This is a genomic window from Pseudomonas sp. R3-41 (assembly GCF_054161485.1).
Genome location: NZ_CP096421.1, coordinates 3,791,565 through 3,906,907 on the forward strand (window position 1 = coordinate 3,791,565; position 115,343 = coordinate 3,906,907).

88 protein-coding genes and 3 tRNA genes (1 of these 91 only partly in view) are annotated in these 115,343 nt (G+C 61.4%); 46 read left to right on the forward strand and 45 right to left on the reverse strand.

Translation table 11 applies throughout. The features are described from left to right. Together M1D99_RS16670 and M1D99_RS16675 are read left to right on the forward strand one after the other, a co-directional pair. Positions 1–1,213, forward strand: the 3' end of a protein-coding gene (locus M1D99_RS16670) for an AAA domain-containing protein (RefSeq protein WP_434570477.1). 4,232 nt of this gene lie to the left of the window's left edge; 1,213 of the gene's 5,445 nt are visible here — the last part of the coding sequence; the start codon falls outside the window, past its left edge; its stop codon occupies positions 1,211–1,213. 55 nt (positions 1,214–1,268) lie between these two features. Next, complete coding sequence (locus M1D99_RS16675) at positions 1,269–2,048, forward strand: SDR family NAD(P)-dependent oxidoreductase (protein WP_434570479.1); 780 nt, start codon at positions 1,269–1,271, stop codon at positions 2,046–2,048. 289 nt (positions 2,049–2,337) lie between these two features. On the opposite strand, the gene M1D99_RS16680 is transcribed toward M1D99_RS16675, so the two are convergent. Then, on the reverse strand, positions 2,338–3,219 hold the full coding sequence (locus M1D99_RS16680) for a LysR family transcriptional regulator (RefSeq protein ID WP_434570481.1): 882 nt from the start codon (positions 3,217–3,219) through the stop codon (positions 2,338–2,340). Between the two features lie 116 nt (positions 3,220–3,335). Here M1D99_RS16680 and M1D99_RS16685 point away from each other — a divergent pair, with 116 nt between their 5' ends. From M1D99_RS16685 to M1D99_RS16695, 3 genes are all read left to right on the forward strand, one after another. Beyond that, positions 3,336–4,535, forward strand: a complete 1,200-nt coding sequence (locus tag M1D99_RS16685; RefSeq protein ID WP_458130457.1) for an MFS transporter — start codon at positions 3,336–3,338, stop codon at positions 4,533–4,535. Between the two features lie 143 nt (positions 4,536–4,678). Beyond that, complete coding sequence (locus M1D99_RS16690) at positions 4,679–5,152, forward strand: (2Fe-2S)-binding protein (RefSeq protein WP_186730926.1); 474 nt, start codon at positions 4,679–4,681, stop codon at positions 5,150–5,152. A gap of 12 nt (positions 5,153–5,164) precedes the next feature. Then, on the forward strand, positions 5,165–7,405 hold the full coding sequence (locus M1D99_RS16695; RefSeq protein ID WP_434570485.1) for a xanthine dehydrogenase family protein molybdopterin-binding subunit: 2,241 nt from the start codon (positions 5,165–5,167) through the stop codon (positions 7,403–7,405). Between the two features lie 42 nt (positions 7,406–7,447). Here the strand turns inward: M1D99_RS16695 and M1D99_RS16700 are convergent, their stop codons facing one another. The 4 genes from M1D99_RS16700 to M1D99_RS16715 all read right to left on the reverse strand — a co-directional run bounded on the left by M1D99_RS16700 (position 7,448) and on the right by M1D99_RS16715 (position 11,851). Next, a complete protein-coding gene (locus tag M1D99_RS16700) occupies positions 7,448–8,356 on the reverse strand; it encodes an AraC family transcriptional regulator (RefSeq protein ID WP_434570487.1) in 909 nt (302 codons plus the stop codon). A gap of 242 nt (positions 8,357–8,598) precedes the next feature. Then, positions 8,599–9,345 carry a YkgJ family cysteine cluster protein gene (locus M1D99_RS16705; RefSeq protein ID WP_434570489.1) on the reverse strand — a complete coding sequence of 249 codons (747 nt, stop codon included), beginning with the start codon at positions 9,343–9,345 and terminating at the stop codon, positions 8,599–8,601. Between the two features lie 227 nt (positions 9,346–9,572). Next, positions 9,573–10,640 (reverse strand): alpha/beta fold hydrolase, encoded by a 1,068-nt coding sequence (locus M1D99_RS16710; protein WP_434570490.1) that lies wholly within the window; start codon positions 10,638–10,640, stop codon positions 9,573–9,575. Positions 10,641–10,888: 248 nt separating this feature from the next. Next, entirely contained in the window at positions 10,889–11,851 is a 963-nt protein-coding gene (locus M1D99_RS16715; RefSeq protein WP_434570492.1) for an AraC family transcriptional regulator ligand-binding domain-containing protein, read from the reverse strand. A 67-nt stretch (positions 11,852–11,918) separates the two neighbouring features. Here M1D99_RS16715 and M1D99_RS16720 point away from each other — a divergent pair, with 67 nt between their 5' ends. Together M1D99_RS16720 and M1D99_RS16725 are read left to right on the forward strand one after the other, a co-directional pair. Beyond that, positions 11,919–12,773 carry a sterol desaturase family protein gene (locus tag M1D99_RS16720; protein WP_434570494.1) on the forward strand — a complete coding sequence of 285 codons (855 nt, stop codon included), beginning with the start codon at positions 11,919–11,921 and terminating at the stop codon, positions 12,771–12,773. Continuing rightward, complete coding sequence (locus M1D99_RS16725) at positions 12,770–13,363, forward strand: NADPH-dependent FMN reductase (protein ID WP_411384701.1); 594 nt, start codon at positions 12,770–12,772, stop codon at positions 13,361–13,363. The genes M1D99_RS16720 and M1D99_RS16725 overlap by 4 nt, the downstream gene beginning before the upstream one ends. A 16-nt stretch (positions 13,364–13,379) precedes the next feature. Here the strand turns inward: M1D99_RS16725 and M1D99_RS16730 are convergent, their stop codons facing one another. Next, positions 13,380–14,891 (reverse strand): methyl-accepting chemotaxis protein, encoded by a 1,512-nt coding sequence (locus M1D99_RS16730; RefSeq protein ID WP_434570496.1) that lies wholly within the window; start codon positions 14,889–14,891, stop codon positions 13,380–13,382. A 180-nt stretch (positions 14,892–15,071) separates the two neighbouring features. Here M1D99_RS16730 and M1D99_RS16735 point away from each other — a divergent pair, with 180 nt between their 5' ends. Beyond that, entirely contained in the window at positions 15,072–16,220 is a 1,149-nt protein-coding gene (locus tag M1D99_RS16735) for a MalY/PatB family protein (RefSeq protein ID WP_458130458.1), read from the forward strand. 175 nt (positions 16,221–16,395) lie between these two features. Here the strand turns inward: M1D99_RS16735 and M1D99_RS16740 are convergent, their stop codons facing one another. Beyond that, positions 16,396–16,800: a VOC family protein gene (locus tag M1D99_RS16740; protein WP_434570500.1), complete on the reverse strand. Its 405-nt coding sequence runs from the start codon at positions 16,798–16,800 to the stop codon at positions 16,396–16,398. A 187-nt stretch (positions 16,801–16,987) separates the two neighbouring features. Between M1D99_RS16740 and M1D99_RS16745 the strand changes: the two genes are divergently transcribed. Continuing rightward, complete coding sequence (locus tag M1D99_RS16745; protein WP_250965075.1) at positions 16,988–17,845, forward strand: SDR family oxidoreductase; 858 nt, start codon at positions 16,988–16,990, stop codon at positions 17,843–17,845. Between the two features lie 192 nt (positions 17,846–18,037). Here M1D99_RS16745 and M1D99_RS16750 read toward each other — a convergent pair whose 3' ends face one another. From M1D99_RS16750 to M1D99_RS16760, 3 genes are read right to left on the reverse strand one after another with little or no spacing between them, the layout of a single operon-like run. Continuing rightward, positions 18,038–18,487, reverse strand: coding sequence for a DUF421 domain-containing protein (locus tag M1D99_RS16750; RefSeq protein WP_186705687.1), 450 nt, complete (start codon positions 18,485–18,487; stop codon positions 18,038–18,040). Positions 18,488–18,494: 7 nt separating this feature from the next. Beyond that, a complete protein-coding gene (locus M1D99_RS16755) occupies positions 18,495–19,013 on the reverse strand; it encodes a hypothetical protein (RefSeq protein WP_458130459.1) in 519 nt (172 codons plus the stop codon). Between the two features lie 9 nt (positions 19,014–19,022). Beyond that, positions 19,023–19,523, reverse strand: coding sequence for a CinA family protein (locus tag M1D99_RS16760; RefSeq protein ID WP_458130460.1), 501 nt, complete (start codon positions 19,521–19,523; stop codon positions 19,023–19,025). Positions 19,524–19,690: 167 nt separating this feature from the next. On the opposite strand from M1D99_RS16760, the gene M1D99_RS16765 reads away from it, so the two are divergent. Beyond that, complete coding sequence (locus tag M1D99_RS16765) at positions 19,691–20,302, forward strand: Yip1 family protein (RefSeq protein WP_434570509.1); 612 nt, start codon at positions 19,691–19,693, stop codon at positions 20,300–20,302. Positions 20,303–20,453: 151 nt separating this feature from the next. Further along, complete coding sequence (locus tag M1D99_RS16770) at positions 20,454–24,599, forward strand: CheR family methyltransferase (protein ID WP_458130461.1); 4,146 nt, start codon at positions 20,454–20,456, stop codon at positions 24,597–24,599. Positions 24,600–24,780: 181 nt separating this feature from the next. Here the strand turns inward: M1D99_RS16770 and M1D99_RS16775 are convergent, their stop codons facing one another. Next, positions 24,781–25,404: a TetR/AcrR family transcriptional regulator gene (locus M1D99_RS16775; RefSeq protein WP_458130462.1), complete on the reverse strand. Its 624-nt coding sequence runs from the start codon at positions 25,402–25,404 to the stop codon at positions 24,781–24,783. 82 nt (positions 25,405–25,486) lie between these two features. On the opposite strand from M1D99_RS16775, the gene M1D99_RS16780 reads away from it, so the two are divergent. Beyond that, entirely contained in the window at positions 25,487–26,116 is a 630-nt protein-coding gene (locus tag M1D99_RS16780) for an NAD(P)H-dependent oxidoreductase (protein WP_458130463.1), read from the forward strand. 16 nt (positions 26,117–26,132) lie between these two features. Here M1D99_RS16780 and M1D99_RS16785 read toward each other — a convergent pair whose 3' ends face one another. Continuing rightward, positions 26,133–27,695 carry a L,D-transpeptidase family protein gene (locus tag M1D99_RS16785; protein WP_458130464.1) on the reverse strand — a complete coding sequence of 521 codons (1,563 nt, stop codon included), beginning with the start codon at positions 27,693–27,695 and terminating at the stop codon, positions 26,133–26,135. Positions 27,696–27,857: 162 nt separating this feature from the next. On the opposite strand from M1D99_RS16785, the gene M1D99_RS16790 reads away from it, so the two are divergent. Continuing rightward, entirely contained in the window at positions 27,858–28,541 is a 684-nt protein-coding gene (locus tag M1D99_RS16790; RefSeq protein WP_434576515.1) for a murein L,D-transpeptidase catalytic domain family protein, read from the forward strand. Between the two features lie 225 nt (positions 28,542–28,766). Next, positions 28,767–29,720: a class I SAM-dependent methyltransferase gene (locus M1D99_RS16795; RefSeq protein WP_434570518.1), complete on the forward strand. Its 954-nt coding sequence runs from the start codon at positions 28,767–28,769 to the stop codon at positions 29,718–29,720. A 172-nt stretch (positions 29,721–29,892) separates the two neighbouring features. Here M1D99_RS16795 and M1D99_RS16800 read toward each other — a convergent pair whose 3' ends face one another. From M1D99_RS16800 to M1D99_RS16825, 6 genes are all read right to left on the reverse strand, one after another. After that, positions 29,893–34,992, reverse strand: a complete 5,100-nt coding sequence (locus M1D99_RS16800) for a dermonecrotic toxin domain-containing protein (RefSeq protein WP_458130465.1) — start codon at positions 34,990–34,992, stop codon at positions 29,893–29,895. Between the two features lie 109 nt (positions 34,993–35,101). Beyond that, positions 35,102–40,216: a dermonecrotic toxin domain-containing protein gene (locus M1D99_RS16805; protein WP_458130466.1), complete on the reverse strand. Its 5,115-nt coding sequence runs from the start codon at positions 40,214–40,216 to the stop codon at positions 35,102–35,104. A 245-nt stretch (positions 40,217–40,461) separates the two neighbouring features. Beyond that, positions 40,462–40,788 carry a four-helix bundle copper-binding protein gene (locus M1D99_RS16810; RefSeq protein WP_434570524.1) on the reverse strand — a complete coding sequence of 109 codons (327 nt, stop codon included), beginning with the start codon at positions 40,786–40,788 and terminating at the stop codon, positions 40,462–40,464. A 122-nt stretch (positions 40,789–40,910) separates the two neighbouring features. After that, positions 40,911–41,513 carry a LysE family translocator gene (locus tag M1D99_RS16815; protein ID WP_186705698.1) on the reverse strand — a complete coding sequence of 201 codons (603 nt, stop codon included), beginning with the start codon at positions 41,511–41,513 and terminating at the stop codon, positions 40,911–40,913. 54 nt (positions 41,514–41,567) lie between these two features. Continuing rightward, the gene (locus M1D99_RS16820) at positions 41,568–42,404 is read right to left on the reverse strand and encodes an AraC family transcriptional regulator (protein ID WP_434570526.1); all 837 of its coding nucleotides are present in this window, start codon (positions 42,402–42,404) and stop codon (positions 41,568–41,570) included. Positions 42,405–42,879: 475 nt separating this feature from the next. Beyond that, positions 42,880–43,305, reverse strand: a complete 426-nt coding sequence (locus M1D99_RS16825) for a GlcG/HbpS family heme-binding protein (RefSeq protein ID WP_434570528.1) — start codon at positions 43,303–43,305, stop codon at positions 42,880–42,882. Positions 43,306–43,584: 279 nt separating this feature from the next. On the opposite strand from M1D99_RS16825, the gene M1D99_RS16830 reads away from it, so the two are divergent. Further along, complete coding sequence (locus tag M1D99_RS16830; RefSeq protein WP_458130467.1) at positions 43,585–44,670, forward strand: Rieske 2Fe-2S domain-containing protein; 1,086 nt, start codon at positions 43,585–43,587, stop codon at positions 44,668–44,670. Next, positions 44,667–45,617, forward strand: a complete 951-nt coding sequence (locus M1D99_RS16835) for a PDR/VanB family oxidoreductase (RefSeq protein ID WP_434570532.1) — start codon at positions 44,667–44,669, stop codon at positions 45,615–45,617. The genes M1D99_RS16830 and M1D99_RS16835 overlap by 4 nt, the downstream gene beginning before the upstream one ends. Before the next feature lie 316 nt (positions 45,618–45,933). On the opposite strand, the gene M1D99_RS16840 is transcribed toward M1D99_RS16835, so the two are convergent. Together M1D99_RS16840 and M1D99_RS16845 are read right to left on the reverse strand one after the other, a co-directional pair. Then, a complete protein-coding gene (locus M1D99_RS16840; RefSeq protein ID WP_434570533.1) occupies positions 45,934–46,647 on the reverse strand; it encodes a GntR family transcriptional regulator in 714 nt (237 codons plus the stop codon). A 125-nt stretch (positions 46,648–46,772) separates the two neighbouring features. Next, entirely contained in the window at positions 46,773–47,804 is a 1,032-nt protein-coding gene (locus M1D99_RS16845; protein ID WP_434570535.1) for an Ldh family oxidoreductase, read from the reverse strand. A 220-nt stretch (positions 47,805–48,024) separates the two neighbouring features. Between M1D99_RS16845 and M1D99_RS16850 the strand changes: the two genes are divergently transcribed. Continuing rightward, positions 48,025–52,851 (forward strand): dermonecrotic toxin domain-containing protein, encoded by a 4,827-nt coding sequence (locus tag M1D99_RS16850; RefSeq protein ID WP_458130468.1) that lies wholly within the window; start codon positions 48,025–48,027, stop codon positions 52,849–52,851. A 162-nt stretch (positions 52,852–53,013) separates the two neighbouring features. Next, on the forward strand, positions 53,014–54,012 hold the full coding sequence (locus M1D99_RS16855; RefSeq protein WP_458130469.1) for a FecR family protein: 999 nt from the start codon (positions 53,014–53,016) through the stop codon (positions 54,010–54,012). A 177-nt stretch (positions 54,013–54,189) separates the two neighbouring features. Here the strand turns inward: M1D99_RS16855 and pvdQ are convergent, their stop codons facing one another. After that, on the reverse strand, positions 54,190–56,538 hold the full coding sequence (gene pvdQ, locus M1D99_RS16860) for a bifunctional acylase PvdQ (RefSeq protein WP_458130470.1): 2,349 nt from the start codon (positions 56,536–56,538) through the stop codon (positions 54,190–54,192). Between the two features lie 295 nt (positions 56,539–56,833). Between pvdQ and M1D99_RS16865 the strand changes: the two genes are divergently transcribed. Beyond that, complete coding sequence (locus M1D99_RS16865; RefSeq protein WP_434570543.1) at positions 56,834–57,214, forward strand: fe2+ zn2+ uptake regulation protein; 381 nt, start codon at positions 56,834–56,836, stop codon at positions 57,212–57,214. Between the two features lie 9 nt (positions 57,215–57,223). Here the strand turns inward: M1D99_RS16865 and M1D99_RS16870 are convergent, their stop codons facing one another. Then, positions 57,224–57,412, reverse strand: coding sequence for a hypothetical protein (locus M1D99_RS16870; RefSeq protein WP_434570545.1), 189 nt, complete (start codon positions 57,410–57,412; stop codon positions 57,224–57,226). 239 nt (positions 57,413–57,651) lie between these two features. On the opposite strand from M1D99_RS16870, the gene M1D99_RS16875 reads away from it, so the two are divergent. The 16 genes from M1D99_RS16875 to M1D99_RS16950 all read left to right on the forward strand — a co-directional run bounded on the left by M1D99_RS16875 (position 57,652) and on the right by M1D99_RS16950 (position 82,562). Beyond that, positions 57,652–59,646 (forward strand): methyl-accepting chemotaxis protein, encoded by a 1,995-nt coding sequence (locus M1D99_RS16875; protein ID WP_434570547.1) that lies wholly within the window; start codon positions 57,652–57,654, stop codon positions 59,644–59,646. Positions 59,647–59,995: 349 nt separating this feature from the next. Next, positions 59,996–60,442, forward strand: coding sequence for a DUF411 domain-containing protein (locus tag M1D99_RS16880; RefSeq protein WP_186705711.1), 447 nt, complete (start codon positions 59,996–59,998; stop codon positions 60,440–60,442). Next, positions 60,442–60,876: a YqaA family protein gene (locus M1D99_RS16885; protein WP_186705712.1), complete on the forward strand. Its 435-nt coding sequence runs from the start codon at positions 60,442–60,444 to the stop codon at positions 60,874–60,876. Before M1D99_RS16880 ends, M1D99_RS16885 begins: the two co-directional genes overlap by 1 nt. Positions 60,877–60,961: 85 nt before the next feature. Further along, positions 60,962–61,993, forward strand: coding sequence for an alpha/beta fold hydrolase (locus M1D99_RS16890; RefSeq protein ID WP_434570551.1), 1,032 nt, complete (start codon positions 60,962–60,964; stop codon positions 61,991–61,993). Between the two features lie 11 nt (positions 61,994–62,004). Further along, a complete protein-coding gene (locus M1D99_RS16895; protein WP_458130471.1) occupies positions 62,005–62,967 on the forward strand; it encodes a D-2-hydroxyacid dehydrogenase family protein in 963 nt (320 codons plus the stop codon). Between the two features lie 646 nt (positions 62,968–63,613). Further along, complete coding sequence (glgA, locus tag M1D99_RS16900; RefSeq protein ID WP_458130472.1) at positions 63,614–65,185, forward strand: glycogen synthase GlgA; 1,572 nt, start codon at positions 63,614–63,616, stop codon at positions 65,183–65,185. 7 nt (positions 65,186–65,192) lie between these two features. Then, on the forward strand, positions 65,193–66,995 hold the full coding sequence (gene treZ / locus M1D99_RS16905) for a malto-oligosyltrehalose trehalohydrolase (RefSeq protein WP_458130473.1): 1,803 nt from the start codon (positions 65,193–65,195) through the stop codon (positions 66,993–66,995). After that, on the forward strand, positions 66,992–69,070 hold the full coding sequence (gene malQ, locus M1D99_RS16910) for a 4-alpha-glucanotransferase (RefSeq protein ID WP_434570557.1): 2,079 nt from the start codon (positions 66,992–66,994) through the stop codon (positions 69,068–69,070). The genes treZ and malQ overlap by 4 nt, the downstream gene beginning before the upstream one ends. After that, a complete protein-coding gene (locus M1D99_RS16915; RefSeq protein ID WP_458130474.1) occupies positions 69,067–71,853 on the forward strand; it encodes a malto-oligosyltrehalose synthase in 2,787 nt (928 codons plus the stop codon). The genes malQ and M1D99_RS16915 overlap by 4 nt, the downstream gene beginning before the upstream one ends. A gap of 20 nt (positions 71,854–71,873) precedes the next feature. Then, complete coding sequence (locus M1D99_RS16920; protein WP_411384885.1) at positions 71,874–72,227, forward strand: DUF2934 domain-containing protein; 354 nt, start codon at positions 71,874–71,876, stop codon at positions 72,225–72,227. A gap of 258 nt (positions 72,228–72,485) precedes the next feature. Next, the gene (gene glgX, locus M1D99_RS16925) at positions 72,486–74,645 is read left to right on the forward strand and encodes a glycogen debranching protein GlgX (RefSeq protein WP_458130475.1); all 2,160 of its coding nucleotides are present in this window, start codon (positions 72,486–72,488) and stop codon (positions 74,643–74,645) included. Between the two features lie 248 nt (positions 74,646–74,893). Continuing rightward, positions 74,894–75,658: a PIG-L deacetylase family protein gene (locus tag M1D99_RS16930; RefSeq protein ID WP_186705721.1), complete on the forward strand. Its 765-nt coding sequence runs from the start codon at positions 74,894–74,896 to the stop codon at positions 75,656–75,658. Positions 75,659–76,089: 431 nt separating this feature from the next. Then, on the forward strand, positions 76,090–76,854 hold the full coding sequence (locus M1D99_RS16935; RefSeq protein WP_189656150.1) for an endonuclease/exonuclease/phosphatase family protein: 765 nt from the start codon (positions 76,090–76,092) through the stop codon (positions 76,852–76,854). A gap of 181 nt (positions 76,855–77,035) precedes the next feature. Further along, positions 77,036–79,495, forward strand: coding sequence for an autotransporter family protein (locus M1D99_RS16940; protein ID WP_434570563.1), 2,460 nt, complete (start codon positions 77,036–77,038; stop codon positions 79,493–79,495). Positions 79,496–79,791: 296 nt separating this feature from the next. Further along, positions 79,792–80,706, forward strand: a complete 915-nt coding sequence (locus M1D99_RS16945; RefSeq protein ID WP_434570565.1) for an autotransporter domain-containing protein — start codon at positions 79,792–79,794, stop codon at positions 80,704–80,706. 230 nt (positions 80,707–80,936) lie between these two features. Beyond that, positions 80,937–82,562, forward strand: coding sequence for an NADP-dependent glyceraldehyde-3-phosphate dehydrogenase (locus tag M1D99_RS16950; RefSeq protein ID WP_186705725.1), 1,626 nt, complete (start codon positions 80,937–80,939; stop codon positions 82,560–82,562). Between the two features lie 18 nt (positions 82,563–82,580). Here the strand turns inward: M1D99_RS16950 and M1D99_RS16955 are convergent, their stop codons facing one another. Further along, positions 82,581–83,474 carry a DMT family transporter gene (locus M1D99_RS16955; RefSeq protein WP_434570567.1) on the reverse strand — a complete coding sequence of 298 codons (894 nt, stop codon included), beginning with the start codon at positions 83,472–83,474 and terminating at the stop codon, positions 82,581–82,583. Between the two features lie 134 nt (positions 83,475–83,608). On the opposite strand from M1D99_RS16955, the gene M1D99_RS16960 reads away from it, so the two are divergent. Further along, positions 83,609–84,046 carry an Lrp/AsnC family transcriptional regulator gene (locus M1D99_RS16960; protein ID WP_003202176.1) on the forward strand — a complete coding sequence of 146 codons (438 nt, stop codon included), beginning with the start codon at positions 83,609–83,611 and terminating at the stop codon, positions 84,044–84,046. 41 nt (positions 84,047–84,087) lie between these two features. On the opposite strand, the gene M1D99_RS16965 is transcribed toward M1D99_RS16960, so the two are convergent. Together M1D99_RS16965 and M1D99_RS16970 are read right to left on the reverse strand one after the other, a co-directional pair. Then, a complete protein-coding gene (locus M1D99_RS16965; RefSeq protein ID WP_458130476.1) occupies positions 84,088–85,437 on the reverse strand; it encodes a hypothetical protein in 1,350 nt (449 codons plus the stop codon). Positions 85,438–86,271: 834 nt separating this feature from the next. Then, the gene (locus M1D99_RS16970) at positions 86,272–86,943 is read right to left on the reverse strand and encodes a Bax inhibitor-1/YccA family protein (protein ID WP_014338124.1); all 672 of its coding nucleotides are present in this window, start codon (positions 86,941–86,943) and stop codon (positions 86,272–86,274) included. A 124-nt stretch (positions 86,944–87,067) separates the two neighbouring features. On the opposite strand from M1D99_RS16970, the gene M1D99_RS16975 reads away from it, so the two are divergent. From M1D99_RS16975 to M1D99_RS16985, 3 genes are all read left to right on the forward strand, one after another. After that, a tRNA-Ser gene (locus M1D99_RS16975) sits at positions 87,068–87,155 on the forward strand. A gap of 124 nt (positions 87,156–87,279) precedes the next feature. Next, on the forward strand, positions 87,280–88,134 hold the full coding sequence (locus M1D99_RS16980) for a prohibitin family protein (RefSeq protein WP_434570572.1): 855 nt from the start codon (positions 87,280–87,282) through the stop codon (positions 88,132–88,134). Between the two features lie 264 nt (positions 88,135–88,398). Next, the gene (locus tag M1D99_RS16985; RefSeq protein WP_458130477.1) at positions 88,399–90,195 is read left to right on the forward strand and encodes a DAHL domain-containing protein; all 1,797 of its coding nucleotides are present in this window, start codon (positions 88,399–88,401) and stop codon (positions 90,193–90,195) included. A 150-nt stretch (positions 90,196–90,345) separates the two neighbouring features. Here M1D99_RS16985 and M1D99_RS16990 read toward each other — a convergent pair whose 3' ends face one another. After that, positions 90,346–90,537, reverse strand: coding sequence for a DUF2188 domain-containing protein (locus tag M1D99_RS16990; RefSeq protein WP_458130478.1), 192 nt, complete (start codon positions 90,535–90,537; stop codon positions 90,346–90,348). A gap of 85 nt (positions 90,538–90,622) precedes the next feature. Further along, the gene (locus tag M1D99_RS16995; protein ID WP_458130479.1) at positions 90,623–91,522 is read right to left on the reverse strand and encodes a polysaccharide deacetylase family protein; all 900 of its coding nucleotides are present in this window, start codon (positions 91,520–91,522) and stop codon (positions 90,623–90,625) included. Positions 91,523–91,760: 238 nt separating this feature from the next. Between M1D99_RS16995 and M1D99_RS17000 the strand changes: the two genes are divergently transcribed. The 3 genes from M1D99_RS17000 (at position 91,761) to M1D99_RS17010 (ending at position 92,945) form a co-directional block, all read left to right on the forward strand. Next, a complete protein-coding gene (locus tag M1D99_RS17000) occupies positions 91,761–92,015 on the forward strand; it encodes a DUF6555 family protein (protein ID WP_047226592.1) in 255 nt (84 codons plus the stop codon). Between the two features lie 152 nt (positions 92,016–92,167). Then, positions 92,168–92,398: a hypothetical protein gene (locus M1D99_RS17005; protein ID WP_057450824.1), complete on the forward strand. Its 231-nt coding sequence runs from the start codon at positions 92,168–92,170 to the stop codon at positions 92,396–92,398. Positions 92,399–92,519: 121 nt separating this feature from the next. Continuing rightward, a complete protein-coding gene (locus tag M1D99_RS17010; protein ID WP_186705732.1) occupies positions 92,520–92,945 on the forward strand; it encodes a hypothetical protein in 426 nt (141 codons plus the stop codon). Positions 92,946–92,974: 29 nt separating this feature from the next. On the opposite strand, the gene M1D99_RS17015 is transcribed toward M1D99_RS17010, so the two are convergent. Both M1D99_RS17015 and M1D99_RS17020 read right to left on the reverse strand, forming a co-directional pair. Then, positions 92,975–93,202, reverse strand: coding sequence for a PLD nuclease N-terminal domain-containing protein (locus M1D99_RS17015; RefSeq protein WP_186705733.1), 228 nt, complete (start codon positions 93,200–93,202; stop codon positions 92,975–92,977). 85 nt (positions 93,203–93,287) lie between these two features. Beyond that, positions 93,288–93,473, reverse strand: a complete 186-nt coding sequence (locus M1D99_RS17020; RefSeq protein WP_434570580.1) for a hypothetical protein — start codon at positions 93,471–93,473, stop codon at positions 93,288–93,290. A gap of 281 nt (positions 93,474–93,754) precedes the next feature. On the opposite strand from M1D99_RS17020, the gene M1D99_RS17025 reads away from it, so the two are divergent. Then, positions 93,755–94,117, forward strand: a complete 363-nt coding sequence (locus M1D99_RS17025; protein WP_250964678.1) for an NUDIX hydrolase — start codon at positions 93,755–93,757, stop codon at positions 94,115–94,117. A gap of 93 nt (positions 94,118–94,210) precedes the next feature. On the opposite strand, the gene M1D99_RS17030 is transcribed toward M1D99_RS17025, so the two are convergent. The 3 genes from M1D99_RS17030 to M1D99_RS17040 all read right to left on the reverse strand — a co-directional run bounded on the left by M1D99_RS17030 (position 94,211) and on the right by M1D99_RS17040 (position 95,253). Next, positions 94,211–94,678, reverse strand: a complete 468-nt coding sequence (locus tag M1D99_RS17030; protein ID WP_434576518.1) for a hypothetical protein — start codon at positions 94,676–94,678, stop codon at positions 94,211–94,213. Positions 94,679–94,906: 228 nt separating this feature from the next. Then, positions 94,907–94,993: transfer RNA gene (locus M1D99_RS17035), tRNA-Leu, on the reverse strand. A 186-nt stretch (positions 94,994–95,179) separates the two neighbouring features. Continuing rightward, positions 95,180–95,253 (reverse strand) — tRNA-Cys (locus tag M1D99_RS17040). A 362-nt stretch (positions 95,254–95,615) separates the two neighbouring features. Here M1D99_RS17040 and M1D99_RS17045 point away from each other — a divergent pair. From M1D99_RS17045 to M1D99_RS17055, 3 genes are all read left to right on the forward strand, one after another. Further along, positions 95,616–96,437: an SRPBCC family protein gene (locus M1D99_RS17045; protein WP_458130480.1), complete on the forward strand. Its 822-nt coding sequence runs from the start codon at positions 95,616–95,618 to the stop codon at positions 96,435–96,437. Then, positions 96,437–97,609: a zinc-dependent alcohol dehydrogenase gene (locus tag M1D99_RS17050; RefSeq protein WP_434570584.1), complete on the forward strand. Its 1,173-nt coding sequence runs from the start codon at positions 96,437–96,439 to the stop codon at positions 97,607–97,609. Before M1D99_RS17045 ends, M1D99_RS17050 begins: the two co-directional genes overlap by 1 nt. Positions 97,610–97,845: 236 nt before the next feature. Continuing rightward, positions 97,846–98,625 carry a TSUP family transporter gene (locus M1D99_RS17055; RefSeq protein ID WP_458130481.1) on the forward strand — a complete coding sequence of 260 codons (780 nt, stop codon included), beginning with the start codon at positions 97,846–97,848 and terminating at the stop codon, positions 98,623–98,625. Here the strand turns inward: M1D99_RS17055 and nudC are convergent. The 13 genes from nudC to M1D99_RS17120 form a co-directional block, all read right to left on the reverse strand. Then, the gene (gene nudC / locus M1D99_RS17060; protein ID WP_458130482.1) at positions 98,593–99,423 is read right to left on the reverse strand and encodes an NAD(+) diphosphatase; all 831 of its coding nucleotides are present in this window, start codon (positions 99,421–99,423) and stop codon (positions 98,593–98,595) included. The genes M1D99_RS17055 and nudC overlap by 33 nt on opposite strands. 6 nt (positions 99,424–99,429) lie before the next feature. Beyond that, positions 99,430–100,242 (reverse strand): crotonase/enoyl-CoA hydratase family protein, encoded by an 813-nt coding sequence (locus M1D99_RS17065; RefSeq protein WP_186705742.1) that lies wholly within the window; start codon positions 100,240–100,242, stop codon positions 99,430–99,432. A gap of 231 nt (positions 100,243–100,473) precedes the next feature. Then, complete coding sequence (locus M1D99_RS17070) at positions 100,474–101,955, reverse strand: efflux transporter outer membrane subunit (RefSeq protein ID WP_458130483.1); 1,482 nt, start codon at positions 101,953–101,955, stop codon at positions 100,474–100,476. Then, entirely contained in the window at positions 101,952–105,056 is a 3,105-nt protein-coding gene (locus M1D99_RS17075) for an efflux RND transporter permease subunit (protein ID WP_186705744.1), read from the reverse strand. Before M1D99_RS17075 ends, M1D99_RS17070 begins: the two co-directional genes overlap by 4 nt. Before the next feature lie 202 nt (positions 105,057–105,258). Next, positions 105,259–108,354 (reverse strand): MdtB/MuxB family multidrug efflux RND transporter permease subunit, encoded by a 3,096-nt coding sequence (locus M1D99_RS17080; protein WP_458130484.1) that lies wholly within the window; start codon positions 108,352–108,354, stop codon positions 105,259–105,261. Continuing rightward, the gene (locus M1D99_RS17085; RefSeq protein ID WP_458130485.1) at positions 108,351–109,667 is read right to left on the reverse strand and encodes an MdtA/MuxA family multidrug efflux RND transporter periplasmic adaptor subunit; all 1,317 of its coding nucleotides are present in this window, start codon (positions 109,665–109,667) and stop codon (positions 108,351–108,353) included. The genes M1D99_RS17080 and M1D99_RS17085 overlap by 4 nt, the downstream gene beginning before the upstream one ends. A gap of 191 nt (positions 109,668–109,858) precedes the next feature. Beyond that, positions 109,859–110,359, reverse strand: a complete 501-nt coding sequence (gene tpx, locus M1D99_RS17090) for a thiol peroxidase (RefSeq protein WP_018602018.1) — start codon at positions 110,357–110,359, stop codon at positions 109,859–109,861. A gap of 125 nt (positions 110,360–110,484) precedes the next feature. Beyond that, on the reverse strand, positions 110,485–111,156 hold the full coding sequence (locus M1D99_RS17095) for a DUF3313 domain-containing protein (protein WP_186705747.1): 672 nt from the start codon (positions 111,154–111,156) through the stop codon (positions 110,485–110,487). Between the two features lie 86 nt (positions 111,157–111,242). Further along, positions 111,243–111,740: a GNAT family N-acetyltransferase gene (locus M1D99_RS17100; RefSeq protein WP_434570597.1), complete on the reverse strand. Its 498-nt coding sequence runs from the start codon at positions 111,738–111,740 to the stop codon at positions 111,243–111,245. Positions 111,741–112,044: 304 nt separating this feature from the next. Further along, the gene (locus M1D99_RS17105) at positions 112,045–113,025 is read right to left on the reverse strand and encodes a LysR family transcriptional regulator (protein ID WP_186705749.1); all 981 of its coding nucleotides are present in this window, start codon (positions 113,023–113,025) and stop codon (positions 112,045–112,047) included. A gap of 217 nt (positions 113,026–113,242) precedes the next feature. Further along, positions 113,243–114,187 (reverse strand): peptidylprolyl isomerase, encoded by a 945-nt coding sequence (locus M1D99_RS17110; RefSeq protein WP_186729876.1) that lies wholly within the window; start codon positions 114,185–114,187, stop codon positions 113,243–113,245. Then, a complete protein-coding gene (locus M1D99_RS17115; RefSeq protein WP_434570600.1) occupies positions 114,184–114,663 on the reverse strand; it encodes a YbjN domain-containing protein in 480 nt (159 codons plus the stop codon). Before M1D99_RS17115 ends, M1D99_RS17110 begins: the two co-directional genes overlap by 4 nt. A 22-nt stretch (positions 114,664–114,685) precedes the next feature. Continuing rightward, positions 114,686–115,333: a DNA repair protein gene (locus tag M1D99_RS17120; RefSeq protein WP_458130486.1), complete on the reverse strand. Its 648-nt coding sequence runs from the start codon at positions 115,331–115,333 to the stop codon at positions 114,686–114,688. Positions 115,334–115,343 lie beyond the last annotated feature (10 nt).

Consider the following 115,343-nt stretch of genomic DNA (forward strand, 5'->3'; position numbering starts at 1 on the left):
CAGCTTCCTGAAGATGCGCGATGGCGTGTACCTCAGCCGCAGCAACGTGGCCGAGGCGCGTTACATCGCCAACCTGGTGCGTGAATTGCTGCGACGCGAGACAGGCCTGAGCCTGGGCATCGTGGCGTTTTCCGAAGCGCAGCAAGGGGAAATAGAACAGGCGCTGGAGAACCTTGCAGCCAGTGACCCGGCCTTCGCCACGCGCCTTGAGCGCGAATACGTGCGTGAAGACGCCGGGCAATTCAACGGCCTGTTCGTCAAGAACCTGGAAAACGTCCAGGGTGACGAACGTGACGTGATCATCCTGAGCATCTGCTATGCGCCAGGGCCGAACGGCAAAATGCTGATGAATTTCGGCCCGATCAATCAGCGCGGCGGGGAAAAACGCCTCAACGTGATTTTCAGCCGCGCGCGCAAACGCATGGCGATCATTTCCAGCATCGAGGCCGATGCCATCACCAACACCCACAATGACGGTGCCGCGGCCCTTCGTGCCTTCCTGCAATTTGCCCAGGCCAGCGCGAACGGTGACGCGCCGCGCTCCCAGGGCATCCTGGCCAACCTCAATCCGGGGGCCAAGCAGTCCTTTGCCGTCACCCTGCCCAAGGACAGCCTGCGCGCCGCCCTCGCCAGCGCCCTGCGCAAGCGCGGGCACGAGGTGCAGGAGTTTGTCGGGCGTTCGCAATTCCGTTGCGACCTGGCGATTAGCGATGCCAGCGGCGAACACTTCAGCCTCGGTATCCTGCTCGATAGCGACGCGTCGGCGACGGCGAACGTGCGCGAACGTTATGTGTTCCGGCCGACCGTGCTGCGCAGTTTCGGCTGGAAGATCATCGACGTACTCAGCCATGACTGGCTGCGGGATCGTGAAGAGGTGCTGAACCGGATCGAAGCCCTGCTTCGTGGTGAAGAGGCGCCCGTGTTGTTGGAGCCGGAGCCAGAGGAGGAAAGCGTCGACACCGAACCGCCATCGGAGCCTGTCGCTGAACCGGCAACCTCAATGCGTGAGTTCACCTTTGGGGAAGGCAACTCCAACAAGTTCTGGCGCATCGGCGTCACGGCGACGGATGTAGTGGTCAACTTCGGCCGCATGGGGACCAAGGGTCAAACCCTGATCAAATCTCTGGAGAGCCCCGAACGTGCACTGCGGGAAGCTGAAAAGCTGATCGCGGAAAAACTGCGCAAGGGTTATCAGGAGCAAACGGTGCCGTAAGTCTCGACGATAGGGTTCAGACACCAGGCAATCACTTACAACCTCTGGAGACACCATGCCAAACCCAACCGGACAGAACCCCGTGGCCCTTGTCAGCGGGGTTGGCAGTGAAATCGGAATCGGCATGGCAATCGCCCGCAGGTTGGGTGCCGCCGGTGCCAGACTGATCATCACCGCCAGCAGCGCACGCATCCTCGAACGCGTCGCAGAGTTGCGTGCCGAAGGGTTCGACGTCGAAGGGCGGGCTCTCGATCTTACCGATGAAAACCAGGTCCGTGAGTTTATGGTATGGGCGGAATCCGTCTGGGGGCAGGTCGATATTCTGGTGAACAACGCGGGCATGGCCATGCAAGGCAGTCCGGAGTTTTTTTCCGACTTGGCGACCATGGACCTGCACACCTGGAACCTGACACTGGCGCGAAACCTCACCACGGCCTTTCTGCTTACGCGGGCGGTCCTGCCCGGCATGCGTGCGCGTCGTTACGGGCGCATCGTCAACATCAGTTCCACGACCGGCACCCGCTGCAGCAACCCCGGTGAAGCGGCTTACAGCGCCGCGAAAGCCGCAATGGTTGGCATGAGCATGAGCCTGGCGCTGGAAGTCGCCCAGCAAGGGATCACTGTCAACAGCGTCGCGCCCGGCTGGATCACCACGGGGTCGACCGCCGCCGAGGAAGCCAAGGCAGCTGGCTACACGCCGATGGGCCGGGCCGGACGTCCCGAAGAGGTGGCGGCATTGGTGGCTTTCCTGGCGTCGGCAGAGGCCAGCTACCTCACTGGCGAAGTCATCGTGGTGGATGGTGGAAACTGCCTGGTCGAGAACAAGGCGCCTTGATTCCCCTGTGGGAGCGAGCTTGCTTGCGATGGCGGTGGTTCAGCTAAATGAGTGTTGGATTGGCTGCCCTCTTCGCGAGCAGGCTCGCTCCCACAAGGGGCTGGGATAGACCTGAATGTTGTGCCTGCTCGCGATGGCGGTGGTTCAGGAGGCATAAGGGCTTCGAGAACAGCACGGTCTTGTGGCGAGGGAGCTTGCTCCCGCTGGGGCGCGCAGCGGCCCCCAAAAAGTGATGAGCGCTGCGCACTCAAGCGGGAGCAAGCTCCCTCGCCACAAAAGCGCCCAAGCGTCATTTGAATAATTCACTGCTCATGAAATCGATGAACACCCGCAGTTTCGGCGCCAAATGTTTGCTGGAAGGCCAGAGCATGCGGAAGGTGTTCTGATACCGGTTGAAGTCATCCAGGACGGTGACCAGCTCACCGCTGGCGATGGCCTTGCGCACGGTGAAGTCCGGCACGCAAGCGATCCCCAACGCATCGTGCACGACATGCAGCAACGCTTCGGTGGTGTTGCAAACCAGGGTGGCCGGCAGGTTGAGATCCGGCTCCCCTTCGCCGTTTACCGGCCAGACTTGCATCCGGCCAGTGCTGGGGAATTTGTACAGCAGGCAGGCATGCCGCAGCAGATCCGCCGGCACCTGCGGTGTGCCGTGTTCGGCGAAGTACCGGGGCGACCCAACCACAACCAGCGTGAACGTACCCAACGGGCGCGACATCAGCCGAGAGTCGCTCGGTTCTCCGGTCCGAATGACCGCATCGAAACCTTCCTCGATGATGTCCACCAGCCTGTCGGAGAAATCCAGGTCCAGTTCGATACTGGGGTAGCGGCGCATGAAGGCGATCAGCGTCGGCATGACCAGATCCGCAACCAGTGGCAAACTCACGCGCAGTTTGCCCCGGGGCGCCTTGCGGGTTTCCGACAGCTCCAACTCGGCCGCTTCGACTTCGCACAGAATACGCCGGCAACGCTCGAGGAACAGCGTCCCTTCCGCCGTCAGCGTGATACTGCGCGTGCTGCGATGAAACAGGCGGACTCCCAGTCGCGCCTCGAGCCGGGCCACGCTTTTGCCCACCGCCGAAGAGGAAATGCCGAGCGCCCTGCCCGCTTCTGAAAAGCTGCGGGTTTCGGCCGCGCGCACAAAAAAATCAATCCCGCTCAGCGATTCCAAGTCAGCCCCCATTGCGGACATTTTTTCCGATGTGTTCTGCACTCTAGCATTCTTGTCTCGCAAAAGACGCGCACTTACCGTGGTCGACACTTATCAGCGCTCCAGGCAGGTGCCCCATGACGATTGCCAATACCCATATCGATGCCGAGGTCGTTCAAGACACCGCACCGCTTCCCATCGGTTCACTATTTGCCCTGGCGCTGGCGGCGTTCGTGACCATTCTCACCGAAGCCTTGCCCGCCGGCCTTCTCTCACAGATCAGCGAAGGGCTGGCGATCTTCGAATCCCTCGCCGGCCAGTTGGTCACCGTCTACGCGATAGGTTCCTTGTTGGCGGCCATTCCGCTGACGGCAGCGACCCAAGGCATGCGGCGCAGAGCGCTTTTGTTGCTCGCCATTGCCGGTTTCGCCGTGGCCAATACCGTCACGACGCTTTCCACGCATTATGGTTTGACGATAGTCGCGCGCTTGCTGGGTGGCGTATCGGCCGGGTTGCTTTGGGCCTTGTTGGCCGGCTATGCCGCCCGCATGGTGCCCGAACACCAGAAAGGCCGGGCGATAGCGATCGCCATGGTGGGCGCGCCCTTGGCGTTATCCCTGGGCGTACCCGCCGGTACGTTGCTCGGCAACCTGATCGGTTGGCGGATGAGCTTCGCCATCATGAGCCTGTTCGCCGTCGCCTTGATGGTCTGGGTCCGACTCAAGGTGCCTGACTTCCCAGGGCAAGCCACCCATAAGCGCCTTGCCTTGGGTCAGGTTTTCACTCTCCCGGGCGTTCGCTCGGTGTTGTTCGTGGTGCTGGCGTTTGTCCTGGCGCACAACATTCTCTTTACCTATATCGCGCCGTTTTTGACGGCGGCGGGCCTGGGCGAGCGGATAGATCTGGTCCTGCTGGTCTTCGGTGTCGCGTCGTTGCTGGGGATCTGGGTCGTCGGCGTGCTGATCGATCGCCACCTGCGGGCGTTGACGCTGGCCGGCACGGTGCTGTTCGCCCTTGCGGCATTGACACTTGGCGTGATGAGCGACACGCCTGCGGCGGTTTATATCGCGGTGGCGGCTTGGGGAATCGCTTTCGGAGGGGCTGGGACGCTGTTTCAGACAGCCATCGCCAAGACGGCTGGGGACGCGGCGGATCTCGCCCAGTCCATGCTGGTCACGGCCTGGAACCTGGCCATTGCCGGTGGCGGGATCGTCGGTGGTCTGCTGCTCGATCACCTGGGGGTCGTTGCGTTTGCGCCGGTCTTGGTCGTTCTCCTGCTGCTGACGTTGGCCGTGGTGTGGTCCGCAGAACGCCATGGCTTTGCGCAGAGCATCTAGCAACACGGATCTATTACGCTTGGGGACTGATATCCCGGTTTGGTTTGCAAGATCAGGCAAGAATCAGCCCGGATCGTGCAACCCACCCCAACCATTCCTTCCTATAGTTAACCAGAGCCAAACCATCTGGAGCTGGTCCCCCTATGAGCGCCCTAAACATAAACGGCCGTGAATACACGGTCGACGTAGACCCTGGCACCCCGATTCTCTGGACCCTGCGCGATACGCTGGGCATGACCGGCACCAAGTTCGGCTGCGGCGCGGCGTTGTGTGGTGCCTGCACCGTGCACCTGGACGGCCAGGCCATTCGTTCCTGCGTGACGCCCATCGCCGCCGCCGAAGGCAAGAAAATCACCACCATCGAAGCGGCCACCAACGGCAGCGACCCGGTCGGCAATGCGGTGCACGAGGCGTGGGTCAAGCACGACGTGGCGCAATGCGGCTACTGCCAGAGCGGCCAGATCATGAGCGCGACCGCATTCCTCAAGGCCCAGCCCAAGGGCAAGCAGCCCACGGTGGCCGAGATCGACTCGGCCATGGCCGGCAATATCTGTCGCTGTGGCACCTACGCCCGAATCCGCGCCGCGGTGGCTGATGCCGCCAAGACCCTTGCCTGATCGGAGCCGACCATGTTGAACGAGATATTCCCGAACGAGCTCCCCCGCGCCTTGCAACAGATGCTTGAGCGCGACGAGGCTGACGGCCCAGCAGCCCTGCCCCGGCGCAGTTTTCTCAAGATCGTCGGCATCGGCGGCCTGGCCTTGGGTGCGTTCCCGCACCTGGCCTTGGCGCAGGAGGCCAATGGCGCCGCCGCAGCGCCGCTCAAGCCGACCCAGCAACCCTCCGCATTCGTCCAGATCGCGCCCAATGGCGAAGTCACGGTGACCATCAACCGCTTGGAGTTCGGCCAGGGCGTACAAACCGCACTGCCGATGATTCTCGCCGAGGAACTGGATGCCGACTGGAGCCTGGTGCGCAGTCGCAACGGCAGCAACGACGCCGCCTACATGGACCCGGCCTTCGGCATTCACCTCACCGGTGGCTCCAACACGATCAAGAACAGCTACACCCAGTACCGTGAGCTCGGCGCCCGCGCGCGCGCCATGCTGCTGAGTGCGGCCGCCGCCCGCTGGAGTGTGGACGTGGCGAGCCTGCGTACACAGGCCGGCATGGTACTCGGGCCCGAGGGTCGCAAGGCGAGCTACGGCGAACTGGCAGAAGCGGCGATGACAATGCCGGTGCCCGAGCGGATCACCCTCAAGGACCCCAAGGATTTCCGCATCATCGGCCAGGCCACCACCCGCATCGATGCCAAGGCCAAGAGCAGCGGCCAGCAGGATTTCGGCATCGACATGCACCTGCCGGGGCAGCTCACAGCGGTCGTCGCTCGACCACCGGTGTTCGGCGCCAGGATTGCGTCCCTGGATGACAGCGCCGCGCGGGCCACGAAAGGCGTCAAAGCCGTGTTGCGCGTGCCGCTGGACGGCGGCGCCGAAGGTGTCGCCGTGGTCGCCGACGGTTACTGGCAGGCGAAGTTGGCCCGGGATGCACTGAAGGTGGAATGGAACACTTCTACCGTGGAAAAAGTCGACAGCGAAAAACAACTGGCTCAATACCGCGAGCTGGCCAGCCAGCCCGGCCCGTTGCACTTCGACGCCGATATGACGCCGCTGGCCAGCGCGCCGCATCAACTGGACGCCGAGTTCGTGTTTCCCTACCTCGCCCACGCCCCGATGGAGCCTCTGAACTGCACGGTGCAGCTCGCCCAGGACAGCGCTCAACTGTGGGTCGGCACGCAGTTCCCCGGCGGCGACGGTGCCGCGGCCGCCAAGGTACTGAACCTCAAGCCCGAGCAGATCCAGGTCAACGTACAGACCGCTGGCGGTGGTTTTGGCCGGCGCGGCGTGCCCACCAACGATTTCGTGGTAATGGCCTGCGAAGTCGCCAAGGCCGCCCGCACTGCGGGAGTCAACGCCCCTATCCGCACCCTTTGGAGCCGGGAAGACGACATCAAGGGCGGCTACTACCGCCCTATGCATCTGCACCGTGCGCGTATCGGTTTTGACGACAGCGGCAAGGTCCTCGCCTGGGACCACGCCTTGGTGGGCCAATCGATCATCACCGGCACCGTGTTTGGCGGGCGGGTAAAAAATGGCATCGACCCGACCGCCACCGAGGGCATGCGCAATCCCTATCCGCTGCCCATGCGCCTGACAGTTCATCATCCCAAGCTCAACGTGCCCGTATTGTGGTGGCGCAGCGTAGGCTCCACCCATACGGCGTTTGTGATGGAGACGTTGATCGACGAGATCGCCCGCACCACCAAACAGGATCCGGTGGCGTACCGGATGAAGTTGTTTGGCGACCAGAGCCCACGCCATCGCGAAGCGCTGCAGTTGGCCGTGGACAAGAGCGAGTACGGCAAGCGCCAGCTAGCGGCGGGCCGTGCCTGGGGCGTGGCGGTCCACGAGTCGTTCAGTTCGGTGGTGGCATATGTGGTCGAAGCCTCGGTGCAGGATGGCCGCCCCGTGCTGCACAACGTGACCGCCGGCGTGCACTGCAACCTGGTCGTCAACCCACGCAGCGTCGAGGCCCAGGTCCAGGGCGCGGCGCTGATGGGCTTGTCGATGTGCCTGCCCGGTGGCGCCGTCACCCTGAAGGACGGCGTGGTGCAGCAGAGCAATTTTGCCGACTTCAGCGTGCCGCGCATTACCGACATGCCGGAATTCGCCGTCCACATCGTGCCCAGCGCCGAGCCGCCCACGGGAATGGGCGAACCCGGCCTGCCAGCGTTGGCCCCCGCTTTTGCCAACGCCGTGGCGAGCCTGACGGGTAAACCGTTGCGTGAGTTGCCGTTCAAGTTAGTGTGATGGGGCGAGGCTGTCTGGTCGCAATGCCAGGCAGCCTCGCGATCACAAGCGAATCCGTTTGATATCCCGCTGCGGCGGCGCCCCAAAGAGACGGCTGTATTCACGGCTGAACTGCGAGGCACTTTCATAGCCAACCAAGCCCCCTGCACTACTCGCGTCGACGTTCTGGCTCAACATCAACTGCCGAGCGGCTTGTAGCCGCAGTTGCTTCTGGTATTGCAACGGGCTCATGCCGGTTACAGTGCGAAAATGCTGGCGAAATGTGGAAGGACTCATGTGGGCTTGTGCCGCCAGATCGTCCATGCGCAACGCCTGGCGAAAATTCAGTTTCAGCCAGGCGACGGTCTTGGCAATGTGCTGGCTGGGTGAACCGGCAGCAATCACATGCAGCAACTGCGGCGCGTGGGCACCACTCAACAGGCGAGCGACGATCTCTTCCTTGATCAGCGGCGCCACCGTCTCAAGCAGGGACGGCTCCTCCAATAGCGCTATCAAGCGTCGCAGGGCGTCCAGTACGCCAGCATCCAGCGCTTGTACGGTTATCGGTCGAAACGCGTCGTCGCGCATGCGTTGTGACAGCTGCATGCGCTCGGCCACCTGCATCACCATCGTGCTGTCGAATCTGAGCATCATGCCCAGGAATGGCTTGGCGACGCTGGCTTGGGAAACATGGGAAATGACCGGCAGATCCACGCAGGTCACCATGGACTGACCGGGCGCGTAGGTCAGTATCTCGTCCCCGATCATGGCTTGTTTGCGGCCTTGCAAGGTCACGCCGATGCCCAGGCCGTAGAGGCAATGCATCGGCGCGGTGATCGCTTTGCGCCGATGCAGGGTCAAACCGGCAATAGCCGTTATCTGGTCGCCATCGCTGGGCACATGCCGGCTGACTGAACCGACCAGGCGACTGATATCGCTGACGCTCTGGTCGCTTTTAAAATCGGTGTGCACACTTCACTCCTTGGAAACTCGGGCCCACGACTCGCGGCGATGGCGAACAATGTTCGGCATCGCCGCGAGTCGTGGGCCAATATGGACGCAGTATGCTGGGTCGGCGGTTCGGATCGTTTGCCTGATTGGCGCTATTTCTTGCACGATTCAACGAGCTGTGGCGGGCGTCACTCCCTCAGAGGCAGTTATAACAAGATATTTCAGAAGCTGGGAGTGCACAAAGTGATGGCTCCGTCGGTTGCCTAAAGAGTCTGGAAGATGTAGCCGGTGGACGGTTGATCGTCCAACGCGACACCTACTTGCGACAGTCGTTGGGCCAAGGCCGGCGTCTCGACCCGCACTTTCCAGTCCACGCGTGCCGGTGCCACGGGGGCGCGGTCGTAGCGCATGATCGCTTCAGCCAACTGCACTCGGTCTGGCAAGTACACCGCCAGCGCGTTGCCCTTCCAAGCGGCGACGCTCAGGCCCATGGCTTCACACAGCGCAATCTTGGCCTGGGCATCGTCCCGGTCCGCCTGGCGGGAACGTTCGATCTGATCGGCCAGTAGCGGATCGACGACGCGGTCGGTGAACAAGACCTCGCCCGCCTCCCAGACTTCGGGGGGACAGATCTTGTCGGCTGGACGCAAGGCAATGAGTGGATTGATTTCCATCGGGTAGATCCGACAAACCAGCGGCCGCTCTTCATAGATCCCACAACGACCATCGTCGCCGAGATTGCGGCACTGCGTCAGCGCATTGCCTGCCAGTACCGCAACAACTCGAATTCGGGCATCGCCACTGTTGACTTCCACCGCCCTTTGGGCGCTGTGGGCGAATTGTCGCGGTTCCGAGGGCCAGGTCGACTCATCGAATGCCTCCAGTACGACCGCCACCTCATGCCCGCGTTGTAGCCACTGCCTTGCCTCTCCCAGTGTCAGTGGAATCAGCCGACCCTTGCAGCAAACCCCGCAGCCGTTGCAGGCAAAGCGGATCGCGTTGTTTTCCATATCAAGCACTCGCACACATGTTTTTGAACGCCTACAGAAGGCCCCACCATTCGGATACATGCGTGGCAGGGCCTCAGGGCCGCGAGAGTATGTGGAGCGAAACGTCCATCCGCTTGCCGGATCCGCCGGCATGTTTGCCTGATCCAAGGTGATTTCCGGTATCAGCCTTTGGGAGGAAAACTCGTTGTTTCAGGCAACCTTTCACAATAGATATGAGGAACGCAGCATCATCGAAGATGATCGGCATCGATCACAGCCTGGGCGAACGCCTGCGGCGCCTCTTGCGGCAGGTTGTGACCGATGCCGCCATCGATCAGGCGATGCTCATATTTCCCGGAGAAGCGCTTGGCGTAGGCTTCGGCGGGCGGATGGGGAGCGCCATTGGCGTCGCCTTCCAGGGTGATGGTTGGCACGCTGATCGACGGGAACGTCGCCAGTTTCTTCTCCAGCCTGTCGTATTTGGCTTCGCCCTTGACCAGCCCCAGGCGCCAGCGATAGTTGAAGATTGAAACGGCGACATGGTCGGGGTTCTGCAAGGCGGCGGCGCTTCGATCAAACGTCGCGTCATCGAAATTCCACTTCGGCGACGCCAGCTTCCAGATCAGCTTGGCGAAGTCGTGGGTGTTCTTCTCATAACCGAGACGGCCACGCTCGGTCGCAAAGTAGAACTGGTACCACCACTGCAACTCAGCAGCCGGCGGCAGCGGCGCCTTGCCGGCCTCCTGGCTGCCGATCAGGTAGCCACTCACCGCCACCAGCGCCTTCACCCGCTCTGGCCAAAGGGCCGCGACGATGTCGGCGGTGCGTGCTCCCCAGTCGTAACCGCCGAGCACGGCCTGCTTGATGTTCAGCGCGTCCATGAAATCGATGAGATCGCTTGCCAACGCCGAAGGCTGGCCGTTGCGCAGGGTCTTGGCAGACAGGAAACGTGTATCGCCATAACCGCGGGCATACGGGATCAGCACGCGATAGCCCTTCTCTGCCAGCGCCGGCGCCACATCGGCGTAGCTGTGGATGTCATAGGGCCAACCGTGCAACAGGATCACCACCGGCCCGTCGGCGGGACCCACTTCGGCATAGGAAACGTCGAGCAGGCCGGCCTTGACGTGCTTGAGCGGGCCGAACGAGGTGTGGCTGCCGGGGGTGATCGCGCCGACAGTGCTCGCCGGCAGATCGGCCGCGCTGGCCGGGGAAGAGGTCAATGCCAAGGCGCCCATCTGCATCATTGCCAACGCCAGGAGCGTGGGTGCAAGCAGACGGCGATGCCGGGGTACGGGGGAATTGTTTATATCCATGTGAAGCTCCTTGCGAACGACGTGGGTAAGCCAGTGAGACGGCTTGGGCCGTCTCGATGGGTCCCATTTGACGTTGGCCAGGTATCGCGAATGTGTCAGCGACGGGCTGGAATGCAAGCGTCCGTATCGATCGTGAGCCAGGATACGCTGAGATACATTCGGAGCTCACAAAAATGGGCCGCTGCACAGCCCAGCGGGAGCAAGCTCCCTCGCCACGATGTGCACACGCCTGCAATGCGCGGAGTGGCTTATTTCACCGCACGCCACCGGTTTCGTGCATGCAGATAGGCGGTCGTATCGCTGTAGCCCAGTTGGGCGGCGATCTGCGCTATAGGTTCGCCTTGCATTTCCAGGAGTTGCTCCAGTTCGGCGCGCACCTGGTCGAGCAATTGCCTGAAGGTCGTGCCTTGTTCTTCAAGGCGCCGGCGCAGCGTCCTCGGCGTCTGGTGCAGCGCGTGCGCCAGATCCACCAGCGTCGGCGTCTCGCCTTTGGCCAGCGATTGTCGAACGCCCTCGGCGAGCCGGGCCGACCAACCGGTGAAGTGGCGATGCGTGGCCAACCGACGGTCGAGTTCCTGAGTCAGCAGCTCCAGCAGTCCGTGATGACGCGTTTGCATCGGCAGACGTGTGCTGGGGGCATCGAAGTAGAAACGGTTGACCGGGCAATCGAACTCGACACGGTCGCCGAACCAGTGGCTGTACTGGAGGTAGTACGAGGGTCGCGAATGGGCGAATTGGGCGAGAACCGGTTGTACGTCCCTCCCCGTTCCTTGTCGTAGTTGCGTAATGGCCATCACGCCGTAGTGCTCGACCACATACCGCGCCAGATCACCCGGCGCGTCGACATTCAGCTCGACCCCCAGGCCGTTCTCATCATTGACCAAACGCACCGTGTCGGTGTCAGCGGCCAGCGGTGCGTACCGCGCCCAGAGCTGCATGGCCGAGAGGACGTCAGGACTGTACAGGCAAAGGTAGGCCAGGACGTGCCAGTCCTGCGGCGTGAATAACCCGAACAAGTTCAAGCCGATCGCCGGATCGACCCGCGCAGCCTCGCGCCAGAGCTGATCCAGTTCGATTAGGTTGTAGTCCTTGTGCTTCCCGCCCGCATGACTGTCCAGGAACCGCTCCAGCACCTGGCCCAATTTGCCCCGGTGAAAGCGTTGGGGTGAGCGATTGACCGCTTCTCGCTCGATTCTGTCCGTTTCGCGCATTGGGAGGGCTGACTCGCTGGCTTCTAATGAAATGGCATTGCCCGCTGGGGCCTTAATCGAGAGTGCCATGAATACAACAATGCTCGCCAATAATCCTTCCGCTGTCGTGGCCGGGATATTTCTCGCCTTCATTTTGCTGGAACTTGCTTGCTCGGCCTTGCGCCAGTCATCCGCCGGCAGACGTGACGTACTGATTGAAATCATCGGCTCCGGGATCCTGGTTGCAATCACCTTCCCTGCCGTCATGTGGCTGAGCGGCAAGCTGCTCGGCCTGGCTGCCCCGCAGATGAAGGATGCGCTGGTGGCAATCCCTTGGGCCGCGGGTTTCGTGTTGTTCCTGCTGCTGGACGACATGACGCAATACTGGTGGCATCGCCTGACTCACCGGGTGCCCGCCCTCTACGCACTGCATCGTGCCCATCATTCCGCGCCCTACATGAGTGTCCGGATCGTTTACCGCAACAACAGCTTCTACTACCTGCTCATGCCCGGTATCTGGCTGTCCGGCATGCTGATCTACCTGGGCCTTGCGCCGGTCTACTACGTCTATCTAATCATCAAGATGACCGTCATTTTCGCCGCGCACAGCAGCGTGGCCTGGGATGACAAATTGTATGGCGTTCGCGTGTTGCGGCCCCTGGTCTGGATCCTGGAGCGGACGATTTCGACCCCGGCCACCCACTCGGCCCACCATGGCTTGACGGCCGAGGACGGTGTCACCCACTACAAAGGCAACTTCGGCAACTTGCTGTTTCTATGGGACGTCTTGTTTGGGACCGCAAAGATCACGCGCCGACGTCCGCCCGCCTACGGCATCGAGCATCTGTCGCCGATCAGTTGGCAAGAAGAATTGTTCTGGCCCGTCGTACGCGCTCGCCGTACCGCGCCCAAGACCCGCGTCCAACCGGAGGTGACGCCGTGAGCCGCCGTATCGTCGTGCTGTCGGGCTCCAATCGGGCGGGCAGCCAGTCGCTCAAAGTGGCAAATCATCTGCGACAGCGACTGACAGATCTAAACCTGTGGGAGGCCAGCGACTTGATTGACTTGGCCACCAGCCGACTGCCGCTTTGGCCGGAACAAGACCGCGACCAGCTGTGGCCCGCTCAACAAGCGATCCTTGCCAAAGCGACGGCGCTGATCGTGATCAGTCCGGAATGGAACGGCATGGCCTGCCCAGCGCTGAAGAACTTCTTCCTGTACGCGGGGATCAGCGAGCTCGGGCACAAACCCGCGCTGTTGGTGGGTGTCTCGGCGGGCCTGGGCGGCGCGTACCCGATCGCCGAGTTGCGTGCGTCGAGTTACAAGAATTGCCGGCTCCTTTATTTGCCTGAACACCTGATCATTCGAAACGTGGAATCGATGTTCAATGACCAGGCGCCGGCCAACGAAGACGACAAGCGCATTCGCGAACGTGCTGATTGGGCGTTGCGCCTGCTCAGCCAGTACGACGTTGCATGTCGCGAGATCAGGCGGGCCCTTGAACAGCCTCCGGCGTTTTCTACCGGTATGTAGGCGGTAAGTCCTGCGCTCAGGCCGCCCCGGGCTTCCCATGAAACGCCTGCCCCAACACCGCCAATCGCTCCGCCAACGGTGGCAAGCATTGGCTGCTGCGGGTCAGGACGCCGATGTTGTCAGCGTTGCGCTCAGCCACGGCCTGCACGCTTTGCAGACGCTGGCTGATGCCGATCGACGCCTGGGATTGCTCCTGGGTGGTGCTGGCAATCAGGTCGTTGAAATGGTTGATCACGGCAATGTCTTCGACCACGGCATGCAACAGTTGCGAAGCCATTTGGCTGGCGGACACGCAGCGTTCTACCCCGTCGCGGCTACCTTGCATCGCGGCGGCGGCCTGGCGGCTGCCTTGTTGCAGCTTGGCGATGATCTGCTGGATCTCGGTGGTGGACGTCGAGGTCTTTTTTGAAAGGGTGCGGACCTCGTCGGCCACGACCGCGAACCCGCGGCCCTGATCACCGGCACGGGCGGCTTCGATGGCCGCGTTGAGGGCCAGCAGGTTGGTCTGCTCGGCAATACCATTGATCACATCCAGTACCTGGCCGATTTGCTGGGCCTGCTCGGCCAGCACCTGCACGGTGTCGTTGGTCAGGTTGATGCGCCCTGCCAGCTCGACGATCTCTTCCCGGGTCTGGTCAACCGTGCTGCGTCCGCGGTTGACCTGCTCATTGGCCTGGCCGGCACGCAGCAAGGTCTGGTCGACGTGGCCGGCGATGTTCTCCATGGCTTGGACCAGGTGGCCGATCGCACCGCTCATCTGCGCCACTTCGTCGAGTTGGTGGCGGGCGCCGGTTTCCAGGGTCTGGCCAACCTGGGACAAGTCCTGGCCCAGGTCCGAGAGGTTGCGGGTGTCGCGCACCACACCGTCCACCAGTTGGGTGACCTGTTGGAGGAAATGATCGAAACGCTCGCTCGAAGAAACCTTGACGCCCTCACCGCGCTGCCTGTCGGTGTCATGGCTCAACTGAGCGGCCGCTGCCAATACCTTGTCGAGCACCTCCTGGTTTTCCGTGGCGTCGGCCAGGCTCTGGTTCGCCAGGTAAATCAGGATCACGCTTTCCACCACCACGTAGAACGCGTGGAGGAAGATCATCGACCAGCCGCCGTGAGTCTCCATGACGAACACCGGATAACCCTGGTGTTGAAGCCAGTGAAAACTGAGGTGATGAACCGCGATGGTGGCGGCGGCCACGACAATCGGCAGCCAGTCACGGTAGAACGTCAACACGGCCAGCAGCACGAAGATCCCGAAGTGGAACTCGGTCACGCCGTGGGTCTGGTTGATATGCAGCGCCGCCATGACCATCAACGCCACCGCAATGACGCAGCGCATGGCCCGCGTGCCCGCCAGGACGCGATAAAGCCCGGTGCTCGCCACGCAGGTGGTCGCCCCCACCAGCAACGCCCGGGTGAACGTCGAGTGCAGGAAGGCCAGGCCCAGGGAATACAGCAGCGCCAGCCAAAGCAGCCCCAGCATGATGCGGTCGGCTTTACGGTGGTGGTCGTTAAAGCGCACGGGCAATGTCATGGGGGTCGTCCTTTTCAAAGACTTGGAGGTCCGTTACCAAATGCCGTAAATGGCTTAGCGGCGTTTCGAGAGGGAACTTTAACTGATTATCATCAATTAGTGGCACTGCGCCACCAAGCTTTTCTCAGCGGCCTTTGCTTTATGATGTCCGCCATCTCATGACTGACTGATGGAACCCCCATGACTTTCGATTTCGACACCGTATTGGAGCGCCACGGCACCGGCAGTACCAAATGGAGCCGCTACCCGGCGGATGTGTTGCCGATGTGGGTGGCCGACATGGATTTCGCCGCCCCGCCGATGGTCATTGACGCACTGCACAAGCGCCTCGAACATCCGATGCTCGGCTACAGCGTCGCCCAGGACGATCTGCGTGCAGCCATCACGGCTGACCTGTGGAGCAAGTACGCCTGGCGCGTCGAGCCTCAGCAGATCGTGTTCCTGCCCGGCGTCGAGCCAGGTTTCAACATGGCGCTGCATGCCTTGGTGGAACCCCGGCAGAACGTCGTGGTGCAGGTGCCCAACTACCCGCCGCTGCGCCACGCCCCTGGTCACTGGCAGTTGAACAAAGTGGAATTGCCGTTCACCCCGGTCAACGGTGAGTTCCATACGCCGTTGGCCGCGTTGCGCGAAGCGTTGCAGGGCGGCGGCGCCTTGTTGCTGAGCAATCCCCACAACCCGCTGGGCAAAGTGTTCGAGCGTGAAGAACTCCAGGCCGTGGCCGACATTTGCCTGGCGCAGGACGCCTGGATCATCTCCGACGAGATCCATGCCGAACTGTGCTTCGACGGTCGCGTGCACATACCGACTGCGTCCCTCAGCCCCGAGATTGCCGAGCGCACCATCACCCTGATGTCCGCCAGCAAGGCCTACAACATCGCGGGGCTGAAAACCTCGTTCGCGATCATCCAGAACGCCAAGCTGCGCGAACGGGTCAACAGCGCCCGGGCAGGCATGGTCGACAGCGTCAATGCCCTGGGCCTGGAAGCGACCCGCGCGGCCTACAGCGAGGCCGGCCCGTGGCTGGAAGCCCTGAAAGCCTACCTGCAAGCCAACCGTGATTACCTGGTCGAGGCGGTGAACACTCGCCTGCCGGGCATCACCCTGACCGTGCCCCAGGGCACTTACCTGGCCTGGCTGGATTGTTCAGGCTTGGAGCTGGATGACCCGCAAGGATTCTTCTTGAAGGAAGCCAAGGTCGGGCTCAGTGCCGGGCTGGATTTTGGTGACGATGCCGGGCAGTTCGTGCGCCTGAACTTCGGCTGCCCGCGGGCGCTGCTGGAGGAAGGGATTGCGCGGATGGAGCGCAGCCTGAAAGCCAGGGGTTGATCCAACCGGCGACGCAGATCCCATGTGGCGAGGGAGCTTGCTCCCGCTGGGCTGCGAAGCGGCCCCCAACGACCACACAACTCGGTGTTGGTGAGAATTGAGGGGGCTGCTGCGCAGCCCAGCGGGAGCAAGCTCCCTCGCCACAGGGGCTTCTGCGCCGCGTTGTATCGGTGCTCTATTCCTGCATATCCGGCGCATAAACAAAACACAGCTTGTTCCCCTCCGGATCGCGGCAATATGCACCGAAATAGCCTTCGCAATATTGCGGTCGCGGGCCGGGTGGGCCTTCGTCGGTACCGCCCATGGCCATTGCCTGTTCCCAGGCAGCGCGGACGGTTTGCGGGGAGTCGGCGGCGAAGCTCACTTGCATGCCATTGCCCCAGGTCGCGGGCAAGCCGTTGAACGGCAGTTGGACAAACACCTGGGGCCAGTGCTTGCCCGGCTGGCGCCAGCCTTCCCCCGGCGGGCCCGAGTCGTTTTCGCTCGCCATGCGCTCCAGTCCCAGGCAGCCGAGGACTGCGTCATAAAAAGCGACCATTTTCGGCAGGTCGCGGGCGCCGATCTGGATGTGGCTGAACATGGCCCTGCTCCTCTTTCAAATCCGTACGTGGGTTGGAGAATACCGCAACCTCCAATGTTCGCCCGATGCCGCCTATTCACCGACGAAACAGCCCTCGTCACGCTCATCGACTGACCGGACAATCCGACCGAACTCCGCCCGAACCCCCAAAGTCCACCCTCCATCGCAACCCAACTGGAGAACGACAATGGCCGACTACCCTTTCCCGCCCTTCCCGAAACAAAGCCAGCCGGTGCCCGGCACCCAGCGCAAAATGGATCCGTACCCGGACTGCGGTGAACAGAGCTACACCGGCTCCGGACGCCTGGCGAACAAGATCGCCCTGATCACCGGCGCCGACAGCGGCATCGGTCGCGCCGTCGCCATAGCCTTCGCCCGTGAAGGCGCGGACGTGGCGATTGCCTACCTGGACGAGCACGAAGACGCCAAGGAAACCGCGCGCTGGGTCGAACAAGCCGGACGCCAGTGCCTGTTGCTGCCCGGTGACCTGGCGGACAAAGGCCTGTGCCGCAAGATCGTCGATGAAACTGTCGCCCGCTTCGGGCATATCGACATTCTGGTCAACAACGCCGCGTTCCAGATGACTCACGAAACCCTCGAGGAGATTCCCGACGAGGAATGGGTGCGCACCTTCGATATCAATATCACGGCGATGTTCAGGATCTGCCAGGCCGCCGTGCCGCACATGAAGCCCGGTGGTTCGATCATCAACACCACCTCGGTCAACTCCGACATGCCCAAGCCGACGCTGCTGGCCTATGCCACCACCAAGGGCGCCATCGCCAACTTCACCGGCGGCCTGGCGCAAATGCTCGGGCCCAAGGGCATCCGGGTGAACAGCGTGGCGCCGGGACCGATCTGGACGCCGCTGATCGTGGCGACCATGCCCGAGGAAGAAGTGCAGAATTTCGGCTCGCAGACACCCCTCGGGCGTCCTGGCCAACCGGTTGAGGTAGCGCCGATCTATGTGCTGCTGGCCTCCGACGAAGCCAGCTACATCACCGGGGCCCGTTATGGGATTACCGGGGGCAAGCCGATGCTTTAAGCAAAGCGCAATGTTTTACCTGTGTTTTACCTGTGGCGAGGGAGCTTGCTCCCGCTGGGCTGCGCAGCAGCCCCCCACAATTCTCACCAACACCGAGTTGTCTGGTCGTTGGGGGTCGCTTCGCGACCCAGCGGGAGCAAGCTCCCTCGCCACAACAGCCCCCGTGCCACAAAAAGTGTCTAGCGACAGTGCTCAGGACGGCTCCTTGGCGATCACCGAAATCTTCCCGTTACGCTCGATAATCGCAAACTTGATTTGCTCCAGGGTCTCGATGCCTTGGCTGGAGCGCGCGGCCTCCATGATGTCCGCCTCGATCAACCGCGCATGGCGCATCCGGCCACGAAGGATGCGCCCGTCCTCGACGATGATGGTCGGGCCGCCATCGATCAGCCGCGAAACCCACTGCGAGCGCAACTTGAGCAGTGAAAAGCCGACATCGATGGCAATCAGCGTCACGATCACCATCAGCGCGTTAGTCATCGAGAAGTCATCGCCCAACAGCGCCTGTTGAGTGGCCTCGCCGATGATCATCAACAACACGAAGTCGAACGTGGTGATCTCGGCCAGGGAACGCCGTCCGGCGATCTTGAACAACACCATCAATGCCGCATACAACGCGGCAGCTCGCAGTACCGAATCCATAGGTCACCTAAGGAAATATGAACTGTTTGAAACTTACCGTGGCGCCGCCAGGGGTGGCGATGCGGCTGTGATAGGTCCCGAACCCTTCGCCAAGCAATGACAGATACAGGCTGGCCTGCCCTTGCTTGTCCGCTTGGATCCAGAGCGTCATGCCCTGCCCCGCGCCCGCCGAACGCATCGGTGGCGGTTGCAGCGCTTGTACCTCGAAACCTTCCAGCCAATCGCCGCCCAACTCCACTTCCAGCACAGCGTTGGGTTGCCCCTTGAGCCGGATGGTCATGGCATTCGCGGAGCCGTTGCGGTGGAACGCCTGGTATTCAACGCCCAGGCTACCGTCGCTGCTGTACAACTCCCGGTCGCTCAACGGGCCCCGGGAAAACAGGCCCAGCAAGGTCAGGATCACCAGCAGCACCAATACGTACCAGCCCACTCGCTCAAAACGCCAGACCTTGTGCTGGAAGACCATGTCTTCGCGCACCGGGAATTGGCGGCTGCGGTGATCGTCCTGCTCGTCTTGATCGGTCATGATCGGCCCCTATCGGCGCTCACCCGCCACGGCGCGTTGATGAAAAGTGGGCAATTGCTGCAACACGTATTCGGCGGCCCACAATTGCACTTGGCTGCGGTTGCCGAAGAACCGCTCGCGGCGACTGAACAAGGCGCGCTGCCCGTTCACCTCGAACGCCCAGGCAAAACAGACGGTGCCGGCGGGAATACCGTCCTTATCCTCTGGCCCGAGCAGGCCGGTGGTCGCCACGGCTACGTTGGCATTGGCATCGCGCAAGGCACCAAGCGCCATCTCCTCGGCGACTTCGCGACTGGTGAGATTGAACGTCTCGATGGTGCGTGGACTCACGCCGAGCAAGCGCTGCTTGGCTTCAGGGGAATACACCACATAGCCACTTTCGATCAGTGAACCACTGCCGGGCACCTCGGCCAGCAGCGTGACAATCTGCCCGGCGGTGCAGGATTCGGCCGTGGTCAGGCGCAGGTCATGTTCGCGCAGATAATCAACCAGGGTTTGGGCAACAGTCATGGCAAACGGTCCTTCAGGGATGCTGTTGGGTTGACCCCTGCCGTTTTGATTCATTCCCTTTATCGCACCGTCAGCCAGATCCTGGAAATAAATGAAACCCCTGTCTGTAGCCGTACCTCAAACCTACATGGGCCTCATGCAGAGGCCGTCCTGATCAGGAGGTCGTCATGTCTGCACCTTTCGTCAAACTGTTCACGCAACCTGAATTTGCCTGGGCCGACATCCGCGAGCAGGAACAGGCGCATCCCCGCCACTACCTGGCGCACTTGCTGTTGCTCGCGCTGATCCCGGCGGTGTGCCTGTTCATCGGCACCACCTGGACCGGTTGGAGCCTGGCCGAAAACGAAACGGTACGACTCAGCAGTGCCAGCGCGTTCCAGCTGTGTGCGCTGCTGTACCTGACCATCGTGGTCGGCGTCACGCTGATGGGGGTGTTCATCCGCTGGATGTCCCGCACCTTCGAGGTGCGTCCGACGGTCAACCAATGCATCGGTTTCGCCGCCTACACAGCCACGCCCTACTTCCTGGCCGGGATTTTCGGGTTGTATCCGAGCCGCTGGCTGGCCGTGGCGGTGTTGTTGCTGGCGTCGGCCTACTCGACCTTCCTGCTGTTCGTCGGATTACCCAAGTTCATGGGCCTCAAGAAAGAACAGGGCCTGTTGTATTCGGCAAGTGTCTGGGGCGTCGGTTTGCTGGTCCTGGTGACGATCCTGGTGGAAATGATCCTGCTCTGGTTCAACTACCTGCAGCCGGAATATCTGCGTGTGCCGGTGGGCTGAGGGCGTTTTCGGGGCGCACAATGCCGGTGACGGTGGCTTTGCAGCGCCCGGTCTTCGCAATCTTCGTGCAACCGGACTATCCTGCGAGTTTTTGCCCCCTGAATTTGATGTGGCGGGACTGGATTGCCCCGCCCTTTAAGGCCAAGAATTTATGCCATCATCCAGCAAACGCTCTCCCAACGTGCCACAGCGACGAGAGCTGAGCCCCAGTGACCTGAACTTCCCGGTGGTGGGAATCGGCGCTTCGGCGGGCGGCTTGCAGGCCATCAAGCAGTTTTTCGAGCACATGCCCAAGGACAACGGCATGGCGTTCGTCATCGTTCTGCACCTGGCGCCGGACCATCAGAGCCTGGCCGGCAAGATCATCCAGGAAACGACCAAGATGCCGGTGCTGCAGGTCACCGAAACGGTGCGGATCCGCAAGAACCACGTCTACGTGATTTCCCCCGCCCAAAGCCTGCACATGAATGACGGCTATCTGCATGTCACCCCGGCCGAACCACGCCAGGGCGGGCACGTGGCCATCGACCTGTTTTTCCGCGACCTGGCGGATGTACACAAGGACCGGGCATTTTGCCTGGTGCTGTCGGGCACCGGCTCCGACGGCGCCGTGGGCCTGTCGAGGATCAAGGAGCAAGGTGGCGTGACCATCGCGCAATCTCCCACGGACGCCGAATTCGATGGCATGCCCCAGGCGGCCATTGATACCCAAATGGTCGATCTGGTGCTGCCAGTAGCGGAAATGCCGCAGAAATTGCTGGAGCTGTGGAGCAACGCCCAGGCAATCCGCCTGCCTACCGCCAATGATCCGGAAATCAACACCCAGCCGCCGACCTCCGAGCGCGAGGCCGCCGCGGCCGAGCAGTCACTGCATGACATCCTGGTGCAACTGCGCGCCGGTACCGGCCATGATTTCAAACACTACAAACGCGCCACCGTGCTGCGACGTATCGAACGGCGGATGCAGGTCACTGCCCAGGCGGATTTACCGTCCTACTACAGCTACCTGCAGAATCATCCGGATGAGACCAAGTCCTTGCTCGGCGACCTGCTGATCGGCGTGACCAACTTCTTTCGTGACCGTGAAGCATTCGAAGCCCTGGAACGGGACGTGCTGCCCAGCCTGCTCAAACCGGTCGAACCCGGCAGCGTGCCTCCAGAGGAAGTACGCGTGTGGTCGGCGGGCTGTTCCACCGGTGAAGAGGCCTACACGCTGGCGATGCTGGTCAGCGATCAACTGGTGCACGACGCCAGTCCCGCCAAGCTGCAAGTGTTTGCCACCGACATCGATGAACGTGCCATTACTGCGGGCCGTAACGGCGCGTACCCAGAGGCGATCATCACCGACGTGCCCCCGACCCGGCTGCGTCAATACTTCCTTAAGGATGGCCACAACTACCGCGTGCGCAAGGAGATCCGCGAGCGGGTGCTGTTCGCCAAGCACAACCTGCTGTCGGATCCGCCGTTCTCGCAGATCGACCTGATCGTCTGCCGCAACCTGTTGATCTACCTCGACCGCGAAGTCCAGCGCGAAATCCTGCAAATGTTCCACTTCGCCCTGCGACCGGGGGGCTATCTGTTCCTCGGCTCGTCGGAATCGGCCGATGCCTGCCATGAACTGTTTACGCCGGTAGACAAGCGCAACCGGATCTTCCGCAGCAAGTACGGCACCGCCAGCAGCCGCCGCACACCGACCATGCCTCGCGGCGGTTACGTGCGCGCGACGTCCTCCCCGGCTGCGCCCCTGGCCGCCCCGATACGCAAGGTGTCGTTTGCCGACATCCACTTGCGCGCCATCGAGCGCTCCGCGCCGCCGAGCATGATCGTCGACGCCAACGCCGACATCCTGCACATGTCCGAAAGCGCCGGACGCTTCCTGCGCCATGTCGGCGGCGAGATGTCGCGCAACCTGCTGACGCTGATCAATCCGCAGTTGCGCCTGGAGATCCGCACCACGCTGTTCCAGGTCAACCAAAGTGGCCAGGCGGTCAAGTCGCGTCAGGTCAACCTTGAGCGGGATGGCCGACGGTTCCTGGTGGATCTGCTGGCCCAGCCCTATCGCGACGACCAGTCCGACGGTGACTTTGTCTTGGTGGTGTTCGATGAGGTGGAAGTCGACGCGGCCGAACAGCTTGAATCCAGCACCAACCAGACCGAGAACCAGGTCCTCTCCAACCTTGAGCGGGAACTGCAACGCACCAAACTGCACCTGCAGGACACCATCGAACAGGCCGAAGTCTCCAGCGAGGAACTCAAGGCCTCCAATGAAGAGATGCAGGCGATCAACGAAGAGTTGCGCTCGGCCACTGAAGAGTTGGAGACCAGCAAGGAAGAGCTTCAGTCGATCAACGAAGAATTGCTGACGGTCAATTACGAGCTCAAGACCAAGGTCGAAGAAACCGACAAGATCAACGATTACCTCACCAACCTGATCGCCTCCACCGACATCGCCACGGTGTTCGTCGACCGCAGCGTGCGCATCAAGTGGTTCACGCCAAGGGCCACGGAAATCTTCAGCATGCTGCCGGTGGACACCGGCCGTTCGCTGCTGGACATCACCCATCGCCTGGACTACGCCGACATGGCTGCCGACGCCACCCAGGTCTTCGAATCCTTGAACATGATCGAACGGGAAGTCAGCAGCAACGACGGCCGCTGGTACATCGCCCGGCTGCTGCCGTACCGTTCCAGCGAGGACCACATCGACGGCACGGTGTTGACCTTTATCGACATCAGCAAGCGCCGGGCGGCCGAGGAAGAACTGCGCCTGGGAGAAGAACGCATGCGACTGGTGGCCGAAAGCACCCGGGACTACGCCATCATCCTGCTGGATGAACATGGCGTGATCACTCGCTGGAACACCGGGGCCGAATTGATCTTCGGCCATTCCAAGGCCGAAGCCGAGGGCGCCTATTACGACTTCATCTTCTCGCCCCAGGACCGCGCCGACGGCGTGCCGGAAAACGAATTGAGGCTGGCCCGGACCAACGGGCGCAGCGAGGACGAGCGCTGGCACCTGCGCAAGGACGGCAGCCGCTTCTTCTGCAGTGGCGAGGTCACCTTGCTACAAGGCGACCACCAGCAGGGCTACGTGAAAATCGCCCGCGACCTGACCGGGCACAAGCGCCTGCACGAGGAACAGACCCAACGGCTGATGGAAACCCAGAACACCAGCCACCTGAAGGACGAGTTCTTCGCGGTCATGTCCCACGAACTCAAGCATCCGCTGAACCTCATCCAGCTCAACGCCGAATTGCTACGACGCTTGCCGGTGACCAAGACCGTCAGCGCGGCGGCCAAGGCCGTCAACACGATCTGCGACGCGGTAACCAGCCAGGCGCGAATCATCGACGATTTGCTCGACGTGGCGCGGGTGCGCACCGGCAAGCTCAAGCTCAAGCGCCAGGCCGTGGACCTGGGCCGAGTGCTCCAGGACATCTACACGGTGGTGATCAATGACAATCACCCGAACAAGGTGACCCTGGAACTGCCCGAGGGGCCCAGCGAGCTGATCGTCAACGCCGACCCGACCCGGTTGGAGCAGGTCATTTGGAACCTGGTGAACAATGCCCTGAAGTTCACCCCCAACGGTGGCCGCGTGCAGTTGATCGCCAGCCAGGACGGCAGCATGGCGCGACTGGACGTCAAGGACTCCGGCGTGGGCATCGAGGCCGAGCATTTGAACGAAGTATTCGACCTGTTCGGCCAGGCCGAGACCCAGCACGCGACCCATCAACGCGAAGGGTTGGGCATCGGCCTGTCCCTGGTGCGGCAGTTGACCGAGGCCCATGGCGGCAGCGTGGAAGTCAAGTCCGATGGGTTGGGCAAGGGCTGCACGTTTACCATTCGCCTGCCCTTGAGCAAGGCGGAGGAGCCACAAGCCAAGCAAGCGCCCAGCAGTGAGCAATCCGGTCGTCTGAGCGGCCTGACCGTTTTACTGGTGGATGACTCTCCCGAAGTGCTGGATACCCTCAAACTGCTGTTGGAGATGGAAGACGCCCAGGTCCTCGCCTTCGCCCTGCCGCAAGAGGCCTTGCAAAGCGCCCGTGACGCCCGTTTCGATGTGGTGATTTCTGACTTGGGCATGCCGGTGATGAACGGGCATGAGCTGATGCAGGCATTGCGCAAGTTGCCCCATGTCAAACACATTCCGGCCATTGCGTTGACGGGGTATGGGGCGTCGGTGGACATGCAGAAGTCCCGGCAGTCGGGGTTTGATCAGCACATTGGCAAACCGGTTTCCTATGATGAGCTGATTGATACGATTGAACAGTTGTTGCGTTCGCAGGTTTATTGATTCGGGCTGCGCTGTTGGATTGTGTGCATATCCGTTACCGCAGCAATGGATATGTACTCAATCAACAACCCCTGGCCGCGAGCAAGCTTTGCTCTCACAGGGGCACTGGGGCTTTGGCGCAGATATTCTCAGGCAACACAAAACGACAGTGGGAGCAAAGCTTGCGCGCGATAGCGTGGGCTCAGCTTGGAGAGGTGTCGACGGTCCTGCCCACCATCGCAACAATGCTGGCAAACAGCTCTTGCTTTGCCTCGTCAGCGCTGATTTCCCCGGTGGCGGCCGCATTGGACAACGCCTCCGCCGCCCCCAGCATCGCTCGCAAACCAGCCTGGCCGACGCCTTGGGTACCCGCAAACGGCTCCAGCACCGCGCGGCACTTGTCGAGGAAAATTCCCTCGTATTCGCGCTTGATGCGCGCAAGCTCCGGCGAACTGGTCAGCGCCGCGATCACCCCGGGAATCTCCCGACCTTGCAGCAGCACGCACTCGACGTAGGACGAAGCGATCACCGCCGCCCGGCTTTGCAAGGTGGCGTCGCTGGCCTCCAGGGCAGCGTCCATCAGCGCGGTCTGGCGGGCATCGAAATCCTGGTACAGCGCCGCCAACAGCCCGGATCGGGTGATGAAGTGGTCATAGACGATGGGCTTGGTCACCCCGGCCTGGTCCGCCAGCCGCGCCAACGTAAGAGCATCACTGCCCTCCTCCCGCACCAGCCGCCAGGCAACCTCCAGCAATTGGCGCTGCCGGTCCTGCCGGGACAAACGACGACGTGGTGAAGGCGGCGAATATTCGTCAATGCTTGACATGCTAACTTTACCAACCGTAACTTACTAAGCGTAACTTAAGCATACCTGTCTTCAAGACCTCGTGACCAGAAGGAGTTTCGCCATGCATGCACTCATCGTTGTGGCTCACCACGATCTACGCTCCCTCACCCACAGCCTGGCCCGGAAAATCGCCGAGGGCATTACCCTGGCCAACCCTTTAGATACGTTTGAGATTGCCGACCTGGCCGCTGAAGGTTTCGATCCGCGCTTCAGTTTCGCCGACCATGCGGTACACCACCGCGAGGCCCTGCCGCCCGCGGATGTGCTGGCCGAACAAGCCAGGATTGACCGAGCCGACGCGCTGGTATTGGTCTATCCGATTTATTGGTGGTCCATGCCAGCATTGCTCAAGGGCTGGATCGACCGGGTGTTTTCCAACGGTTGGGCGTTCGATTTCAGCCTCGACAAACCGTTTATCCAGAAGCTGCAACACTTGCGGGTTCACTTGGTGGGAGTCGGCGGTGCCGATGCCGACAGCTTTCAACGTCACGGCTACGATCAGGCGATGACCACGCAGATCGATCATGGCATTTTCGGTTATTGCGGCGCCCAGGTGGTGAGTTCCCAGCGTTTGCTCGACTCGGAAACGGCCGATCCGCAAGCGCTTTTGCGAGCCGCCGGCGTTATCGGCCAGCGGTTGTTCGCAACGCTTGATGAAACCACACAGGCGCCCGCTATTGCATGCGCCTGAGCTCAGAACCAAGCGTTCACAGCGCACGACCATGGGCGGCGGACAGCGTTGCGTCACGCCCGTAGATATCCGGGATGTACACCGCCTGGCCCTGGCTGTCAGCTTGTGCTGTCCAGTAACCCAGCAGGATCGGCATGGGCCGGGCCAGCCTGAACTCGTGGGTCGATTCACTGGCCAGCAAGGTGTCGGTGCGGGCCCGTTCAGCCGGGCTGACCAGCAGGTCGCGCAGGTGCATCACTTGCTCGATCCGCACGCAACCTGAGCTGAAGGCCCGCGGACCTTTGCTGAACAGCGACTGGCTCGGCGTGTCATGCAGGTACACCGAGAACGGATTGGGGAAGCGGATCGCCATTTTGCCCAACGGGTTCTTCGGGCCCGGGTCCTGGCGAAGCATCAGGTTGCCCGGGTGCTCCCAGTCGATGTCCTCCGCCAGCAACGGCAGGCCTTCACTGTCGAGGATCCGTAGGTTGTGGCGAGTGAGAAACTCCGGATCACGGCGGATCTCGGGCAGTTTGTCCTCGCGCATGATGGTCGGCGGAATGGTCCAGGTCGGGTTGAGCGTCAGTCGAGTGACATGGGATTTGAGCAACGGCGTCTGCCGTTGCGCCCGGCCCACCTGGGTGCGGGTTTGCCAGACCGGCGCGCCGCCCTGGTAAACCGTCAACTGCGCCGCGGCCACGTTGACCAGGACGCTGTCGGTTTCCACATCCTGGGCCAGCCAACGCATGCGCTCCAGATTGATGCGCAACTGCTCTCGGCGCATGGCCGGGCTGATGTTCAGCTCGGTGACGGTCCACGGCCCGACCACGCCATCGGCCTGTAGCGAATGCCGGGCCTGGAAGCTCTTCATCGCCTCCACCAACATGGGGCTGTAATGCTCGTCGCTGACCTGCGGCGGCGTACTCAAGTACCCCTCGTTGAACAGGCGCTGGGCCAGGGCGGGGACACGGGCGTCCTGTTTGTCCGGTTGCAGCAACGGCCCGCCTGGCACCGCTTGCCATTCGCCCAGCGGCTGTTGCCGTAGCCGGGCATAGAGACCGCGCAGGTTGCGGTAAAGGTCCAGGTTCGGCCGCGACTGTTCAAAGGCGTCGGCGAGGTTTTGCAGGCCCAGCCCGGCGATGGCCAGCACCACGGCCGGGTGATCCTGTGGCGGTGGGTTGGCTTTCCATACCGGCTCCAGTCGGTCTTGGGGCAAGTAGCCGAAACGCAGGTCATGCAAAGCTCGCAGGTAGCGCTGGCTGATGGCGATGTCGGCGCAATGAAGGCCTTGGACCGCGTCCCCGACCGGCAGGCTATAACGAGCCGGATCCAGGCCGTCGTCGGCCAACTGCTGCAACTGGACCTGCAACGCTCCCCGTCGTTCGTCGTCCGCCCAGACTTCCTGGCCTGCGTTTTGCTGGTAGAACGCCTGTAAGTCAAGCTGCGTCGGAAAATCGACGCCCACCGCGACGTTCGGGCACGCGACCGCCAGTTGCGCCAGCGTGGTCTGCACCAGAGCCGGGTCGCCGTCCTCGGCTTTGGCGACCAATGGCGCCGTGAGCAATAAAAGGCTCAGGTAACATGCGGACTTTTTGAACAACTGCTTTACTCCAATCCATGGCCGTCTCGTTGACGGTGAATTTTGCGACAGGTACGACCCGCCATCATGCAGACAAACACAATCGGACGGGATGCCGCGAACGAACACCACGCTGGAACCGCTTCGCCTGTATCGGGCTTTTTGCGCCGATTTTGCCTGGTCATGCTGGGCCTGGGTATCATTTGCAGCCCGGCACTGGCGGAAAAAAAGGCCAAGTCGAAAACGCTTTACCACAGCCTCGCCCAGGCAGCGCCGGAACTCAATCCCCTGGCGCTGAAAAGTGCCTTGAGCGCCATGCAATGCGCTGTCGCCAATGGCGCCGGCCAAGCCCGCCACCTGGCGGTCATCGACTACTCGCAACCCTCCACGGCCCGGCGCCTGTGGATCTTCGACCTGCGGCAAAAGAAGCTGGTGTTGCGCGATCTGGTGGCCCATGGGCAGAAATCCGGAGAAAATTTCGCCACGCAATTCTCCAATCGCCTGGGCAGCTACCAATCCAGCCTGGGCCTGTTTCGTACCCAGGAAAGCTACCAGGGCGCCCACGGTTATTCACTGCGCATGGATGGCCTGGAGCCGGGCTTCAATGACCTGGCCCGCGACCGGGCGATCGTGATCCATGCCGCCGACTACGTGAACCCGTTGTGGAGCGTGCGCCAGGGACGCATCGGGCGCAGCCAGGGCTGCCCTGCCGTACGCCCGCAAGTGGCGCGCCAGGTGATCGACAAGCTCAAGGGCGGACAATTCATGTTTTCCTGGTACCCGGACCCGAGCTGGCTCAAGCGATCAGCCTATCTCAACTGCCAGCCGCAACAGGTGGCGAGCATCCTGGCCACAAGCGGCGGCTAGTAGCACCTTTGTGGCGAGGGAGCTTGCTCCCGCCGTAGGAGCTGCCGAGCGAAGCGAGGCTGCGATCTTTCCACTGACAATTGAATCGAAAGATCAAGATCAAGAGATCGCAGGCTTCGCCAGCTCCTACAGAGCCCAACGGGAGCAAGCTCCCTCGCCACAGGGATTGCACCAGGGTCGGCGACGGTTAAAATGCCGGCCTTTCGAATCCCTGGCGTTGCCTGAATGAATTGCGTAGCCCTTCAAACCCTTCACGACCATTTGCTGACCGCCCTGGCATCGGTGCCGGAAGAGACCCGCCGTCTGTTCCATGGCCGTGGGCGCTGCTGGCCGGGGCTGGAGCAGGTCACGGTCGACTGGTTGCAAGGGGTGGTGCTGGTCTCGCTGTTCAAGGAACCGGACTCCACGCATCTTGACGATTTGCGCGCAATGCTGATGGCATTGACCACGTCGCCGGCCTGGCAACACAGCAAGGCCCACACCCTCGCCGTGCAGCACCGCTACTTGCCCGATAGCCTGACCCAGTGGCTAGTGGGTGAGCCCATCGATGAGTGGACCCTGACCGAAGGCAGCTTGCGTTACCGGATCGACCTGGGCAAAAAGCAGAACAACGGCCTGTTCCTCGACATGCGCTACGGTCGCGACTGGGTGCGGGCCAACGCCAATGGCAAGCGGGTGCTGAACCTGTTTGCCTACACCTGCGGTTTCTCGGTGGCGGCGATTGCCGGGGGCGCGCAGCATGTGGTCAACCTGGACATGTCCCGGGCGGCCCTGAGCCGCGGCCGCGACAACCATCGCCTGAACGGCCATGACCTGGGCCAGGTGAGTTTCCTCGGCCACGACCTGTTCAAGTCCTGGGGCAAGGTGATCAACAGCGGCCCCTACGACCTGGTGATCATCGATCCGCCCACCTTCCAGAAGGGCAGTTTCCTGCTGACCAAGGACTACCAGCGGGTATTGCGTCGCCTGCCGGAACTGCTGACCGCCCACGGCAAGGTATTGGCTTGTAGCAACGACCCGGCCACCGGCCCGGATTTCCTTATCGAAGGCGTCACGCGTGAAGCGCCTGGCCTGACACTCGAAGAGCGACTGGCAAACCCTCCGGAGTTTCCAGATGCGGACCCCGCCTGTGGTTTGAAGGCCTTGGTGTTCAAGCGTGACGCCCCGCTCATCGGCTGAAACTTCGTACCGGGATTACACATTTCCACTATTTGACGGATCTTGCCCACAGCTAGACGTGTTTCACGTTGTCCGCAACGTGAAACGGTCCGGTAGCGTTGCTGCTGCGCAGCACCTCGACAGGACAGCGGGAAACGCCGATTCCGCCGCCCCGTCAACACCTCGATGACGATTATCGTGGCCGCTGCGCCCACCACGGGTCGACCATGCCAGTCGTAATCCGGCGAACCAGCGTCTCGATTTCCCGGCTCTTGACTGAACGGTAGATCGCCATGGTGCGCCGCAGCTGATCCTCACTGAGCATCACCGGCTGGCCTGAGCGCCAATCCACGTCTGCCACTGCGTCAAGCCTTGCGCGACGCCAAGTCAATTGGCCGTTTTCCTCAACCTGTTCCCAGGCGCTCGGCAAGTCGGCGTCAGGGTGCGCAAGGTTATCCAGCAATACCTGTGGCCAACGGGACGGATCCACGGGGTCGCTGAAGGCGTCCACCAAGTCACCTTCGACGACCTCCCAGGCCGATAGCTGATGGGGCCATTCACCGGACATCAGTCCAAGATAGGGCCGCCAGGTCAGTTCTCCAACGCGGGGCATGTGGTCGTTGTTGTTGAACGTGTCCTGGGCGTCGCTGAGCCAGTTGATGAACGCCTCTCGTGTGGCATACGCCTGGCGTTGCACGGGATTGGGGTAACGCTCGGCCAGCGTGTGGCTCCAATAAAGGTAATGATCGTTTAGAAAACTGCTGAACGGTACGGATTGTTGTTCAAGGCGCGCGCGAAGCGCCGATTCGAACATCATGAAATGAACTTCCAGCTCCAGGAGGTCTGGAGGCTGCCTTTCCAGAATGCGCGCTTGCAGGCGTGTGCGCAGCTGGGCCATTTGCAAGTCGAAATCGGCGATGACTCTTGAGAGAGGTGCATGAGCATTCCGGTACCCAACGTAGTGCTGCAGAATTGCGGCAGCTCTGTAGCGATCTTCGAAGGTCAATCCGTTAGCCGTATCGGTATCCGCCTCGCGCATGGTGCCGGAAAACCAGTCGATGAAGCGTCGTCCCCCCGCGTCATCACGAGCCTCTTCCAAAGCGCTTCGCAGTCCCGGGTTGATATACAACCAATCGTCGACTGTGTACCTGAACGCCTCGGGATTGCGGCTGCGCAGGGCACTGATTTGGGTGCTGGGCAATGGATTGTCCTCAAGCAACAGCCCGACGGTGCCCCCCTCCAACCGAGCGATGAGGGGAAGCAGATCATCCCGGATATCAGTGATACGGTTGTTGCTGAGGTCTACGACGATTTCTTCGCCCGGCGACTGGGACAGCACCGCCAGCGCCAGCGCTGGCACCCGTGTGAGCCCTGCATTGGTCATTTCCAGATCGCGTAGAGCTACCAGTTCGGGCAGTGGAGGTAGTTGACTGCAATTGTTCCCATTAAGGCTGAGTTCCTCCAGGTCCGTGGCCGTGCGCAAAAATGCGCTGCCCTGTTCATCCAGCCGCAGGCCGCAGCGCGACAGATCCAGCGCGCGCAACCCAGGTAAAGCCGTGATGGCCTGTAGCTGGCCCGGGGTAAAATCCAGATTATCGGTCCAAAGAAGCTCATTCAGCGAGGGCAGCTCCGCAAGACGACTAATGGCGCTAATGACTTCAGGGCCAGCTGTTCCCGTAAGGACTCTGGACAGGTCCAGCGTTTCCAGGCTTGGCGCTAAATCGACGCCAAGGAGGGGCGCGAACATATCCGCAGTCATATGGAGTGGATTCCCGTCAAGCGACAGCTCGACCAGTTCACCCAGCTCCCCGACTACTGATGGTATTGCAGTGAGCTGGTTACGTTCCAAGTCCAACAACTCGGTGTTGGGAAACAGCCGGATGAAGTCCGAAGGATCCTCGCTCAGGCCCATGTCCGTCAGGATCAGCTGCTCGATGTGCTCGAATCGTGCGTTAATCGGCGGCAAATGACCAAGTCGCTGCCCCATAAGCCGTAAGGTCAGCTCATTGCTATCTCCACTGGGGTCCGGTGCGCGCCACCAGGCCCGGCGAATGCGCATTGCAATGTCCCTGCGCAGCGAAAGCCTCCCCTCGACGTCGAAGCTGTTTTCGGCGGGATGATGGACCCCCTCGAAAATTTCCCATTGGCGCAGTCCTTGGTCCAGTTCCGTCCACTCGTTTTCCAGCTGGGTGATCAACGTTTCCACGCTGATGTTTTGGCGCTGGGCCTGCTCGGTCAGATTGTCTCGAAGCCGTTGCAGCTCCCCCCCCGCATGGGCGGGGTATAGCCGCTCAAGACGCTGATTGAGACTGCCATGCCAAACCTCCAACAGCAGCCGTCCACGGCCACTGAGTGGATAGCCCAGGCGTCCGTTCAGCCATTGCGGGCGTACCCCACCCGTGCCGAGGCCCCTCATCATCAGGTAACGACGCAGCCCTTGCCGATCAGCCAGGGCTTGTGCAAGCAGCTCTGTACGAAGCCGGGCCCCTTCCCAGATGTTCAAGCCCAACGCCTGGCGTGCGTCATCCGGCATCGCCCTGAGCAATGCATCTTCCAGGCTCAGCGCGTCCGCCAGTTCGTTTCCCTGTTCATCGAAGGGACGGTACGCGTCGCCCTCCTGCCGAAGTGTCTTCAACGGTCCTGTTGCACCCACGTCAAGTGGACTGCTCAGTTCACGCTGGAACAGGCGCAGGCGCACCCGACCTTGCAGTTTGGGCATTTCGCCGATCAGTCCCATGACCAGACGGTCACGGTCAGCGCTGCTTTCACCGCGTTCCAAGGCCCGCAAGGCTCGGCCCAGGCGCAATTCCCGCAGGGTTTCAGCGCAATGACGGCCGAGGGTTTCGCTCACGTGCCCTTGCAACAGGCGAACCCGATCCTGCCCCGCGGCCTGGCTGGCGAGTTCATTCGCCAAGGTTTGCGGCAGCCCAGGAAAATCCCGAGCCAAGGGCGCAGCCAATGGATCGACCGTCGTGGCGCGGGCCATGCCGGCCGTTACTCGCTGAGTGTTGGCCTGCAAATGCCGGGCCCAGCGCCCGGACAAGAGACGGCTACGTTCCGCCGAAGACAGGCCGAAGCTACTTTGCCCCAGCAGGGCCGTCTGCTCGTCCATTCCCATACGGGTGAGGATGCGCGCCGCCCAGGCGTCATTCTCAAGGTCCAGTTTGCTTAACAGGAGCACACGCGTGCCGGCGGCATTGCCCATCGGGTAAAACTGCACGCCATCGTGATAACGTACCGCAATGTCCTGCGGCCAGCCTGGCAGCTCCAGGAGCATCTGCACGCTGCGAAAATGCACCCCGCCCGGTGCTTGATCCCGACTCAGGCGCCCAATGGTGCGCCACACCTGCTGCCAGTTCCAGGCTTCATCCAACGCATCCGATAATATCGCCGGCAACGGTTTTCCCTCGACTTGCAGATAACGCAAGTGCGCCTCGCTGATGCCGACCTGGCGTTGCACCGCGAGAATCGCAGCGTCGTCCAGTTCGGCCGGCGTCTCGGCAAAATTACGCAGCAATGACAGGTTGTCTCGTTGCAACGGGTTGCGATGGGCCCACTGCCAGCCACGGGTTCGGCTCCATTCCAGCGGCGGCGTTACGCCTCGGTGACTGCCCGGCAGGCGCAACGCCAGATCGCGTTCCGTGCCTTGCACTTCAAAATAACGGTCGTCAATGCGCACCCACGCCTCGTTTGTCGTGCGCCAGACACCCCAGGCGTCCGGCTCGGCCTCCACCGGCGGCGGGCGCCTGGCCGCAAACGGCGTGACGTCGCCATTCCACAGGCGGGTGCTGCCATCACGCACCGGCATGGGCTCCATCGCCCCTCCGACGAACCCCAGATAGGCACCTTGGGCGACACCGAACAACACATTGAAAATATGATCGATGCCCTCCTGCGAATGCCCTTCATTGAACGCCTGGATGCCCTCGAAGATTTCATACACCAGCCGCACCCCGCCCACCGCAGCCGCGGCCATGCCGATCGGCGCACAGAACGGAATGAAGCTGGCGGCAACCATCAGCGCCTGCTCGGCGAAGTGCTCCCAGTATTCGAAGCGCGCCAACAGCGCCTGCCAATCCTTGTCCCGGGTCGACACCATCAATGTCGAAGCGTTGGCCAGGGTGTGCCCGCGCCATTCGTGGTAGCGGCTGTGCCAATGATCCCCGCGCACATCGCCAAGGCCCCAAGCGACGCGGGGCGTCGGCACCCTGATGCGCCGGCTGTCACCCCTTTCGCCCCGCTCGCCTTCGCGCCAGCCGGTAATACGAGCGTGGATTTCCTGGAAGAGGTTGAGGTTGTCTTTGACTTCCCACTCCACCTGGTCATGCAAGGCCGCGCCCAGTTCGGCCTGCAAACGCATCGGCAGGTAGCGCATCAGGCTCTGGCGGTAGCTGCGTTTTCGGACCCGCTCAGTCAGCTCCGCCGACATGGCCTGCAAACTTGAAAACTGCTGGATGGGCGCGACAACGTCATGGGGCATGTGCAGCACCACCGGGCGGACGCCCTCGGCATCACCTTGCACCCCCCAGTATATCCGGGCGCCGAACAGCGGCACCGAGAGCAGTTCCAAGGATTTGATCTCGCAGGCCAGCGGCGATGTGCGCCCTGCTTCCAATTGCACCCCGACAGAGGCCAGCAACCGCTCACCGGTTTGATCCAGGCGCCCGTCCAACTTCGCCTCGTAGGCGTCATAGGCCAGTTGACTGCGTGAATAGGCCAGGTAAGCCTTGGCGACAGCGGGCGTGTCGCTGCCAATACACGGCAACCGGGTTTCGAGCAGTGTGCGATAAGCGCCTCCGACATCCACGCGGCGACAAAGCTGCGCGAAACTGGCCGGGGTGATAGGCAACGGGAGGGTGTCTGAAAAGCCCTCCCAGTGGAGGAACTCTCCCGGCTTGCCCTGGATGAAAACCTTGCCTTTTTTATCGAAATCACTCCCGGCCACCGCATCGGTGAGAGGGTAATTGAGCATCGCCGCCTCGACCATCGACAACGACCGGTCGGTGACGTAGGGGCCGCGCTTGACCCGGGCCCGGCGCACGACGTCTGCTGGACTGCTCCCGCGTGCTGTCGTTCGGCTCCACACCCGCACCTCCGGCTGGGCCTGAAGCAGGTCGAGCGTAAAGTCATAGGGCGCGGGCAAGTCCTTGGTCAAGGCATTGAGCGCATCGCTGTCGCGCTGCAATTGTTGGGTCAGGGTCTTGAAGCGTTGCTGTTGGGCTCGCAGCGCTCGTCTCAACCAGATGGGCAGCCTGGCGTGGATAAACTCGACGTGGGTTTCGAGGGTTGACATGTGGAACCTCCTTCCTTGGGGGTTGTTGAATATTCGGGTTTCGGCACTAAGCAATGAATTGACGGATGTCGCCGTTGCCGCCTCGCGACCTCGGCGACAAGGCTGATCGTCAGACTCGCGGAACACTTGACGTTCGCAACGCCCACCAAGGGCCGACAAGATCGGCGGTTATCCGACGGACCAGAATCTCGAGTTCGCGACTCTTCACCGAGCGGTATATAGCCATGGTGCGCCGGAACTGATCGTCATTGAGCGTTACCGGTTGGCCCGCAGTCCAGTCCACGTCCGCTACGGCCTCCAGCGGCGTATGGCGCCAAACCATTTGGCCATTTTCCAGAACCTGCTCTTGGGCGCTCGGTAACCCGGCGTCTGGATGCCTGAGGTTATCCAGCAGTACCTGCGGCCAACCGGACGGATCCACGGGTTCGCTGAACGCGTCCACCAGGCCGTTATCCACCGCATCCCAGATTGCCAGCCCATCTGTCCAATCCCGGGACATCAATCCCAGGTAGGGGCGCCAGGTCATTTCGCCTGTCCGAGGGGTGTGGTCATGGCTGTCGAAGGTATCCTGAGCGTCGCTGAGCCAGTCGATGAATCGCTCCCGCGTCATCAACGACTGACGCTCGGCCGCCACCGGATGTCGAGACGTCAGAGCAAAGTTCCAGTAGTCGTAGTGCTCGCTCAAGAAGTTGGCGAACGGCACCCCCTGATGCACGAGGCGCGCACGCTGGATCGAATCGAACATCGTGAAGTGCAACTCCAATTCGGCGATGTCAGGCTGTTCGCTATCCAATGCACGTGCTTGCAAGCGGCTGCGTATCTGCTCTAGCTGCAGGTCGAAATCCGCAAGTCGGGTCGGGAGCTCACCGTGGATGCCTTGGTATCCGATGTAATGTTGGAGAATGCCGACGCCCCTCATACGATCGTGATAAGCCAACCCTAGATCCGCCTCCCTGTCAGCGTCCTGCATGGCCCCGGAAAACCAATCGATGAAACGTCTGCTTCCGGCACCATCGCGGGCAACCTCCAAGGTCCGCTGGAAACTGGGGAAAACAAAGAGCCAGTCGTCGATGGTGTAGCGAAACGAGTCGGGAGCTATTGCGCGAACGGCATGGATTTGTGCGCTGGGCAACGGATTGTCATCGAGCCACAATCCAATCGTGTCATCCCTTGGATGCGCAGCAAGCGCGGGGAGTAAATCATCCTGGATGTTGCTGATACGGTTACCCCGCAGGTCAACGACAATCATGTCCTCTGACGGTCTGGATACTACCGCCAGCGCCAGCGACGGCACCCGCTCGAGTCCCGAGTGGGCCAGTTCCAGTTCACGCAACGCTGTCAGCTCCGGCAGGTCAGGCATCTGGCTGCAATTATTGCCACTCAGGCGCAGGTCTTCCAAAGCAGTAGCCGTGCGCAGGAATGCGCTGCCCTCCTCGTCCAACCGAAGGCCGCACCGCACCAGATCCAGCGCTGATAACCCTGGCAGGGCAGTAATTGCCTGCAATTCCTGAGGGGTAAAATGTAAATTTTCGGCCCAAACCAGCTCACGCAGGGAATGTAGTTCGGCCAGTTGCCCGATGGCCGCGACCAGGTCAGCGCTGGCTCCAGCCTCCCCACCGCTACTGATGCCGGACAGATGAAGGGTTCGCAAACTTGTATCGGTACTCAGCAAGGGGGTGAACACATCCGCGTTCATGTCCAGCGGGTTGCTGCTCACCGACAGCTCCATCAGCATGCGCAATTCCCCTACTGCCACGGGAAGTGCGGTGAGGTTATTGCGGTGCAAATGCAACGTATCGATGTTTGGAAACCTGCGCAAAAACTCCGAGGGATCTTGGCTGAGCGCCATATCCACCAGGATCAGTTCCTCAATATGCTCAAAACTTGCGCTGATGGGTGGCAAGTGGCCGATGGGGTGCCCCACCAGTCGCAATGAAAATTCACTGCCGTCTCGGCCGGGCTGGGGCACGCGTCGCCAGGCCCGACGAATTTCCGTTGCTACGTCTGCCCGTAAGGAAATACGCGTCTGACGATCCAAGGTACCTTCATGGGGGTGGTGGACCCCTTCATGAACTACCCATTGGCGCAGTTCATTGTCCAGCGTCGTCCATTCGGTTTCCAGATGGGTGACCAAGTCTTCCAAGCTGATGCGTTGACGAATGGCCTCCCTGGTCAGAGAGCTTTGAAGCCTCGCCAGCTCATTCCCCGCGTGGCTCGGATAAAGTCGTTCCAATCGTTGCCCCAGGGCCCCTCGCCATTCCGACAACGGCAACCGTCCACGGCCACTGAGGGGATACCCCAAGCGCCCGTTCAGCCACTGCGGGCGAGCCGCACCCTTGTCGAGCCCTCTCATCGCCAGGTGGCGACGCAACCCTTGCCGATCAGCTAGGGCTTGTGCAAGCAGCTCTGTACGAAGCCTGGCTCCTTCCCAGATGTTCAAGCCCAACGCCTGGCGCGCATCGTCCGGCATCGCCCTGAGCAATGCATCTTCCAGGCTCAGCGCGTCCGCCAGTTCGTTCCCCTGTTCATCGAAGGGACGGTACGCGTCGCCCTCCTGGCGAAGGGTCTTCAACGGTCCTGTTGCACCCACGTCAAGTGGACTGCTCAGTTCACGCTGGAACAGGCGCAGGCGCACCCGACCTTGCAGTTTGGGCATTTCGCCGATCAGTCCCATGACCAAACGGTCACGGTCAGCGCTGCTTTCACCGCGTTCCAAGGCCCGCAAGGCTCGGCCCAGGCGCAATTCCCGCAGGGTTTCAGCGCATTGACGGCCGAGGGTTTCGCTCACGTGCCCTTGCAACAGGCGAACCCGATCCTGCCCCGCGGCCTGGCTGGCGAGTTCATTCGCCAAGGTTTGCGGCAGCCCAGGAAAATCCCGAGCCAAGGGCGCAGCCAACGGATCGACCGTCGTGGCGCGGGCCATGCCGGCCGTTACCCGCTGGGTGTTGGCCTGCAAATGCCGGGCCCAGCGCCCGGACAACAGACGGCTCCGCTCCAGTGCGGGTAAGCCGATGCCATTTTGTCCCAGCATCACGTTCTGCTCGCTCGTGCTCAACCCGGCCAGGACACGCTCCGCCCAGGCCTCGTGATCAAAGTCTGTATTGCTCAAATAAAGTGAGCGGGTATCCGTTGCATCACCAATGGGGTGTACGGTGGTGCCATCGTCGTAGCGCAACGTCAAATCGCTTGGCCAACCCGGCAGTTCCTCAAGCGTCTGGATGATTCGAAAGTCACCCCCTTGCGGCGCCTGATCACGTAGCAAACGACCAACAGTGCCGCTTACCTGCTGCCAGTTCCAGGCTTCATCCAACGCATCCGATAATATCGTCGGCAACGGTTTTCCCTCGACTTGCAGATAACGCAAGTGCGCCTCGCTGATGCCGACCTGGCGTTGCACCGAGAGAATCGCAGCGTCGTCCAGTTCGGCCGGCGTCTCGGCAAAATTACGCAGCAATGACAGGTTGTCTCGTTGCAACGGGTTGCGATGGGCCCACTGCCAGCCACGGGTTCGGCTCCATTCCAGCGGCGGCGTTACGCCTCGGTGGCTGCCCGGCAGGCGCAACGCCAGATCGCGTTCCGTGCCTTGCACTTCAAAATAACGGTCGTCAATGCGCACCCACGCCTCGTTTGTCGTGCGCCAGACACCCCAGGCGTCCGGCTCGGCCTCCACCGGCGGCGGGCGCCTGGCCGCAAACGGCGTGACGTCGCCATTCCACAGGCGGGTGCTGCCATCACGCACCGGCATGGGCTCCATCGCCCCTCCGACGAACCCCAGATAGGCACCTTGGGCGACACCGAACAACACATTGAAAATATGATCGATGCCCTCCTGCGAATGCCCTTCATTGAACGCCTGGATGCCCTCGAAGATTTCATACACCAGCCGCACCCCGCCCACCGCAGCCGCGGCCATGCCGATCGGCGCACAGAACGGAATGAAGCTGGCGGCAACCATCAGCGCCTGCTCGGCAAAGTGCTCCCAGTATTCGAAACGCGCCAACAGCGCCTGCCAATCCTTGTCCCGGGTCGACACCATCAATGTCGAAGCGTTGGCCAGGGTGTGCCCGCGCCATTCGTGGTAGCGGCTGTGCCAATGATCCCCGCGCACATCGCCAAGGCCCCAAGCGACGCGGGGCGTCGGCACCCTGATGCGCCGGCTGTCACCCCTTTCGCCCCGCTCGCCTTCGCGCCAGCCGGTAATACGGGCGTGGATTTCCTGGAAGAGGTTGAGGTTGTCTTTGACTTCCCACTCCACCTGGTCATGCAAGGCCGCGCCCAGTTCGGCCTGCAAACGCATCGGCAGGTAGCGCATCAGGCTCTGGCGGTAGCTGCGTTTTCGGACCCGCTCAGTCAGCTCCGCCGACATGGCCTGCAAACTTGAAAACTGCTGGATGGGCGCGACAACGTCATGAGGCATGTGCAGCACCAGCGGACGAACGCCCTGGGCGTCACCGTGCACACCCCAGTAGATCCGGGCGCCGAACAACGGTACCGAGAGCAGCTCCAACATCTTGATCTCGCACGCCAGCGCAGACGTGGGCGTGGCTTCCAATTGCACCCCGACCGAGGCCAGCAGCCGCTCACCGGTTGGGTCCAGGCGCCCGTCCAACTTCGCCTCATAGGCGTCATAGGCGAGCTGACCGCGTGCATAGGCCAGGTAAGCTTTGGCGATAGCGGGCGTCTCGCTGCCGATGCGAGGCAGTTTGGTTTCGAGCAGCTTGCGATAAGCGCCGCCCACATCCACGCGGCGGCAAAACTTCGCGAAGCCGGCCGGCGTCATGGGCAGTGGCGCGGTGTCTGAAGGTCGGTCCCATCGTCGGAACTCGCCTGGTTTGCCCTGGATGAAAAGCTCACCCTTTTTGTCGAAGTCACTGCCGAGAACAGCATCGGTGGGAGGGTAGTTGCGCATGGCCGCTTCGACCATCGATGAAGAAGGGTCGATCACATAGGGCCCCCGCTTGACCCGAGCCCGGCGAACCGCGTCAGCGGCACTGCCTTCTATCATTCGGCCCCAATCGCGCACTTCAGGCTGGGCCTGGAGCAAATCAAGCGTGAAGTCGTAAGGCGCGGGCAAGCCTTTGGTCAATGCGTTGAGCACGTCACTGTCATGTTGCAACTGCCGGGTGAGCACTTTGAACCGTGCCTGCCGGGGCCGAGTGGCCCGTTTCAACCAAGCGGGCAGCCTGGCCTGGATAAAATCGATATGGGTATCTTGAGTGGACATGATGGACCTCCGTCCTTGGGGTCGATTGAGCGTTCGAAATGCTAAGGTGCACTGAACTGAAGCGCCTGCGATGCTCGCGAAAACACGCGCGTTTTGAAACCGTTCAACCGTTGCAGGGAGTTGCCAGGCGCGTAGGAACGTCACGCCGTGGCGAAGAAGGGATTGTGGGATCGGCCCCCCGCATCCCCATAGCGACCGGCCAAGCGCTTGTCCTCCAAGACCAGCGCTTGGCCAGGCCACGCCGATCAGGCGGCCATTCGCTCACACGCCTCGGCGCATGACCGGCAAGCTTTTGCACACGCCTGGCAGTGCGCCGGTTCGTGTTTGCCACATTCCTCGCCACACGCCCGGCAAATTGCCGCGCACACAGTGCACAGTTGGGCGGCGACGCTGCTGTCGCGCTTCATGAGCGTGGCCGCGAGCCGACATAGGTCGGCGCAGTCACGGTCCAGCTCGATGCACCTGGCCATCATCTGCACACTCTGCTCACGCAGGCAGGCTGCGGCGCAGGTTTCACAGGCCATGGCGCAGGCGATGCATTCGGCTATGCATGCCTCGTAACGACTGTTCATGGGAATCTCCTGTTGCGAAGGTCGATTGGGGTATACCGCACATGAAAACAGGGGCGGTATAAGGTCCGACTCGGCCGTCAATCCGGAGGTTTCGAGAGAAAAATTACAATTTTGTCAGCCGCTCAGACCACCAGCGTCAACCACGCCGACACCAGCAGCATCACCGCCATGACTCGATTGAACCGCCCCATCGCCACGGCGGAACGGCAGAAGCGCGCGGCTCCCCGGCCCAGGTAGGCCCAGACAGTCATGCAAGGGATCGAAATGGCGAAGAATGCCAGGGACAACCACAGAACCCGCACGGTACGGTCGGCCTCGGCCCCTGCGAAGACGCTGACCACCGCCAGCGCCATCATCCAGGTTTTCGGGTTCACCAACTGCAACCCAGCCGCCCCGGCCAGACCCAAGCGTGGCCCCTCGACCGGACGGTCCGGGTCGATGACCTCGGCCGGTGCGCGGAAAATCTGCCAGGCCATCCAGCTCAACCAGGCGATGCCCGCCCATGAGAGCAGCGTCTGAATCGTGGCATGGCGCGCCAGCACGTCCCCTAATCCGGTGCCGACCAGAAGCACCAGCAAGGCCGCTGCCGCACAGGCACCGAGGATGATCGGCAAGGTGGTTACCAGGCCGAAGCGCGAGCTATGGCTCAGCACCAGGATATTGGTCGGGCCCGGGGTAATGGAGGCGACAAACGCGAACAAGGCAAACGGCAGTAACTGGTCCATGGAGCGACTTCTCGGTGAAGGATCGATCGCTTGATCATCCCCGCCAAGCCTTGGTCAGTCTGGAACAATTGAGCAGCGCTTGCGGTAGTCCGCCGGGCTCAGGCGATAGGCACGCTGGAACCAGCGGCCCAAATGGCTTTGGTCGGCAAAGCCGAGCATGGCCGCCACCGCCACGGCGCTCTCGCCACCGGCCAGCAGGCGCCGGGCACGAGCCAGGCGCAACTGGATGAGATAAGCATGGGGCGCCAGGCCGAAAGCGGCCTTGAAGGCACGGGTCAAGCGGAAACGGTCCACGCCGGTGACCCGGGCCAGGTCATCCAGGCCGATGTCTTCGCTCAGGTGACTGTGCAGATAATCCCTGGCCTGCTGCGCCACCAATGGCAGCCGCGGATCCGGGTTGATCCGTGCCCGCCAGTGCAGGTGTTGGGTCAGGTTGGCCAACAAGGTATCGAGGGCCGTCTGGCGCACGATGCGGATCTCTTGCTCGTGCAAGCTCTGGAAGGCCGACGCCGTGGCACTGGCCAACCGCGCATCGTCGGTCAGGGTGGCGGCGAATCCCAGTTGGGCGTTGTCCGGTGCCTCGTCGAACAACGAACGCAACTCACGCTCCAGCCATTGAGGTTCGAGGTACAACGTGCGGTAGGTAAACCCGTGGTCATGGGGCGCATTACCGTCGTGCAGTTCACCGGGCTCAAGCAGAAACACCTTGCCCGGCGTGCTGTTGTGTTGCTGGCGACGGCAATGAAACTGTTGCACGCCCTGCTCGGTCACGCCCACCAGATACGTGTCATGCCAATGGGGATCATAGGCATGCCCCTCGAAATGCGCGCGCACGGTCTCGATACCGGACGTCGCGTCCTGCTTGAGATCGATCCAGTTGCGCGCCGTCATGCCCTGTCCCGTTTGGTGAATGTGCTCCTGGCAGATTAACTGCTGGAGAAGCGTGTGTCTGGAAGATTTGTGCAGGCCTGCGATCCCTGTGGGAGCCGAGCTTGCTCGCGATGGCGGTGGGCCTGCTTGCATCGATGCTGAATGTTCCGCCGCCTTCGCGAGCAGGCTCGCTCCCACATGGTTTTTTTGGTCACTTAGAAGATCAGCGTCCACCGCCGATCCCTGTGGAGCCGAGCTTGCTCGCGATGGCGGTGGGCCTGCTTGCATCAATGCTGAATGTGCCGCCGCCTTCGCGAGCAGGCTCGCTCCCACATGGTTTTTTGGTCGCTTAGAAGATCAGCGTCCACCGCCGACCCCTGTGGGAGCCGAGCTTGCTCGCGATGGCGGTGGGCCTGCTTGCATCGATGCTGAATGTGTTGCCGCCTTCGCGAGCAGGCTTTGCTCCACAGGGGAATTCCATAGCTTCATGACTGCTTCAAGCATCCGGCGTAATCACCGGCAACACGGTCTCAACCGCCAAACGAGCCAACTCCGCATCCTGCTCAGCCTTGACCCCAGACACGCCAATAGCCCCAATGCATTGGCCGTCATGACGAATGGCCACCCCGCCTTCAAGCATGCCCTGCACGTGCGGAGCGCTGAGGAAAGCGTAACGACCCCCGTTGATCATGTCCTCGAAAACCTTGCTGTCACGCCGCCCCATAGCGGCCGTACGCGCCTTTTCAGTGGCGATATAGGCCGATAACGGCGAGGCATCGTCCAGGCGCAACAGCCCGAGGGGATGACCACCGTCGTCCACCACACACACCGACACCGCCCATTGACGCTGGTGAGCCAGCTCCTTGGCCGCCACCAGCAATTGCGCAACGTCCTGCTCAGTGAGTACCGCTTTGGTCTTCATGAATCACTCCGTGTTGTGCGACAGCAAGCCCGCGAGACAATCAGGCGCCCGCCCGGCAGGTCGAGGAATTTTCGTTCTGCGAACCATAGCGCACATGCGGCAGTTCATTGAAGCCCTGTCGCTGGCGACCCGCTGCGCCTGACACCAGCCCCTACGCCCACATCAATGGATCCACTAACGCAACCAATCGTCCATACACCCAGCAAAAACATTGACAATCAAATTAGTTAAGAGAGTTAATGGATCCACAAACAAAAACAATTCGCCTGGAGATCCGTCATGTACCCCAAGAACGCCTGGTACGTTGCCTGCACCGCCGATGAAATCGCCGACAAGCCCCTGGGTCGCCAGATCTGTGGTGAGAAGATGGTTTTTTACCGGGGGCACGAAGGCAAGGTCGCAGCCGTGGAAGACTTCTGCCCCCACCGCGGCGCCCCGCTTTCCTTGGGCTACGTCGAAAACGGCAATCTGGTGTGCGGCTATCACGGCTTGGTGATGGGCAGTGATGGCAAGACCGTCGAGATGCCGGGGCAACGGGTACGGGGATTCCCTTGCAACAAGACCTTTGCGGTGCAGGAACGCTACGGTTTCATTTGGGTCTGGCCCGGTGACCAGGCGCTGGCCGATCCGGCACAGATCCATCATCTGGAATGGGCCGAAAGCGATGAATGGGCCTACGGTGGCGGCCTGTTCCATATCCAGTGCGACTACCGCCTGATGATCGACAACCTGATGGACCTGACCCACGAAACCTACGTCCATGCCTCTAGCATCGGCCAAAAGGAAATCGACGAGGCGCCTCCGGTGACCACGGTCGACGGTGACGAAGTGGTCACCGCTCGGCACATGGAAAACATCATGGCCCCGCCGTTCTGGCGCATGGCCTTGCGCGGCAACAACCTGGCCGATGACGTGCCGGTGGATCGCTGGCAGATCTGCCGTTTCACCCCGCCCAGCCACGTACTGATCGAAGTGGGCGTGGCCCATGCCGGCAATGGCGGCTATCACGCTGCACCGCAATTCAAGGCGTCGAGCATCGTGGTGGATTTCATCACACCGGAAACCGAGACCTCGATTTGGTACTTCTGGGGCATGGCCCGGCATTTCCAGCCGCAGGATGAAGCCCTCACCGCGTCCATTCGCGAAGGCCAGGGCAAGATTTTCAGCGAAGACCTGGAAATGCTCGAACGCCAACAGCGCAACCTGCTGGACCATCCACAGCGCAACCTGCTCAAGCTCAACATCGATGCCGGTGGCGTGCAGTCCCGGCGGGTGCTGGAGCGCTGGATCGCACGGGAGCGCGAGGCTCAAGCCGGGTTGATCGCCAGCACTCATCAGCCGCAACTGGCGGAGCAACGGCCATGATCGAAGTCCAGGTCACGGCGCGACACAACGAAGCCCTCGATATTTGCAGCTACGAGCTGAGCCGAATCGACGGCGAGCCATTGCCGGACTTCACCGCCGGTGCCCATATCGATGTGCACTTGCCCGGCGGGCTGATTCGCCAGTACTCACTGTGCAACCATCCCGAGGAACGGCATCGCTACCTCATCGGCGTGCTCAAGGACCCGGCGTCCCGCGGTGGTTCGCGCAGCTTGCACGAACAGATCCAGCCCGGCATGCGCTTGCACATCAGTGAACCGCGCAACCTGTTTTCGCTCGCTCCCCACGCCCGGCGCAGCCTGCTATTTGCCGGCGGCATCGGCATTACGCCGATCCTGTGCATGGCCGAGCACCTGGCCCAGAGCGGCGCGGCGTTCGAGTTGCATTACTGCGCCCGTTCACGGGACCGTGCGGCCTTCGTCGAACGCCTGCGCCAGTCCCCTTACGCTGACCGGGTGTTCCTGTATTTCGATGAAGAACCCGAAACCCTGCTGGACGCCGCCAGGGTCCTGGCCGCCCCCGATAACGACCTGCACCTCTACGTCTGCGGACCCGGTGGTTTCATGCAGCACGTCCTCGACACCGCCAAGAGCCAGGGCTGGCAGGAAGACTGCCTGCACCGCGAATACTTCGCCGCCGCCCCCATCGACACCCGCGCCGATGGCAGCTTTTCGGTCAAGCTCGCCCGCAGTGGCCAGGTGTTCGACGTACCGGCGGACCGCAGCGTGGTGCAGGTGCTGGAGAGCCACGGCATCAAGATCCCGATCTCCTGTGAACAAGGCGTGTGCGGTACCTGCCTGACGCGGGTACTGGAAGGTGTGCCGGAACATCGGGACATGTTTCTGACCGAAGCTGAGCAGGCCTGCAACGACCAGTTCACCCCGTGCTGCTCCAGGTCGAAGACACCGGTGTTGGTCCTCGACCTCTAACATCCGAACAACACGAAACTCTGTGGTGGGCTTGCTCCACAGTGTTTACCGTGGATCAATCTGTGCCGTGATGGCTGGGAAAGCTTTTGTGGCGAGGGAGCTTGCTCCCGCTTGAGTGCGCAGCGCTCATCGCTTTTTTGGGGTCGCTGCGCGCCCCAGCGGGAGCAAGCTCCCTCGCCACAGGACCGTGCGGTTCCCAATACCTTGTGGGTATCCAACATCACCGCAAACTGGCCCTCCGCCTTCGCGAGCAGGCTCGCTCCCACAGGGGATTTGGAGTGGATACGGATATTGCAATCACCAGCCGCCGAGGCGGTCACTCCGAACGCAGGATCACCTTCATTCGCTCATCAGCCAGTGTCGAGCCGAACACCTCGGCGTAGCGCAGGGTCGCATTGGCATGCTCGCGCATGATCGCCTCGGCGCGGCCGCTCTGGCGGTTGATCAGTGCGTCGAACACGGAATGGTGTTGCATATGGGCATAGTTGAAACGGCGAAACTCACCGGCCATGTTCTGACGATCCACCGCCAGGGCGGTGACTGAGGCGAATGGCAAATGATCGTTGCGGGCCAGGGCATCGGCGATCGCCGGGTTGTGGCTGCCTTCGACGATCACTTGGTGAAAGCGCATATTGAGGTCGTGATAGACCTCCAGGTCGTCCTCGGTGACATAGCCTTTGGCGAACAGTTCATCGCCCTTTACCAAGCATTGTTCAAGCGTCGCGCGGGCATCTTCGGACAAACCATGCTCGGCTGTCTGCCGTGCCGCCAGGCCTTCCAGCACGCCACGCACCTCCACGGCCCCAGCGATTTGCTCGGCGCTGACCGAACGCACCTGGAAACCGCGCCCGCCAAAACGCACCAGTAACCCTTCCTGCTCCAGGGTGCGGAAGGCCATGCGCACCGGCATGCGCGAAACGCCAAACAACTCGGCCGTGGGAATTTCCATCAAGCGCTCGCCAGCGGCCAGCTCGCCCGAAGCGATCATCTTGCGCAGCGCAACCAGCACCGTTTGGCCGGGCTTACTCATCCAGGCAATTCCAGAAAAAAAGAAGCCGTCATAGTAGAAGGCTTGGCCCAGCGTGTCACGGCAACGCCAGGGACCGGCCCGTGATGAAAGCGGTGGCAACCAGGCCGGCTGCCACCGCTGACGGTTCAAACGCCCGCCAGGTCCCGCAGTTGCGCCAAGGTCTGCTCGTCCAAAGTAATCCCCTGCTCATTGGCCTTGCTGCGCTCGCGGTGACGACGGTCTCCCGGCAACCGCCGCAGCCCGACACCGTGCATCTGCCTGACCAATTCCCGGCTGCGCTCGGCGAAGTCTTGCCCGGCGGTCTTGCTGGGGTCGATCACGATCAACAACTGGCCGGTCCACGGCGTCTTGGCGCCCGGATGATTGCTCCAATCGAATTCGAAGGAAAAGTTGCCCCCCGTCAGCGCCGCCGCCAGCAACTCGACCATCATCGACAACGCGGAGCCCTTGTGCCCGCCAAATGGCAGCAGCGCACCGCCTTCAAGAATCGCCTTGGGGTCGCGGGTCGGCTGGCCGAGGCTGTCCACGCCCATGCCGGGCGGCAACAACTCGCCCTTGCGCGCCGCGATCTGCACGTCGCCGTGGGCGATGGCGCTGGTGGCCAGGTCGAAGACGATCGGCTCACCGTCGGCCCGTGGCGCGGCGAAGGCAATGGGATTGGTGCCGAATAACGGACGGTCCGCGCCGTGGGGCACCACGCACGTCATGCTGTTGACCACAGTCAACGCCACCAGGCCTTCGTAGGCAAACGGCTCGACATCCGGCCAGAGCGCCGCGAAGTGATGGGAGTTGCGAATGGCCAGGACGGCGATCCCGGCGCTGCGGGCCTTTTCCACCAGCAAGGCGCGCGCGGCGGCCAGGGCTGGCTGGGCAAAGCCGTTGCCGGCATCCACCGCGACGAACCCTGAGGCGACGTCTTCGACCGCCGGCACGGCCTCGCCGTTGACCCAACCGCTGTTCAGCGTCGAGACATAACCGGGAAGGCGAAACACCCCATGGCTATGGGCACCGTCGCGCTCGGCCCCGGCGCAGTTTTCGGCCAGGCACCGAGCGACTTCGGTCGAGGTGCCATGACGCAGGAAAATCTTCTCCAGCAAACTCACCAAAGCATCGAAAGACAAGGTGCAAGAAGCGGCATGATCGGATGGCGCAGACATCTGAAGCTCCAGAATGATTGTTGGAGGTAGCAACAGCGTAAAGGACCCGCCCGGTGATTAAACACTGTTTCAGGCGCGCACTGCCAATCCTTCCCCGCCGCAGACCAAAGAAGCCCGGCGTGCAATAACTATGTACCACCTTTGTCCATCCATCGTTGCCTAGTCTGGCTGCTTCTGCCCCTTCGCGCCGTCTTGCGGCGCCTTTGATCGAGAAGCAACGATGACCACCACGCCCCTGCTATTTCCCGAGGTCCTGAACGCCAAGCGCCCGGACGAGTTGACCGCTCCCCACGGGCTGACCCAGGCCGACCTCGACTGGGTGCACCATGTCTCCCTGCCCAGCCATGCCCAGCGCGCGGCGCAGACGCCGCCGATGTTCGCCGAAACGATTCTGTTGCAGGCAGAGGAAAAACCACCCATTGCACTGGCCGGCTGTTTCGCCCTCTGCGCCTCGTCGAACGGTAGCCAAACCAGCACCGCCCCGGCGTTTCTCTATACGCCAAGTGGTGGAATCGAAAAGTTCGACAACCGGGCATCCCTCGAAGAAGAGATTGACCGGATGCGTCAGGACACTGCGCAGCGCGACGATCTGTTTCGCCTCCTGTCGATTTCCCAGTACAGCGAATTGAACAGCACCACCGACATCAGACAAACCAGGCAAATCATCGACGGGGATATTTTCAGGGCCCAGATCGAGTCCATCGAGAGCGCGCAGAGCATCAATGCCCTGGCCTTGGTGAATGAGCTGCTCCAACTGCCCTCGTTAAGATCAATGCTTGATCAAGTATTGAACGAAGCGCTGCCACGCCTGGATCATCGGCAAATCCGCTTGGCATTCACCAAGGGAACCCATCCGGCGGATCCAAAGGCAATCCCGGTAACTGAAAGCATTCCGCTGAGCGAGGCAGTCCTGGACTACTTCCATCATCAGGGCTGGCCGGCCGGGTATGACATCGATCTGACTCATCCAGGCACACTGGCATCGTTCTACTCGGCGCAGCAATGGGAAAACTTCATAAGGGACACGGCCAAAACACTGATTCCGACGCTGATCAGCTATATCGACGCCTTTTGGGAGGGACGCACGGCTTCTTTCTATATGCCACGACGCAAGCTTTTGTCTCGTGTCATTCACGATGAGCTATGGGCGTGCATTGTGATCGAACGGGAGAAAAGACAACTGACGGATGAACAGAGTCGTGAGCTGTTTCGGCTATTCCGATCGTCTCGGCGAGACGAGACATTGATGTTCATCGAAACGATTCGACTCTGGGAATATGAACCGAATTACGTGGAGCTTGCCGGTTCCATGATGATCAGCGCCAAGGGACATTATCTTTATACGCCCCTCGAAGGTTTTCAAAAGATAAGCAACTATCCAGGTTTCAAAGACAGGCTGTTGGGTCAATCCGCCAGCAGCGCAGAAAAGGAAAAAATCTATAGCCTCCTGAGCCTGGAAGAACGCAACCGCTTCCTGCACTTCGATGAGCCGCAGCTTTCGGGCAAGCCACTGGACTTGCCGGTGGCCGACACCCTGGCAAGCGCGATCATCGAGAAGCAGAAGAATAACTTCCATTACGCATTGGAAATGTCTCGCCAGGCCGATGTCGACATTCATTCGCTCATCGACAAGGCTCTGGATATACGTCCTTTCATTCACAAAAGCCTCTTGAATCAGCCAACCGCCGGGCATTGGGGCACTCATCCCGCGTTTCATGGAGAGCTGCGCCCATCCAATTTCATGGCCGATCAACTGGAAACAAAGATCAAGAGCTATACCGACGTGGAAGAGGCTTTCGACGGCCTTTTCAGTCAGCTACCGACCTCCCCGAACGCTTCGCTGCACCACCGGCTCAGGCCGCTGCTGGCCGAACTGACCAATGTTTTTTCTGTGGGTATCCGCGCCGAGGCCGAACTCCGGGAACTGGATTCGAGCCTGCCGTCGATTGCCCATGAGCTGATCAGTACGGTTTTTGCCTATGACGCCGAGTACCCGGACCGTTCGCAGCGTAAAGCCGTCAGGGGCTTTCGGCCGGATGTCTATTCGTTGACGCTCGCTTGCAGTGAAGAAGGCCGAACGATTCAGTTGCCTCTCGCCCATTGTTTTTTATTAACCGAGCGTGGAGGACTCGATACGCCCCACTCAGGCATGGCGATTCTTTGGACGCCCGCCGATGGCTTGCAGGCTTTTCCTGGCGTCGAGGTGGCCACCCGGCAATTGAACCGAGACCTGCTCGATTCGCAAAGACGCTTTGCTTTGCTCGAGAATCTAACGGCGCCTCAACGCCTGCCACATAGACGCTACCAACTCCACGCGTATGAACTGATCGAAAATAACGTGCTGCTGAATCGGATGAGTTCGTTTATCAAGCACTTTGAGGCCGAATATGGCTATCTGAGCACATTAAAAGCCGGGGATTGGCGGCTTACCGGACCGGCATTGGTCAAAAGTCTTCAGGCACTCGTGAGCAAAGGGGCGCCTACCAATCTGAAACACGTCACATCTATCGCCCAGGCCAATAAACGCCAGCAGAAACTACCTGCCTGGCTTGGCACGGCATCCCTTGAAGAAAAGCGCCTGCACGTAGAAGTGCTCGAGCAATATAAAAACAGCGTGTCCGATGGCAAGGATTACCTGGATGGTATCGAGCCCCTGCGAACTTATGTGCAAAAAAAACTGCACACGCTATTGGACGCGCGCTTTCCTCGGAAAAACCTGGACCCTGAAACTATCCAGATCACGCCCAACCTGGCGATCGTGGGGCCAGCTAGTTCGTTGACTGACTTTGCCTTGCATCACGTCGATGTGACCGAAAAAGGCTTCAAGGTTTCGTCAACCTCCACGCAGCCGTTACCCGTTGGCTTGGACGAGACGGCGGTACGGCAAATGTTGTTGTCGCTGGAAATCCCGACCACCTATAAAAACCATGTAACCCAAGCACTTTCCGGCAGCCCTGCGGATACTCAGCCGAGAAAACGGCGCTTTCGCCAGCAGCTCCCTTGGCAATTGTTGCAATACGCTCATGCGCGGTATCTACAGCAGCATCTTTCTCCGAGGGCGTTCGACCTGGTCCGGCAAGTAATGGACATGCCGGATGCCATCGCTCGTCAAGCGGTCGAAGGCGCCAACGCATTCTTCCGCCCTTTGGAGTTAATCAAAACCGAAGGCGGTGCCGCGATCAAAGCGCTGGGGCTCTACCTATTCAGCTCGACTAACGATGCAACCAGCCCTCACGTCTTGTATTCGCCCTACCATGACGGTAATCAATTACATGAGTTCAAGGATGAAGCCAGCATCGTTGCCGCATTCAATACACCCGGTGCACTCCAGGATTTGTTGATCCGCCGGCTTCCCCAGGGCCAACAAGCCACGTACAAGAATCTCTTCGCGTCCACGCGCGCAACGCAATCGGAAGTGACCCTGGGCTTCAGCCCAATCAATACAAATATTCTGCATACGCTGTATGAGGACAACACCGCGTTACTGGCAGAGATGCTGACCGCGCAAAACCAGGACCGCCATCAAGTTGACTGGGCAACGGTTCTCCATGTCTTCAGCTCCGGGGTCAGAATGCTGGGAAGACAGTTACCGGCCAAACTGACATTCCTGGAAACGCTGTGGGAGAGCTATCAGGACTTCAAGGGCTCAGCCGAAGCCTTGCAACAGCATGACTGGAAAACAGGCCTGCACAACTTCATCGCGGGCGCCGCGGAGATGGTGTCGCTTGGTTTCCTGAATCGCGGCGATACCTTCGGCCTTCTCGACCCTATCGAACCGGTTCCTGAAAGTGCTACGCCAGCGACAAGCTGGAAGGACATCGCTTGCACGGCTGCTATGCGCACCGACCTTCAGGTCTTCGAAGCCTCGGACGTGAGCCTCTCGAATCTCCAGCTGGACTGGGCCGAAGGGGTCTACAAGGCCGTGGCGAATGGCAAGTTTTTTGTCCCCCTCGCCGGCAAGGTCTATCAAGTGGCAAAAGCCGGCCAGACCTGGCGAATCATTCACGAACACGGCGAAGGGCCTTTATTGAAAAAATCGGCGGATGGCCGGACCTGGGGAATCGATCCACAGCGCCAAACCATCCGATTTGGCAAGGCCGGGTCGAAGATGGCCATTACCTATAGCGACTTCAAGGCCAAGGGATCACTGAATATTGAGGCACGGGGCATGGCCGAGATACGCAGGAAATATCCGTTCCGGGCCAATGCGATCGTGCAGGCCTTGGAAACCGCGAGGTTTTACTCGTTCAATGCCCTTCAAAATCTCCACGCACTCAAACAGCAGGTTCTTCCGGGCTCTCGGCTGGATCGATACCTTCGATTTTTTTTTGGAGTGAGCAGCGTCGATGCCCGCCTCATTAGCAAAATAGAGAACGCGATTTCGCCGATATGCCAGGCATTGGCCAACCCCTCCTGGGAGCAAATGAATGCGGATCGCATCGTTGTCGGCACCCTTAAACACCTGGGAGACAGGGCGACAGCCTTTGTGCTCGAACCCGCAGCCGTCGGGAGAATTTATATCACTCAGTTTTTCTTCGAAATGGGATTGGATTGGTATAGGTCCGTCGTACCAGAGTCCTTCAACGTCGACGCACATGCCCAAGGAGCGACGTTCATCCATGAAATCTCCCATCAGCTTTTCAATACGATCGATATCATCTACCTGGATGCGGCGATGCCGTTCCTGGACTTGATTTCAACCGCCACTTATCTAGGGAGGGAGAAATACGAAACACAAAAGGAGCTGCAACAGAATGGGCTTTCGTTGAACACTCCAAAATCAAAACTCTTTACGCAATGGGACGAGACTGATAACACATTCAAGGGCATTGAGCTGTTGTCCGTCTATAAGGGGACCGCCCGGGAAATCCTGAAAATAACCGGCGCCAAAAACATGAATGAAGCACGTGACGCATTCCTCGACCCGATTTTGCCGGACACGCGCATCGACGTCATACTACGCAACGCCGACTCCATCACCCTCTTGATTTGTGAATTGGGGCGGCAACTTGATGTGCGTTCCTCTCGACAACTTGCGGTGTCCTGATCCGGGCAAGGGCTGTTGATCTTTTTTTCACGCCAGGTATGCGACGGTACGCCATGACCCAGGTTCGAGCGAAAAAACAGGCTCATTGATGCGCAAACGCCATGACAGCAGTTCTCGGCAGCTCATGCCGAAGGTTAGAATGCGGCAAACCAGGACGAATCAATGACCGAACATACGCTCTCGGAAGCCGAATACGACGCCATTACCGATGCCGCAGCCCATTGGTGCATGCGTTTGCATGCCGTCGACTGCACCGATGCCGAACGGCAGGCGTTCAAGCAGTGGCACGATGCCGATCCACTGCATGCTTTCGAATACGAAGCCATGTTGGAAATCTGGGCGGTGGCCGATCATCTGCCGCGCGTCGAGCCAGCAGCCCCCGCCCCAGCGTCCAGGCCCCGGTCGCGTTGGAGCCGGTTGGCTGTCGCCGCCGCAGTGCTCGTCGTGGGCCTGCCCGTGGCCGCCTACACCGGTTGGAATCTGGGCTGGGTTGCCAATTCCTACGAGCGATTCGAAGCCGGCACGAGCGTCCGCCAGATCACGCTTGACGACGGCAGCCAGGTCGAACTCAACCTGGGCAGCGAGCTGACCTTCGCCAACTACAAAAACGAGCGCCGGGTGACGTTGAAAAAAGGCGAGGCGTTTTTTGACGTCACCCATGACAAACAACATCCGTTTGTCGTGCGCGCCGGCCAAGGCCAGGTGCGGGTGACCGGGACGCGCTTCAACGTCTGGATGTACCAGGACCAGGTACGGGTCACGCTGGTGGAAGGTTCGGTCAAGGTCATCAGTAACCAGGCGCTCACCCATAACGGCCTGCAACTTTCGCCGGGCATGCAAGCGAGCTACAAGGCGGGCGACCATCAACCGCAAATCCGCGAGACCAATCCCAACGACAGCTCGCTGGCGTGGCGCAACGGCAAGTTGGTGCTGGATAACCTCGCCCTGAGCGACGCGCTGCCGCTGATCAACCGCTACCTCGACCGTCCCGTCATGCTCGCTGACAACAGCACCGGCGGCCTGCGTGTCGGCGGTGTGTACAACATCAGCGAAGTGCAGAACCTCGTGGCTTCGTTGCCGAAGGTCCTGCCGGTCTACCTGACGCAGAACAAGGATGGCAACCCGGTGCTCAATTCCATTGGGCAACGGCCGGCTCAATAACTGAAAAGGCCCCTTTGGGACCTAAATTCTGTTCACTTAAAGGGAATGACGAACCTGTGGCGAGGGAGCTTGCTCCCGCTGGGCTGCGCAGCAGACCCATTTTGTGAGCGCTTCGCGCTCAAGCGGGAGCAAGCTCCCTCGCCACGGGTTTGCCGAACGCCTCAGGTACAACAGCGGTTATTGCGTCACCACCCTACCCGCCTCATCACGCTCACGAATAATCAGGACCTGATACTGCGGATCAGCCTTTATCTGCTGTTCGGTGAAGGGCAGCACACTCCACTGTTTCTGCGAAAACGCCTGGGTCTGGTCGGCCGAATAAGGCGAAGCAGGGTCGCTGGAAATGGAGAACGCCAACAGCCCCTGGGCTTGTGGACCTTTATCGTCAAACGTCACCACTTGCAGGTAGCTGGTACCGCTGACCACCTCTCGCCTGCCGTTCGCCCCCGGCACACTCTGGATCGCGTTATAGATGCCCAACTCCCCGGGGCCGCCGTGGATCGGTGTCTGTCGGCCGCCGCTGCTGGCCACCTGGACGTCTTGCCATCGGCTGTCCTTCGACAATCCGGCCGCCTTCACCGCCGCCACCGAAGCCAGCATGGCTTCGCGCACGGCCTTGAGCACGGGCGGTCGCTCGATCGCCAGGCCGCGCGGGGTGTGTTGCGGGTCGTTGGGGTCGAACGCAACACGCCATGAATCAGGCAGCGCCTGCAACGGGTCCATGATGTGCTGGAAATGCACGAACCCCAAGCCACTATCCAGGCCGGCCTTGCGATCCCAGGCCTTGAGGCTGGCACAGACCTCGCCCAATGCCGAAGCATCGGGCCGCAGGTCACCGGCGCATACGCCGAGCAGGTCCGGCATCACCTGGTCAGCCAGGTAAACCTGATCGTCCATGACCATGTGTTGCAAATCCTCCACCTTCACCGGCCCGGCCTTGGCCAACTGGCCCATCCGCTCCAGCGCAAAACGCGCGCGCAGCCCCAGTGGCTTGCCGTGCTGGCTGATCAACGGGGAATAACCGGCCAAGGGTTGCGCCGGGTTGACCATCCAGGCCGAATCGTTGGAGTTCTGCACATAATCGCGGCGCAACAGCTGCGGGAGCTTGTCGGCGGCATAAATGCCCTCCTGTACCGCTTTGGCATCGCTGCCCCAGGCACATTCGCTGCGAGAACCATCCAGCACGATCATCTGCAACCCGGCCCTGGGATCGCTGCACCGGGCCAGTTTGTCGGCATCGACGTTCGGCACCACCGACACATTCATGTAGAGGCTTTGCCCCTGGTCGTCCACCGCCAGGGTATTGACCCAGGGAATGCCCTGGATCTTATGGACGGCGGCCTGCAAGTCCTTGAGCGTGACCGCTTTGTTCATGGCGTACCACTGGGCCAGCACCCGATCGTTTTCCAGGTTCGCGTCCCGCAGGCTGTAGGCGAACCGGTTATCCCAGTCCAGTCGGCCGGGCCATTGCACGATCGGGCCGAACTGCGAGCCATAGACCACGCGGGAAACCGTCTGCACCTGGCCGTCGGGTTGCTGGATGTCCACTGTGACCGTCTGCTGGCTCATCGGTACGGACTTGCCATCGAGCAAGTAGCGGGTCGGGTCCTTCGGGTCGAGTTGCAGGCGGTACAGGGTGAAATGCTTTGAACTGTCGACGGTGTGGGTCCAGGCCAGGTGCTGGCTGAAACCGATGTTGATCATCGGCAGACCTGGCAGCGCCGCGCCCATGACGTCCAGCTTGCCGGGAATGGTCAGGTGCATCTGGTAGAAACGCATGCCGCCCACCCATGGAAAATGCGGGTTCGCCAACAACATCCCACGGCCGTTGAACGAGCGCTCACTGCCGATGGCCAGGGCATTGCTGCCGCGCTCCAGGGCAAAACGCTGCTGCCGGGTCGCGGCGGCAGCGAAACTCGTGGCCGGAGCGGCGGCGAGCGCGGTCGCCTGGGGCGGTTGCGCACCCGCCAGGGCTTCGGCGAATTGGCCGACGCCGCCTTCCACCAGCAACCGACGGGTCAACTTGACCAAGTCCAGCGCAGTGATTGGCCGTACCCACTCGCTGGCGCACTGTTCGGGCAGGCCCTTGGCCTTGTGCTCGGCCAACGCGCGGTTGTAGCCCGCCGCATAGCCTTCGACCAATTGCTGCACTTGAGGCGCCTGGGCCTGCCAGAAACCGGAGACCGCTTGCGGCGTGTTGAGCCAGCTGAAGAACAGGTCGCTGACGCGGTTCTCCCGCTGTTCGACCGTGACCTGCTCGGGCCCGAAATAACGCGAACGCTGGGCGTTGACCGTGACGATCTCATTGGCCAGCAAGCACAGGTTGTCCTGGGCGTAGGCATAGCCGATGCCATAACCCAACCCACGCTCGTCCTGAGCCCGGATATGCGGCACGCCAAAACGGGTGCGCCGGATCTCGGCACTGGCCTGCGCCCCATCGTCCTGCGCATTGACCACAGGGCTGAGCCCGAGGGCGATCCCTAGAAAAGCGCCTGCAAGGCCAACCCTCGATAACTGCCCGGACATTCTCACGTTCACTCCTGATGAAAACCGCAAAAACCAGGACGGCTACCGCTGCGCCTGTAGACAACACTCGGCCCGCCTGGGAAATCACACACCGCATGCTGAACCGGAATGTGCCTACCTTGAAAACGAACCGGATAAAAAAAAATTAATGGCCTGGCGCCGCTTGAACACGGGGGTTTGACGAAGCCGGGGCAATTTTTTCACATCACTGTCCTCATGATTGCCCGTCCTCGTTCGTCCTATAACAGGAGAGTATTCGTGACCTTTTCTGATCAGGCTGGTAAGGAGTTTCTGCATGCGTAACGCGCAACTGCCCATGGAGGGCAAGCCAAGGCCGACCGGCGTCTCGCTGAGCGCCACCCACCGTGAATTCGACAGGCCGCCAGAGCGCGGCGGCAACGACCACATCAGGCGCCTGCTCAAGAGCTTCGGGCTGCGGACCAGCCTGATTCGCCTCAAAGTCATCGATGCGCTGCTCAAGGCCGCCCACGAAAACCGCTGCCTGGGCGTGCGTGGTGTGCACAGCCAGTTATTGGGGCTGGACATTCCGTTGTCCTTTCTCAGCGTGCGCGAGGTGTTGAAGCGCCTGTGCAGCGAGGGCGTCGTGACCCTCAACCCCGATAAAAGCTACCGCCTGCACCCCAGCGCGATGGCCGTGCTCGAAGCCGAGGACTGAACCCGGCGCTCAGGGCTTGACCTTGCGCCGCATCACGCCGTTGATCACCACCACGATGACCGCCACGGCAATGGCGATGTATTGAAACAGCTGCTCGCTGATCATGCCCTGGCCCTGCATCCAGGACAGCCCCAGCATGACTGCCAGGACGACGAGGACGATCAGAATCGAGTATTTCAAACGTTGCGAATGAGTCATTGCCAATTTCCTGAATGTATCCGTTCTGTATCCAAAGGCTGCCAGGTCCATACCGTATTGCCGGAATGACGGGCAACCAACGGGGCCCCATGGTACAGCCGAAGGCGTGTCTTCGTGCAATCCACCCGCTTTAATTCCTCGACTGACTGACCTCTAAAGCTGCGTCCCACCAGGCCGATATAGTCAGGACTGCCCATCCGCTTGCTCCAGAAAGTCGCCTTCGTGCAAGGATTTTCCACATGCCCTCATTCCGAACGATTCAGGCTCGCTACACCCTGTCCCTGGTCATTTTCATGCTGGTGTTGTCCCTCCTGACCGTGGTGGGCATCAGTTACCTGGTGGCGCCCAAGCTGCGCCAGACTGAAGAGCAAGTGGCGCTGAACCGCATCGCCGAGGTTGCCGAGCAGATCCAGGGCGAACTGAACAAGGTGCAGGCGCAGCAACGCAGCATCACCCAGACCATCCCGTTGCTCGACAGCGATGCCATCGACAAAGTATTGCCGGGGCTGGTGGACCAGTACGGCGAGTTGAAAGTCTTCGGCGGCGGGATCTGGCCATTGCCCAACCAGCGGGCCGAGGGACGTAGCAAGTTCAGCACGTTCTGGCATCGCGATGCGTCCGGCAAGCTGGTGGTCAATACCTTCTGGAACAGTGACGCCGCGCCCAACTATTACGAACAACCCTGGCACAAGGGCGGCATGGCCACGCCGCCTGGCAAATGCGCCTGGGCCGCAGCCTATAAAGACGACGCCAGCGCCGAGCCCCGCACCAACTGCGCCATGGCCATCCAGAAGAATGGCGTGCCTTACGGCGTGTCCACCATCGACGTGACCCTGGGCTTCTTCAACGACCTGATTGCGCGCAAGGAAGCCGACCTGAGCGCCGAAATGCTGATCGTCGAAGGCGACGGCAAGATCATCAGCAACAGTTCGCGCATCAGCGGGCCGATCGTGTTGAAGAATATCAGCGACTTGGCGGCATCCTCGCCATTCGCTGCCCAGGTCAAGGCAGGCCTGGCCAAGCGTGACCAGCCGTTGCAGCGGGTCGAATTCGACAACAAGGGCGAGGCCAGCACGTTCTTCATGCGCCCTATCGAAGGTTCGCCGTGGTTCCTTGCCACTGCGCTGCCAACCCGACTGATCACCGCCCAACGCGACGATGTGCTGAACACCTTGAGCCTGCTGCAGATCCCAATGGTGATCCTGTTGGTGTTGATGCAACTTTACGCGATCCGCCAATTGACCCACCGCATGAAGGTGCTCAAAGGCAACATCGACGCCCTGTCCACGGGCGATGCCGACCTGACCCGACGCATCATCATCCGGGCCGAGGATGAATTGGGCGCGATCGGTCATTCGGTCAACCGCTTCATCGCTTACCTGCAAGGCATGATCGGTGAAGTCACCCAGGCCACCGGCGCCATGGCGTCGAGCCTCGGCGATCTGCAGCGGACCTCGGCCCACACCAGCGAAATCCTGATGCGCCACGCCTCGGAAACCGACCAGACCGTGACCGCCATCACCCAGATGAGCTCCACGGCTGAAAGCGTCGCGCAAAACGCCGCCGAGACCGCCGCGTTCACCCAACGCGCCAACGAGCATGCCGACCGCTCCCGCGTGGTCGTCGGCGAGGCCTCCAACAGTGTGGTGGCGCTGATCGATGAGGTGGCCAGCGCCACCCGCAAGGTCGAGAGCATGCAACAGGACGCCCAGCGCATCACCGAAATCCTCGGCGTGATCGGCGCCATCGCCGGGCAGACCAACCTGCTGGCCCTCAACGCCGCCATCGAAGCCGCCCGGGCCGGTGAGCAAGGCCGTGGTTTCGCCGTGGTGGCCGACGAGGTCCGCGCCCTCGCCGCTCGCACCCAGGCCAGCACCTCGGAAATCAACGAAATGCTGACCCGCCTGACCCAGGGCGTTAGTTCGTCGGTCTCGGCCATGGAAAACACCCAGGCCAGTTGCCAGTCGGCCGCCGATGCGACGTCACGGGTGAACTCGGGCCTGGACGAAATGGCCGGCTCCGTCAGCCAGATCAACAGCCTGAGCACCCAGATCGCCACCGCCGCCGAGCAACAGAGCGCGGTGACCGAGGAGATCAATCGCAGCATGGTGCAAATCCGCCACATGGTGGAGGAACTGGTGGAAAGCGGCCTGGCCAGCGAGGCCAATACCCGGCAACTGCTGGAAGCCAATACCCGGGTGAATGCGATCATGGGGCGGTTCAAGGTGCGCTGACGCGGACACAGCCCCCACATCCGCCCTGATCTGTGGGAGCGTGCTCCTACAGGTTGTTTGCTCACAAACCGTGGCGAGGGAGCTTGCTCCCGCTGGGCTGCGCAGCAGCCCCCTTGCCCAGCACCTCGGTGCGTCAGGTATTTTGAGCAAGCTGTCTTGGGGCCGCTTCGCGCCCCAGCGGGAGCAAGCTCCCTCGCCACAAAAGCGATGGGTGATGCCCTCTCGATTGGGGGCAGCTTGTTTACTCTCCCAACCTGACAATTCTGTAATCCCCGCCTCAGCCCCCTGTCAGTTCATGCTCGCTACTCTGTTATCCTCCCTCCAAACCGTACGACACGAGACCACCTCCATGGCCAACCCCCTGCACCTGCTCGCCTTGAGCGCCCTGTTCCTCACCTCACTGGCCCAGGCCGCCGAGCCGGTGACCATCGATGTGCACCGCGATGCCAATTGTGGCTGCTGCAAAAAGTGGATCTCGCATCTGCAAGAAAACGGCTTCAAGGTCAACGACCATGTCGAGGCCGACATGAGTTCGGTCAAGCAACGCCTGGGCGTGGCGCCGAACCTGCGCTCCTGCCACACCGCCGAAATCAACGGCAAATTCGTCGAAGGCCATGTCCCGGCCGACCAGGTGCTGGCGCTGGGCAAGCGCGATGACTTGCTCGGTGTCGCCGCGCCGGGCATGCCCATGGGCTCGCCCGGCATGGAAATGGATGGCATGAGCGACGCTTATCAAGTGATCGGCCAGAAAAAAGACGGGACCCAAACCGTGGTGGCGGATTACCCGGCCCACTGATGGGCGAAGCCTATCTCGGCTTGTTCCTGGCGGCGTTCGGCGCGGCGACCTTGTTGCCGCTGCAGTCGGAGGCCTTGTTGGTCGGCCTGTTGCTCAGCGAGCGCCACGAAACCTGGTTGCTGCTCGCGGTCGCCACGGTCGGCAACGTCCTGGGTTCGCTGGTGAACTGGTGGCTGGGCACGCGCCTGGAACACTTCAAGGACCGGCGCTGGTTCCCGGTCAGCCCGGCCCACCTGGACAAGGCTCGCCTGCATTACCAGCGCTTCGGCCGCTGGTCGCTGTTGCTCAGTTGGCTGCCGATCATCGGCGACCCGTTGACCCTGGTGGCGGGAGTGATGGGCGAGCCGTGGCGGCGTTTCCTGCTGATCGTGACCCTGGCCAAAGGCATGCGCTATGGCGTGCTCGCCCTGGCCACGCTGGGCTGGATGGGTTGAACGTTCGGGCCGTTCGGTTGCCTGTGGTTAATGTCGCCATAATCGGGTCGCGCCAGGATCGGCGGCGGCCACAAGGAGATCGACCATGTCCCGAATCATGCCCCGTTGGTTGCCCAGCCTGTTCCTCACCGCCGCCCTGCCCCTGCTCGCCCAGGCCGCCAATCCACCGGAAGGCCCGGCCTACGGTGCGCAGCTGGAAGGCTTCGAATACCCCTACACCCTCAAGCATTTCGCCTTACAGTCCCAGGGCCAATCCTTGCAGATGGGCTATATGGACGTGCCGGCCCAAGGCAAGGTCAATGGCCGCACGGTGGTGCTGATGCACGGCAAGAATTTCTGCGCTGCCACTTGGGGCGATTCGATCAAGACCCTCAGCGAGGCCGGCTACCGGGTCGTCGCGGCAGACCAGATTGGCTTCTGCACCTCGAGCAAACCCGAGTATTACCAGTACAGCTTCCAGCAACTGGCAAACAACACCCAAGCCTTGCTCAAGGCCCTCGGCGTACAGAAAGCCATCGTCCTCGGCCATTCCACCGGCGGGATGCTCGCCACCCGCTACGCGTTGCAGTTTCCCGATCAGGTCGAACGCCTGGCAATGGTCAACCCCATCGGCCTGGAAGACTGGAAAGCCTTGGGCGTGCCCTACCGCACCGTGGACCAATGGTACGCCCGTGAGCTGAAGGTCACCGCCGAGGGGATTCGCAATTACGAGCGCACTACCTATTACGCCGGCCGCTGGAAACCTGAGTTCGACCGTTGGGTGGACATGCTTGCCGGCTTGAACAAGGGCCCGGGTCATCAGCAAGTGGCATGGAACTCGGCGCTGATCTACGACATGATCTTCACCCAGCCGGTCTACTACGAGTTCAAGGACCTGACCGTGCCCACCCTGCTGCTGATCGGCACCTCGGACACCACCGCCATCGGCAGCGACATCGCGCCGCCGGCGGTCAAGGCCAAACTGGGTCACTACGAGGTACTGGGCAAGCAGGTGGCCGGGCTGATTCCCCGCGCGACCCTGGTGGAGTTCCCCAATCTGGGGCACGCCCCGCAAATGGAAGAGCCGGATCGGTTCCATAAGGCGCTGCTCGGCTGGCTGGACAAACCCATTCCCTGACGAGGTGATCCATGGCGGTGCAAATAGCAGTCATAGACGATTGGCAAGATGTGGCACGCGGCGTGGTGGATTGGTCGGTGCTCGACAGCGTCGGCCAGGTGACGTTTCTCCACGACTACCCCGCCGACCGCGACACCCTCGCCGAACGCTTGCAGCGCTTCGAGGTGATCTGCGTGATGCGCGAACGCACCGTGTTCGACGAAGGCCTGCTGCGCCGCTTGCCCAATCTCAAGCTGCTGCTCACCGGCGGCATGCGCAATGCCGCCCTGGACCTGAAGGCCGCCGCCGAATTGGGCATCCAGGTCTGCGGCACCGACAGCTACAAACACGCCACGCCCGAACTGACCTGGGCGCTGATCATGGCCCTGACCCGCAACCTGGTGCAGGAAGCCAATGCCTTGCGCGCCGGGCTGTGGCAGCAAGGCCTGGGCGGCGACCTGCACGGCAAGACGCTGGCAATCCTCGGCCTGGGCAGCATCGGCACGCGGGTGGCGCAATTCGGCCAGGTGTTCGGCATGCGTGTCATCGCCTGGAGCCAGAACCTCAGCGCCGAGCGAGCCGCGGAAGTGGGCGTGACCTATGTCAGCAAGCAGGCGTTGTTCCAACAGGCCGACGTGCTCTCGATCCACCTGGTGCTCGGCGAACGCACCCGCGGCCTGGTGGATGCCCAGGCGCTGGCCTGGATGAAACCCGAAGCGCTGCTGGTCAACACCTCCCGCGGGCCTATCGTCGATGAAACCGCCCTGATCGACGCCCTCCAGCACAAACGCTTGGCCGGTGCCGCCCTGGACGTCTTTGCCCAGGAGCCCTTGCCTGCCGCCCATCCGTTCCGAACCCTGGACAACGTACTGGCCACGCCCCATGTGGGTTACGTCAGCCGACAGAATTACCAGCGGTTCTATTCCTTGATGATCGAGGACCTGTTGGCTTGGGCGGCGGGCACGCCGATTCGGTTGCTGACGCCGGCGGGCTGAACCCGCTCCTCAATACCCAGAACATCTCCTGCTGTGGGAGCGGGCTTGCTCGCGAATGGGTGTATCAGTCAGCCAATATGTGGCTGACAGACCGCATTCGCGAGCAAGCCCACTCCCACAGAAACAGCGTGTTTCAGCGCGGACATTGGCCATCAAAACGCCGCTATTTCACCCGCCCCCCGATGGTGCGTCGCGCCATCCCATCGCGCACATCAGTGAACCAACTCCCTCCCCCTACACTTTTTTCTTTTCAGGAATGTGCACTTCGTCGGTGCGTATTCCCCGACGTCGTGTAAGACATTGCCGCTAAAAAACGTGATTGTCGGACAATGCGACGAACCGAACCGCACCGCTCTAGGATCTGACCTAGACTGCCTAACCGGGGGGAAAACCGACCGGTCATCCAGACGAAAAAAAGTCGAAACTTTTCGCAACGGCGACAGGTCAGGTTAGAGGTAGGGCAACAGCGACTGGTGCAGTCCTTGCACTGGTCATTGCAACAGCTCCTCCAGCTGCTTCGCTTCGCCGCGTTTGGGTAGCCGTTTGCTTTCCTTCGTAGCGCTTGTGCGCCTGGCCGCAGGATTCGGCCAATGAAACAACAGCTCTGGCGCTTGCCGGAAACAGATCGAGAAAATGGGAGATATTTATGATCAGTGCTGCCTTGGAACCACAACAAGTCCGTTCACAATTACCGCCGGCGGCCGAATCGCCGACGGCCCCGGTGTTGGCCACCGGCGGCAAGGCACTGCTCCCCGTCGCTCGACAGAACCCCAATCGCAAGAAAATCCTGTTCGTCACCTCGGAAATCGCCGACCTGGTCAAGACCGGCGGCCTGGGCGACGTGTCCTCGGCACTGCCCCGGGCCATGGCCGGGCTGCATGATGTCCGGGTGCTGATCCCCGGCTATCCGCAAGTGATGAACAGCGGCAATCCGATCCACATCATCGGCGAACTGGGCGGCCACGCCGCACTGCCGCCCTGCAAGATCGGACGCATGGACATGGCCGATGGCCTGGTGATCTACGTCCTGATCTGCCCGGAACTGTTCGCCCGCGAAGGCTCGCCCTACGGCGCCAACAACGGCCGCGACTGGCCCGACAACCACATCCGCTTCGCCCGCCTGGGCCTGGCCGCCGCCGACATCGCCGCCAACCTCGCCCAGATCCACTGGTGCCCGGACCTCGTCCACGCCCACGACTGGCCAGCCGGGTTGGCGCCCGCTTATATGCACTGGCGCGGGCAACGCACCCCGACCCTGTTCACCATCCACAACCTGGCGTACCAGGGCGTGGTCAGCCTCGCCTCCTGCCCGGAGCTGGGCATCCCCGAGCACGCCCTGCAACAGGAAGGCATGGAGTTCTACGGCAAACTGTCGTTCCTCAAGGCCGGGATGGCCTATTCCAGCCATATCACCACCGTCAGCGCCACCTACGCCCAGGAGATCACTACCCCGGCGTTTGGTTGCGGGCTCGACGGTTTCCTCGCGGCCAAGACCCAACAGGGCTTGCTCAGCGGCATTCCCAACGGCATCGATGAAAGCTGGGATTCGGCCACCGATTCGCACCTGTTCCGCCAGTTCACCATCGGCGACTGGGACGGCAAGGCGGTCAACGCGAGCCATGTGCGGGAGCTGTTCGGACTCGACGACTCCACGGGCCCGCTGTTCGCCGTGGTATCGCGCCTGGTCTACCAGAAAGGCCTGGACCTGACCGAAGCGGTCGCCGAGTTCATCGTCGAGTCCGGTGGCCAGATCGCCATCATCGGCCGTGGCGAACCGGAGGAAGAACAGGCCATGCGCGAACTGGCGCTGCGCTTCCCCGGCCGCATCGGCGTACGCATTGGCTTCAACGAAACCGATGCCCGGCGGATGTTTGCCGGCAGCGACTTCCTGCTGATGCCGTCGCGCTACGAGCCTTGCGGCTTGAGCCAGATGTACGCCCAACGCTTCGGCTCGCTGCCGGTGGCGCGCAATACCGGAGGCTTGGCGGACACCATCGAAGATGGCATCACCGGTTTCCTGTTCGATGAGTCCACGGTGGAGAGCTACAAACAGGCCTTGAGCCGGGCCTTCAAGGTCTTCGAGTTCCCCGACTTGCTCAACGCCATGCGCTGCCGGGCCATGTCGGCGCCGTTCAACTGGTGCAAGGCCGTGGAACCCTACGCCGAACTCTACGAACAGCTGGTGGCAAAGTCCCTGGGAAAATCGGCCAGACAATGAGGTAACAATGACGTCAAGGACGCCTGAAACATGGACCCACGGCGCGGTGATGCTGGATGACGAGCACACCCGCTTCGCCCTCTGGGCCCCGGATGCTTTTTTTGTCAGTGTCGAACTCGACACTGGCGATTCAATACCGCTACTGCCCCAAGCCGACGGCTGGTTCATGATCCAGACCCGTTGCCCCGCCGGCACCCGCTATCGCTACAACATCGACGGCGAGCTGGAGGTGCCGGACCCGGCCTCTCGCGCCCAGGCCGGCGACATCGACCGACACAGCGTAGTGGTCGACCCCCATGCCTACTCCTGGCGGCACACTCAATGGTCCGGTCGCCCCTGGCACGAAGCCGTGATCTACGAACTGCACGTGGGCGCCCTCGGCGGTTTCAATGGCGTCGAACAGCATCTGGCGCGCCTGGCCGGGCTGGGCGTCACCGCCATCGAGCTGATGCCGCTGGCGCAGTTTCCCGGTGATCGCAACTGGGGCTACGACGGGGTCCTGCCCTACGCGCCCCAGGCTTCCTACGGCACACCTGAACAGCTCAAGCATCTGATCGACAGTGCCCACGGTCATGGCCTGTCCGTCATCCTGGACGTGGTCTACAACCACTTCGGCCCTGACGGCAATTACCTGCACCGCTATGCCAAGGGCTTCTTCCGCGAAGACAAGCACACGCCCTGGGGCGCGGCGATCGATTTCCGCCGTCGCGAAGTGCGGGACTTCTTCATCGACAATGCGCTGATGTGGCTGTTGGAATACCGTTTCGACGGTCTGCGCCTCGACGCGGTGCATGCCATCGAAGATCCGGACTTCCTTCAAGAACTGGCAGCCAGGGTGCGCGAGCAGGTGGACCCGGTCCGGCATGTCTGGCTGACGGTGGAAAACGAACACAACCAGGCCAGCCTGCTGGAACAGGGCTACGACGCCCAGTGGAACGACGACGGCCACAATGCCTTGCATGTGTTGCTGACCGGCGAGACCGACGCCTACTACGCCGACTATGCCGAGCAGCCGACGGAACAACTGGCACGCTGCCTCAGCCAGGGCTTTGTCTTCCAGGGCCACATCAATCGCCATGGCGAATCCCGGGGCGAGCCCAGTGGCCACTTGCCGCCGAGCGCATTCGTGCTGTTCCTGCAAAACCATGACCAGATCGGCAACCGTGCCCTCGGCGAACGCCTGCATCAGCTCGCCGCCCCCCAGGCCCTGCAAGCAGCGACGGCCTTGTTGCTGTTGTCACCGATGATCCCGCTGCTGTTCATGGGCGATGAAGCAGCGGCCGAACAACCGTTCCTGTTCTTCACCAGCCACCATGGCGAGCTGGCAGAACTCGTGCGCGAAGGCCGACGAAACGAGTTCAAGGCCTTCAGTGCCTTCGCCGATCCGCAGACACGCGAGCGAATTCCCGACCCCAACGCGGCCGGCACCTTCGAGGCGTCACGCCCGAGCCTGGAACCGCAGCGACCGGAGCAACAGGCCAGCGAGGCGCTGTATCGCCAACTGCTGAAAATCCGCCGTGAGGACATCGTCCCGCGCCTGCCCGGCGCTCAAGCCCTCGGGGCCGATGTGCTGGGCCATGGCGCCGTCAGCGCACGCTGGCGACTGGGCGATGGCAGCGTGTTGCGCATCGACCTGAACCTTGGCGAACGCCCCGTCGAACACCAGGCCCCTGAAGAAGCACGCATTCTTTTCGAACATCCGCAGCAGGCCATGGGTCTGTTGCAACAGGGCGTCCTTGCGCCCTACAGCGCGCTGGTCAGTCTGACGCAGGCGACAACCTTGCCCACCATCACTGGAGAGCGCCTATGAGCGATGCGCAACTGGAAATCCTCGCCGGCCGAGCGGGCCTGGCGGTGGATTGGATCGATGCCAATGGCAGGGCCCAGAAAGTCTCGCCGGCCGTCCTGCGCTCGGTCCTCACCGGCCTGGGCCATCCCGCCGGCAGCGCCCAGGAAATCGACGCCAGCCTGCTGCAGTTGCAGGAAGATCAACAGAACCATCAACTGCCACCGCTGATCACAGCCGATGTCGGGGCCAGCCTGGACTTGGGCCGCTACTTCGAGGCCGGGACGCCCTGCGAAATCAAACTCGAAGACGGCGCGACACTGCACCTGAACCTCGATGCCGAGGCCAGGCTGCCAGGGATGGTCCCGGTGGGCTATCAGCACGTCCATATCCAGAACCAGCATTTCACCCTGGCCGTCGCACCGGCCCGCTGCTACAGCGTGGCCGATGCGGTGGACGACCCGACGCCACGGGCCTGGGGCCTGAGCGCGCAGCTGTACGCCTTGCGACGCCCCGGCGACGGTGGTTTCGGTGACACCCAGGCGCTGGAAGAACTGGCCCGGGTGGCCGGCGAGCGCGGTGCCGAGGCCATTGCCATCAGCCCGATGCACGCGATGTTCAGCAGCGACACCGGACGCTACAGCCCTTATTCGCCATCCAGTCGATTGTTTCTCAACAGCCTGTACGCCGCGCCTGGCACCATCCTCGGTGAACGCGCCCTGCGCACCGCCATCGACGCCACCGGCTTGACCAATCAACTGCGCAACCTGGAAGAACAGCCGCTGATCGACTGGCCGGTCGCCGCCCAGGCCAAGCAGAAAATCCTCCGCGCCCTGTATGACGGGTTCAGCCAGGGCGCGCACCCGTTGCACGAAGACTTCAGCAGTTTTCGTCACAGCAGCGGCGAAGCACTGGAGAACCATTGCCGCTTCGAAGCCTTGCAGGCCGAACGCGCGGCCCGGGGCGAAAGCCTCGACTGGCGGCAGTGGCCGGAAGAACTGCGTGATCCACGCAGCCCGGCGCTGGCCCATTTCGCCGAGGAAAATGCCGATGAGATCGGCTTCTACGCCTTTTGCCAATGGCTGATTGCCCGTTGCCTGGAACGCGCCCAAAGCGCCGCCAAGTCCAGCGGCATGGGCATCGGCCTGATCGCCGACCTGGCGGTGGGCGCCGACGGTGGCGGCAGCCAGGCCTGGAGCCGCCAGGACGAACTGCTCGCGTCACTGACCGTGGGCGCGCCGCCGGACATTCTCAACCGCTCCGGCCAAGGCTGGGGCATCTCGGCGTTTTCCCCGGAAGGCCTGGTACGCAACGGCTTCCGCGCCTTCATTGAAATGCTGCGGGCCAACTTCGCCCACGCCGGCGGCTTGCGCATCGACCATGTGATGGGCTTGCAGCGGCTCTGGGTGATCCCTAACGATGCCCCACCCAGCGATGGTGCCTACCTGTATTACCCAGTGGACGACCTGCTGCGCCTGCTGGCACTGGAATCCCATCGCCATCAAGCCATCGTGCTCGGCGAAGACCTCGGTACCGTGCCGGATGGCTTGCGGGAAAAACTCATTGCCCGCTCGATCCTGGGCATGCGCGTACTGTTGTTCGAACAGGACAACACCCACTTCAAGCCCATCCTCGACTGGCCGGACAACGCCCTGGCGACCACCAGCACCCATGACCTGCCGACGCTCAACGGCTGGTGGCATGGTCATGACATCGACTGGAATGCCCGGCTGGACCTGATCGATTCGCCCACCGAGATGGACTGGCGCAAACACCGCGAGCGCGAACGCGAAGGCCTGCGCCAAGTGCTGAACCAGGACCCGCAGAATTTTCGCGAAGAACATCGCGAGACCGACCAAGTGCTCGATGCCAGCGTGCGCTTCCTCGGCCACACCCGAGCGCCGCTGGTCTTGCTGCCACTCGAAGATGCCCTGGGCATCGAGGAGCAAGCCAACCTGCCCGGCACCATCGACACCCACCCCAACTGGCGCCGCCGCCTGGCCCAACAGAGCCAGGCGCTGCTGGACCACCCGGACGCCGCCCGGCGCCTGGAAATACTCGCCTGTGCGCGACTTCAGGCGAACGAGCGTGACCGATGAAACAGACGTTGATCCAACCCCTGCGGGCGACGTTACGCCTGCAGTTCCATAAAGGCTTCACCCTGGACGATGCCATCCCCCAGGTGCCGTACTTCGCCTCGCTGGGCATCAGCCATATTTATGCTTCGCCGCTGCTCAAGGCCCGGGCCGGCTCCATGCACGGCTACGACGTTGTCGACCCGACCCTGGTCAACCCCGAACTGGGTGGCGAAGCCGCGCTCAAGCGCTTGGTTGCAACGTTGCGCGAGCATCGGATGGGCTTGATTCTCGACATCGTGTCCAATCACATGGCCGTTGGCGGCAATGACAATCCCTGGTGGCTGGATTTGCTGGAATGGGGACGCCTGAGCCCTTACGGCGAGTTTTTCGACATCCAGTGGCATTCCCCGGACCCGCTGATGGAAGGCCAGTTGTTGCTACCGTTCCTGGGCAGCGACTACGGCGTGGCGTTGCAGGAAGGCACCCTGCAACTGCGCTTCGATTCCGCCCACGGCAGCTTCTATGTCGAGCATTACGAACACCGCTTCCCGATTTGCCCGATGCACTACGGCGAGCTGCTCAGACCCGCCGAAACCCTGCCCGTCGAACAGGCCGAACCGCTCAAGGCCCTGGCCGAGCGCTTCACTACACTGAATTACCAGACCGATGCCCACACCCTCGCCTGCCCGCTGCAAGCAGAGTTGCAGGACCTGGCGGCACACGCCGGCATCCTTGCCGCCATTGAGGACAACCTGGGCGCCTACGACTCCACCCAGCCCCAGGGTTTCGAGCGTCTGCATCAGTTGCTGGAGCGCCAGAGCTACCGGCTCGCCAGCTGGCGCACAGCAGCGGACGACATCAATTGGCGGCGTTTTTTCGATGTCAACGAACTGGGCGGGCTGCGGGTCGAGCGCCCGGCCGTATTCGAAGCCACCCATGCCAAGATTTTCGAACTGATCGGCGAAGGCTTGGTGGATGGGCTGCGGATCGATCACATCGACGGTCTCGCAGACCCTCGCGGTTACTGCCGCAAATTACGCAGGCGTCTTGACTCGTTGTCGCCGTCGCGGCACCTGCCGATCTTCGTCGAGAAAATCCTCGGCGATGGCGAGACGTTGCGGCGGGACTGGAACATCGACGGCAGTACCGGCTACGAGTTCATGAACCAGGTCTCGCTGCTGCAGCACGACCCGGCCGGTGCCGCCCCCCTCGCCGAATTCTGGAGCCGGCACAGCGAGCGGCCGGCACACTTCATTGAAGAAGCCCGCCTGGCTCGCCAACAGATTCTCAATGGGTCCTTGGCGGGGGATTTTGAAAGTGTCGCCCAGGCCCTGCTGCAAGTGGCCCGGGACGATGTGATGACCCGCGACCTGACCCTCGGCGCGATTCGGCGGGCCTTGCAGGCGTTAATCGTGCATTTCCCGGTGTACCGCACCTACATCACGCCCTTGGGGCGCTCCGCCGAAGACGAAGTGTTTTTCAACCAAGCCCTGGAAGGTGCCCGGCAAACCCTCAGCGAAGCCGATTGGCCGGTGCTCGATTGCCTGGCCGGCTGGCTCGGTGGAATGCCCTGGCGACAACGCCCGCGGGGCAGCCAGCGTAAACGCCTGCGTCACGCCTGCGTGCGCTTCCAGCAACTGACGTCGCCCGCGGCCGCCAAAGCCGTGGAGGACACCGCGCTCTATCGCTCGGCGGTGCTGCTGTCGCGCAATGACGTCGGCTATAACACCGAGCGCTTCAGCGCCCCGGTGCAAGAGTTCCACCACGCGTGTCTCGAGCGTCTCGAACACTTCCCTGACAACCTGATCACCACCGCCACCCACGACCACAAGCGCGGCGAAGACACCCGCGCCAGACTGGCCGTACTCAGCGAACGCGCCGATTGGTACGCCACCTGCGTCGAACAATGGCGCATCCTCTCGCCTTCGCTGCACAGCGATCCGTCTGCGCCCTCGGCCGGTGATGAACTTATCCTCTACCAAGCGTTGCTCGGCAGTTGGCCGCTGGATCTCGACCTCCAAGACCACAAGGCACTGGTCGAATACAACGAGCGCCTATGGCAATGGCAACGCAAGGCCCTGCGCGAAGCCAAGCTGCAAAGCAGTTGGGCGGCGGTCAACGATGCTTATGAACAAGCCACCCAGATGTTCCTCGAACGCTTGCTGCTGGGCGATGAGGGGCTGCCCTTGCGCAGCGCCATTGCCGAGGCGGTCCACGCCATGGCGCCGGCGGGTGCGCTCAACAGTCTGGCGCAAACTTTGCTGCGCATGACCGTACCCGGCGTGCCGGACCTGTACCAAGGCAACGAGTTCTGGGATTTCAGCCTGGTGGACCCGGACAATCGCCGCCCGGTGGATTTCCAGGCGCGCCGCGAGGCAATGCACGCCGACAACACGCCGGCCGCGCTGGTACGCGATTGGCGTGACGGCCGGATCAAGCAGGCATTGATCGCCAGGACCTTGGCCATGCGGGCCGAGTACCCGCAGCTATGGCGCCAGGGCCGCTACCAGCCGTTGGAAGTACTCGGCGAGCAGGCCCACCGGGTGCTGGCTTTCATGCGTGAGGACTCGCAGCAGCGAGCGATCATTGTCGTACCTGTCCATGTGGCGCATTTGCTGGAAAACAGTGCCGTGCCGCTGGTGGTTGCGTCGGATTGGGGCGATACCCGCGTGTCGTTACCGTTCGCCGCCAAGGATGAAAAACTGAAGGGATTTTTTTCAAGCGCAACAGTCACACCCCAAAGGGAACTGCTGATCAGCGCCGCGCTGGGGAATTTCCCGGTCAATGTCTTTATCCAATCTTGAGTTGAATCAGGAGCACTGCGATGAGTACCGACGATAAACGCATTCGTGAATTCGCCTATCAGATCTGGGAGTCCGAGGGTAAGCCCACCGGGCAGGAAAAACGCCACTGGGAGATGGCGCGCAAGCTCGCCGAAGCCGAAGCGCTGGCGCCGAGCAAGCCACCCAAGGCCGCGAGCAAATCGGCGGCCAGCAAGACCGACGGCGCCAAACCTGCTACCGCCAAGAGCACCACGGCCAAGACTGCCGCGAAGAACACCACGCCCAAGGTCAAGCCAGCGGCCAAGCCTTCCGCGGCGACTGCAGCGACAGTGCCACCGGTCAATAAAGCCGCCGACAAGAAGCCGCGGGCACCGCGCAAGCCGCCGGCGGTTTGACTTCACCTGAGTCATCGGTCTCGGGCAATCGTTTCTTCGTGCCGAAGAGGTTTGCATGTGGCGAGGGGATTCATCCCCGCTGGCGTGCGCAGCGCGCCCAAACGAGTGAACCCGATCAGCCTGTGACGTTAACGCTGAATATTTGGGGCTGCTGCGCAGCCCAGCGGGGATAAATCCCCTCGCCACAGGTGAAGGGTGGCGCCATCCATCCCAAGTGAATCGCATCGCTGTATCTGTCTGTTTTTTGCAGGAGCAACTATGACCCGTCCAAACAAAACCACGCCGCCGCCCATTATCGAGGCTTCGCGGATTCGTGAAGGGCTGCCTTTTCCACTGGGTGCAACCTGGGATGGCCTCGGGGTCAATTTCGCGCTGTTTTCAGCCAACGCCACCAAGGTCGAACTGTGCATTTTCGATGACGCCGGCGAAGTCGAACTCGAACGCATCGAACTCCCGGAATACACCGACGAGATCTACCACGGCTATCTGCCGGATGCCCATCCGGGATTGATCTATGGCTACCGGGTCTACGGCCCGTACGACCCGGCGAACGGCCACCGCTTCAACCCGAACAAGTTGCTGATCGACCCTTACGCCAAGCAACTGGTCGGTCAATTGAAGTGGTCCGAAGCATTGTTCGGCTATACCATCGGCCACCCCGATGGCGACCTCAGTTTCGATGAGCGTGACAGCGCCCCGTTCGTTCCCAAATGTAAAGTCATCGACCCCGCACACACTTGGGGTCACGACCATCGCGTCAGCGTGCCCTGGGACAAGACCATCCTGTATGAAACCCACGTACGCGGCCTCACCATGCGTCATCCTTCGGTGCCTGAAAACGTGCGCGGTACCTTCGCCGGGTTGATGGTCGACGATGTGCTGGAGCATATCCGCAAGCTCGGGGTTTCCTCGGTGGAGCTACTGCCCATCCATGCCTTCGTCAATGACCAGCATTTGCTGCACAAAGGCATGACCAACTACTGGGGCTATAACAGCATTGCCTTCTTCGCGCCCGACCCGCGCTACCTGGCCAGTGGCAAGATCGCCGAGTTCAAGGAAATGGTCGCCCACCTGCACGAGGCCAACCTGGAAATCATCCTCGACGTGGTCTACAACCACACCGCCGAGGGCAACGAACAGGGGCCCACCCTGTCCATGCGCGGCATCGATAACGCCTCGTACTACCGGCTGATGCCCGACGACAAACGCTACTACATCAACGACTCCGGCACCGGCAACACCTTGGACCTGAGCCATCCTTGCGTCTTGCAGATGGTCACCGACTCCCTGCGTTACTGGGCCACGGAAATGCATGTCGATGGCTTCCGCTTCGACCTGGCGACGATCTTGGGCCGCTACCATGATGGCTTCGACGAGCGCCACAGCTTCCTCGTCGCGTGCCGCCAGGACCCGGTGCTGCGCCAGGTGAAAATGATCGCCGAGCCCTGGGACTGTGGCCCCGGGGGCTATCAGGTAGGACGCTTCCCACCGGGCTGGGTCGAATGGAACGACAAGTTCCGCGACACGGTGCGGGCCTTCTGGAAAGGTGACGACGGCCAGCTCGCCGACTTCGCCAGCCGAATGACCGCCTCGGGCGAGATGTTCAACCAACGTGGCCGGCGCCCGTATGCCTCGGTGAACTTTGTCACTGCTCACGACGGTTTCACCTTGCATGACCTGGTGTCGTACAACGACAAGCACAACGAAGCCAACGATGAAAACAACCAGGACGGCAGCAATAACAACCTGTCCTGGAACCATGGCGTCGAAGGCCCGACGGATGACCCTGAGATCAACGCACTGCGCCATCGGCAGATGCGCAACTTTTTCGCCACGTTGTTGTTGGCCCAAGGCACGCCAATGATCGTCGCCGGTGACGAGTTCGCCCGTACCCAGCACGGCAACAATAATGCTTATTGCCAGGACAGCGAGATCGGCTGGGTCAATTGGGACCTCAGCGAGGATGGCGCGGCGCTGCTCAAGTTCGTCAAGCGCCTGATCAAGTTGCGCCTGACCTACCCGATCCTGCGTCGTGGACGCTTCCTGGTGGGCAACTACAACGAGGACATTGGCGTCAAGGACGTGACCTGGTTGGCCCCGGACGGCAGCGAAATGACCATCGAGCAGTGGCAGGACAGCCATGGTCGCTGCCTGGGCATGCTGATGGACGGCCGCGCCCAGGAAACCGGGATTCGGCGCAAGGGGGGCGATGCGACGCTGCTGCTGGTGGTCAACGCACACCATGACATCGTCAACTTCCGCTTGCCGGAAGTCCCTGAAGGCAGTTTCTGGACTTGCATGGTCGACACCAACCAGCCCAACGTTCGTGGACAGGAGCGCTTCGATTTCGAATCCGAGTATTCCGTCACTGGACGTTCACTGCTGCTGTTCGAGCTGCAACGCGAAGAAGAGGATTGAACGATTCGCAGTTAACCCAATGGGGCCGCAAGGATGCGGTTTTTCCATCCAAACCGTCCAGTTAGCCGAAAAAAAAGCAGTTCAGATACACATGTCACGAGACGAATGGGCTGACATGATCAATACTTCCCCTGCGGTAGTCTCCAGGATTCGGAGCGCCGCGAATCGCAGCCATGCCCACATCGGTGCCACCGGACAGTAGGCCCGGTGCATGACTGAAAGATTGAACACCCACAAGGATGTCGCTTATGAAGCCCGCCTCTCGCCTGCCTGGCCGGCAGCACCCGCAAATCTGGAACAGTGCTGCGCAACTGGCCGATATTCCGATCATCAGTACCCAGACGCTCATTCCCGCCGGTGCCCGCGCCGTCATTCTCGCCCCGCACCCGGGCGATGAGGTAGGGGCCTGTGGCGGCTTGCTGCAATTGCTGAGCAACCTCGAACAGCCCATGTTGCTGGTTTCGGTCACCGATGGCGCCCTGGCCCACCCCGGCTCACCGTTGTGGACCGACGAGCGCCTGCGTACGCACCGCCCTCATCCCCAGGAAAGCGTCGACGCCCTGCACCGCCTGGGCATCGACGCCCATGGCCTGCAATGGGTGCGCGGCGGTTTTCCGGAAAAAGACCTCGTGGAACACGAAGCTGAACTGGCCACCTTCATTGCACGACACCTTCGCCCCGGCGACGTGGTGTTCAGCACCTGGCGCCAGGACGGTGACAGCGACCACGACACCGTGGGACGCGCCGGAGCCTTGGCCGCCGACAGGATCGGGGTGGCGTTCAACGAACTGCCGGTGTGGGCCTGGCACTGGCCGGTCCGCGAGCAGAATAAAATCCCCTGGCACCGGGCTCGCAAGCTGCGCCTCGACGTCTGGACCACGGCCCGCAAGCGTCACGCCATGCACGCCTACGTCAGCCAACTCAGCGGCGAACCGGCGAGCGGCATCGCCCCACTGTTGCCCAGGGTCATCCTTGACCGGATGGGTTTGCCGTATGAGATTGTCTTTATCTGAACACACACCTGTGAAAGCGGGTTTGTTCGCGGGTGACGGTGATTCAGACACACCGCTATCGCGAGCAGGCTCGCTCCCACAGTGTTTACCGCTGGGCGTGATGGCTTGAACGCTTTTGTGGCGAGGGAGCTTGCTCCCGCTCGGCTGCGCAGCTGCCGCAAAACCGGACGATACGGTCTGTCTGAAGGAGTGCTGGGGCCTGCTTCGCAGGCCAGCGGGAGCAAGCTCCCTCGCCACAAGAGCGGTGTGTTGGTTGGAATGATCAGGAGTGAAAGCAGAAAAAACTGTGGGAGCGAGCTTGCTCGCGATGGCGATCAGCAAGGCGATGAAAAATCCGGAACTGCCCGTGCCTTGGGTCAGTCGCATGAACAAGTACGTCTGATTCAGGAGCGAACGTGACTCAAGACCCCGATTGGCGAGCCGTCGAACCCATGCCATCGGACGCGCCTGCGACGGTTCATCGGCTGCGGGTCCTGACGGTCAACACCCACAAGGGCTTCACCGCCCTCAACCGGCGCTTCATCCTGCCCGAATTGCGCGAAGCGGTGCGCAGTACCGGTGCCGACCTGGTGTTCCTGCAAGAGGTACTGGGCGAACATGACCGCCACGCGTCACGCTACGACAACTGGCCCCAGACATCCCAGTACGAATTCCTCGCCGACAGCATGTGGAGCGACTTCGCCTACGGCCGTAATGCGGTCTATCCCGATGGCCATCATGGCAACGCCCTGCTCTCCAAATACCCGATCCGCCAGTTCCGCAATCTCGACGTGTCCATCACCGGCCCGGAGCGGCGCGGGTTATTGCATTGCGTGCTGGATGTGCCGGGCCACGCCGAGGTCCATGGCATCTGTGTGCATTTGAGCCTGTTGGAAAGCCATCGCCAATTGCAACTCAAACTGCTCTGCCAACTGCTCGACTCACTACCAGAGAATGCGCCGGTGATCATCGCCGGCGACTTCAACGACTGGCAACTGCGCGGCAACCTCGCCCTCGCCCGCCGTGGTTACCTGCACGAAGCCTTCGAGCACCACCTCGGCCGTCCCGCCAGGACTTACCCGGCTCGCTTCCCGCTGTTGCGCCTGGACCGCGTCTATCTGCGCAACGCCACCAGCCATTCCCCGCAAATACTGGGCAATAAACCCTGGACCCACCTGAGCGATCACCTGCCCCTTTCGGTGGAAGTGCACTTGTAGAACGGGCTCTCCCTCACGCTTTCTGCGCATTGACCTGTAAGTTCTGACAGTAGCGACGGCCTTTATTCGTTGCTAGGGTGCCATTCCATACAGCGAGCGTTGCCAGGCCCTGTGTGCCATCTGTTGCGCAACCGATGCTGAAACCGGTGTCCATGGGGATGCCGATGCAGAGGGAAAGCACATGATTCGGCACGATAAAGGATTCAATCGGCTGTTCAACGCCTTGTGGGTATCGATCCCCTTGCTGTTACCCGCGCCTGCCGTCATGGCGGCCTGTACGCTGACCTCCACCGCAGGCAATGACGCCAATGTCTGCGACAGCGGCACCAGTGGCGCGTTGACCGATCTTCTGGGTGACAACACCCTGACCATGCCCGCCAATGGCAGCGGCGTCATTACCGGCGACGTTACGTTCGGCGCCGGCGTCGACCGCATCGTGATCAACGCTAACGGGGTGATTGACGGTGATGTCCAACAAGGCTCCGGCATGGACGATTTCATCATGAATGGCGGCAGTATCCTGTCCCTGGCCCAAGGGGACAACCTCGATATGTTCTTGATGACCGGCGGCACCATCTTCGGCGCCTTCGAAGACGGCGACATCGCGCAGATGACCGGCGGCACCATCGGCCGGGTCGACATGAAGCTCGATGACAACGTCTTCGATATGTCCGGCGGCAAGATCCTCGGCAACCTGGTGACCGGCTTCGGCCAGGACACCATCATCCTCTCCGCGGGTAGCATCGGCGGCAATGTCAGTGTCAGCGGCGGCAACGACAGCATCACCGTCAGCGGTGGCGAAATCCTCGGCGAGGTCCGGGCCAGTGCCGGCGATGACCAGTTCCAGTGGAGCGGCGGCCTCATTCACTCGGCCATCCTGATGGGTGACGGCAGCGACACGGCGTTGTTGAGTAATCTGGATGAAACCCTGCTCGTAGCCACGCCCAGTCTGAACGGTGGGTTGGGCCAGGACGTCTTGACCTTTGCAGGCAGCACCTCCAGTACCGACGCCCGTTACCTCAATTGGGAAACCGTCAACCTCACCCAAGGCTCGCAACTGGACCTCAACGACACACTGACCCTAGGTGACAGCGCCACCGCCACCGGGACGCTCAACATCGAAAGCGGCAGCACGCTGACAGCGACCCAAGGCATCATCGCCCCTTTCACGGTCGGCCAACTGGCGACGCTCAACAACGCCGGCACGGTGGACCTCACCCAGGGCAACACCCGCACCAACGATACCCTCACCGTTCAAGGCAACTACGTCGGCAACAGTGGTCAGTTGCGCCTGCAAACGGTACTGGGCGCCGACGACTCGCCCAGTGACAAACTGGTAGTCAATGGCGGCACTCTCTCCGGCAGTACCGCCATCACGGTCACGAATCTGGGCGGCACAGGCGGTTTAACGACCCAGGACGGCATCGAAGTGGTCCAGGCCCAAGGCGGCGCGGTCAGTGACATCAGTGCCTTTTCCCTGGCGCAGTCCGTCTCGGCCGGTGCATTCGACTACCGCCTGTTCAAGGGCGGCGTGACCGGCAATGAAAACAACTGGTACCTGCGTTCCAGCGTGGTCGCCGGACCGGTAGCGGCACCTGTCCCGACGACCCCGCCCGCGCCGGGCGCGCCACCCGTGCCAACGCTGCCACCCTTGCCAACGGCGGTGCCCGGCGCCGCTCCCATCCCGTTGTATCGCCCGGAAGTGCCGACCTGGTCGGTGCTGCCTCCGGCGGCGGCGCAATTGACGTTGATGGCCCTCGGCACCTTCCATGACCGCCAGGGTGACCAGCACCTGCTCACGGAAACCGGCGCGTTCGGCGCGGGCTGGGGCCGGGTCTACGGCACGGACCTGAATAGAACCTGGGCCGGCACGGTGGCACCGCAGTTCGATGGGTCGATCAAAGGGTTCCAGGTGGGCAACGATCTGTACAGCTCGCTCCTGTCTGGCGGCCAGACCCAGCGCATCGGCTTCTTCGTCGGTCATACGGAACTGAACGGCGATGTAAAAGGCTTCAACCTGGGTTTCAAAGACCGGCACGCCGGCAAGATCGAACTCGACGGCGACAGCTACGGGCTCTACTGGACGCTCATCGATCCCAGCGGCGGCTACTTCGACGCCGTGTTGATGGGCACGCGACTGAACGGCGACAACCGTTCCGAGCGCGGCTTGAAAATCGACAATCGCGGACATGCCCTGACCGTTTCGGCGGAGGCCGGCTATCCCTTCGCGGTGACCTCCGACTGGGTCTTCGAACCCCAGGCCCAGATCATCCACCAGGAGGTTTCCCTGGATACGCAAGACGATGGGGTTTCCAAGGTCGAATTCGATTCCGACGGCGCCTGGACCGGCCGTCTCGGCGCTCGCCTCAAGGGGCGCTACCAAGTGAGCGGCATGCCCGTGGAACCGTACTTGCGCGCCAACCTCTGGCACACCTTCTCCGGCACCGATTCGGTGACCTTCGACGATACCGAGCGGGTCAAAACCCAACAACAGGCGTCCAGCGGGGACCTGGGCGTGGGGGTCGTCGTGAGCCTGGCGCCAGCCGTCGCCGTATACGCCGCTGCCGACTACAACCAAAACCTCGACAGCAACCAGCAACACAGCATCAGAGGCAATATCGGTGTACGAATCAGCTGGTAGGCAGACGCCCGCGACGGAGGTTTGACGCCGAAACAACTACCTTAATACCCAATTGAAATCAGCGTGTTATTGACGCTGATTTCATCTTGCCATTCGTCGTTCATTTTCTTGACGCACCGCCATCAGTCTTCTTGACTACACCGTACTACCCCCGGAAATACAGTCAGGGGCAGGCCTCTGGAACCCGCCGAGACGGGCCGCCAGAGGCTTGCCCCAATCCATTCGGTCGCCCCTCATTCGGGGTAGGAGAGACGCCAAAAAAGCGAGAAACGCATGCGATTGCAAGGCAGGCCCCCATGAAAACTTCCCACCGTCCGCAAGAATTCTCCACAACTTTTCATACCGTCTCGACGTCGTTGCTGCTGCTTTCATCCATGGAGGTACAGGCCTGGCCTGCCGAGGAGACGACGCAGCCTTGGTATGGCCGAGCAGCGTCTACCCACCTCGATACTGCACACTTTGCAAGCGAGCCGACTACCGGCAAGAGCCCCGCCCTGTTCACCTTACGAAACGACAGCGGCCATACCCAGCGCGTGGGGCTGATCAGCGGACAAAACCAGATCATTTCAACCGGCGGTGGCCTGCTGGTGATGCCCGCACTGGCCGAACCGGGCACAGATGCCCTCAACCTGAAAGGCTCGAGCCTCGGCGCCTATTGGAGCCTGACCGGCCCGGCAGGCTGGCACGTCGACCTGAGCGCCAGCGGCGGCCGGGTCAACGGCTACAGCCGCACCGAACAAGGCCAGCGCCAGGCCGCCGAAGGCCATGCGATGACGTTGTCGGTCGAGGGCGGCTTTCCTATTGGGATCAGCACCCACTGGGTGGTCGAACCCCAGGCGCAACTGATCAACCAGCGCGTCACGCTGGACACGTCGAACGCCGAAAGCGGCTCCGGCGATGAACTGAGCAGTTGGAGTGGCCGTGTTGGCGCACGGCTGAAAGGGACCTATCAGGTCAACGGTCTCGGCGTGGAACCTTACGTTCGAACCAACCTGTGGCACACCGTCCAGAGCGCCGGTACCGTATCCCTGGACAAGGTCGATAAGATCAGCAGCAGCCGAAAATCCTCCACCGTCGAAGTCGGCCTGGGGCTGGTGGCTCGGGTCACGCCGGCGGTCAGCCTGTATGTCAGCGCCGATTACAGCAGCGACGTCGATGACAACGACCTCAACGGCATCATTACCAGCATGGGGGTGCGGATGCGTTGGTGATCTCGACGCTGTGGTCGATGATTCCGTGATCTGAGATTGCTCCCGTGTGCGCAAACAAGGGCTGCTGCGCAGCCCAGCGGGAGCAAGCTCCCTCGCCACGGTCCAAGGACAGCTCCGCCCTCTGCCCCCAAGGCACTTAAAAAACACCTCCATTAAGGCGTATAACGCTAAAAGCGTTTTATCCCTGCTAACCGTCCGACCCTGGCTCATTTCATTGATGGAGTAACGACATGACCACAGCCCCCTTCCTCGCCAACCTGTTCCCCAGTGCCACCGACATCCCCGACGCCTACCGCCTCGAAGGCCGGGTCGAGCAGCGCGAATACCTGGTCGACGGTGTATTGAAAACCTGGCAAGGGCCGTTGGCCGTCGTCCGCAGCCCCGTCTACCTGACCGGCGAGCTGGGCGATGAGCAAGTGATCCTCGGCAGCACGCCACTGCTGGACGCCGAGACCGCCCTCACGGCCCTGGACGCCGCCGTCCGGGCTTACGATCGCGGCCAGGGCCAGTGGCCGACGATGCGCGTCGCCGAGCGTATCCGCCACGTGGAAACCTTCCTGGCGCGCATGCGAGAGCAGCGCGAGGCCGTGGTCAAGTTGCTGATGTGGGAGATCGGCAAGAACCTCAAGGATTCCCAGAAGGAATTCGACCGCACCTGCGATTACATCGTCGACACCATCAACGCCCTCAAGGAACTGGACCGTCGCTCCAGCCGTTTCGAACTGGAACAGGACACCCTCGGGCAGATCCGCCGCGTGCCCCTGGGCGTGGCGTTATGCATGGGGCCCTACAACTATCCGCTGAACGAAACCTTCACCACACTGATTCCGGCCTTGATCATGGGCAACACCGTGGTGTTCAAGCCGGCCAAGCTCGGCGTCCTGCTGGTGCGACCCCTGCTGGAGGCCTTCCGCGACAGCTTCCCGGCGGGCGTGATCAACGTGATCTACGGCAGCGGCCGGGAAACCGTCAGCGCGCTGATGGCCAGCGGCAAGATCGATATCTTCGCCTTCATCGGCACCAACAAGGCGGCCAGTGACCTGAAGAAACTCCACCCGCGTCCGCACCGCCTACGCGCCGCCCTGGGGCTGGATGCGAAGAACCCGGGGCTGGTGCTGCCGGACGTGGACCTGGACAACGCCGTCAGCGAGGCGTTGACTGGCTCGTTGTCCTTCAACGGCCAGCGCTGCACGGCGCTGAAAATCCTGTTTGTCCATGAGGACGTGGCACCCGCATTCATCGAGAAATTCAACGCCAAGCTCGCCAGCCTAAAACCCGGCATGCCCTGGGAAGACGGTGTGGCGCTGACGCCATTGCCCGAAGCGGGCAAGGTCGATTACCTGCATGCGCTGGTCGCCGATGCGGTTGCCAAAGGTGCCGAAGTGAAGAATGCCCACGGTGGCGAATCGCGAAGCTCGTTTTTCTATCCGGCGGTGCTGTACCCGGTGAACACGGCGATGCGGGTCTACCACGAAGAACAGTTCGGCCCGGTCGTGCCCATCGTGCCGTACCGCGACCTCAATACCGTGGTCGATTACGTGCTGGAGTCCGATTTTGGCCAGCAGCTGAGTATCTTCGGCACCAACCCGGCACAAGTCGGCAAGCTGGTGGACACCTTCGCCAACCAGGTCGGGCGCATCAACATCAACGCCCAGTGCCAGCGTGGTCCGGACACGTTCCCGTTCAATGGCCGGAAGAACTCGGCCGAGGGCACCTTGTCCGTCCACGATGCGCTGCGCACCTTTTCCATTCGCACGCTGGTGGCAACCAAGTTCCAGGAAAACAACAAGGCGTTAATCAGCGACATCATCCGTGAGCGCGATTCCAACTTCCTGACCACGGACTACATCTTCTGATCACGCCCAAACGACGGGCTACGACAGGGCTGGACGACGCCACTTGATACCCCAGCCCTGTTGCATGCCGGCAGCCGCCAGCAGGATCGCCGCCACACCCAGCCATTGCAGCGGCTCGAGGCGATGGCCGAAGGCGAACCAGTCGACGAAGATCGCCGCAATCGGATAGATGAACGACAGCGCTCCGGTCAATGCGGTCGGCAACCGCTGAATGGCGCTGTATAGCAGCACGTACATCACGCCGGTGTGCACCATGCCCAAGGTCAACAGGCTGGCCCAGGCCTGGGCGTGTTGCGGCAACGCCGAAAAGTTCGCCCAAGGTGCCAACAGCAACACGCCGGTGCTGACCTGGATCAGCGCAATCAGATGGGGTGGCGTGCCGGTCAGGCGCTTGATGATCAAGGCCGCGATGGCGTACAGCAACGCGGCCCCCAATGCCAATGCGATGCCCAGCAGATAGTCACCGCCGCCCTGCCCCTGCTCACCATGGGCACTGACGATGGCCAGCATTCCGAGAAACGACACCGCCAGCCAGAACAGTTTTTGCGCGGTGATTTTCTCCCCCAGGAACAACGCCGCCAACCCGATCAACATGAACGGCTGCACGTTGTACACCGCCGTGCCGATGGCTATCGACGCACGAGAGTAAGAGGCAAACAACAACACCCAGTTACCGACGATCGCCACACCACTGAGCACCGCCAGGAGAAAGGTGGTACGGGTGAGGATGCCGGGGCGCAACAAGCCAAAGCCGGCGCAGATCAACAACAAGGTCACAGCGCCGAACACGCAGCGCCAGAACACTACATCCAGTACAGGCAGGCCAGAAACCAGTACGAACCAACCGATGGTTCCGGAAATCAGCATGGCGGCGGTCATTTCCAGCGAACCGCGGCGTAAGGTCTTGTCCATCTTCAGGCTCCTTCAGCAAGTGGGCACAGTATGCCGAGCAGACCGGGGCCTTCTCCATGGCTTGAAAAAGGCTAAACTGCGTTTCGACCTTTTTTATCAAGGCAACTTCCCGCGCTTGCCTAACGGAGCTGAAAATGACCGACGACATTGACCAGATCCTCATCAGCGCCCTGATGGAAGATTCCCGACGCTCGCTCAAGGCCTTGGCCAACCTCAGCGGCCTGTCCTCCCCCAGTGTCGCCGAGCGCCTTCGCCGGCTCGAGGAACGTGGCGTGCTCAGGGGCTACACCGTCGAGGTGGACCCCAAGTGCTTCGGCTATCAACTCCAGGCCATCGTGCGTATCCGCCCGCTGCCGGGACAGTTGCAGGAAGTGGAGCGGCAGATCCAGGCCATCGCTGAATTCACCGAATGCGACAAGGTCACCGGCGACGACTGCTTCATCGCGCGCCTGCACGTGCGCTCGATGGAACAGCTCGATACCTTGCTGGACAAGCTCAATGTCCATGCCGAGACCAATACCGCCATTGTCAAGAAAACGCCGGTCAAGCGGCGGTTGCCGCCGATGGCGTGAGTGGAAACCGGCCTCGGATCGTCCGAGGCCGGAAAAGGGTGTTACTCGAGTTCCTCCAACTCCGGACTGCGTTGCACTTTGTGCACTTGTTCCTCAGGCGCGTTGCTCGCCTTGATCAACTTGAGCGTCTGGAGCTTGGCGCAGGCATTGACGCCATCTGCATAGACGCCGCTGTGGTTGCACTTCCAGTCGTAGAAGTTGGCCAGGGCGCCAGACAGTTGCAGGCTGTAGTCCGTGCTTTGCGTGCCCGGGCTGAACGGCTGACCGGCCGGAATGTTCTGGAACCATTTCATCCAGACATCGCCTCCCACAGGTGGCGGGTTGGCCTGGAACGTCGGGTTCATGATCGCCAATTGCTGGTACTCGGCGGTCATGTGGCAACTCAGGCAGGACGCCTGGGGGTTGTCCACCGGCCCATTGAGTCGTCCGTTCCAACCCAGGTGAGTCGGTGGCAGCTCTTGGGTGTTGGCGTTGATTGCGGTCTGTTTCAGGGCCGGGTTGATCTTGGTGACCACCGGTTTGAGGTTGGTATAGTCATTGCCGATTTCCTGGGGATCATTGCCCCACATGATCCCCACCGGCACCAGGTTGTTCCAGTTCGCCTTGCCGGTCATGGCGCCATTGTATTGGAACGTGCCGAACAACCAACCGGTGTCGCTCACGCGGGTGTCGCGCACGGCAATGTCCATCTGAATCAGTGCAACTTTGGTGACGGACCGGTTTGTCGAGTCGAAGGTTTCGGTGGTGTAGGCGTTCCAGAGCAATGGGTTCGCGAGGAACGGCACCGTCTTGACGTCTATATCGGCAAACAGCGCCTTGCAGACCACCGTGCCGTTGGCGAAGCTCTTGGGTTTCGAGGTTTGGCTTGGGTCTGGATTATCCGGGTCTTTCCAGACCTGGCCGATGGTGTAGGCCCCTATGTCGTTATAGATACCCACCGCGTAGGTCTGCCCGCTGCCGGTCTGCGCACTTGCCAGTTGCCCGGGCTGAATCGGTGCCTCCTTGGTCAGCCCGCTGATGCCCTCACGACCGTTGGGGCCGTAATGTTGCCAAGGCATGTGATACCACCGGCGAATCTTGTTCTTTTGTACTTTCCAGCCGATTTCAGTATTGCCTTCCAAGCAATACTTTTTCACTTCCTCCATGTACGGGCGCCAGGTTTCAAAGTCATTGGAGAATGACTTGGGTAAATGTTGGAAGAATCCCGGTATCGAGGATGCGCCCGGGGCCACCGTCGGATAATCCTGGCTGAGCTGGAACGGCGCTCCGGAGTATTCACTCTTGGGCGGGGCGTAACCGAAATCGGGGAAAACTCCGGCATGGACGCTAGCGGTGGACAATGCCCCCGTCAGGGCCAGCCACGCAATGATCTTTCCTTGAGGCTGCTTCATCGATATCTCCTTATAGAGAGACGCCTGCCGTCCCATCGAATTGCTGAGCGATGCGCAGGGTCTCCTTCTGTTATCAGGCTTCGGCACAATGCCCAAGCTTGTTCACGGTCCACGGTGGCGTTCAGTGAAGTGATACACCTCCTTTGCACCCAATAAGTGGGCACGCTCAAACCTGGCTCTGCTAGCCGAATGCGAACGCTATCGAGGGAGTGTGGCGAAGATTTCCGGCGGCGAATCGATCGATCAGCCGCATGCCGACCTTGGCAGTGCAATCCCTTGTCATAGGTGTAGATCATTTATGCAAAGGTGCCATCAGTTTTGGGCTTTTTGTTGGCGATTGGCCACGATACTGAAACCCAGGAGAGCGGGCTTGCTCGCGAAGGCGGAGGGATAGTTTGCTGTGATGCTGTATGTGCCGACCTCATCGCGAGCAAGCTCGCTCCTACAGGAGATCTTGGGTGTTCATGAGTTTTGTGTTTACTGCGGCCCATTGTAGGAGCGAGCTTGCTCGCGATAGCGGTAGCTCAGCCACATAGATGCCGGCATGTGCCCTACTCGCCCTTGCTTTGGATCTTGATCTCGGGCGCCCCGTTAAACCACGCTGGCCGAACGCAGGCACTGCGCAGTGCCGGAGTGAGGGCACACCGAGCCTAAGCGAGGTGCCAAGTGGTGGGGACCCTAAATAGCCGTGACCGAAGAAACGGATATACACACCCCTCCACGCCATCCAAAAAATACCCAAAAAAAACGGCGCTTTTCATCTCTGAAAAACGCCGCTTCTTTAATGTGAACAGCATCACGCCGAAGCGGACCTTTCACTCATCAAAAATGCAATCAGTCGTCACGCCCCATCAGGCCAAACAGCTGCAGCAAGCTGACGAACAGGTTGTAGATCGATACATACAGGCTGACAGTCGCCATGATGTAGTTACGCTCACCGCCATGAATGATGGCGCTGGTCTGATACAGGATGCAGACCGACGAAAACAGCACGAAGCCGGCGCTGATCGCCAGTTGCAGGCCGCTGATCTGGAAGAAGAAGCTGGCCAGCACCGCGCCCAGCAGGACGAAGAAACCTGCGGTGATGAAACCGCCGAGGAAGCTCATGTCCTTGCGGGAAATCAGCACGTAGGCCGACAGGCCACCAAATACCAGGGCGGTCATTGCAAAGGCCGAGCTGACCACTTCGGCGCCGCCCTGCATTTGCAGGTAGCGATTGAGGATCGGGCCGAGCAGGAAGCCCATGAAACCGGTCAGGGCGAAAGCCGACACCAGGCCCCATGCCGAGTCACGGAGTTTGTTGGTAAGGAAGAAAAGGCCATAGAACCCGATCAGCACGACGAAGATGTTCGGGTAACCCACCCGCATCTGCTGTGCGACGTAGGCCATCACACCGCTGAAAGCGAGTGTGAGTGCCAGCAGGCCGTAAGTGTTGCGCAGGACGCGGCTAACCTCTAGCTGCTCAGCCTGCACGCTGTTGTTCACTGCGTAATCCTGTTCGCGCATGGCGACACTCCTCCGGTTTTGAAACATTCAGTGGTAAGGATCATAACAGACGCTCTGTAACAAGCTACGTAGAGAGTTTGACAGTGTGTTTCATTCGGGTATTATGGCGCCCGCAACGCAATACGGAGGTGTGGCCGAGTGGTTTAAGGCAACGGTCTTGAAAACCGTCGACTGTAACAGGTCCATGAGTTCGAATCCCATCGCCTCCGCCATCTTTTAACGTTAAAGCCCTGATTATTCAGGGCTTTTTCGTGTCTGGCATTCAGAATGCCGGTTGCTGCTTCAACATTGGACACAACTATGGCAAACCCTCCCCAGCCACTCAAGGAAAGAAAAGTGACCAGTAAAACCATCGGTTCCATCGTTGCTGCAATCGCGAGCATCCTCTTGTTATGCGTATTCTTTGGCAGTTGGTACACGGTCGACGAAACCGAGCGCGGCGTGCTGCTGCGCAACGGCGCGCTGGTCGGGGTGGTTGAACCAGGGCTGTCCTTCAAGATGCCGTTCATCGAGTCGGTACGCCTGATCAGCGTCCAGAGCCAAGTGACGGCTTATGAAGACCTCCAGGCCTACAGTAAGGACCAACAGTCCGCCGAGCTCAAGGTGTCCGTGTCCTGGCACATCGCGCCTTCCGATGTCGCGAAGGTCTATACCCAGTTCAAGGACCTTGAAGGCATCCGCGACCGGATGATCAGCCGCCAGGTGCCTACCCAGGTGGAAAACGTCTTTGGCAAGTTCAACGCCGTGGCTGCCGTGCAGAACCGCGTCCAACTGGTCAACGATATTTCCACGGCCATCAAGGCCACCATTACCGGCCCGGTGATCATCGACAGCGTCCAGGTCGAGAACATCGACTTCAGTGACGCCTACGAGAAGGCCATCGAAGCGCGCATGGCCGCAGAAGTCCAAGTCAAGACCCGCGAACAACAGCTCGCCACCGAGCAGGTCCAGGCGCAGATCCGGGTAACCCAGGCCCAGGCGGAAGCTGACTCGCAAGTGGCCCAGGCCAAGGCAGACGCGCTGGCGACCGAACTGCGCGGCAAAGCCGAAGCCGAGGCCATCAAGGCGCGGGCCCAGGCCCTGGCCAGCAACCAGAACCTGGTGGAGCTGACCAAGGCCGAGCGCTGGAATGGCGTGCTGCCAACCACCGTGCTGCCAAACAGCGCCCTGCCCTTCATCGACATCAAGTAACGCCATCGGCGCGGCCTGCCTGGCCGCGCCTGCTCCATCCCGGGAGCGCCCCCGACAGACATCATCCCGCTCGTTAGCGCTACACTCGGCAATGAACCCGACGTTCATCGTTAGCAGGGAGCTCAACGTGCATCCAGGCAAAAGCAGATCGACACGACCCACCGTACGACGATTACCTCGCCTCCCCTTCGGCTCAAGTCTTGAGCATCTCCCGCCTCGGGAATTCACCTACGCATTGATCAGCACCCCGCATAGGAGAACAGCGTGACCACGCTTATAAAAAAATATAAATGGCCCGCCCTGTTGGCCGTCGCGCTTATTGTGTTTTCTGCGCTGATATTCTTTCTGATCAAGTCATACACGTACGACTCATCGACCTACTTCGAATCCCGCGACTTCATTCGCCAACTCAAACAATCCGATGCGAACTGGAACAGCAAGATCCTGAGGAAAAAGATCGGCATCAACAACAACCTCTCCCTGGCCCCGCCACCGGAGGCCGACAGTCGCTGGCAGCAATTGGAGCAGCTCAACAACACCGGCCCCTTGGCGACACTTTGGATGTCCCGTCGCCAGGGCTATGTGGAAGCCGTCAAGAACAAATCCTTGCTGGTGGAGCAATTCGAACGACACAACGCCGATCTACGCACATCCCTGGATGCGCTGCCGCAGGTTGAAGACCAGATACAAACGCGGCTCAAGGACATGAATATCGTAAGCCCGCTGGAACGCATGACCGTGGCGTCCAATGTGCTTGAGTTGACCCTGACAACATTGGAGTTCGCGCTTTATGTCACGACGGACAAAGCCAGGGAGTTGCAAGGCAAGTTAACTGAGCTGGAGCCTTACATCGAACGATTGCCCGCGACTGACCAGGCGCCCTTCAAAACCCTGACCCAGCACGTCAGGACCATCGTCCACGAACAACCGGTCGTCAATGACCTGCTTGACCGCATCAGCGTCATTCCGGTCGCCCAGGAACTGGACAGCATCAATGAATTGTTGAACGAGACACAGCGCAGGACCGCCGCAACGGACCGTCAATACCACATCTACCTGGCCGTGTGCGCAAGCCTGATGGCGCTGTTGATGATCTACCTGGCGGTACGGTTGGTTCGCAGCTACGCCATGATCAACCAGATCAACCAGGCGCTGCAATCGTCCAACGAACGCCTGGAAGAGCGCGTGCAGGAGCGCACCCGTGAGCTGATGGAAGCCGAACGCGAGCTGGTGGAGGCGGCCCGGATGGCGGGCATGGCCGAAATCGCGACGAACGTGCTGCACAACGTCGGGAATGTGCTCAACAGCGTCAATATTTCAGCCGAGGTGGTAACCCGCAAGTTGAGGCACAGCAAGACGCTCGGGCTCACGAAAGCGGTCAACATGATGAATGAACATGCCGAGGACCTTGGCCACTTCATTAGCCACGATGAGAAAGGCCGCTTGCTGCCACGGTACTTCAACGAGTTGGTCGACTCCATCGCCGCCGAACAGACGCTGCTGATCGATGAATTGGCGCAGTTGACCAAGAGCATCGATCACATCAAGGAAATCGTCACGACCCAACAAACCTATGCGGGCGCCGCCAGGCTGATCGAACCGCTCAAGGTCAGCGACCTGTTCGAAGACGCGCTGCGCATGAATTCGGGCGCCCTCAGCAGGCACCACGTCACCGTCATCAAGGATTACCAGGACGTTCCGATGATCATGGGCGACAAGCACAGGCTGTTGCTGGTCCTGATCAATCTGATCAGCAATGCCAAGTTTGCGATGTCGCACACCGAGGGACATCCGCGTGAAATGACCTTGGGAATCCGCATTCTCGACGAAACGACGCTTTGCCTGAGCGTCAAGGACCGTGGCGAAGGCATTTGCGCGGAGAACCTGGCGCGCATCTTCAATCACGGTTTTACGACACGCAAGGACGGCCATGGGTTTGGCCTGCACAGCTGCGCCCTGGCGGCGGTAGAAATGAATGGCCGCCTGCACGTCCACAGCGATGGACTGGGGCAAGGTGCGCTGTTTACCTTGGAGATACCGTTGGAGTTGGCGCGTACCTGACTGTGTCGGAGAAAAACGCGTCCCCTGTGGCGAGGGAGCTTGCTCCCGCTGGGCTGCGTAGCGGCCCCTTTTGTGAGCGCTTCGCACTCAAGCGGGAGCAAGCTCCCTCGCCACGGGTTTGTCGCCTGAACAGTATTGGTGAGCATCCACCTATTTCGTGTTTACAGGCCGGCCGCTACGGCTTCTCCGAGTCGGCAACGCGGCGGCGTAGGCCAGCGCTTCCTCGCGGGAAACGAAGGAGCCCAACCGGTCAGCCTGGGTGCAGACCCTCCACGGACCGCTGTTTACGCTGAGCACGTCATAACCATTGATGTGCATTTTCGTCATCATCGTAGTACTCATAGTCACCTCCGACTTCAACCAAGGGTGCATCGCCTACCATACACGCTGATTGTCCATGGGTAGCGACCGGACGTCGGTCGCGACCTCAGTGGGCGTCGGGATCCCACAACCAGTCCCACAGCCCCGGCAAACGTACGGGCTCAGAGCTGTGATCGACCGTCCGAGCCAGCGCCGCTCGCTCCAGCGCCTGGCGATCATCATAGAATGGCCTGACGGCGGTCCTCATGCCGGTCGCGTTGGCGCTGTCGAGCAGTATTTGCAGGTATTCGCGGGCATGCCGGGCGGTATAACGATTGATGTCGTGAAACGTCACCACCACCGGGATCACCCCGTCCACCGCTGGCAGTTGCCCGGCCGCGATGCGCTCGCGCACCTCAGAGAGTTGTCGGACCAGGTTGATGCGCCGCCGGGGGCTCATCGTGATACCCCAGACCTTGCCATCATTTGCGCTCAGGTCGGTCAGCAGAATGTGCAGGCCATGTGCTCGATAAGCTGCCGCAGTGCGCCTGTCGAAGCTCCAGAACGGCGGCCTGACCAGGGACGGCGCCGCGCCGGTCATGGCGGCAATATCATCGCCACCGTGGGTGAGCGATTGCTCCAGCTCATCAGGGCTCAGGAACCGGTGATTGGTGTGCCAGTAGGTGGCCGTATGAAAGGCCAACACATGGCCCTCCTCCTGCTGCCGACGCATTATCGAGCGGCCAATATCGCTGCCACCGGCGCGTGGCGAGCGAGTCTGCAGGAAAAACACTGCCTTGATGCCGGGCTGTACCGGGTTGTCCGCCAGGGCGTCCAGCACCGCCAGGCTAGGGTTCCAGAAAGACGATGCACTGGGCCCATCATCGAATGTCAGCAGGAAACGGATCGGGGGTTGTTCACGCAAGCGTTGCTCGGTTTGCGGCGTCAGTTCGATGGGGGCGCCAATGCAGCCCGACAAACCGATGGCGAGGGCTGCGATGAACAGCACCCTGGCGATGTTTTTCATGTTTTGCCTTTAATTGATGCCGCGTTGCCTCGCCTTTGATCCCTGGCCGACGGTGTTGAAGCCCACCTTGGAGAAGGGTAACCGGGTTTGGTTCCTTGCTGTGAACAATGGCTGCTCGCAAAGTTTGCGCTTGCCCCGCGCTTGAGCCTCGGCGGCATAAATTTGACCGTCTGGAAATTCGATGGAATTTTCCGAATGCCTTTGTATCCATCCGTATAGGACTAATTAGGGAGGATTTATGGGCGGGCCATCGCTTTACATCATTGACTACATGCTTCATGGCGAACCCAAGTCATTCATTATTCGTGCAGAAGTGATGAATAACTCCGAGGCTTGGCATTGGGCCAGCTGCGATGCGGGGGTCGGACGCATACCGAAATTCGGCAGGGAGAAGGTCAAGCGGGTTTCCAAGCCCCTTGCGGAAAAATACGGCATTACCGACGTGCGCTGGCGGGCAAGCGTCGCGCCGGCCTGGGTCAAGGAATCCGGCTGAAATATCACGTACCGTTTCCGGCCCACCGGTTGTCCGACCGGGCGCCGGTTTCTTCGACAGATCCGAAATAACTCAACTACGCTTAAACCACAGCAAGACCCGCCCCTGGCGGGTTCTTGTGCTGCCTCATCAACCCTGAATGGAGGTGTGACATGTCCGAAAAAGAGTCCATCACCACCCTGCTCACCTTGCTGGAATCGCGTCAGGCCAGGCTCACGGCAGCCTGCAAGGAAATCGCCGACTGGGTCGACCACCAAGGCGGGCACCCCACCGCCGTGCGCATTCGAGACCGGCTCAACGACATCGACAAGGACGCCCCGTCGATCCAGAGCGCACTGACCTCGCTCAAGCCCACTGAACCGCCGCTGCCCAAGTTCCGCTGACGCGCCACGCCAGCGATGTTTCCCCCTGAGTTCTACCGGTTGGAAAACTGATGGAACGCGGGCTTTTTTTGCGCCTCGAAATGGATAGGCACCGGTGCAAAAGCCGCAAAGGGAGAATCACATGAATGCCAGAATCCTGCTATTGATCGCTTGTGCGAGCCCCACCGCCGTCATGGCCCAAGGCTGCGACGTCATCACCCGATCCCAGAGCCAGTCGGTTCCGGTGATCGAAAGCCGTAGCTGCTACGAATACAAAGGCGTCCCCGCCGAAACCCTGGACTGGTCTTGCAGCAATGAAAGCAAGGGAACGATCAGTACCCAGAAGCGCAAAGTCGAGCGTTGTGGCGAGGGGTATGTGGCGACATGCCAAGCCAGGCTGACCCAGGAAGCGTTGGCCAACCCGCGCTCAACCAGTAAAGACAAGAGCGGTGGATCGGCCAACCTTCCCGACAACGCCAAAGTGACGTGGTACTACTATGGGGTCGAGCAGTTGCAGCAGGCTCAGCAAGACTGCGAAACCACCGGCGGCGAGTGGAAGAACCAGTGACGGGCCGGCCACGCAGCGCAGCGTTCTCGCTAGCCCTTGCTGTGCTCCGGAGACGACGGTGGCTCCTTGATGCCACGCGGCCCGGCCACGCCCCAGATGACCAGACCCAACACCGGCAGGATGATCAGCAGCAGCGCCCAGCCAGCCTTGGTTCCGGCCGACTTGTCGCTTCGAAACACGCTGATGATCGCCCATAGGTCCACGAGCAGCAGAAGCACCGCGACAGCGATCCAGAAGTAACTGGCTAATTCAGACATGGCTCAATCCTCTTGGCGGTTTAAGGATTAGGCACAGCCGTTCAAGCGCCGTTCAAAGAATTTGCACCCAGGGCGGGCGTGGCGCCTATTCCCGCCCATTCAGATAAGCGACCCATTGCTCGTAGGCTTCATGTTGACGCTGAACCGCCTCATCCCAGCTCGATCCGCTCATTTGATGGACACATATGAGCTTCATCATTTCCGCTGTCGCCGTATCGAGCTCCACCAGGAGCTCATGGGATTTGATCTTGAAGTCTTCAACGGTGGTCATCTGTCTGTCCTTCCCCTGCCGGGGCCAGCCATTGCACCCAACATGGATTCATTTTTTTGCAGCTGATTCAATTTGAGGCGATAACCGGTCAAAAGCCTGGCGCTGGCGGTCGAGCAGACCGATCAGAAGGATGACAGCGCAAATGAACTCAGTCTTTCCCGCCCCGCCACGGTCGTACTGATAAGACCCTGAAAAAATCACATTTGAACGAGCAGGTAATGCCAGGCTCAAATATTGCAGATATATTTCAATTTAATGACAGTCACAGATCGAGTACCGCCATGAAAATTCGAGCGACCGTCATCTGCGAGGACAATCGCCACATTTTGCTGGTTCGCAAAGCCAACAGCCGCTGGGCACTGCCAGGCGGTACCGTTGAACGCGGCGAAACCCATGCCGGGGCAGCCATCCGGGAACTGGCAGAAGAAACGGGCCTGGACGTCGAAAACCTGCTCTACCTGATGCGAATCAATGACGGGCAAACCGAGCATCACGTATTCGAAGCGTCGGTCAGCGACTTGACGGCGGCCAGGCCACAGAATGAAATCAGCGATTGCCTCTGGCACCCGCTGGACGCCATTGCCCAACTGCAAATGAAAAAGGGCACGCGGGATATTCTTGAGGCGTTTCGCCGACGATTGTGAAAGCCGGCACCGACGGTTTACACCTGACAGGTTGCATGAGAATACTCACACAACCTATTGTTTAGGCTGGTAAACAGATTTTTTACGCCGGATTCACTGCTTGCGCCAAGCGGTACTGATGGGATTGAGCACCGTGTTCTTTTCCTGCGTATAGGTCCCGTTCTGCTGCGCTATGGCCTCGCCAGTGTCGACAATCGCGTTCTGGATAAACACGTTCTGCCCATCACCTCGAATGAAGGTGAGCTGGTGAAACGCAGTTTTATTTCCCCAGTCCGGGGAAGGCAGGGAGATAAACTTCACCGTGTAGGTCTCGTCAGTGTATTGACCCTGCAAGACGTAGACGCCGTAGTGGTTCTCTCCCTGGGAGATGATTTTGTACAAACCGTTGCTGTAGTAATAAATTTCCGCATCGGGAAAGGGCTTCTTGTCGTACATTTTCCGATAGTGCAGCACTTGCTTGACGGTCGGCTCGCCAAAGCTGACGGCAAGGGTTTTCCCATCGGCGGACGTTGTCTCCCCAGCGTATGCGGCGCCGCTGCTCATCAAGGCCAACAGGCTCATCGTTGCGATTGTTTTCACTTGATACCTCTCCATGGTCAAAGGATTAGCGCACCGGGCTGGCCTGGACGGAAGATACCGCCTGGCCACACCTTGCTAATCTCAACGCCGAGTGTAGAGGTTTGCCCATGAAAATACCCGGAGGCTGGGCTCCGTTTCTTCGGCAGTTTAAAGCAGCGGAAACAAACAAGGGTTTGCATCAGCTTTCGCCCGCAAACCCTTGATTTTAGATGGTGCCCGAAGCCGGAATCGAACCGGCACGCCCTTACGAGCGGGGGATTTTAAGTCCCATGCGTCTACCAGTTTCGCCATTCGGGCGGTAGCGCGGTTAGCCTTGGGGGCATCGGCAGAATCCGATGGCCTGGCTGGTGCAGCAAGAGGGGGAATATATACATCCCTCCTCTTTGAAGCAAGGCAGCTTATGCCCTTTTCAAGACAAAACCTTTCAATGCTTCGAAAATAAAAAAGCTCTGTAAATCATAGATCTACAGAGCTTTTTAATAGTGGAGGCCGAAGTCGGAATCGAACCGGCGTAGGTGGATTTGCAATCCACTGCATAACCATTTTGCTATTCGGCCTCAAGACGCTTGATGCGATGTCGCAACATCAACCGCGGTACAAACCTGGTCAGGAAACAGGGCACTTACCCAGCGCTATCTCCTTGAAAACATTGAGATTTTTTACGTCCCAGTGCGTTCGATGGGCGCAATTATGTACTCATTTGCCTAGGCTGACAACCCCTTGATTTCAAAAAAAAATCGTCGAACGGTCGGCCTGCCCTTCCCTGGCCAAACCTGCTGGCGAATCCCGGACTGCCCTGGCGAACGCTTGAACCGTAGCGCCAGGATTCGCCTCATCGGAAAGCCCGTACGTTGATGGAACAACCGCGCCTCCCCTCGGTTCATTCCTTATGTCGCCCCTGGAGAATGAGGAAACCATCATGTCTGAACGACCCCAACTGGTTGCGAGCCGGGCTACGGTGCCGACCCCGTCGCACCCCAATCTCGGCACGCCGGAACGTGCCGTATCGCTACTGGCCGGCACCTTGTTGATCGCTAATGGCCTACGCCAAGGTGGGTTCCAGGGCTGGCCGCAGGTGCTGCTCGGCGCCTGTGCCGCCTGGCGCGGCTATTCAGGCACATGCAGGATCAAGCACGCGCTGGCCCATAGTCCGTTCGAACAAGCCTTTGAACAGGATCGGGACTGGAGCGGCAGCAAAGTCATTTCTCGCAGCATTACCGTGGGCAAACCCAGGGAAGAGGTCTTCGCGTTCTGTCGCAACCCGGGCAACCTGGGTGCGCTGGTGCCCTGGGTCGATGCCATCGAACAAACCGGTGAAGGCACTTACCGCTGGATCGCCCACGGCCCGATGGACAAGACCCTGCACTGTGACATCCAACAGGACGAGCCCAAGGACGGCCGCAAGCTGCACTGGACTGCCGGCCCGGAGACACGATTCAAGCATGACATCCAGATGCACTTCAGCGATGCGCCGGCCGGCCGTGGCACGCAGTTGAAGGTCATCGTCGCCTGCCAGGCGCCCCTCGGTGCCGCCGGTTATGCCTTGGCCGCGGCGATTTCCAAGTTCTCGGACAAAGCCTTGCTGCACCTGCTGCGCAGCATCAAGCAACAACTGGAAACCGGCGAGGTGAGCACCAATCGCATGCACGCCGCCGGCACGAAGGACTTCCTGTTCGTTCATCCGGCCACAGAGGCCCCTCACACATCCGCCCAAACGCCTTCGACTGGAGGTAACGCCTGATGCGCGCATTGACTTGGCAAGGCCCGAACAAGCTACAAGTTGAAACCGTCGATGATCCGTCCATCCTCAATCCCCGCGACGCGATCGTGCGGGTGCAGATGTCGTCGGTGTGCGGGTCAGACCTGCATTTGCTGGGCGGCTATGTGCCGACCATGCAGGCCGGCGACATCATTGGCCATGAATTCATGGGTGAAGTCGTGGAGATCGGCTCGGCCGTCAGGTCTTTCGGCAAAGGCGACCGGGTTGTCACCGTTTCGATCATCGGTTGCGGAGAATGCGAACATTGCAGGCGCTCGGATTTTTCCTGCTGCGACAACTCCAACCCCAATCCCAGCGCAACGGACATCGCCTACGGCCAACCGGCGTGCGGCATCATCGGCTACAGCCATGCGTTTGGCGGTTATGCCGGCAGTCACGCAACCTATATCCGCGTGCCGTTCGCCGACGTCAACCTGTTCAAGATCCCCGAGGGCGTCACTGACGAACAGGCGGTATTCGTCTCCGACGCGGTGCCCACTGGTTATTTCGCCGCCGATAACGCCGACATCCAACGGGGCGATACCGTGGCGGTATGGGGTTGCGGCGGGGTCGGGTTGATGGCGATTGCCAGTGCCTATCTGCTGGGGGCCGAACGGGTGATTGCCATCGACCGCCTGCCTGATCGCTTGCAATTGGCGGAAGAAAAGGCCGGTGCCATCGCCCTTAACTATGAAACCACTGACGTGCATGCCGCCTTGCTGGAACTGACCGGTGGCCGGGGCCCGGATCGCTGCATCGACTGCGTGGGCATGGAGGCCCATGGCACAGAGATCGACTATTTCTACGACAAGACCAAGCAAATGATGCGTCTGCACACCGAACGCGGGACGGTGCTGCGCCAGTCGATCCGCGCCTGTCGCAAAGGCGGCACCGTGTCGGTGGTCGGTGTGTATGGCGGCCTGCTGGACAAATTCCCCATGGGCGCCATCGTCAATAAATCCCTGACCCTGCGCTCCGGTCAACAGCCTGGACAGCGTTACGTGGGACGGTTGTTCGAGCACATCCAGAAAGGTGAGCTGGACCCGTCCTATCTGCTGACCCATCCGATGGGACTGGAGCAGTCGGTGGAAGGTTATTCGATGTTCAAGGAGAAGACGCAGAACTGCCTGCGAGCGGTGTTTCGGCCGGAGTGACGATCGAATCTGTGGCGAGGGAACTTGCTCCCGCTGGCTGCGAAGCAGCCCTGAAGCAAGCGACTCGGTGTGGGTGCACTGAATGGAATTTTGGGGTTGCTACGCAACCCAGCGGGAGCAAGCTCCCTCGCCACGGGAATGTCACAGGCCTTAGGCAGTCGCAGCCCTGCACCATTATGGGTAACATACCGGCCTTCCCGCAGCCCTTCTGCGTCCTGCCAAAATAAGCCCATTCCATGCCTTTCGAACTCAGCGTTGACCTCACTACCCTCGCTATCCTCGCCGTTGTCGCCTTCATTGCCGGTTTTATCGATGCCATTGCCGGGGGCGGTGGGCTATTGACCACGCCAGCGCTGCTGACTGCGGGTTTGCCACCGCACCTGGTCCTGGGGACCAACAAACTCAGTTCCACCTTTGGCTCGGCGACGGCCAGCTTCACGTTCTACAAGCGCAAGTTGTTCCACCCAAGGCAATGGACCCATGCCCTCATCGGCACACTGGTCGGCGCCCTGGCCGGCGCCATCGTCGCCCACTACCTGCCAGCCGAGTGGCTGAACAAGATGTTGCCGGTGATCGTCTTCGCCTGCGGCCTGTACCTGTTGTTTGGCGGCACGCCCAAGGCGCCGCTGGACAGCGATGCGCCAATCAAGAAGACGTGGCAGTCATCCCAGGGTTTCAGCCTCGGTTTCTACGACGGCGTGGCCGGGCCGGGTACCGGTGCGTTCTGGACCGTCAGCAGCCTGCTGCTCTACCCCATCGACCTGGTCAAGGCCAGTGGCGTGGCCCGCAGCATGAACTTTGTCAGCAACATCGCGGCGCTGTCGGTGTTCATTTTTTCCGGGCAGGTAGACTGGATCATCGGCCTGAGCATGGGCCTGTCGGTGATGGTCGGCGCGTTCTTCGGCGCTCGCACCGCCATCAGCGGCGGCGCGAAGTTCATCCGACCAGTGTTCATCACCGTGGTGCTGGGCTTGACCGTGCGCCTAGCCTGGCAGCACTGGTTCAGCGTGGCCTAAGCGCCGCGCCACATACAGGTCGATCAGGTAGCGGGCGATCGAGCGCGAGGCCGGCAACGGTGGCAGGTCGTGGACGTTGAACCATTGGGCGTCCTCGATCTCATCTTCCTGGGGCACGATATCGCCGCTGGCATATTCAGCGTGGAAACCGAGCATCATCGAATGGGGAAACGGCCAGCACTGGCTGCCCATGTACTGGATGTTCTTCACCTCGATACTGACTTCTTCACGCACCTCGCGGACCAGGCAGTCCTCGGCCGACTCGCCGGGCTCGGCAAACCCCGCCAGGGTACTGTAGACACCCGTGACAAAACGCGGCGAACGGGCCAGCAGGACTTCATCGCCGCGGGTAATCAACACGATCATGCTCGGTGAAATTCGCGGATAGTGACGCAGGTCGCAGGCATCACAATACATCGCCCGCTCCAGTGGGATCTGGTTCATGCGCTTGCCGCAACTGCCACAGAAGCGATGTTCCCGGGCCCAGGTGCCGATCTGCGCCGCATAACCCAACACCTTGTACAGCGTGTGGTCGTCCTCGAGCATGAACGCCCGCAGGCCTTTCCAGTTGCAGCCGGGGATGTCCAGCGGGCTGTGCAATTCCAGCAGGTAGACCGGCTCGCCATCCAGGTGACCGATGCCATGTTCGGCGAGGATCGACAGGTCCTGGCGCTTGAGCCAGTCGCGGGGAAACAGCGCGCCGTTGTCATCGAACAGAAAACCTTCCGGGCTACGAGCCACGGCCCAGCCGCCGGGAACGTCGGTGTCGAGTACTGCGGTGGTCCAGCGTGAAATCATGGTCAGTCAATCCAGAAATTCGGGTTTCTGTTTGCTCATATGGGCGGCCATGGCCACGCGCAGGTCGGTCGATTGCAACATGGCGGCGTTCCAGGTGGCGACGTATTCCAGGCCGTCATCGATGCTGTGGTCGCGCATGTAGCTGATCATTGCCTTGGTGCCGGTCACGGCAATCGGCGACTTGGCGGCGATGTCCCGGGCAATGCCCATCACACCGTCGAGCAGGCTGGCGGAGTCGCTGTAGACACGATTGACCAGGCCGATGCTGCGCGCTTCGTCGGCACCAAAAGTGCGCCCCGTATAAGCGAGTTCACGCAGCATGCCGTCCCCGACGATCCTCGGCAAGCGTTGCAATGTGCCAACATCGGCGGCCATGCCGATATCGATTTCCTTGATGGAGAATTGGGCGTCCTCGGCGGCATAACGCATGTCGCAAGCAGAGATCAGGTCAATGGCACCTCCCAGGCAATAGCCCTGGATGGCCGCGAGTACCGGCTTGCGGCAATTGTCCACGGCATTGAACGAGGCTTGCAGTTGCAGGATCTTGCGCCGCAGCAACCGCGCATTGCGCCCCACGTCCTTGCCCAGTTCGTTGGCCACGCCTGCCAGCATCATCAGGTCGATGCCGGAGGAAAAATGCTTGCCGGCACCGCTGAGCACCACCACCCGCGCTTCATCGGTGTCGTCGATCCATTGGAAGATCTCGATGATCTCGCGCCAGAAGGCAGCGTTCATCGCGTTGATCTTTTCTGGCCGATTGATCTGCACATGGGCGATGTTGTCTGCAAGTTCGACGTTGAACGCTTGGTATTGCGACATGGCAGTGATCCTTTACCGGCTGAAAAGAGGCGTGAACTATAACAAGCCATCGCGATGGCACGTAGGCAGTGCATCGGCCAAAAGCGGGACTGTTTGACAGCCATTAACTCTGTGGCGAGGGAGCTTGCTCCCGCTGGACTGCGTAGCAGTCCCCTACTTTATGAGCGCTGCGCACTCAAGCGGGAGCAAGCTCCCTCGCCACAAAAGCACCTTGCGGCGCTACCCAATCACTCAGGGCTTTTCGTCCGCCTGCAACTGCCCATCCCAGCCCCCGCCCAGCGCCGCAATCAATTGCACACTGGCAATCAAGCGGCTCTGTTGCAGGCTCAGCACGCTGCGTTCGTTGCTCAGCGCCGTGGCCTGGACAGTCACGACGTCGAGGTAGGCAATCAGCCCGGCCCTGTACTGGTTCTGCGTCAGGCGCAGGGATTCCCGGGCGGCGTCCAGGGCTTCCTGGCGCACGCGGGCTTCGTCTTCCAGCACCTTGAGCTGGATCATGTAGTTCTCCACCTCCCGCAGGCCGTCGAGCACGGTCTGGCGGTAGGTGGCGACGGTCTGGTCATAGATCGCGACGGTGCGGTCGACCTCGGCCGAACGCTGGCCGCCATCGAACAGTGTCATCGCCAGCTGCGGGCCTACCGACCAGAAGCGGTTCGGCACGCTCACCCAGTTGTCATAGGTGCTGCTGCTGTAGCCGCCGCTGAGGCTCAGGGTCAGGTCCGGGTAATACGCAGCCTTGGCGACGCCGATGTTGGCGTTGGCGGCCATCACCGAGCGCTCTGCCGAGGCGATGTCTGGCCGGCGTTCGAGCAGTTGCGAGGGCAGCGCCACCGGGATTTGTGGCAGTGTCGGGATGTCTTGGGTCTCAGCCAGGTTGAATTCGGCCGGTGGCAGGCCGATGAGCACGGCGATGGCATTTTCAAACTGGGCCCGTTGCCAGATCAGGTCGATCAGGTCGCCCTGGGTGGTCTTGAGCTGATTCTGCGCCTGGGCCACCGCGTCCTTGCCGGACACCCCGGCGCGGTACTGGTTTTCGGTCATTTTCAGGGAGCGCTGGTAGTTGTCGACGGTGGTCTGCAACAAGCGCTTCTGTTCGTCGATCACCCGCAACTGCAAGTAATTCTGCACCAGTTCCGATTGCTGGCTCAGGCGCATCGCCGCCAGGTCGGCGAAACTGGCTTGGGCACTCGCCTCGTCGGCTTCCAGGGTGCGGCGCAACTTGCCCCACACATCCGCCTCCCAACTGACGCCGGCCTGGGCGCTGTAGGTGTCGCGAATGCCGCTGGACGAACTGCTCAGGCTTGAACTGCTGCTACCGGTGCCCTGGCTGGAGCGCGTCTTGCCAACGGTCAGGTCCACGGTGGGGAAAAAGGCGCCACGGGCATTACGCACCAGCGCCCGGGCCTGCCGGTACTGGGCTTCGGCCTGGGCCACGGTCTGGTTGGATGCATTGAGCTTGTCCACCAGGCCATTGAGTTGCGCATCGCCGTACAGCTCCCACCAGGCGCCCCGGGCCATCGCATCGCTGGGGTTGGCCTGGCGCCAGCCCTGGGCCTCCTTGTACTGCACCGGGGCGGCGGCCGCGGGACGCTGGTAATCCGGGCCGATGGCGCAGGCGCTGAGCATCGCCACGCACAGCGCCAGGCTCAGCACCCGCGAGCCACGGGCGGTCGCCAGCACGGCGGCAAGATTGAAAGGCGAACGGTCGGTCATAGCGGAGTTTCCAGGGCAGCATCAGTGCGCACGCCACGCCAGCGGTTGAAGCGATGGCGCAGCTTGTCGAGATAAAGGTAAACCACTGGCGTGGTGTAGAGGGTCAGGACCTGGCTGAACACCAGCCCCCCGATGATGGTCAGGCCCAGCGGCTGGCGCATTTCCGAGCCTTCGGCGGCGCCGAGCAGCAACGGCAAGGCGCCAAGGATCGCCGCCAGCGTGGTCATCAGGATCGGTCGCAACCGCAGCAGGCAAGCGCTGCGGATCGACTCCAGCGGCGTCTGCCCGGCACGCTCCAGTTGCAAGGCCAGATCGATCATCAGGATGGCATTTTTCTTCACCACACCGATCAGCAGGAACAGCCCCAACAACGAGATCAGGCTGAACTCGCTGCCCAGCGCGTAGATCGACAGCAACGCGCCGACCCCGGCCGAAGGCAAGGTGGACAGAATGGTCAGCGGATGAATGTAGCTTTCATACAGCACCCCCAGCACCAGGTACACCGCGAGCAACGCGCCCAAAATCATGAACGGCTGGCTCTTCTGGGTGGCGGCGAACGCGTCGGCGGTGCCAGCCATTTTCACGATGACATCCTCGGGCATCCCGAGCTTGGCGATCGTCCGCTCGATGGCCGCAGTGCCCTGCTCCACCGTCACGCCTTCGGCCATGTCGAAGGAGATGCCCTCGGAGGCGAACTGGCCTTCATGGCTGACCCGGTCGTCCTCCAGGCTGTTCTCGTAATGGGCAATGGCCGACAGCGGTACCCGCGCGCCATCGGCGGTGATCACCTGGACCTGTTCGAGGGTGCTCGGGTCCTGGGCATACTTGGGATTGACCTCCATCACCACCTGGTACTGGTTGAGGCTGTCGTAGATGGTGGAAATCTGTCGTTGGCTGTAGGCGTTGTTGAGCACCGCCGTGACCATGTCCATGTCGATGCCCAGGCGCTTGGCCTGGTCGCGGTCCACCACCAGCGTCACCTGCTGCGCCCCGCCACCGTCGCGGGCGTCGATGGCGGTCAGCTCCGGCAACGCCCGGAAGGCCGCCACGACCTTGGGGTACCAGGTGCGCAGCGACGCCAGGTCGGCGCTTTGCAGGATGTAGGAATATTGGGAGGTGGTCTGCTCGCGACCGCCACCGAACTGCAGGTCCTGGTCGGCCATCAACATCAATTGGGCACCGGGAACCTTGGGCATTTCCTTACGCAGGCGCTCGATGACCTTTTGCGCGGAAATATTACGTTCCTTGATCGGCTTGAGACGCACCAGCATGAACGCGTTGTTGGTGCCGTTGTTGCCGCCAATGAAGCCGGCAACGCTTTGCACGGCCTCGTCCTTGAGCACGGCGCGGCGGAAGATTTCCATCTTCGGCTGCATCACGCCGAACGACAGCCCATCGTCGCCACGGACAAAACCGATCAGTTGGCCGGTGTCCTGCTGGGGCATGAAGGTCTTCGGCACCACCACATACAACGCGACGTTCACGCCGATGGTCACCAGCAGGCTCAGCAAGGTCAGGCGTCGATGGCGCAGCACCCAATCCAGGCTGGTGGCGTAACCACGGACCATCCGTTCATTGACCCCCTGGCTCCAACGCTGCAAGCGGTTTTCCTGCCCGGGCACATGGGGCTTGAGCCAGCGGGCGCAAAGCATCGGCGTGAGGGTCAGCGAGACCACCAGCGACACCACGATGGACGCCGCCAGGGTGATGGAAAATTCACGGAACAGGCTCTCGACGATGCCGCCCATGAACAGGATCGACAGGAACACCGCCACCAGCGAGACGTTCATCGACAGCAAGGTGAAGCCCACCTCCTCCGCCCCCCGGTACGCCGCCTGCATCGGTGGCACACCTTCGTCGATGTGCCGGGAAATGTTCTCCAGCACCACGATGGCGTCGTCCACCACCAACCCGGTCGCCAGGATCAACGCCATCAGCGACAGGTTGTTCAGGGAAAACCCGTACAGGTACATCACCGCAAACGTGCCCACCAGCGACACCGGCACCGCCAGGGTCGGGATCAGCGAAGCGCGGAAGTTGCCGAGGAACAGGAACACCACCAGCACCACCAGGGCCACGGCGATCAGCAAGGTCATTTCCGCTTCATGCAGGGTGGCCTTGATCACGGGCGAGCGGTCCATCGCCAGGTTCAGCTTGACGCTGGCCGGCAGCACCGCCTGTAACGCCGGCAGTTGCGCCTTGATCTCGTTGACCGTCTCGATGATGTTGGCGCCGGCCTGGCGGTTGATCACCAGCAATACGGCGGCATCGTCGTTGAAGAAACCGCTGTTGTAACGGTCCTCGACGCTGTCGGTGACTTTCGCCACGTCCTTGAGCCGCAGCACCGAGCCATCCTGGTAACGGATCACCAGCGTTTCGTAGTCCTTGGCCTTTTCCAACTGGTCGTTGGCCTGGACTTGCCACATGCGCCGGTCGTCCTCCACCGAGCCCTTGGGCCGGCGCACGTTGCTATTGGCAATGGCGGTGCGCACATCGTCCAGGGCCACGCCGTACTGATTGAGCAACTGCGGCTCCAGTTCGATGCGCACCGCCGGCAACGAGCTGCCACCGATCTGCACCTCACCCACGCCCGACACCTGGGACAGGCTCTGGGACAGGATGGTCGACGCCAAGTCGTAGAGCTGGCCTTTTTCCAACACATCCGAGGTCAGCGACAGCACCATGATCGGCGCCTGGGACGGGTTGACCTTCTTATAGGTGGGCATGCTGCGCATGCCGCTGGGCAACAGGTTGCGCGAGGCATTGATGGCCGCCTGCACCTCCCGGGCCGCGCCGTTGATGTCGCGGTCCAGGTCGAATTGCAGGATGACCCGCGTGGAGCCCTGGCTGGAACGGCTGCTCATGGTGTTGACCCCGGCGATGGCGCCGAAGGAACGCTCCAGCGGCGTGGCCACCGTCGAAGCCATCACCTCGGGGCTGGCGCCTGGCAGGTTGGCCTGGACCACGATCACCGGGAAATCCATTTGCGGCAGGGGCGAGACCGGCAGCAGGCCGAAGCACACGCCGCCGAGCAGCATGATCGCGAAGCTCAGGAGCATGGTTGCTACCGGGCGGCGGATGAAGGGGCCGGAGAGGTTCATCGGCCACAGCCCCTTGCTTCAACGGACAGGCTTTTGTGGCAAGGGAGCTTGCTCCCGCTATGTGGGAGCAAGGCTTGCCCGCGATGAAGGCGATGCCGTCTCGCAGAATCGAGGCGTCTGTTTCGCGAGCAAGCTTTGCTCCCACAGCCCAGCGGGAGCAAGCTCCCTCGCCACAAAAGCCCGCTACATTCCAGGGAAGCGGTCATACCCGCACCTCATCCGCCTCAGGCCTGGCAAACCGGCGCCCCAGTCGATCGAAATACAGGTAGATCACCGGCGTGGTGAACAACGTCAAGACCTGGCTCACCAACAACCCGCCCACCATTACCAGACCCAGGGGTTGGCGCAGCTCGGCGCCGGAACCGGTGGCGAGCATCAGCGGTACGGCACCGAACAACGCCGCCAGGGTGGTCATCAGGATCGGGCGGAAGCGCAGCAACGCCGCCTGGTAGATCGCCGTCTGCGGGTCCATGCCCTGGTTGCGTTCGGCGTCGAGGGCGAAGTCGATCATCATGATCGCGTTTTTCTTGACGATGCCGATCAGCAGGATGATGCCGATGATCGCGATCATGCCCAGGTCATTGCCGCTGAGGATCAACGCCAGCAAGGCGCCGATAGCCGCCGAGGGCAAGGTGGAAAGGATGGTGATCGGGTGGATGTAGCTTTCGTACAACACGCCCAGGACGATGTACATGGTCACCACCGCCGCCAGGATCAGCAGCAAGGTACTCGACAACGACGCCTGGAATGCCTGGGCCGCGCCTTGGAATTCGGTCTGCACCCCCACCGGCATGCCGATGTCCCGCTGGACCTTTTCGATCACCTCCACCGCATGCCCCAGGGCCACCCCCGGCGCGAGGTTGAACGACATCATCACCGCGGGAAACTGACCAATGTGGGCAATCGCCAACTGAGCCTGACGCTCTTCGACCCGGGCCAGGCTCGACAGCCGCACCTGCCCGCCATCGGTGGTCTTGACGTGAATCTGGTCCAGCGCCTGCGGACCGATCCGCTCCCCGGCCTGGGCTTGCAGCACCACGCGGTACTGGCTGGCCTGGGTGTAGATAGTGGAAATCTGCCGCTGGCCGAAGGCGTCATACAGCGCATCGGTGATGTTCGACACCGAGACGCCCAGGCGTGACGCCGCGTCGCGGTCGATCACCAGGTAGACCTGCAGGCCCTTGTCCTGCAAATCGCTGGCGACGTCGGTGAGTTCCGGCTGGCGGCCCAGGGCCTCGACCAGGCGCCCGCTCCAGAGACTGAGCAACTCGGCGTCCGGCGATGACAGGCTGAACTGGTACTGGGTACGGCTGACCCGGTCTTCGATGGTCAAGTCCTGCACCGGTTGCATGAACAGGCGAATGCCCACCAGCCGGTCCAGTTGTGGCTGCAAGCGGGCAATGATTTCGGTGGCGCTGTCATCCCGCTCGCCATGGGGCTTGAGGTTGATCAGCAGGCGCCCGCTGTTGAGCGTGGCGTTATCGCCGTCCACGCCGATGTAGGACGACAGGCTCTGCACCGCCGGATCGGCGAGGATCACCTTGGCCAGTAGCTGCTGGCGCTCGCTCATGGCGGCAAAGGAGATCGATTGCGGCGCTTCGGAAATGCCTTGGATGACCCCGGTGTCCTGTACCGGGAAAAAGCCCTTGGGCACGGCCAGATACAGCACCACCGTCAGCACCAGGCTACCCACCGCCACCAGCAGGGTCAGTGGCTGATGCTTGAGCACCCATTGCAACTTGCGCCCGTAGGCGGCGATCAGCCAGTCGATCCAGGCGCCGCTGGCGCGATAGAAACGGCCCTGCTCTTCTTCCTTGGGCTCGCGCTTGAGCAAGCGAGCGCACATCATCGGCGTCAGGGTCAGGGACACCACCAGGGAAATCAGGATCGCCACGGCCAGGGTGATGGCGAACTCGCGAAACAAGCGCCCGACCACGTCGGCCATGAACAACAGCGGGATCAGCACGGCAATCAGCGACAGCGTCAGGGAAATCAGCGTGAAGCCAATCTGCTTCGCGCCCTTGAGCGCAGCCTGCATCGGGCTGTCGCCCTCTTCGATGAAACGGGCGATGTTCTCCAGCATGACGATGGCATCGTCCACCACGAAACCGGTGGCGATGGTCAGGGCCATCAAGGTCAGGTTGTTGATGGAGAAACCGGCCAGGTACATCACGCCGAACGTGCCGATCAACGACAACGGCACGGCCACCGACGGAATGATCGTGGCACTGACGCGACGCAGGAACAGGAACGTCACCATCACCACCAGGGCGATGGCGATCAGCAATTCATGCTGCACATCGGTGACCGAGGCACGGATGGTCTGGGTACGGTCGGTCAGCACAGTGACGTCCAGGCCGGCCGGCAGGTTGTCGGTAATGCTCGGCAGCAGGGCCTTGATCCGGTCCACCACCTCGATGACATTCGCGCCGGGCTGGCGCTGGATGTTCAGCAGCACGGCCTGGTTTTCGTTGGCCCAGGCGGCAAGGCGTTCGTTTTCGGCGCCGTCGACGATCTGCGCCACGTCCTTGAGCCGCAACGGCGCGCCGTTGGCGTAGGCCAGGATCAGTTCGGCGTAGTCCTTGGGCGACGTCAACTGGTCGTTGGCGTCGAGCATCGAGACCCGGGTCGGGCCGTCGAAATTGCCCTTGGGCTGGTTGACGTTGGACGCACCGATCAGCGTGCGCACATCCGCCAGGTTGAGGCCGTTGGCCGCCAGGGCCTCGGGGTTGACCTTGATGCGCACCGCCTGGCGCTGGCCGCCAGCGATGGTGACCATGCCGACGCCACTGATCTGGGCGATTTTCTGCGCCATGCGGGTGTCCACCAAGTCATTGAGCTTGGGCAGCAGCATGGTCTTGGACGTGATCGCCAGGGTCAGCACCGGGGTGTCGGCCGGGTTGACCTTGTTGTACACCGGCGGCGCCGGCAGGTCCGTGGGCAGCAGGTTGGTGGCCGCGTTGATGGCGGCCTGCACCTGCTGCTCGGCGACGTCCATGTTGATGTCGAGGTTGAAGCGCAGGGTGATCACCGAGGCGCCGCCGGAACTGGTGGAGGCCATCTGCGTCAGGCCTGGCATCTGCCCGAACTGCCGCTCCAGGGGTGCGGTGACCGCGCTGGTCATCACGTCGGGGCTGGCGCCCGGGTACAGGGTCATCACGCGGATGGTCGGGTAATCGACCTGGGGCAACGCCGACACCGGCAGCAGCCGATAGGCGATCAGGCCAGCCAGGATGATCGCCAGCATGCTCAGGGTGGTGGCGACCGGGCGAAGGATGAACAGTCGCGAGATATTCATGCGCCGCCCTTGTTCGCCTTGTCGGCCGCGGCCGGCTCAGTCGGTGCTGCCGCGGACTTGCCCTGCAGGTGCTCGGTCGGCGTGGTGGGAACGTCCTGGCTGTCGTTGACCACTTCCACTTCGCTGCCTTCCTTCAAGCGATCGGTGCCTTCGAGCACCACTCGATCGCCGGCGGCCAGGCCTTCGGTGACCACGGTGTTGGCGCCGTCGCTGGCGCCGATCTTCAGCTTCTTGATGGTGACCTTGTTGTCACCTTCCAGGGCATAGACAAAGGTGCCGTTGGTGCCGAACTGGATGGCGGCCGTCGGCGCCAGGGTCACGCCTTTGAGGGTGTCGGCCAGCAGGTGGACATTGACAAACTGGTTAGGGAACAGCGACTGGTCGCGGTTCTCGTAGCGGGCCTTGAATTTCAGGGTGCCGGTGGTGACGTCGATCTGGTTGTCCAGGCTCTGCAACACGCCACTGGCCTGGCGCTTCACGTCGCCGCGATCCCACGCTTCGACGGGGAGTTTCGCCCCGCTGCGGTAACGGGCGAGCACCGTGTCGAGGTTGTTTTCCGGCAAGGTGAACACGACGCTGATGGGTTGGGTCTGGGTGATGACCGCCAGGGCGGTGGTGTCGTTGGCCGACACCAGGTTGCCGACGTCCAGTTGACGCAAGCCGACGCGGCCAGTAATCGGTGCGCGGATCTTGGTGAATTCGAGGTTTAGCTTGGCGTCGTTGACGGCCGCCTGATTGGTCTTGACGGTGCCTTGGTACTGGCCCACCAGCGCCGCGGCGGTGTCGAGGGTCTGCTTGGCAATGCTGTCTTCGGCGTACAGGCCGCGATAGCGCTCAAGGTCTACCTGGGCATTTTTCAGCTGGGCCTGGTTCTGCAACAAGGTGCCTTCGGCCTGGAGCAAGGCGTTCTGGTACGGGCGTGGGTCGATCTCGGCCAGCAAGTCCCCGGCCTTGACCATTTGCCCCTCTTCGAAGGCGATCTTGACCAGTTCGCCACCCACGCGACTGCGCACGTTGATGGTGTTGAGGGCCGTGACCGTACCCAGCGCCTTGAAGTACAGCGGGAAGTCCCCGGTCGCCACCGGCGCCACCCGCACTGGAATAGGCCCCGTCGCCCCACCGAACCCCGGGCGCATGCTACCGGAACGTCCCACATGCCCCGCGGCTGCTTTTTCCCCTGCCCCATTTTTTTCGGTCGAGCCACTGGGCCAGAACTTCCAGGCCAGCGCTGCGATGACCAGCAGGACGAACAAGCCAAACAGCCAGCGACGGGAATTGCGGGAAACAGAGGATTGCATGGAGTGATCAACCATTGGGCGCGTGGGCTTCTTTTACGGGAGGCTGAACGATAAGCACTGGCGGCTATTTAGCAAAGCGCCTTTACCGGCAATTTACCTTGGGCTTACCTTTCGGATAGTCGGCTAACGCCTTGAAGCACAAAAGAAAACGGCCTGGGCAGGGCCAGGCCGTTAACAATTGTAATAAATACTTTATTTCAATCCACTTATTTCAGGACAGCCAGGGCCGCGTCGTAGTTCGGCTCTTCCGCGATTTCCTTGACCAGCTCGCTGTGCAGCACGGTGTCGTTTTCGTCCAACACCACCACGGCACGGGCGGTCAGGCCTTTCAGTGGGCCGTCGGCAATCGCCACGCCGTAGTCCTGGATGAATTCGGCACCGCGCAGGGTCGACAGGTTCTGGACGTTTTCCAGGCCTTCAGCGCCGCAGAAACGCGCCTGGGCAAATGGCAGGTCGGCGGAGATGCACAGCACCACGGTGTTGTTCAGCTCGTTGGCCTGGGCGTTGAACTTGCGCACGGAGGTGGCGCAGGTCGGCGTGTCGACGCTTGGGAAAATGTTCAGCACTTTGCGCTTGCCGGCGAAGTCCTTCAGGGAAACGTCCGACAGATTGCCGGCAACCAGGGAAAAGGCTGGCGCCTTGGAACCGGCTTGTGGCAACTGGCCGTTGACTTGGACCGGGTTGCCTTTGAGAGTGACTTGAGCCATGAACGGATTCCTTCTGACAGGTTTGAAAATGGTGAGGCCGGAGTTAACCACGAAATGCTCGCGTGACCTACGACCGGACATAAAAAGACACGACGTCGACCTCACCTCCTGCACCACGACGGTGACTATTTGGCCTTGAGTTTCAGGAATGACTGATGCAGGTCCGACGCCCAGCCATCGATGACCCCTTTGACGTCATCGGGCTTCATGACCTGGGACTCGTTGGACAGCGGCTTGCCGGTGCCTTTGCGCACGACTTGGGCGACCACCGCGTGAGTCCCACCGTCGAGGAAAACCGCTTCGGTGCCCAAGGTGGTTTCCTGGTCGCGAATACCGCTGGCGGTGCTGACAGCCGCCGCCACCAGCGCAATCGGGATCACCTCATAAGGTTTCAAGCCTTCGGTCTTGCTGCTGACAGCCGTAATCGCCGCACGCACCACGAGAACACCCGGCCCCGGAGCGGTCGCCAGGGGCAAGGATTTTTCCGCTTCCCGCTTGAGGGCCTGATCGTAGTACGCGGTGATACCCGACAGCGTGGCCTGGGGGATTTTCACGGTCGGCTGCGGCTTGGGGTACAGCTGCGTCGGCTCGATGTAGAGATGGGTGTACTTGCCCGGATCAATCTTCGGATCGATCCAACGCATGACCACGGCCCCCGACGGCGACTTCTCTTCCTTGAGCCGGCTGTAATCGCCTAGGAACCCGGAATATTCATCCGGCTGGGTCACTTTGCTCGAGCAACCCGCCAAGGCGAGCGAGGCGATGCAAACACAGCCGATCATGGACGAAAACTTCATGCTGTCACTCCTGTAAGCCACACGAGGCGGGGCCGGAACTACAGGTATAGCCAATGGGCGGTTTTTTGCCTGTTCCGGTGCGGTTTTCAGCGCAACCGTGCCATGGCCAGCGTGTCCACCCAGCGACCGTCACGCACGGCATAGTCGCGCAACAGGCCTTCGGTTTCGAAGCCGAACTTGCGATACAGCCCGATGGCCGCTTCGTTGTCGGCGTACACCGTCAGTTCGACTCGCCGCAGGTTCATCCAGTTGTCCGCGACATCCAGCGCGGCGGCCAGCAACATCGAACCCACGCCCTTGCCCTGCCAGGCGACGGCCACGCCCATGCCGAGGCTGCCGCAGTGAGCCCGACGCACCCGTGTGAACTGCTCCAGCCCCAGGTTGCCGATGACTTCACCTTCGTGCAGGGCCACCAGTTTCAACAGGCGCTCGTCATCCATCGCCAGGCGCTTGCGCCAGACTTCGGCGGACTGGAAAGGCATCTGCAGCACCTGGCGCGTCACCGCCGGGTCGTTGTAGAGCGCGGTGACGCCGGGGATATGAACTTCAGTGAAGCGTTCGAGGGTGATCGAAGAGTCAGACATGGGGCTCCTTCCTGGAGGCGCGACAAGGCCGGTCACTATAAACCGCGCCAGGTTATAGGGGGAGCCTGTGGGAGCGAGCTTGCTCGCGAAGGCGGAGTATCAGTCAATGAAGTGTTGAATGTGCCGGCCTCTTCGCGAGCAAGCCCGCTCCCACAAGGGACAGGGGTGCACATGAATTTGTGGCTGCCGAAAATCCAGAGCGGGAGCGGGCTTGCTCGCGAAAGCGGTGGGTCAGCTACGGAGCTGTTGGATATGTTGACCTCATCGCGAGCAGGCTCGCTCCCACAGGGTTAGCGTGGGCCAGTCAGGCCTGGAACCAATCCCGGCGCTCATCCAGTGTGTGTTGGATCAGCTCACGCAGCATCTGCACCTCTGGCGAGCCTTCGGCCTGGGCATTGACGGCCATCCACAAATGTCGCTGCATGGGCAGGCCGAACACGTCCGGCAACGCCACCAGGCCTCGGTCGAAGCGGCTCATGTACTGTGGCAAAAGGCCGATGCAGGCGCTGCAGCGAATCATTTCCAGCATCAGTTCGTAAGATTGCACCTGCACCACACCGGCCCGGCGCTGCTCTATCAGGGCGTTCCACGGTGCGAAACCGTCCACGTGCCGATCCGCCTGCCATTGCACCAGCATGTAGTCATTCAGGTCGTCCAGGCAGTCCGGGCGCGTGGCCGGTCGTGAATAACGTTTGGCGATGTGCGGCAGATAATCCAACCGCGCCAGTCGATCCGCAGGCAATGTGGCGAAGCTCGGCCCCGGCGCCGACGCCTGGGCATCACTCAACCACAGCACCAGGTCGGCGCTGACGGCTTGCAGCGCCAGTTCACTGTCCAGGGTGATGATCTGCAATCGCACGCTGGCGTTGCGCCGCAACAACGAAATCAGGTCACGCCCGAGGATGTCATGCAAAATCGACTCGGCCACGGCCAGGCGAATCAAGGGCTGATCGTTCGGGGGCGGCGAGTTTTCATGGGCCAGGCTGATCAATCGGGCCTGCAACTGCCGGCCTTCGCGACTGAGGGTCAAGGCGCTGCCCTGGAAGCTGAACAATGATCGTTGCAGCCGCCCCTCCAACTGCGCCAATTGCTTGCGCAGCCAGGTCGCCTTGACGTTGAGGCTGCGGGCCGCTTGCATGAAGCAGCCGCAGCGGGCACTGACCAGGAAACACTGCGCCACCTGCGGCTCGATAGCGCCGGCCATGGCCAGCCAAGGGTCGGGGGCACGCAACGGTGTGCGGTATGCGCTGACAGCCTGGCGTCCTGCTGGCTCGATGAAGGTCATGGGTGACTCCCTGTCGGTGGTACGAATACATGAGGCTACGCGGGGTCTTCAGCCAGGCAAGCTCCCCTGTGGCGAGGGAGCTTGCTCCCGCTGGGTTGCGCAGCAGCCCCAAAAACCTGTCCCCGATTCTTGTTGAAAGATCGCGGTCATTTCGGTGGGGCTGCTACGCAGCCCAGCGGGAGCAAGCTCCCTCGCCACGAGTTAGGTATGGACCTCACTAGAGCCCCTCTTCCAACACCTTGCTCAACTGCGCGCCATCGATGCTCAACGTCGCCGTGTCGAGCATGCCATCCAGGTATGCCTTGGCGATCTGCTCCTGGCGTTCGGCGCGCAGGGCCTGGGTCAGGCGTTCGCGGACTTCGTCCAGGGTCGCTTCCCGGGCCGGTTGCTGTTCGGTGAGCTTGATGACATGGAAGCCCGCCGGGCTCTGCACCGGGTCCGACACCGCGCCGACTTTCAAGCGCGCCACTGCTTCACGCACAGGGGGAACCAGTTGCTGCAACGGCTGATAACCACTGTCCCCGCCCCGTTCGGCACTGGTGCGGTCTTGGGAAAAACGACTGGCCAGGGCGCCGAACTCGGCTGGCGACGCCTGGGCCTTCTTGCTCAGCTCCAGCGCTTGCCGACGCACCGCCTCCACGGTCTGCGGTTCGGTGGCCGCCAGGAAAATCTGGCTGACGCGGTACAGCGCCGGCGCCGTCCAGTTGGCTTTCCCTGCATCGTAGGCCTGCTTCAACTCGTCTTCACTGGGGTAACCGGCCGGCACCTGGCTAACCGACTGCAAGTAATCCCGAAACACGATCTGCTCAGCCGCCGCTCGGGTCTGGCGCTCCACCTCGGGGCGCTGGCGCCAGCCCTGGGCATCGGCCTGTTCCAACACGGCTTTTTCCGCCAGGCGCGCACGGATCCAGCCTTCCAGCGCAGCCCGATTGCCACGCATTTGCTGGCGAACCTCGGGGGCCAGCGCAGCCAGCAAAGCCTTGAGTTCGTCGGGGCTGACCTGCTGGTTGCCCAAGCGGGCCAGACTCGGCGTGTCGGCCGAAGCAACACTGGCGGTCTGCACCGCGGCGACCGGATCGCTTCCCGGCCGCAGGCCCAGCACCAGCGCCACGGCGATCAGGCCCAGCGCCGCGGCGCTGATGACGACAGTCGGCTTTTTCACGATGCGACGGCCTCCTCCAACGGCGCCTCGACGGGCTCGGCCGCGGTTTGCACCCCCGCCGCGTTCTGGCTGTATTCACGCAGGAAGACAATGAACTCCTGCAACAGGCGGTCCCACAGTTCCAAGTGGCTGCGCAGATGATCGGCACTCACGCCCGCCGCGACGACCACGTCCATTTCCATCACCAGGAATTCGCCCTGCAGCGACAACCGAGCAAAGCGCCGCGACGCGTTCCACCGTTCAGCCAAACCGGCCGGCAATTCGCCCTGCACCCGCAAGGCACAGCTGAAGGTGAAGTCCAGGTATTCGCCCGCCGTCGCTGCCGGATTGCCGAATCGCACGGCAAAGCCGATGCCCTGGCTGGCGCTGAGCAGCTGCACAATGCCGTTCTGCTCGGTTTCGTTGACCCGATAACCGGCGGCCTGCAACAACTCGGTGAGGGATTTTGCGCCGACGTACTCAATCATTGCGGTCATGTTCGGTTCTTCCTTGTGCTGTTCAGTGAGTGATCGAGGCCTGGGGCGCATCGAAACGGTTCTTGTAGAGATCATCGCCAAACCCTTGGGCCAGCTCTTCGAAACGCACCCGGGCCTTGGCCGCGAACGGCTGGCGGATCTTCACGATGTCGGTCACATCGATGGTTTCGTAGGCATGCAGCAGCGTCTTGGCGACTTCGTACATCTGCTGATTCTTGACCGAACATTGCTGCACTTGTGTGTCACGCGCGATCAATTGCCCCTCCAGGCGGGCGCGCTCGGCCTCTTTGCCACGGGCCAGGGCCAGCAGTTCTTCATAGGCTTTCTTGAACTTGCCGACTTGCTCGTTGCTGGCCGCCACCTGGGCCTGGGCCTGGCTTTGCAGGCTTTGCTGGTGCCCGGCCAGTTGCTCGGTGAGGGCCTGGGCCTTGCTCAGTTGCGCGGTCAATTGCTTGATCTGCGCCTGGGCGTCCTTGGCCTGACTCTCTGCAGCCTGGCGGGCAGCGCTGGCCTGGGCCTGCTCGCTCTGCAGGGCTTGCAACTGCGCGGTAGTGCTGCGCAATTGTGCCCGCAAGCGCTCTTCCAGGCCTTCGCCGTGAGCCATGCCGCTGAGCAATAGGCCCAGCATCAGCAACGCGGCCGGGCATTGATAATTGGCTCGCCTTTTCATGAGGCCTCCC

Excerpts from the sequence above, each read along its gene's own strand:
- M1D99_RS16675 (WP_434570479.1), top strand. The coding sequence starts at position 1,269 with ATGCCAAACCCAACCGGACAGAACCCCGTGGCCCTTGTCAGCGGGGTT.
- M1D99_RS16685 (WP_458130457.1), top strand. The coding sequence starts at position 3,336 with ATGACGATTGCCAATACCCATATCGATGCCGAGGTCGTTCAAGACACC.
- M1D99_RS16690 (WP_186730926.1), top strand. The coding sequence starts at position 4,679 with ATGAGCGCCCTAAACATAAACGGCCGTGAATACACGGTCGACGTAGAC.
- M1D99_RS16695 (WP_434570485.1), top strand. The coding sequence starts at position 5,165 with ATGTTGAACGAGATATTCCCGAACGAGCTCCCCCGCGCCTTGCAACAG.
- M1D99_RS16705 (WP_434570489.1), bottom strand. The coding sequence starts at position 9,345 with ATGGAAAACAACGCGATCCGCTTTGCCTGCAACGGCTGCGGGGTTTGC.
- M1D99_RS16710 (WP_434570490.1), bottom strand. The coding sequence starts at position 10,640 with ATGGATATAAACAATTCCCCCGTACCCCGGCATCGCCGTCTGCTTGCA.
- M1D99_RS16715 (WP_434570492.1), bottom strand. The coding sequence starts at position 11,851 with ATGCGCGAAACGGACAGAATCGAGCGAGAAGCGGTCAATCGCTCACCC.
- M1D99_RS16720 (WP_434570494.1), top strand. The coding sequence starts at position 11,919 with ATGAATACAACAATGCTCGCCAATAATCCTTCCGCTGTCGTGGCCGGG.
- M1D99_RS16730 (WP_434570496.1), bottom strand. The coding sequence starts at position 14,891 with ATGACATTGCCCGTGCGCTTTAACGACCACCACCGTAAAGCCGACCGC.
- M1D99_RS16735 (WP_458130458.1), top strand. The coding sequence starts at position 15,072 with ATGACTTTCGATTTCGACACCGTATTGGAGCGCCACGGCACCGGCAGT.
- M1D99_RS16740 (WP_434570500.1), bottom strand. The coding sequence starts at position 16,800 with ATGTTCAGCCACATCCAGATCGGCGCCCGCGACCTGCCGAAAATGGTC.
- M1D99_RS16745 (WP_250965075.1), top strand. The coding sequence starts at position 16,988 with ATGGCCGACTACCCTTTCCCGCCCTTCCCGAAACAAAGCCAGCCGGTG.
- M1D99_RS16750 (WP_186705687.1), bottom strand. The coding sequence starts at position 18,487 with ATGGATTCGGTACTGCGAGCTGCCGCGTTGTATGCGGCATTGATGGTG.
- M1D99_RS16755 (WP_458130459.1), bottom strand. The coding sequence starts at position 19,013 with ATGACCGATCAAGACGAGCAGGACGATCACCGCAGCCGCCAATTCCCG.
- M1D99_RS16760 (WP_458130460.1), bottom strand. The coding sequence starts at position 19,523 with ATGACTGTTGCCCAAACCCTGGTTGATTATCTGCGCGAACATGACCTG.
- M1D99_RS16765 (WP_434570509.1), top strand. The coding sequence starts at position 19,691 with ATGTCTGCACCTTTCGTCAAACTGTTCACGCAACCTGAATTTGCCTGG.
- M1D99_RS16770 (WP_458130461.1), top strand. The coding sequence starts at position 20,454 with ATGCCATCATCCAGCAAACGCTCTCCCAACGTGCCACAGCGACGAGAG.
- M1D99_RS16775 (WP_458130462.1), bottom strand. The coding sequence starts at position 25,404 with ATGTCAAGCATTGACGAATATTCGCCGCCTTCACCACGTCGTCGTTTG.
- M1D99_RS16780 (WP_458130463.1), top strand. The coding sequence starts at position 25,487 with ATGCATGCACTCATCGTTGTGGCTCACCACGATCTACGCTCCCTCACC.
- M1D99_RS16790 (WP_434576515.1), top strand. The coding sequence starts at position 27,858 with ATGCTGGGCCTGGGTATCATTTGCAGCCCGGCACTGGCGGAAAAAAAG.
- M1D99_RS16795 (WP_434570518.1), top strand. The coding sequence starts at position 28,767 with ATGAATTGCGTAGCCCTTCAAACCCTTCACGACCATTTGCTGACCGCC.
- M1D99_RS16800 (WP_458130465.1), bottom strand. The coding sequence starts at position 34,992 with ATGTCAACCCTCGAAACCCACGTCGAGTTTATCCACGCCAGGCTGCCC.
- M1D99_RS16805 (WP_458130466.1), bottom strand. The coding sequence starts at position 40,216 with ATGTCCACTCAAGATACCCATATCGATTTTATCCAGGCCAGGCTGCCC.
- M1D99_RS16810 (WP_434570524.1), bottom strand. The coding sequence starts at position 40,788 with ATGAACAGTCGTTACGAGGCATGCATAGCCGAATGCATCGCCTGCGCC.
- M1D99_RS16815 (WP_186705698.1), bottom strand. The coding sequence starts at position 41,513 with ATGGACCAGTTACTGCCGTTTGCCTTGTTCGCGTTTGTCGCCTCCATT.
- M1D99_RS16820 (WP_434570526.1), bottom strand. The coding sequence starts at position 42,404 with ATGACGGCGCGCAACTGGATCGATCTCAAGCAGGACGCGACGTCCGGT.
- M1D99_RS16825 (WP_434570528.1), bottom strand. The coding sequence starts at position 43,305 with ATGAAGACCAAAGCGGTACTCACTGAGCAGGACGTTGCGCAATTGCTG.
- M1D99_RS16830 (WP_458130467.1), top strand. The coding sequence starts at position 43,585 with ATGTACCCCAAGAACGCCTGGTACGTTGCCTGCACCGCCGATGAAATC.
- M1D99_RS16835 (WP_434570532.1), top strand. The coding sequence starts at position 44,667 with ATGATCGAAGTCCAGGTCACGGCGCGACACAACGAAGCCCTCGATATT.
- M1D99_RS16840 (WP_434570533.1), bottom strand. The coding sequence starts at position 46,647 with ATGAGTAAGCCCGGCCAAACGGTGCTGGTTGCGCTGCGCAAGATGATC.
- M1D99_RS16845 (WP_434570535.1), bottom strand. The coding sequence starts at position 47,804 with ATGTCTGCGCCATCCGATCATGCCGCTTCTTGCACCTTGTCTTTCGAT.
- M1D99_RS16850 (WP_458130468.1), top strand. The coding sequence starts at position 48,025 with ATGACCACCACGCCCCTGCTATTTCCCGAGGTCCTGAACGCCAAGCGC.
- M1D99_RS16855 (WP_458130469.1), top strand. The coding sequence starts at position 53,014 with ATGACCGAACATACGCTCTCGGAAGCCGAATACGACGCCATTACCGAT.
- pvdQ (WP_458130470.1), bottom strand. The coding sequence starts at position 56,538 with ATGTCCGGGCAGTTATCGAGGGTTGGCCTTGCAGGCGCTTTTCTAGGG.
- M1D99_RS16865 (WP_434570543.1), top strand. The coding sequence starts at position 56,834 with ATGCGTAACGCGCAACTGCCCATGGAGGGCAAGCCAAGGCCGACCGGC.
- M1D99_RS16870 (WP_434570545.1), bottom strand. The coding sequence starts at position 57,412 with ATGACTCATTCGCAACGTTTGAAATACTCGATTCTGATCGTCCTCGTC.
- M1D99_RS16875 (WP_434570547.1), top strand. The coding sequence starts at position 57,652 with ATGCCCTCATTCCGAACGATTCAGGCTCGCTACACCCTGTCCCTGGTC.
- M1D99_RS16880 (WP_186705711.1), top strand. The coding sequence starts at position 59,996 with ATGGCCAACCCCCTGCACCTGCTCGCCTTGAGCGCCCTGTTCCTCACC.
- M1D99_RS16885 (WP_186705712.1), top strand. The coding sequence starts at position 60,442 with ATGGGCGAAGCCTATCTCGGCTTGTTCCTGGCGGCGTTCGGCGCGGCG.
- M1D99_RS16890 (WP_434570551.1), top strand. The coding sequence starts at position 60,962 with ATGTCCCGAATCATGCCCCGTTGGTTGCCCAGCCTGTTCCTCACCGCC.
- M1D99_RS16895 (WP_458130471.1), top strand. The coding sequence starts at position 62,005 with ATGGCGGTGCAAATAGCAGTCATAGACGATTGGCAAGATGTGGCACGC.
- glgA (WP_458130472.1), top strand. The coding sequence starts at position 63,614 with ATGATCAGTGCTGCCTTGGAACCACAACAAGTCCGTTCACAATTACCG.
- treZ (WP_458130473.1), top strand. The coding sequence starts at position 65,193 with ATGACGTCAAGGACGCCTGAAACATGGACCCACGGCGCGGTGATGCTG.
- malQ (WP_434570557.1), top strand. The coding sequence starts at position 66,992 with ATGAGCGATGCGCAACTGGAAATCCTCGCCGGCCGAGCGGGCCTGGCG.
- M1D99_RS16915 (WP_458130474.1), top strand. The coding sequence starts at position 69,067 with ATGAAACAGACGTTGATCCAACCCCTGCGGGCGACGTTACGCCTGCAG.
- M1D99_RS16920 (WP_411384885.1), top strand. The coding sequence starts at position 71,874 with ATGAGTACCGACGATAAACGCATTCGTGAATTCGCCTATCAGATCTGG.
- glgX (WP_458130475.1), top strand. The coding sequence starts at position 72,486 with ATGACCCGTCCAAACAAAACCACGCCGCCGCCCATTATCGAGGCTTCG.
- M1D99_RS16930 (WP_186705721.1), top strand. The coding sequence starts at position 74,894 with ATGAAGCCCGCCTCTCGCCTGCCTGGCCGGCAGCACCCGCAAATCTGG.
- M1D99_RS16935 (WP_189656150.1), top strand. The coding sequence starts at position 76,090 with ATGCCATCGGACGCGCCTGCGACGGTTCATCGGCTGCGGGTCCTGACG.
- M1D99_RS16940 (WP_434570563.1), top strand. The coding sequence starts at position 77,036 with ATGATTCGGCACGATAAAGGATTCAATCGGCTGTTCAACGCCTTGTGG.
- M1D99_RS16945 (WP_434570565.1), top strand. The coding sequence starts at position 79,792 with ATGAAAACTTCCCACCGTCCGCAAGAATTCTCCACAACTTTTCATACC.
- M1D99_RS16950 (WP_186705725.1), top strand. The coding sequence starts at position 80,937 with ATGACCACAGCCCCCTTCCTCGCCAACCTGTTCCCCAGTGCCACCGAC.
- M1D99_RS16955 (WP_434570567.1), bottom strand. The coding sequence starts at position 83,474 with ATGGACAAGACCTTACGCCGCGGTTCGCTGGAAATGACCGCCGCCATG.
- M1D99_RS16960 (WP_003202176.1), top strand. The coding sequence starts at position 83,609 with ATGACCGACGACATTGACCAGATCCTCATCAGCGCCCTGATGGAAGAT.
- M1D99_RS16965 (WP_458130476.1), bottom strand. The coding sequence starts at position 85,437 with ATGAAGCAGCCTCAAGGAAAGATCATTGCGTGGCTGGCCCTGACGGGG.
- M1D99_RS16970 (WP_014338124.1), bottom strand. The coding sequence starts at position 86,943 with ATGCGCGAACAGGATTACGCAGTGAACAACAGCGTGCAGGCTGAGCAG.
- M1D99_RS16990 (WP_458130478.1), bottom strand. The coding sequence starts at position 90,537 with ATGAGTACTACGATGATGACGAAAATGCACATCAATGGTTATGACGTG.
- M1D99_RS16995 (WP_458130479.1), bottom strand. The coding sequence starts at position 91,522 with ATGAAAAACATCGCCAGGGTGCTGTTCATCGCAGCCCTCGCCATCGGT.
- M1D99_RS17000 (WP_047226592.1), top strand. The coding sequence starts at position 91,761 with ATGGGCGGGCCATCGCTTTACATCATTGACTACATGCTTCATGGCGAA.
- M1D99_RS17005 (WP_057450824.1), top strand. The coding sequence starts at position 92,168 with ATGTCCGAAAAAGAGTCCATCACCACCCTGCTCACCTTGCTGGAATCG.
- M1D99_RS17010 (WP_186705732.1), top strand. The coding sequence starts at position 92,520 with ATGAATGCCAGAATCCTGCTATTGATCGCTTGTGCGAGCCCCACCGCC.
- M1D99_RS17015 (WP_186705733.1), bottom strand. The coding sequence starts at position 93,202 with ATGTCTGAATTAGCCAGTTACTTCTGGATCGCTGTCGCGGTGCTTCTG.
- M1D99_RS17020 (WP_434570580.1), bottom strand. The coding sequence starts at position 93,473 with ATGACCACCGTTGAAGACTTCAAGATCAAATCCCATGAGCTCCTGGTG.
- M1D99_RS17025 (WP_250964678.1), top strand. The coding sequence starts at position 93,755 with ATGAAAATTCGAGCGACCGTCATCTGCGAGGACAATCGCCACATTTTG.
- M1D99_RS17030 (WP_434576518.1), bottom strand. The coding sequence starts at position 94,678 with ATGAGCCTGTTGGCCTTGATGAGCAGCGGCGCCGCATACGCTGGGGAG.
- M1D99_RS17045 (WP_458130480.1), top strand. The coding sequence starts at position 95,616 with ATGTCTGAACGACCCCAACTGGTTGCGAGCCGGGCTACGGTGCCGACC.
- M1D99_RS17050 (WP_434570584.1), top strand. The coding sequence starts at position 96,437 with ATGCGCGCATTGACTTGGCAAGGCCCGAACAAGCTACAAGTTGAAACC.
- M1D99_RS17055 (WP_458130481.1), top strand. The coding sequence starts at position 97,846 with ATGCCTTTCGAACTCAGCGTTGACCTCACTACCCTCGCTATCCTCGCC.
- nudC (WP_458130482.1), bottom strand. The coding sequence starts at position 99,423 with ATGATTTCACGCTGGACCACCGCAGTACTCGACACCGACGTTCCCGGC.
- M1D99_RS17065 (WP_186705742.1), bottom strand. The coding sequence starts at position 100,242 with ATGTCGCAATACCAAGCGTTCAACGTCGAACTTGCAGACAACATCGCC.
- M1D99_RS17070 (WP_458130483.1), bottom strand. The coding sequence starts at position 101,955 with ATGACCGACCGTTCGCCTTTCAATCTTGCCGCCGTGCTGGCGACCGCC.
- M1D99_RS17075 (WP_186705744.1), bottom strand. The coding sequence starts at position 105,056 with ATGAACCTCTCCGGCCCCTTCATCCGCCGCCCGGTAGCAACCATGCTC.
- M1D99_RS17080 (WP_458130484.1), bottom strand. The coding sequence starts at position 108,354 with ATGAATATCTCGCGACTGTTCATCCTTCGCCCGGTCGCCACCACCCTG.
- M1D99_RS17085 (WP_458130485.1), bottom strand. The coding sequence starts at position 109,667 with ATGGTTGATCACTCCATGCAATCCTCTGTTTCCCGCAATTCCCGTCGC.
- tpx (WP_018602018.1), bottom strand. The coding sequence starts at position 110,359 with ATGGCTCAAGTCACTCTCAAAGGCAACCCGGTCCAAGTCAACGGCCAG.
- M1D99_RS17095 (WP_186705747.1), bottom strand. The coding sequence starts at position 111,156 with ATGAAGTTTTCGTCCATGATCGGCTGTGTTTGCATCGCCTCGCTCGCC.
- M1D99_RS17100 (WP_434570597.1), bottom strand. The coding sequence starts at position 111,740 with ATGTCTGACTCTTCGATCACCCTCGAACGCTTCACTGAAGTTCATATC.
- M1D99_RS17105 (WP_186705749.1), bottom strand. The coding sequence starts at position 113,025 with ATGACCTTCATCGAGCCAGCAGGACGCCAGGCTGTCAGCGCATACCGC.
- M1D99_RS17115 (WP_434570600.1), bottom strand. The coding sequence starts at position 114,663 with ATGACCGCAATGATTGAGTACGTCGGCGCAAAATCCCTCACCGAGTTG.
- M1D99_RS17120 (WP_458130486.1), bottom strand. The coding sequence starts at position 115,333 with ATGAAAAGGCGAGCCAATTATCAATGCCCGGCCGCGTTGCTGATGCTG.